Source organism: Synechococcus sp. CCY 9618 (genome assembly GCF_019038415.1).
In the GTDB taxonomy this organism is placed as follows: Bacteria; Cyanobacteriota; Cyanobacteriia; order PCC-6307; family Cyanobiaceae; genus Cyanobium.
The window spans coordinates 219270-320802 of sequence record NZ_JAFKRG010000009.1 but is presented as its reverse complement, the minus strand read 5'-3'; the positions used below and the strand labels follow the sequence as shown (position 1 = coordinate 320802).

At 68.1% G+C, this 101533-nt stretch carries 78 protein-coding genes and 2 pseudogenes (1 of these 80 running past the window's edge); 43 read left to right on the top strand and 37 right to left on the bottom strand.

Going from position 1 to position 101533, the window contains the following annotated elements; translation table 11 throughout:
* Positions 1–185 precede the first annotated feature (185 nt).
* The 3 genes and pseudogenes from KUG41_RS02980 to KUG41_RS02970 form a co-directional block, all read left to right on the top strand.
* A pseudogene (locus KUG41_RS02980) lies at positions 186–287 on the top strand (transposase); the annotation flags it as partial.
* A 362-nt stretch (positions 288–649) separates the two neighbouring features.
* On the top strand, positions 650–2512 hold the full coding sequence (locus KUG41_RS02975; protein ID WP_216900856.1) for a mechanosensitive ion channel family protein: 1863 nt from the start codon (positions 650–652) through the stop codon (positions 2510–2512).
* Positions 2513–2951: 439 nt separating this feature from the next.
* A complete protein-coding gene (locus KUG41_RS02970) occupies positions 2952–4055 on the top strand; it encodes a linear amide C-N hydrolase (RefSeq protein ID WP_216900854.1) in 1104 nt (367 codons plus the stop codon).
* A 412-nt stretch (positions 4056–4467) separates the two neighbouring features.
* Here KUG41_RS02970 and KUG41_RS02965 read toward each other — a convergent pair whose 3' ends face one another.
* The 3 genes from KUG41_RS02965 to ndk all read right to left on the bottom strand — a co-directional run bounded on the left by KUG41_RS02965 (position 4468) and on the right by ndk (position 7533).
* Positions 4468–6309 (bottom strand): adenylate/guanylate cyclase domain-containing protein, encoded by a 1842-nt coding sequence (locus KUG41_RS02965; protein ID WP_216900852.1) that lies wholly within the window; start codon positions 6307–6309, stop codon positions 4468–4470.
* Entirely contained in the window at positions 6309–6938 is a 630-nt protein-coding gene (locus KUG41_RS02960; RefSeq protein WP_371734007.1) for a FecR domain-containing protein, read from the bottom strand. The genes KUG41_RS02965 and KUG41_RS02960 overlap by 1 nt, the downstream gene beginning before the upstream one ends.
* A gap of 136 nt (positions 6939–7074) precedes the next feature.
* Complete coding sequence (gene ndk, locus KUG41_RS02955) at positions 7075–7533, bottom strand: nucleoside-diphosphate kinase (protein WP_216900850.1); 459 nt, start codon at positions 7531–7533, stop codon at positions 7075–7077.
* Positions 7534–7660: 127 nt separating this feature from the next.
* Here ndk and speA point away from each other — a divergent pair, with 127 nt between their 5' ends.
* Positions 7661–9670 carry a biosynthetic arginine decarboxylase gene (speA, locus tag KUG41_RS02950; RefSeq protein ID WP_216900848.1) on the top strand — a complete coding sequence of 670 codons (2010 nt, stop codon included), beginning with the start codon at positions 7661–7663 and terminating at the stop codon, positions 9668–9670.
* On the opposite strand, the gene KUG41_RS02945 is transcribed toward speA, so the two are convergent.
* Positions 9655–11619: an adenylate/guanylate cyclase domain-containing protein gene (locus KUG41_RS02945; protein ID WP_254216757.1), complete on the bottom strand. Its 1965-nt coding sequence runs from the start codon at positions 11617–11619 to the stop codon at positions 9655–9657. The two genes, speA and KUG41_RS02945, sit on opposite strands and share 16 nt — an antisense overlap.
* Positions 11620–12429: 810 nt before the next feature.
* Here KUG41_RS02945 and KUG41_RS02940 point away from each other — a divergent pair.
* Both KUG41_RS02940 and KUG41_RS02935 read left to right on the top strand, forming a co-directional pair.
* Entirely contained in the window at positions 12430–13500 is a 1071-nt protein-coding gene (locus KUG41_RS02940) for a glycosyltransferase family 4 protein (protein WP_216900846.1), read from the top strand.
* Positions 13501–13504: 4 nt separating this feature from the next.
* Complete coding sequence (locus tag KUG41_RS02935; RefSeq protein WP_254216756.1) at positions 13505–15613, top strand: glycogen debranching N-terminal domain-containing protein; 2109 nt, start codon at positions 13505–13507, stop codon at positions 15611–15613.
* A 154-nt stretch (positions 15614–15767) separates the two neighbouring features.
* On the opposite strand, the gene KUG41_RS02930 is transcribed toward KUG41_RS02935, so the two are convergent.
* The 3 genes from KUG41_RS02930 to KUG41_RS02920 all read right to left on the bottom strand — a co-directional run bounded on the left by KUG41_RS02930 (position 15768) and on the right by KUG41_RS02920 (position 18124).
* Positions 15768–16184 (bottom strand): divalent metal cation transporter, encoded by a 417-nt coding sequence (locus KUG41_RS02930; protein ID WP_216900842.1) that lies wholly within the window; start codon positions 16182–16184, stop codon positions 15768–15770.
* A 413-nt stretch (positions 16185–16597) separates the two neighbouring features.
* Positions 16598–17320 carry a FecR domain-containing protein gene (locus tag KUG41_RS02925; RefSeq protein WP_216900840.1) on the bottom strand — a complete coding sequence of 241 codons (723 nt, stop codon included), beginning with the start codon at positions 17318–17320 and terminating at the stop codon, positions 16598–16600.
* A 99-nt stretch (positions 17321–17419) separates the two neighbouring features.
* Positions 17420–18124, bottom strand: a complete 705-nt coding sequence (locus KUG41_RS02920; protein WP_216900838.1) for an SIMPL domain-containing protein — start codon at positions 18122–18124, stop codon at positions 17420–17422.
* Between the two features lie 89 nt (positions 18125–18213).
* On the opposite strand from KUG41_RS02920, the gene KUG41_RS02915 reads away from it, so the two are divergent.
* Complete coding sequence (locus tag KUG41_RS02915; protein ID WP_216900837.1) at positions 18214–19695, top strand: mechanosensitive ion channel family protein; 1482 nt, start codon at positions 18214–18216, stop codon at positions 19693–19695.
* Positions 19695–21647 (top strand): CHASE2 domain-containing protein, encoded by a 1953-nt coding sequence (locus tag KUG41_RS02910; protein ID WP_216900836.1) that lies wholly within the window; start codon positions 19695–19697, stop codon positions 21645–21647. Before KUG41_RS02915 ends, KUG41_RS02910 begins: the two co-directional genes overlap by 1 nt.
* Here KUG41_RS02910 and KUG41_RS02905 read toward each other — a convergent pair.
* From KUG41_RS02905 to KUG41_RS02895, 3 genes are all read right to left on the bottom strand, one after another.
* Entirely contained in the window at positions 21601–22239 is a 639-nt protein-coding gene (locus KUG41_RS02905) for a hypothetical protein (RefSeq protein ID WP_216900835.1), read from the bottom strand. The genes KUG41_RS02910 and KUG41_RS02905 overlap by 47 nt on opposite strands.
* Before the next feature lie 100 nt (positions 22240–22339).
* Entirely contained in the window at positions 22340–22663 is a 324-nt protein-coding gene (locus KUG41_RS02900; protein WP_216900918.1) for a DUF3307 domain-containing protein, read from the bottom strand.
* A gap of 132 nt (positions 22664–22795) precedes the next feature.
* Positions 22796–26659 carry a CHAT domain-containing protein gene (locus KUG41_RS02895; RefSeq protein WP_216900834.1) on the bottom strand — a complete coding sequence of 1288 codons (3864 nt, stop codon included), beginning with the start codon at positions 26657–26659 and terminating at the stop codon, positions 22796–22798.
* A 218-nt stretch (positions 26660–26877) separates the two neighbouring features.
* Between KUG41_RS02895 and KUG41_RS02890 the strand changes: the two genes are divergently transcribed.
* On the top strand, positions 26878–28578 hold the full coding sequence (locus tag KUG41_RS02890; protein WP_216900833.1) for a ShlB/FhaC/HecB family hemolysin secretion/activation protein: 1701 nt from the start codon (positions 26878–26880) through the stop codon (positions 28576–28578).
* Here KUG41_RS02890 and alaS read toward each other — a convergent pair.
* From alaS to KUG41_RS02870, 4 genes are all read right to left on the bottom strand, one after another.
* Positions 28562–31258 carry an alanine--tRNA ligase gene (gene alaS, locus KUG41_RS02885; RefSeq protein ID WP_216900832.1) on the bottom strand — a complete coding sequence of 899 codons (2697 nt, stop codon included), beginning with the start codon at positions 31256–31258 and terminating at the stop codon, positions 28562–28564. The two genes, KUG41_RS02890 and alaS, sit on opposite strands and share 17 nt — an antisense overlap.
* Positions 31259–31309: 51 nt before the next feature.
* A complete protein-coding gene (locus KUG41_RS02880) occupies positions 31310–33007 on the bottom strand; it encodes a mechanosensitive ion channel family protein (RefSeq protein ID WP_216900831.1) in 1698 nt (565 codons plus the stop codon).
* 36 nt (positions 33008–33043) lie between these two features.
* Positions 33044–34960 carry a glutaminase A gene (gene glsA, locus KUG41_RS02875; protein ID WP_216900829.1) on the bottom strand — a complete coding sequence of 639 codons (1917 nt, stop codon included), beginning with the start codon at positions 34958–34960 and terminating at the stop codon, positions 33044–33046.
* Between the two features lie 95 nt (positions 34961–35055).
* Positions 35056–36798 (bottom strand): HD family phosphohydrolase, encoded by a 1743-nt coding sequence (locus KUG41_RS02870; RefSeq protein ID WP_216900827.1) that lies wholly within the window; start codon positions 36796–36798, stop codon positions 35056–35058.
* A gap of 212 nt (positions 36799–37010) precedes the next feature.
* On the opposite strand from KUG41_RS02870, the gene KUG41_RS02865 reads away from it, so the two are divergent.
* A complete protein-coding gene (locus KUG41_RS02865; RefSeq protein WP_216900916.1) occupies positions 37011–37418 on the top strand; it encodes a hypothetical protein in 408 nt (135 codons plus the stop codon).
* Positions 37415–40516: a DEAD/DEAH box helicase gene (locus KUG41_RS02860; protein WP_216900825.1), complete on the top strand. Its 3102-nt coding sequence runs from the start codon at positions 37415–37417 to the stop codon at positions 40514–40516. Before KUG41_RS02865 ends, KUG41_RS02860 begins: the two co-directional genes overlap by 4 nt.
* Here KUG41_RS02860 and KUG41_RS02855 read toward each other — a convergent pair.
* On the bottom strand, positions 40513–41685 hold the full coding sequence (locus KUG41_RS02855) for an acyl-CoA desaturase (protein WP_254216755.1): 1173 nt from the start codon (positions 41683–41685) through the stop codon (positions 40513–40515). The genes KUG41_RS02860 and KUG41_RS02855 overlap by 4 nt on opposite strands.
* Positions 41686–41798: 113 nt before the next feature.
* Here KUG41_RS02855 and KUG41_RS02850 point away from each other — a divergent pair, with 113 nt between their 5' ends.
* From KUG41_RS02850 to KUG41_RS02840, 3 genes are all read left to right on the top strand, one after another.
* Positions 41799–42665 carry an SWIM zinc finger family protein gene (locus KUG41_RS02850; protein ID WP_216900823.1) on the top strand — a complete coding sequence of 289 codons (867 nt, stop codon included), beginning with the start codon at positions 41799–41801 and terminating at the stop codon, positions 42663–42665.
* A 191-nt stretch (positions 42666–42856) separates the two neighbouring features.
* Complete coding sequence (locus KUG41_RS02845; protein ID WP_216900821.1) at positions 42857–43432, top strand: MEKHLA domain-containing protein; 576 nt, start codon at positions 42857–42859, stop codon at positions 43430–43432.
* A gap of 139 nt (positions 43433–43571) precedes the next feature.
* Complete coding sequence (locus tag KUG41_RS02840) at positions 43572–44024, top strand: Hsp20/alpha crystallin family protein (protein WP_216900819.1); 453 nt, start codon at positions 43572–43574, stop codon at positions 44022–44024.
* 77 nt (positions 44025–44101) lie between these two features.
* On the opposite strand, the gene KUG41_RS15790 is transcribed toward KUG41_RS02840, so the two are convergent.
* Complete coding sequence (locus tag KUG41_RS15790) at positions 44102–44467, bottom strand: PilZ domain-containing protein (RefSeq protein WP_216900816.1); 366 nt, start codon at positions 44465–44467, stop codon at positions 44102–44104.
* Positions 44468–44598: 131 nt separating this feature from the next.
* On the opposite strand from KUG41_RS15790, the gene KUG41_RS02830 reads away from it, so the two are divergent.
* The gene (locus KUG41_RS02830; protein ID WP_254216754.1) at positions 44599–46398 is read left to right on the top strand and encodes a diflavin flavoprotein; all 1800 of its coding nucleotides are present in this window, start codon (positions 44599–44601) and stop codon (positions 46396–46398) included.
* On the top strand, positions 46398–48215 hold the full coding sequence (locus tag KUG41_RS02825) for a diflavin flavoprotein (RefSeq protein ID WP_216900813.1): 1818 nt from the start codon (positions 46398–46400) through the stop codon (positions 48213–48215). The genes KUG41_RS02830 and KUG41_RS02825 overlap by 1 nt, the downstream gene beginning before the upstream one ends.
* Before the next feature lie 16 nt (positions 48216–48231).
* Here the strand turns inward: KUG41_RS02825 and KUG41_RS02820 are convergent, their stop codons facing one another.
* The 4 genes from KUG41_RS02820 to KUG41_RS02805 all read right to left on the bottom strand — a co-directional run bounded on the left by KUG41_RS02820 (position 48232) and on the right by KUG41_RS02805 (position 53310).
* Positions 48232–48486: a hypothetical protein gene (locus KUG41_RS02820; protein WP_216900926.1), complete on the bottom strand. Its 255-nt coding sequence runs from the start codon at positions 48484–48486 to the stop codon at positions 48232–48234.
* Between the two features lie 64 nt (positions 48487–48550).
* On the bottom strand, positions 48551–51466 hold the full coding sequence (gcvP, locus tag KUG41_RS02815) for an aminomethyl-transferring glycine dehydrogenase (RefSeq protein WP_254216783.1): 2916 nt from the start codon (positions 51464–51466) through the stop codon (positions 48551–48553).
* Between the two features lie 137 nt (positions 51467–51603).
* Positions 51604–51993: a glycine cleavage system protein GcvH gene (gcvH, locus tag KUG41_RS02810; protein ID WP_216900809.1), complete on the bottom strand. Its 390-nt coding sequence runs from the start codon at positions 51991–51993 to the stop codon at positions 51604–51606.
* A gap of 27 nt (positions 51994–52020) precedes the next feature.
* Positions 52021–53310: a methionine gamma-lyase family protein gene (locus KUG41_RS02805; RefSeq protein ID WP_216900807.1), complete on the bottom strand. Its 1290-nt coding sequence runs from the start codon at positions 53308–53310 to the stop codon at positions 52021–52023.
* A 443-nt stretch (positions 53311–53753) separates the two neighbouring features.
* Here KUG41_RS02805 and KUG41_RS02800 point away from each other — a divergent pair, with 443 nt between their 5' ends.
* Positions 53754–54632, top strand: coding sequence for a fatty acid desaturase (locus KUG41_RS02800; protein ID WP_216900910.1), 879 nt, complete (start codon positions 53754–53756; stop codon positions 54630–54632).
* A 7-nt stretch (positions 54633–54639) separates the two neighbouring features.
* Here the strand turns inward: KUG41_RS02800 and KUG41_RS02795 are convergent, their stop codons facing one another.
* Positions 54640–55452, bottom strand: coding sequence for a hypothetical protein (locus KUG41_RS02795; protein WP_216900805.1), 813 nt, complete (start codon positions 55450–55452; stop codon positions 54640–54642).
* A gap of 56 nt (positions 55453–55508) precedes the next feature.
* Here KUG41_RS02795 and KUG41_RS02790 point away from each other — a divergent pair, with 56 nt between their 5' ends.
* From KUG41_RS02790 to KUG41_RS02755, 8 genes are all read left to right on the top strand, one after another.
* Entirely contained in the window at positions 55509–56495 is a 987-nt protein-coding gene (locus KUG41_RS02790) for a fatty acid desaturase (protein ID WP_216900803.1), read from the top strand.
* A 42-nt stretch (positions 56496–56537) separates the two neighbouring features.
* On the top strand, positions 56538–56999 hold the full coding sequence (rplI, locus tag KUG41_RS02785) for a 50S ribosomal protein L9 (RefSeq protein WP_216900801.1): 462 nt from the start codon (positions 56538–56540) through the stop codon (positions 56997–56999).
* 118 nt (positions 57000–57117) lie between these two features.
* Positions 57118–58524, top strand: coding sequence for a replicative DNA helicase (gene dnaB / locus KUG41_RS02780; protein WP_216900799.1), 1407 nt, complete (start codon positions 57118–57120; stop codon positions 58522–58524).
* Positions 58525–58775: 251 nt separating this feature from the next.
* On the top strand, positions 58776–59510 hold the full coding sequence (locus KUG41_RS02775) for a sterol desaturase family protein (RefSeq protein WP_216900797.1): 735 nt from the start codon (positions 58776–58778) through the stop codon (positions 59508–59510).
* A gap of 45 nt (positions 59511–59555) precedes the next feature.
* Positions 59556–61511 carry a tRNA uridine-5-carboxymethylaminomethyl(34) synthesis enzyme MnmG gene (gene mnmG, locus KUG41_RS02770; protein ID WP_216900795.1) on the top strand — a complete coding sequence of 652 codons (1956 nt, stop codon included), beginning with the start codon at positions 59556–59558 and terminating at the stop codon, positions 61509–61511.
* A gap of 26 nt (positions 61512–61537) precedes the next feature.
* A complete protein-coding gene (locus tag KUG41_RS02765) occupies positions 61538–62380 on the top strand; it encodes a hypothetical protein (protein WP_216900793.1) in 843 nt (280 codons plus the stop codon).
* A 19-nt stretch (positions 62381–62399) separates the two neighbouring features.
* Positions 62400–63011, top strand: coding sequence for a chorismate lyase (locus KUG41_RS02760; RefSeq protein WP_216900791.1), 612 nt, complete (start codon positions 62400–62402; stop codon positions 63009–63011).
* Between the two features lie 77 nt (positions 63012–63088).
* Positions 63089–63607 carry a hypothetical protein gene (locus KUG41_RS02755; RefSeq protein ID WP_216900789.1) on the top strand — a complete coding sequence of 173 codons (519 nt, stop codon included), beginning with the start codon at positions 63089–63091 and terminating at the stop codon, positions 63605–63607.
* Here KUG41_RS02755 and KUG41_RS02750 read toward each other — a convergent pair.
* From KUG41_RS02750 to KUG41_RS02740, 3 genes are all read right to left on the bottom strand, one after another.
* Positions 63528–64049, bottom strand: a complete 522-nt coding sequence (locus KUG41_RS02750; protein WP_216900787.1) for a DUF1269 domain-containing protein — start codon at positions 64047–64049, stop codon at positions 63528–63530. The genes KUG41_RS02755 and KUG41_RS02750 overlap by 80 nt on opposite strands.
* A 65-nt stretch (positions 64050–64114) precedes the next feature.
* Positions 64115–64795 carry a hypothetical protein gene (locus KUG41_RS02745; RefSeq protein ID WP_216900785.1) on the bottom strand — a complete coding sequence of 227 codons (681 nt, stop codon included), beginning with the start codon at positions 64793–64795 and terminating at the stop codon, positions 64115–64117.
* A 138-nt stretch (positions 64796–64933) separates the two neighbouring features.
* The gene (locus KUG41_RS02740; RefSeq protein WP_216900783.1) at positions 64934–65476 is read right to left on the bottom strand and encodes a SprT family zinc-dependent metalloprotease; all 543 of its coding nucleotides are present in this window, start codon (positions 65474–65476) and stop codon (positions 64934–64936) included.
* 61 nt (positions 65477–65537) lie between these two features.
* On the opposite strand from KUG41_RS02740, the gene KUG41_RS02735 reads away from it, so the two are divergent.
* The 8 genes from KUG41_RS02735 to KUG41_RS02700 all read left to right on the top strand — a co-directional run bounded on the left by KUG41_RS02735 (position 65538) and on the right by KUG41_RS02700 (position 77930).
* A complete protein-coding gene (locus tag KUG41_RS02735) occupies positions 65538–65960 on the top strand; it encodes a hypothetical protein (protein WP_216900781.1) in 423 nt (140 codons plus the stop codon).
* Between the two features lie 3 nt (positions 65961–65963).
* Entirely contained in the window at positions 65964–68042 is a 2079-nt protein-coding gene (ligA, locus tag KUG41_RS02730; RefSeq protein ID WP_216900779.1) for an NAD-dependent DNA ligase LigA, read from the top strand.
* Positions 68043–68126: 84 nt separating this feature from the next.
* Entirely contained in the window at positions 68127–69194 is a 1068-nt protein-coding gene (locus KUG41_RS02725) for an endo-1,4-beta-xylanase (RefSeq protein ID WP_216900777.1), read from the top strand.
* Between the two features lie 546 nt (positions 69195–69740).
* Positions 69741–70649, top strand: coding sequence for an HlyD family efflux transporter periplasmic adaptor subunit (locus KUG41_RS02720; RefSeq protein WP_371734006.1), 909 nt, complete (start codon positions 69741–69743; stop codon positions 70647–70649).
* Complete coding sequence (locus KUG41_RS02715) at positions 70646–72844, top strand: glycosyltransferase (RefSeq protein ID WP_216900773.1); 2199 nt, start codon at positions 70646–70648, stop codon at positions 72842–72844. Before KUG41_RS02720 ends, KUG41_RS02715 begins: the two co-directional genes overlap by 4 nt.
* A gap of 198 nt (positions 72845–73042) precedes the next feature.
* A complete protein-coding gene (locus KUG41_RS02710) occupies positions 73043–73819 on the top strand; it encodes a peptidylprolyl isomerase (RefSeq protein WP_254216753.1) in 777 nt (258 codons plus the stop codon).
* Positions 73816–76761 (top strand): peptidase domain-containing ABC transporter, encoded by a 2946-nt coding sequence (locus KUG41_RS02705; protein WP_216900769.1) that lies wholly within the window; start codon positions 73816–73818, stop codon positions 76759–76761. The genes KUG41_RS02710 and KUG41_RS02705 overlap by 4 nt, the downstream gene beginning before the upstream one ends.
* Positions 76761–77930 carry an HlyD family secretion protein gene (locus tag KUG41_RS02700; RefSeq protein WP_216900768.1) on the top strand — a complete coding sequence of 390 codons (1170 nt, stop codon included), beginning with the start codon at positions 76761–76763 and terminating at the stop codon, positions 77928–77930. The genes KUG41_RS02705 and KUG41_RS02700 overlap by 1 nt, the downstream gene beginning before the upstream one ends.
* Here KUG41_RS02700 and KUG41_RS02695 read toward each other — a convergent pair.
* Complete coding sequence (locus tag KUG41_RS02695) at positions 77896–78795, bottom strand: class I SAM-dependent methyltransferase (protein WP_216900767.1); 900 nt, start codon at positions 78793–78795, stop codon at positions 77896–77898. The two genes, KUG41_RS02700 and KUG41_RS02695, sit on opposite strands and share 35 nt — an antisense overlap.
* A gap of 40 nt (positions 78796–78835) precedes the next feature.
* A pseudogene (locus tag KUG41_RS02690) lies at positions 78836–79432 on the bottom strand (TVP38/TMEM64 family protein); the annotation flags it as partial.
* A 51-nt stretch (positions 79433–79483) separates the two neighbouring features.
* Here KUG41_RS02690 and KUG41_RS02685 point away from each other — a divergent pair.
* Positions 79484–81025, top strand: a complete 1542-nt coding sequence (locus KUG41_RS02685; RefSeq protein WP_216900765.1) for a jacalin-like lectin — start codon at positions 79484–79486, stop codon at positions 81023–81025.
* A gap of 11 nt (positions 81026–81036) precedes the next feature.
* Here the strand turns inward: KUG41_RS02685 and KUG41_RS02680 are convergent, their stop codons facing one another.
* Complete coding sequence (locus KUG41_RS02680) at positions 81037–84255, bottom strand: choice-of-anchor I family protein (RefSeq protein WP_256438882.1); 3219 nt, start codon at positions 84253–84255, stop codon at positions 81037–81039.
* 161 nt (positions 84256–84416) lie between these two features.
* Positions 84417–87236, bottom strand: coding sequence for a valine--tRNA ligase (locus KUG41_RS02675; protein ID WP_371734005.1), 2820 nt, complete (start codon positions 87234–87236; stop codon positions 84417–84419).
* Positions 87237–87594: 358 nt separating this feature from the next.
* On the opposite strand from KUG41_RS02675, the gene KUG41_RS16045 reads away from it, so the two are divergent.
* Positions 87595–89562 (top strand): mechanosensitive ion channel domain-containing protein, encoded by a 1968-nt coding sequence (locus KUG41_RS16045; protein ID WP_216900763.1) that lies wholly within the window; start codon positions 87595–87597, stop codon positions 89560–89562.
* A 93-nt stretch (positions 89563–89655) separates the two neighbouring features.
* The gene (locus tag KUG41_RS02665; RefSeq protein WP_216900762.1) at positions 89656–91083 is read left to right on the top strand and encodes a 1-acyl-sn-glycerol-3-phosphate acyltransferase; all 1428 of its coding nucleotides are present in this window, start codon (positions 89656–89658) and stop codon (positions 91081–91083) included.
* Here the strand turns inward: KUG41_RS02665 and KUG41_RS02660 are convergent.
* Complete coding sequence (locus KUG41_RS02660) at positions 91061–91714, bottom strand: 2OG-Fe(II) oxygenase (protein WP_216900760.1); 654 nt, start codon at positions 91712–91714, stop codon at positions 91061–91063. The two genes, KUG41_RS02665 and KUG41_RS02660, sit on opposite strands and share 23 nt — an antisense overlap.
* Positions 91715–92389: 675 nt before the next feature.
* On the opposite strand from KUG41_RS02660, the gene KUG41_RS02655 reads away from it, so the two are divergent.
* From KUG41_RS02655 to KUG41_RS02645, 3 genes are all read left to right on the top strand, one after another.
* A complete protein-coding gene (locus tag KUG41_RS02655; protein ID WP_216900758.1) occupies positions 92390–92737 on the top strand; it encodes a hypothetical protein in 348 nt (115 codons plus the stop codon).
* A gap of 138 nt (positions 92738–92875) precedes the next feature.
* The gene (locus KUG41_RS02650; protein ID WP_216900756.1) at positions 92876–93130 is read left to right on the top strand and encodes a hypothetical protein; all 255 of its coding nucleotides are present in this window, start codon (positions 92876–92878) and stop codon (positions 93128–93130) included.
* A gap of 286 nt (positions 93131–93416) precedes the next feature.
* On the top strand, positions 93417–93593 hold the full coding sequence (locus tag KUG41_RS02645) for a hypothetical protein (RefSeq protein WP_216900754.1): 177 nt from the start codon (positions 93417–93419) through the stop codon (positions 93591–93593).
* Here KUG41_RS02645 and KUG41_RS02640 read toward each other — a convergent pair.
* Positions 93590–93811, bottom strand: coding sequence for a hypothetical protein (locus tag KUG41_RS02640; RefSeq protein ID WP_216900752.1), 222 nt, complete (start codon positions 93809–93811; stop codon positions 93590–93592). The two genes, KUG41_RS02645 and KUG41_RS02640, sit on opposite strands and share 4 nt — an antisense overlap.
* A 182-nt stretch (positions 93812–93993) precedes the next feature.
* On the opposite strand from KUG41_RS02640, the gene KUG41_RS02635 reads away from it, so the two are divergent.
* The 3 genes from KUG41_RS02635 to KUG41_RS02625 all read left to right on the top strand — a co-directional run bounded on the left by KUG41_RS02635 (position 93994) and on the right by KUG41_RS02625 (position 95931).
* Positions 93994–94362 (top strand): AbrB family transcriptional regulator, encoded by a 369-nt coding sequence (locus KUG41_RS02635; protein WP_216900750.1) that lies wholly within the window; start codon positions 93994–93996, stop codon positions 94360–94362.
* Positions 94363–94632: 270 nt separating this feature from the next.
* Entirely contained in the window at positions 94633–94881 is a 249-nt protein-coding gene (locus KUG41_RS02630; protein WP_216900924.1) for a hypothetical protein, read from the top strand.
* 213 nt (positions 94882–95094) lie between these two features.
* On the top strand, positions 95095–95931 hold the full coding sequence (locus tag KUG41_RS02625) for a metal ABC transporter permease (protein WP_216900748.1): 837 nt from the start codon (positions 95095–95097) through the stop codon (positions 95929–95931).
* Here the strand turns inward: KUG41_RS02625 and KUG41_RS02620 are convergent.
* From KUG41_RS02620 to KUG41_RS02605, 4 genes are read right to left on the bottom strand one after another with little or no spacing between them, the layout of a single operon-like run.
* Positions 95928–96617 (bottom strand): cupin domain-containing protein, encoded by a 690-nt coding sequence (locus tag KUG41_RS02620; RefSeq protein ID WP_254216752.1) that lies wholly within the window; start codon positions 96615–96617, stop codon positions 95928–95930. The two genes, KUG41_RS02625 and KUG41_RS02620, sit on opposite strands and share 4 nt — an antisense overlap.
* A gap of 3 nt (positions 96618–96620) precedes the next feature.
* Positions 96621–97322, bottom strand: coding sequence for an anti-sigma factor domain-containing protein (locus KUG41_RS02615; protein WP_216900746.1), 702 nt, complete (start codon positions 97320–97322; stop codon positions 96621–96623).
* Positions 97319–97906: a sigma-70 family RNA polymerase sigma factor gene (locus tag KUG41_RS02610; RefSeq protein ID WP_254216751.1), complete on the bottom strand. Its 588-nt coding sequence runs from the start codon at positions 97904–97906 to the stop codon at positions 97319–97321. Before KUG41_RS02610 ends, KUG41_RS02615 begins: the two co-directional genes overlap by 4 nt.
* Complete coding sequence (locus KUG41_RS02605; RefSeq protein WP_216900744.1) at positions 97897–98919, bottom strand: DMT family transporter; 1023 nt, start codon at positions 98917–98919, stop codon at positions 97897–97899. Before KUG41_RS02605 ends, KUG41_RS02610 begins: the two co-directional genes overlap by 10 nt.
* A 75-nt stretch (positions 98920–98994) precedes the next feature.
* On the opposite strand from KUG41_RS02605, the gene KUG41_RS02600 reads away from it, so the two are divergent.
* Entirely contained in the window at positions 98995–99507 is a 513-nt protein-coding gene (locus KUG41_RS02600; protein WP_254216750.1) for a DM13 domain-containing protein, read from the top strand.
* Positions 99508–99512: 5 nt separating this feature from the next.
* On the opposite strand, the gene KUG41_RS02595 is transcribed toward KUG41_RS02600, so the two are convergent.
* The 3 genes from KUG41_RS02595 to KUG41_RS02585 form a co-directional block, all read right to left on the bottom strand.
* Complete coding sequence (locus KUG41_RS02595; RefSeq protein WP_216900742.1) at positions 99513–100223, bottom strand: molybdopterin-dependent oxidoreductase; 711 nt, start codon at positions 100221–100223, stop codon at positions 99513–99515.
* A gap of 34 nt (positions 100224–100257) precedes the next feature.
* Positions 100258–100878: a cytochrome b/b6 domain-containing protein gene (locus KUG41_RS02590; protein WP_216900740.1), complete on the bottom strand. Its 621-nt coding sequence runs from the start codon at positions 100876–100878 to the stop codon at positions 100258–100260.
* Positions 100879–101163: 285 nt separating this feature from the next.
* On the bottom strand, positions 101164–101533 hold the 3' portion of the coding sequence (locus tag KUG41_RS02585; protein ID WP_254216749.1) for a DUF389 domain-containing protein. Its footprint extends 815 nt past the window's final position; only the last 370 of its 1185 coding nucleotides appear in the window; its start codon lies beyond the right edge, outside the window; its stop codon occupies positions 101164–101166.

Here is a 101533-nt window from a genome sequence, read left to right as displayed (position 1 = left end):
GCAAGACTCCCGGCGGGAAAGCCACAAGGCTCACAGCAGAACCCACTCTGCTCTGGAGGGTCTTGGAGCGGCGGCTATTTCAGCAGCCTCCTAGGACTGGTGCTCAATCTTTGCCGCTTCCGATTTAGTTCGGGCTACCAAAGGCCGATCATCGAGCGGGATCCAGGAGACACCAGGCCCAGTGGCTGCAGGCCTCACTGCTTCAGGCGGTCTACGGGATTCGCTCCGAATGCTTGCTGCTGGAGGAGCTCCACGACAACCTGTTGTTCCGCTGGTTTGTAGGCTTGAGATAGGACTATCCGATCTGACCTCCCACCACGAAGGCAAGAAACGGGCCAAGGGTGATTTCCGCAATGGCAAACTCAGCGACAAGGCCCATCCGCTCAGAAAGGCAAGCCGCTGCGAAAGGGTGCCGCTTGCCATGGCAGGGATGGGCTGGTTTCTGCGCAAATGGAGTACGGCAGCAACCGCTGGCGCTGTCACACAACAATCGGCCACTTCAGCTCGAGCGACTGCGAACAACCGTTCATCGCTGTCCATACACTCGCCCAGACAGAGATGTGATCGCTTTCCACGCAGCCGAGTGAGCCACAGCATGTCTCCGATTGGGTCCGCACGAGCAAAGATTCTCCGGTCAGTTTCGTTCCTGTTGTCGTGGCTGATTGTCGTCAGCGTTCTACTGGCTGTGCAGCTGCCGGCCATAGCTCAATTCTTGCCTACAACGGGGCCTGCTGCCAATCGGGTTACTGAAAAAGCTTTTCTTCCGGTCTTTACACAAGGGAACATCCAGCTGTCCCCACTCTTCCTCGATGGACGAGTGATTGCAACGGTCTCCAGCTTTATTGATATCAAAGAAACTTCCCGCACTGTTGAGTCTGATCCCCCATTTACCGCCTCTCAACGCGGATTTGCCATCCATGCACGCCTGCAAAAGTATCTGACCTCTATGTCTGCATATTCGTCCAAGATGTCCACATGGACGAATGCCACCAGCATCGAAGAAAAGCAGCGCATTCTTGAGCAAGAACTCAGCACCGAAATCCGCAAGAATGGACGAGCGTATGAGGTTCTGATTGTATTTCCGAAGGGAGATCCGCCCGAATTACTTGGTACGGTTACACCGGCAGACGTGGAAAGAATTCGCCTGCTTAGTTCTGTCCCAGAAGAACTGGCCACTCGAACTGCACTCCATGCCAAGCGTGCACTTCTTGAGGCTTGGAAGCAACGTCAGATGCCATTCCTTCAAAGCTCAGTTAGGACTGGAATCATCGGACTTCTTGTGTTTGCGATAACCAGTGGCTTAACAGCACGAATCCAGAAGCGCCTTGAAGCCTCTTCGCAAGTACTTAGAAACCGCCTTCGAATTGCCAATTGCACGGATACCGAACCTGATACAAGCCACAGGACGACACAGTTCGATTCACATCATGCAAGACCACAGCCTGGCATCAGCCTAAGCCTGTCCCTTGGACAAAGACTGAGCATCGTTTCTTTCTATCGATCCTTTCTATTCTGGGGTCAGTTCCTGCTTTGGACCTGTGGCATCGCTTGGATTGCTGGGCTTTTCTACTGGAGTCGCCCATTCAGCAATTGGATCACAGGAGTATCCATTCGAGGCTATTTGATTACCGGAGATTCCTTCAATACCGCTGGCTGGCCTCCCTTGGATTGGTTGTTAAGTCTCGGTCGCGAAGCAACGATTGGAGCCCCATTGGTGATCTTATTTCTAGCTATGGCGACGAGAATCTCAATCAAGGCTGGCAATCTTGCTTGTGATCAGTATGTCAGTAGGTGGATACTCTTGCAGGAAGAGACGCGGGCGGGACTTCGAGCCCCCACCATTGCCCATTCCCTAAAGGCATGGATTCGGGTGGCGATCTATCTTCTGCTTGGGATCGTAATTTTTTATCAACTCAACCAACTCGGCGCTTTAACCCAGGCTGTTGCAATTCTGTTAGGTTTCCTCAGCTTTGCGCTTTCTCTTGCCTCTCAGAGCCTGCTCAAAGATTTGATTGGAGGTATGTTGATATTGATCGAAGATCAATATGCGGCTGGAGATGTTGTCATCATAGGCAACGAGAGTGGCATGGTCGAAGATATTGGCCTTCGGGTTACACATCTCAGAAACCTAGACGGTGAGCTCATCAGCATTCCGAATGGAACCATTGCCACGGTTCGCAATCTTTCCAGTAGTTGGTCAAGAGTTAACTATGCGGTCAAGGTTGACATCAGCTCTGACCTTGAGGCTGTAATCGCAACGATGGATTCGGTTGCTCAGCAGTTATACGGTGATCCTGCATGGTCCGAGCTTATTCTTGAGCCTCCAGAGGTTCTTGGTGTTGATGAGATCTCACATACGGGGGTGCTTATTCGCGTATTGATCAAGACCAAGCCCTTGCAACAATGGCTGGTTGCTCGTGAATATAGGCGTCGGCTAAAGTCTGCCTTTGATGCTGAGGGGATTTCAGTCGGAATTCCGAAGATGGGCTTGGTTGAGTCTGAAAAAGCTTGACACTCTCTCTGCGATCATCCTGTGCAGCCTCGCGAGAACTGGTATAGGACGTTGGGATCGCGTCAGGAGCCTCCTCATTGCTCTGACCGGAGTTGGATTGGGGCAGGGTTGCCCTTGGCAGCAGGGCCATACCGCTCCAGGCCAGGGATAGTGGAAAGCAGACGCGATGTTGGGTAGAGCGACGCACGCGTCTCTTGGCCTACCACTTGCTATGCCCGAGACGCCATCAGCGATGCCTGATTGATTTGGTGAGCGATGAGAGCACTTTTTGCAAACGCACATGTTGTCAGTCATGCATCTCAAGTCGTGCATCCGGCCTGGAATCCTCTGAAAAGAAGCGGCGCCAGCCCTCTGCTGCGTCGGCTGCAAAGGGATAGGGGCCAGATTTTAAGGATAAGATCGTTGATGATACGGGCGTCGGCCAAGCAAGGAGATCAGTATGTGCACCTCGCTTGTGTACCGCGACGAGGCCGGAAGGGCCTATTTCGGGCGAACACTCGAGCTGACGGTGAACCTGCCCTATCAGATCGCCTGGTTCCCCGCTGGTTACACGATGTGTTCGCAGATAGCGGATCACCCGCCCGTGGATTTCACGACCGGTTACGGAGTGCTCGCCATTACAATGCCGGAGCGAATCCCAACCAAGGATGATCCCATTCGTCCTGCGGATCTCAAGATTCTGGAGGGAATGAACGATCAAGGCCTCACCTTCAGTTTGCTGTCTTATCCGATGGCCGCCGGGGCAGAGGTACCTGGCCCGGGCGAGACTGCGGTTCTTTCGGCTTCCGATCTTGGGCTTTGGGCACTGGGTCAGTTTCGATCGGTTGCCGAAGTCAAAGCTGCCATCGCGACACAGCCGGTGAAGTTGGCGTCTCTTGCGATTCTGGGGGGCGTGGTGTCTCCCTTCCACTACTTGGTGAACGATGCCACCGGTGCCTCCTTCGTCATCGAGTTCCACAAGGGTGAGATCTCCTTCTATGACAATCCCGTGGGTGTGCTGACCAACGCTCCTCGCTTCGATTGGCATTTGACCAATCTTGACAACTACAGCTTCCTCAGCAACGTGGATCGGTCCACAGCTACCTTTGGCAACTACGTGGCAGCTCAGCCGGATTCGGGGATTGCGACCACGGGCTTGCCAGCCTCCAACACATCAGTGGGACGATTCGTGCGCGCAGCGTTCTATGCCCAATATGCCGAAAAGGCGACGACGCCGGACAAAGCCGTGACGACTCTCGCTCATATGATGAACAATTTCGACAGGCCGCGGGGGCTGACGATTGATTTACCGGAGAACGGGATCGGCCATCTTGAGGTGAAAGGTCTCGACGGGCTTGGCAGCGGCGCTGTCACCGAGTTCACTTGCTGGACAAGCCTCTCAGACTTGGACCGAAAGCTCTTCTTTCTTCGGGACTATGATTCTCACAACTATACTCGATTTGATCTCTCAGCGCTTGCCGGAGCCAGCAAGCCTCTGGCACTGCCGATGCATTGTTTCGGTGGTGATGCATTAGAAGGTACGACTGCACTGAAAGCGGCTTGAAGCCCGTGCCTGTTGTACCTCCTGTTTGCTTGTATCTCCATTAGCAGCATGAGGTCTGCACTCCGGTGCTTCGAGTGATCAAGAAGGAGGTCATCCCAACAGCAGATCCTTGCCTCAAGCCCAACTTGAGAAATCTCGACATCAAACATGATCTCAAGGGCTACAACTTCACAAGCCAGGCCAGCAACCTGAATCAAGCCAAGGTAGCCTCAGATAGCCTCAGAGATAGCGAAAACCTTCTTCAAATTACTGGTATCTGGATATTCTTACCGGGCCTATACTGGAGCTAACTGGCGTGTTTGTTTGGCAAGATGAGTCTTCAGTTCCTGCTGATCAAGGCTGGCTCTCTGCCCGGGCGAATGCAGCTTGCTGTTGAAGCCGGTGCCAAGCGAAGCCTGATCCCCAGCCCGGTTCAGGCTTCCCCAGGCGCCGCCGTCTCCAGCCCCCGCAGGGCGTACACCTCCAGGGGCTCCGGCCAGCCCTTGAGCGGATGGGGCCCCAGGGGCTCCACCAGCAGTTCCCCCGGCAGCAGGGCCAGCAGGTCGCCGCTGATCAGGATCGGGTGCTGGGGGAAGCGGCGGGTGAGCCCGGCCAGGCGGCTGGCCACATTGACGCTGGCGCCCACCACCGTGAACTCCAGCCGCCGGGAGGAGCCCAGGTTGCCGGCGATCACCTCGCCGAAATGGAGGCCGATGCCGTGGCGCAGGGGCGGCCGGCCCGCCGCGGCCAGCTCGCCGTTGAGACCCTCCAGCCGCTCCTGCATGGCCAGGGCGGCCCGTACCGCCGCGCGGGCCTCCTGGCGGTCGCCGCGGCTGCGGGGCACCCCGAACTCGGCCATCACCGCGTCGCCGATGAACTTGTCGAGCAGGCCCTCCTGCTCGAGCACCGCCGCGGCCGTCGCTTCGAAATAACGGTTCAGCAGGGCAAAGAGATCGGCCGGCTCCAGCACGGCGCTCAGGGGGGTGAACGCCACCAGGTCGCTGAACAGCACGGCACAGCGGGCCCGGCTGCCCACCGCCTGGTTCCAGATCGGCCCCGGGCTGCGCAGGATGTCGCGCAGCAGGGTGGGGGACACGCGCCGGCTCAGCACCTGATGCAGGTAGGCCCGCTCGCGGCTCTCCGCCAGGCCCTGCCCCACCGCCCGCGCCCCCCCGCCGGCCAGGGGCGCCAGCACCAGGGCCGCCAGGGGCAGGGTCAGCCGGGCGCCGATCCAGAGGCCCCAGCCGGCCAGCAGCACCCCGGCCACCAGCGCCAGCATGGTCTGAAGGGTGCGGCCGGCGCTGGCGGGACGCCGCAGCAACAGGCCCGCCGCCACCCCCCAGCCCAGCAGCAGCAGGCCATCACCCCAGAGGGGCAGGGGCCAGAGGCCCCGGTTCCCGAGCACATTGGCCACGGCCACCGCCTGGATCTCGGTGCCGCCCATGGGGCCGACGGGGGTTTCCTGCAGGTCCCCCAGGGCCGGGGCGGTGACCCCGATCAGCACCGTGCGGCCGCGCCAGGTGGAGGCGGGCCTCTCCAACACCTTCCAGGCGGGCACCTGGGCCATGGTGCCGGCCGGGCCGGGATAGTTCAGCCCCATCGGTGCCACCGGCGGCGGGGCCGGTCGCACCAGGAACGCCATCGGCCGGGGCAGGGGGGGCGGGAAATCCCCCAGCCGGGCCTGGAGCCAGTCCTGGCCCGGCACCGCCTCCACCACCCCCCGCGGCGACTGCAGCAGGGTGGTGAGGCCGGGGGCTGCGAAGCGATGGACCGGCAGCCGCAGCCGGCTCTGTTCCAGACCCCCCTGGTCCTTGACGCTGTAGCGGAGCGCCAGGTGCACCCGCTGCCGCCAGGGGGCGAGGGTGGCGGCGAAGGCCCGATCATCAGCGGGGCCGAAGCGGCTGGGCTGGGCGTACTCGATGTTGAACAGCACCCGCTCGGCGCCCCGCTCCAGCACCAGGGCCGCCAGCTGCGCCTGCAGGGCCCGGGGCCAGGGCCAGGGGCCCATCTGGCGCCACAGGGGAGAGGCCTGGCGTTCAGCCGGATCCAGCAGCTCCGCCAGCTCCAGGGAGTCGGCATCGATGGCCAGGATCACCGGATCGGCCGGGGCGGGCCGGGGGCCCCGCAGCAGGAAGAAGAGCTGCTGGAGCTGGTCGTCGAGCAGGCTGGGCCCCTGACCCAGGGGGGTGGCGGGCAGCCGATCGAGGCCGGCCAGCAGCGGCGCCGCCAGGGCCAGCCACCAGAGCCGCCGCCCCAGGCCGCCCCAGGAGGGCATCAGCGGGTGAGGCCGAGCTCGCGCTCGATCACCGGCAGGGTCTCCATGGGAGCCTCGAAGCCGTTCAGCAGGATGCTGGCCTGGCGGCGGCGGCGCACCTCATCGACGGACATCCGGCGGGGCCCCATCCAGCCCTGGGGGGTGGCCTCCAGGCACTGGCCACTGGTCAGCTGGTAGACGGTGCCGTCATCGGCCCGCACCTCCACCGGTCCTTCCCAGCTGAGGAACAGCACCTTGTCCGGTGTGTCCTCGATGAACACCGTGGTGCCCTGGATCGAGGCGGTGCCCACCCGGGTGCGGATCCGCAGCGGCGTGGCGCGCTTCGCCCCGGGGTTGATCCAGGCGATGATCTGGCCGCGCACCAGGTCGAACAGGGTCGGCTCGATCCGCAGCAGGGCGTCACCCCCCAGGCGGAAGCTGCGGCCATCGGCCAGCAGGATCTGGAGCCGGCCGGGCTTTTCGGTGCGCAGCACCGTGGCGGGACGCAGCACCTGGCCCACCCGGGCAGGGGTCTCCGCCGCCGCCGGCGGGGTGACATAGGCGGGCCGGGAGGGCACATCCACCACCCGGGGTACGGCCGGGGCCGCCACGGCCATGGGCAGCGGAACGCCTTGGGGCAGGACTGGCACCAAGGCGAGGGTGAGCAGCGTGCAGGCGACTCCCGCCCAGGGACCGGGGCCTGACCCTGGGCGGGAGTTGTTCAGCCTCCGGGAGATCCTTCGCTGCACGGTGCCGAGGAAACCGGAACTCTCCCAGGATGGTCGCTCAGGGTTCGACCCGCCACACCTGGTCGGCCGGCGTCCAGTCGCACAGTTCGGAGGGCTGGAACCAGAGGCCGATCTCGAACACGGCCGTCTCGGGCGCGTCGGAGCCATGGATCACGTTGCGGCCGATGTTCACCGCCAGGTCGCCGCGGATGGTGCCGGGCTCGGCCTCCAGGGGCTTGGTGGCGCCGATGAGCTTGCGGGCGGCGGCGATCACCCCGTCCCCTTCCCACACCATGGCCACCACCGGACCGCTGGTGATGAAGTCCACCAGGCCGGCGAAGAAGGGACGCTCCCGGTGCACGCCGTAATGGGTCTCGGCCAGCTCCCGGCTGGGCACGAGCTGCTTGAGACCCACCAGCTTGAAGCCCTTGGTTTCGAAGCGGCCGAGGATCTCGCCCACCAGGCCCCGCTGCACCCCGTCGGGCTTGATGGCGAGGAAGGTGCGTTCGGTGGCCATGGAAACGGGTCGGGGGATCGGGCCATCGTCTGCGCCGGCCCTCCCCCTTGGCAAGCAACCGCGCCACGCGGGCCCGCCAGGGCGGGCTGACTAGATTCCAGCGGCAGTGCAGAGCCGCCCGGGACCCATGGTGCTCGCCGATTCCCCCAGCGGCCCCGCGGCGGCCGCTTCCCCTGCTGGGAGCGAGGCCTGGAGCAGCGCCGACGGGGCCGCCCTGTATGGCCTCGACAGCTGGGGCGATCCCTACTTCAGCGCCGGGGCCCGCGGCCATGTGATGGTGCAGCCCCGCGGCGACCGCGGTGGCGCCCTCGATCTGGTGGAGCTGGTACGGGAGCTGCTGGGCCGGGATCTCTCCCTGCCGCTGCTGATCCGCTTCGACGACATCCTCGAGGACCGGCTCGAGCGGCTCCATGGCGCCTTCGAGCGGGCTATCGCCCAGTACGGCTACGACGGCCGTTACCAGGGCGTGTTCCCGGTCAAGTGCAACCAGCAGCGCCACGTGGTGGAGCAGCTGGTGGAGAGCGGCCGCCGCTGGCACTTCGGGCTGGAGGCGGGCAGCAAGGCCGAACTGCTGATCGCCCTCTCCCTGCTCGACGACCCGGAGGCCCTGCTGATCTGCAACGGCTACAAGGACCGGCGCTACATCGAGACGGCGATCCTGGCCCGGCGCCTGGGCCGCCAGCCGGTGGTGGTGATCGAGCAGCCCGACGAGGTGGCGCCGATCATCGCCGCCAGCAGCAGCCTCGGCGCCGCCCCCTTCATCGGCATCCGGGCCAAGCTCTCGGCCCGCAGCACCGGCCGCTGGGGCAGCTCGGTGGGGGAGCGGGCCAAGTTCGGCCTCTCGATCCCCGATCTGCTCACCACCGTGGAGCAACTGCGCCAGGCGGGCCTGCTGAGCGACCTGCGCCTGCTGCACTTCCACATCGGCAGCCAGATCAACGACATCGCCGTGCTCAAGGACGCCCTGCAGGAGGCGGGCCAGATCTATGCCGAGCTCACCCGCCTCGGTGCCCCCATGGGCTTCCTGGACGTCGGCGGCGGGCTGGGCATCGACTACGACGGCAGCCGCACCGCCAGCGCCGCTTCCACCAACTATTCCCTGCAGAACTACGCCAACGACGTCGTCGCCACGATCCGGGAGTGCTGCGAGCCCCACGGCATCCGGCCCCCCACCCTGGTGAGCGAGAGCGGCCGGGCTCTCGCCAGCCACTTCAGCGTGCTGGTGTTCGATGTGCTCGGGGCGAGTGGCCGCAGCGATGGCGTACCGCCGGCGGCGGATGGCGAGGCGCTGATCCTGCGCAACCTGCGGGACACCCATGCCGCCGTCGAGGCGGTCGCCGCGGCCACACTCAGCGATGGGGATGAACCGGACATGCGGGGGGTGGTGGAGCGGCTGCAGGAGGCCTGGAACGACGCCCTCAAGTTCAAGGAGGACGCCCTCAACGCCTTCCGGCTGGGCTACCTGAGCCTGCCGGAGCGGGCCACGGCCGAGCGGCTCACATGGGCCAGCTGCCAGGCGATCGCCCGCCAGCTCGACCAGCTCCCGCCCGGCACCGTTATCCCCCAGGAACTCCAGGCCCTGGCGGCGGCCCTGGCCGGCACCTACTACGCCAACCTGTCGGTGTTCCGTTCCGCCCCGGACACCTGGGCGATCGACCAGCTGTTCCCGGTGCTGCCGATCCACCGGCTCGACGAACGCCCCACCCGGCTGGGCAGCTTCGCCGACCTCACCTGCGATTCGGACGGCAAGATCGCCCGCTTCATCGATCGCGGCCAGGTGAAGCCCCTGCTGGAGCTCCACGGCCTGCGGCCCGGCGAGCCCTACTGGATCGGCCTGTTCCTGGGCGGCGCCTACCAGGAGGTGATGGGCAACCTGCACAACCTGTTCGGCAGCACCAACGCGGTGCACATCCGCCTCGCCGCCGGCGGCGGCTACCGCATCGACCACGTGGTGAAAGGCAACACCAACGCCGAGGTGCTCGAAGCCATGGAGCACGACCCTGACCTGTTGCTGGAACGGCTGCGCCAGGCCAGCGAGCAGGCCATCGGCCGGGGCGACCTGGCCATCAGCGATGCCCGCCGCCTGATGGCCCACCTGCGGGCCAGCCTGGAGCAGACCACCTACCTGGAAGCCTGAACCGGGGCCGTCTGGCCCCCAGCCTCGGCCGTAAACACCTCCACCTCCCCCAGGCTCTTGACCGCCTGGGGACCCAGGGAGGAGACCACAAGCCCCGGGTCGTCCCTCAGCAGAGCGGCGGTGGCGTGATCAAACAGCACCGCCGCCTCCACCTGGCGGGTCACCGACTCCAGGCGGGCGGCCAGGTTCACCGTGTCACCGATCACGGTGAACTCCATGCGCCTGGGGCTGCCGATCTGGCCCACCATCACCTGGCCGCTGGCCAGGCCCACGCCGTTGTCGAGGGTGGCGATGCCGCGCCGGGCCCAGTCGGCGTTGAGATCCGCCAGGGCCGCCCGCATGGCCATGGCGCAGCGCACCGCCTGGCCGGCCTCCGCCGCCACGCCGCGGCTCACGGGCGAACCGAACACGGCCATCACGGCGTCGCCGATGAACTTGTCGATGGTGCCGCCATGGGCCGTCACCACCTCCACCATGGCCCCCAGGTACTCGTTGAGCTGGTGCACGTGCAGCTCGCTCTCCCCGGACGCGCTGCGTTGCTGGGTGAGGGTGGTGAAGCCCTTGAGGTCGGTCATCAGCACGGTCACCTCCAGCAGCCGTCCCCGCAGGATCCCCTGGGCCGATTCCGGGTCGGAAAGGATCTCCGCCACCACGCCAGGGGCCACGTAGCGCTCGAAGGTGCGCCGCAGCCGGCGCCGTTCCTGGCCCTCGCGCACGTAGGCATCGCCGCCGTAGAGCAGACCGAGCAGCACCAGCCCCGTGAGGGGGGTGAGCAGGGGCAGCCAGCGGTGGGCGGCCTGGAGCGCCACCATCCCCGCCCCGAACTGGAGGGCCAGGGCCAGCACCACCAGCCCCAGCCGCCAGCGCAGGGCCGGGCGCAGCCGGGCCCCCGCCAGCACCAGCAGCAGCGGCGTCAGGGCCAGCAGGGCCCGGGACACGCCCTCCTGGGGCCAGGGCTGCAACCCATCGCCCACCAGGGAGTTGGCGGTGGCGGTGCCCAGCACCTCCAGCCCCGACAGGGCGCCGAACGGGGTGGGGTAGCCGTCGGTGCCCTCGGCCACCACCGGACCCACCAGCACCACAGCCCCGGCCAGCGCGGGCCTCAGGGGATGGCGGGCCCAGCGCTCGGGGTCAAGCACCTCCCAGGCAGGCAGTCGCTGCAGAGTTCCCTCGGGGCCATAGGGATTGAGAGCGCTGCCGGGGTCGTGCTGGCGGCTGCGGCGACCACCGAGGCGCAGCAGGGTGGAGGAGAGGGCGCTCTGGCCGAGGGCCCCCTGGGCCGGCAGGACGCCGCGGGCATAGGCCTCCGGGTGACGCAGGGGCTGGCCGGGGGTGCCGGCCAGGATGTTGGTGAGGCCCAGGGGACCGGCCCCGCCCAGGGCGGTCATGAACGCCTCGGGGCGTACCAGGGTGAGGGCCCCGGCCCCCTGGGTGTCGTTGGATTCGAGCATCTCCGCCGCCAGGGCGATGCGGCCCGGGTGACTCTGCAGAACGGTGGCGAAGGCGGCGTCATCCGCCGGTCCCTTGCCGCTGGGCCCCTCGAACACCACGTTGATGGCCACGGCGGCGGCGCCGGCCTGGAGGACTGCCTCCGCCACCTGGCCATAGGTGGCCCGGGGCCAGGGCAGGCTGCCCATCCCCTGGGCCCAGGCAGGGATCCGACGGCTGCCCTCGAACCAGTTCCCCTGCTGGAGCGTGGCATCGTCCACCGTCACCAGCACCAGCCCGGCCGGCGGCAGGCGGGCCCCCCGCAGCCGCACCAACTGGTCCTCCAGGCCCCGCTCGGCCACCCGCCAGCGCGGACCCGGCCAGCCGGCGGTGACGCCGACCCAGAGCAGCAGGGCACCGGTGAGCAGGGAAAGCGTTCGGGGACGCGCCATCTCGAAGGAGTCTCCCGGTGGCGCCGGTGGGAGCGCGAGCAGAACGCCATCATCGGTGAAGGAGGCCATGGGCACTCAAGCGGACGGCGCCAACCAGTCGCCGACCTCTGCTACCGGTCGACGACGGAGGTGCTGCGAAGCTGGAACACGGCAGCGGGCCCAGCGACACCCAAGGGAGAGGCCCACCGATCGGAATGCCGCTGAAGATGGGTGAGGGCCACGAGGTGCTGCACTCACCGCCACTGGGAACGCAGAAACGAGCGCTGAGCTGCGATGCACGTTCCGAAACCCCGGGCAGGCCGGCTGCTGACAGGCCTCACCAGGAATCATCAGCCGCTCAGGGGGTTGACTGCCGTGGGAGGGCTTCAACGCCTCGACCCAAGACCTGCAGCGAAGTTGCCACCGAAACGAGTGCGACACGTAGAGCCTTCATGTCAATTCTCATGGGTTTGTTGTGCAAGGTCTCAGGACAGAACGCACAGGAATTGAGGCGATGCGTCCCAGATTTTTTGCTCTGCAAGGATTGGGAGCTGGGGTGGATGTCATTTGGAGAGCCCAAGGCAGATCGGTGTGAGAGGAAAATTCATGATGGGCTGGATTGGCTGGCGTGGCATGGAGCGTTTTTGCTGAATCAGCTCAGCCGCTGTCCAGGCTTGGCGTTGCTTCCGCACCACGCCCCCTCAGGCACTTGCGGGGGGGAGCTACCTAAGCGATTGATCCCGATACTCCCCGCCCGAGAAGGTGCATCCCCATCCAGATCTCGCCGGATTGCCTCAGCACCCCTCGCCGGCCGCAGCAGATCTGCACCATCGCCAACCATCCACCGATTTCTGGATACCTTGTAAAGAGCAGAAGTAGAGGAGTCCAGAAGGTGAAGGCATGAGAATCGCGCAGATTTCAACACTCCACGAGAGGGTTCCGCCGATCGGCTATGGAGGAACTGAAAGGGTTGTTCACTATCTCACCGAAGAGCTGGTTCGGCGCGGCCATGAGGTTGTTCTCTTTGCAAGTGGTGACTCTCTGACCAGTGCCCACCTCTGCCCGTGCGTACCGGAGGCCTTGCGCAGAAGCGGCCAGGTGGTTGATTCCACCGTCCACAACGTGATCCAGCTGGATCATGTCGTGGCACAACACGATGACTTCGACATCCTCCATTTCCACAACGGCCACTTCCATTTTCCGCTGTCAAGCCTGCTCGGAGTGCCCCATCTGAGCACCGTGCACGGCCCCCTCCATGAGCCCGAGCAAAGAATGCTCTACGCCCACTTCCGCCAGGTACCTCTGGTATCGATCTCCGAAAGCCAGCGCCTACCCGTGCCAGGGGCCAACTGGCTGGGAACCGTTTACCATGGGCTGCCCAGTGATCTCTATCGCTATCAGCCAAACCCCAGTCCTTACCTGGCCTTCGTCGGCCGCATCTCCCCGGAGAAACGGCTGGATCGTGCCATCGCGATCGCCTCGGCCGTGGGACTGCCGCTGAAGGTGGCTGCCAAGATCGATCATGTCGATGTCCCCTATTTTCACGACCAGATCGAACCGCTTCTTCTGAACAATCCCTTGGTTGAATTCGTCGGTGAAGTGGATGACGTTGGCAAACAGGATCTGCTGGGACATGCACTCGCCCTGTTGTTCCCGATCGACTGGCCGGAACCCTTCGGACTGGTGATGATTGAGGCCAATGCCTGCGGCACCCCGGTGATCGCGTGGCGCAATGGTTCGACCCCTGAGGTCATCCGGGAGGGGGTCAACGGCTTCCTGGTGACGTCGATCGAAGAGGCAACCGCCGCGGTGCACCGACTGGAGCAGCTGGAGCGATCGCGGGTCCGCAGCCACTTCGAGGTGTGCTTCTCAGTCAGTCGCCAAGCCGAGGACTATGAACAGCTCTACCGGCATCTGATCCAGGCCCGTCGCTGCCAAAGCCCCGCCCACCGGTCTCCGGTGTATGCCTGATTCTTTGCCTTCCTTCGTACTCAAGAACGAGGAAACCTTCGCCATCCTGGATTCCCGTGGCGAGATCTGCCCGGACCGCCAGCAGGATGCCGGCATCTTCCACCGCGGCACCCGTCACGTCAGCCGTCTGCAGGCGCTGCTGTGGGAGCGACCGCCACTGGTGCTGAGCGCCACCGAGCGTGGGGCGGTGGGAGTGCTCGTGAGCCATCTCAGCAACGACGATGGCGGTGCTGTCGGTGGATCGGCGGCCATGACGATCCATCTGGAGCGCAGCACCGTGCTGACCGCCACGGCCTGCCTGCAGCAGTTCTGCTTCACCAGCTACGAGGACCGGCCGGTCCAGATGCCGCTGACGCTGCGCCTGGATGCGGACTTCCGCGACATCTTTGAGGTCAGGGGATACCGCAGGTCAGAGCGCGGCCAGTGCGTACGTCGAGGCATTGACGGCACCCTGGAGCTCGTCTACAGGGGGCTGGATGGGGAAGACCGGGTGACGGTCCTGCGCCTGAGCGATCCGGTTCAGTACGTGAGTGAGGGACAGATCGGGCTGATCATGTCCCTGGAGCCCAGGCAGACCCGACGGCTCTTCCTGGTGCTGGACTTCCACCCCGTCTCCATGCCACTGGGCGCGGAGGAGCACTACACCGCTGCCATGGCCGCCACGGTCCAGCGGTTCCGGGACGCCCGGCGCAGCGCCGCTTCAGTGGTCAGCGACAACCCAGCCTTCAACAGCTGGTTGATGCGCTCCTTCTCGGACGTGCACCTGCTGGCCAGCCAGGTCGAGGATGGGCTCTACCCCTACGCCGGGGTTCCCTGGTTCAGCTGTCCGTTCGGCCGCGACGGTCTGATCACGGCGCGCCAGATGCTGATGGTGGAGCCACGGCTGGCGCGGGGCGTACTGGGATACCTGGCCAGCCACCAGGCCATGGTCGATGATCCCGCCCATGACGAGGAGCCAGGCAAGATCCTGCACGAATCAAGACTGGGCGAGATGGCGGCGCTCGGAGAAGTTCCCTTTTCCAGTTATTACGGTGCCGTCGACTCCACGCCACTGTTTCTGATGCTGGCGGGCGACTATCTCTGTCGCAGTGATGATCGAGACTTCATCGCCAGCCTGCTGCCTGAGCTTCAGGCGGCCATGGCCTGGATCCACAGGGCAGAAGCCTCCAGTGCCGATGGGTTTCTCCGGTACCTGCGGGTTGCTGAGAACGGCCTGCGCAATCAGGGCTGGAAGGATTCCGACGATTCCATCCACCACGCCGATGGCCGCTTGGCCGAGGGCTCGATCGCCCTCTGTGAAGTGCAGGCCTATGCCTATGGCGCGCGCCGATCGCTCGCCTCGATTCTTCACCACCTGGGCCGAAATGGTGAAGCCGAATCGCTGCTGGACGAGGCCGCCGCTCTCCAGAAGCGTTTCCACAAAGCCTTCTGGACGCCGGCGATCGATTCCTACGCCCTTGCCCTCGATGGCGAAGGCCGGGCCTGCCAGGTGCGGACATCCAATGCCGGACACTGCCTCTGGACCGGCATCGCCACCGCTCAGGCGGCATCTGCGATCGCCCGGCATCTGATGGCCCCCACCAGCTTCAACGGCTGGGGCATTCGAACACTGGATGAACGGGAGAGCCGCTACAACCCGATGAGCTATCACAACGGCTCCGTCTGGCCCCACGACAATGCCCTGATCGGCATGGGTCTGGCCCGCTATGGCCATCGCTCCGAAGCGCTGCAGATCCTGACCGGCCTGTTCGAAACCGCCTGTGCCGTGCCGATCTTCCAGTTACCGGAGCTGTTCTGCGGTTTCCCGCGCCGAGAGGAGGAAGGGCCCACCTACTACCCCGTGGCCTGCAGCCCCCAGGCCTGGGCCAGCGCCAGCGTGTTCGGCCTGCTGGAGGCGGTCACGGGCATGTCGATCGAGCGGGACCACGGCAGCGGCCGGGTGCAGGTGCGCCTGCGCAATCCCGGCCTGCCGAAGGGGCTCAACCTGCTGGACATCCATGGGCTGCGCCTGGGGGAGGAGGAGATCAACCTTCAGTTCCACCGCAGCGAGCACGATGTGGGCGTGCTGGTCCGCGGTCGCACGCTGGGGGTGGACGTACTGATCATGAAGTGAGTGGCCAGCCAGGGCTGCCGCGAGCACACCGTTGAGCACGGCGGAAAGCGAAGAGCCTCTTGACGGCGTTGAGACCGAGCGAATCCAGGGCCAGGCCCTGCAGGCATCGCCACGGCAACCAACCCCGGAGAAGCAGCTGGACAACTGCGGAGGGTTATCGAGGCGGCCGAGCCAGTGGAGGGCCTCCGCCACCGCTCAGGCCGCGGAACCGGCCAGAACGGGTACCCCCCAGCCTGCCGGTGGCGATGAAGCCGCCGACGCGGCGGTGGGCGTGCAGGGTGGCGGCGGTGGTGGTGAGAATGATGAAGGACAGCATCGCGTTCGAGAACAACATCCCGGTGAGGATGTCGGTGCACGCCACCCGCCGTTCCTGCTTCGTGGCGCCCTCGCGCTGACGCGCCGTTGACTTGCCGAGCGCGCGCTGTTCCTCCACCTCCTGGGAGGTCTGCCAGAAGACGAGGTAGGGCGAGGTCGTCGTGCCGAACAGGACCACGACAGTGGCCAGGAGGGCGCGGGAGCACTGCACCAGCGGTACGCCCATGGAGACGATCACCGCCTGCCAGTCAGGCACAGCACGAGGGTCAGCCATTGGAAGCTGCCGGCGATGCGCCGCCAGCACCACATCGGAGCGGGTCAGTCCCTCCGGATCGTGGGTGTAGGTGATGGCTTCCGCCTAACCCCATCCCAGCGGGACATCGGCATGGTGCCCCTGCTCCTCACGGATGGCTCCGGCATGGCGCACCCAGTGGCGGGCTGAGCTGACATCCGGGAACTTCCGGGCCTTGCACACAGGGTCCCCAGCGACCACCCCCCACCCGGGCAGTTCGCCCAGAAAGCCGTTGATCTCATGGGTGGGCCATACGGGGCCAACACCTTGGGCAGGGATGCAGCGTTCGTCCCGTCGCTCCAAGGTTCCAGTCCTTGTCACGGCCCCCCCGCCGGCCAAAAGCGTCCGACCCCTCGACCTCAGGCCCGATCCCCCGATCAGAAGAAGCGCGGCAGACCGAACGGCAGGGACGGCGCCGGGATCGGCACGGGGAGATTCACCCCCGGCACCTTGGAGCGGAGGTAGCCCTCCAGAGACCCATAGGCCGGCAGCGGCACCCGGAACCCCTGGAAGAGGGGGCCGCCGAGGATGCCGTTGTAGTCGCCCACCGTGAGCCCAAGAATCGCCATCACCACCCCCGCCGGCGAGAGCCGCAGCTTCTGGCCGGCCTCCACCGTGGTGGCGGGCTGACCGGTGGGCTCCCCATCGGCCAGCGGCTCGACCTCCACCGACCCTTCGAGCACGGAGATCTCCGACTCCCCTGCCTCGTTGATGTCGATCAGATAATTGGTGCCCCGCACACTCAGCCGTGCTGAGCGGGTGCAGCCGCTCTGCTTGCCCGACACCAGGATCTGGCCCTTCTCGATCAGGAAGCAGCCCTGACCCAGCTTCAGCTGGGAGAAGCGGTTGAGGCGGCCGGCGGCGCCGCTGTCGAAGCGGATCTGGCCCCGGCTGTTCTGGGTGCTGAGCTTCTGGGGGGCGTTGGCCTTCTCCTTCACCCGGGCGGTCCTGCCGTCGATGTAGAGCTCCTTGCCGTCGAGAATTTCCTGCACCACGGCGCTCTCGGACGCCCGCGCCGGCAGGGGCCCGGGAAGCGGACCGACGAGAAGCACCAGGATCGGCAGCACCGGCAGACCGGGCAGGCGGCGGCGGGGGAGCATGCGCGGAAGACTCCGGGACCGATTCGGGCCCATTCTGCTCAGCGTGACCGGAAACGCATCCGCACCGCCGAGAAACGCATCAAAAGGCCGTGGGATCCGTCAGCGGGCGCAGAACCGCACCAGCAGGCTGAGCCGATCCTTCGGCTGGGCCAGTTCGGCGGGATCAAAGGGCGGCGTGGCGTCCTCCGCCTTCGCCCGCATCAGCATCGGCCGCAGCTCATTGCCATCCAGCTGCACCTCCAGGGGGGCGAGCTGATTGAGCCCCACCGCAGCGGCCACCTCCCTGGCCTGGGCGAGGGCATCCTGGTAGGCGGCGCGCAGCAGCCCGCGCCGCACCGCGGCGTCCTGGGCCCGATCAGCTTCGGTGCCCACCGGTGCCAGCCGCACCCCCGCCAGGCCCCCCACCTGCCGGATCAGGGCCTGCAGGCGCTGGGGCATCAGCCGGCCACTGACCTGGAGGCTGGCCATCACCGCGGCCGGCCGGTTGCGGTCGGCGGGCCGCTGCCAGGTGCTCGGTGAGGTGACCCGCAGCTCTTCCACCTGCTGCCCCTGCAGGGCCGTGCGAACGGCGGCCAGGCGCTCCTGAAGCGTCTGGAGGGCAGCATCGGCCGTGGCCGCCTCCGCCTCCAGCGACAGGGAGAAGGCGAGCCGGCGGGTGGGGCGTTCCTGTTCGGCGCTGCCTCGGGCTTCCAGCAGGGTGCCGTCGCAGCGCAGCTGCACCTGGGCGGCGGCGGCCCCTGGCCAGGCACCGGTGGCCACCAGGGACAGAAGCACGGCCACGGGAGGCACGGAGAGTGGGCGCATCACAGGCGGAAGCGAGTGCTCCCAGCCTGCTCGCTCCCGAAGCCGCAGGCCAGGATCGGCGGCAGGATGGGGCCATCGAAGCGTGCGCATTGGCCCTGCTCCAGACCTGGATCGTCGCCCTGGTGGCCGTGGCCGGACTGCTCGTGCTCGCCCGGGTGTGCCGGCGCAGAAAGCTGCCCGGCATGCCGATGCGGCTCCCCCTGGCCGCCGTCCTGACCTGGGCCGTGCTCAGCTCCCTGCCGCTGCAGGCCCTTCCGGACGGCTACCGGGTGTGGCTGGGGCTCACCGACGATCTGCTGCTGACCTATGCGGCCATTCTGATGGCCCTCTGGGCGGCGCTGGAGGTGCCCGCCCACCTGGGGCTGTGGAGGCCGCCGCCCCAGCTGCTCATGCAGCTGCTCACCCTGGGCAGCGGGGCCATGGCCACGGTGGTGGTGGTGCGGCAGTCGGCCCGGCTCGACCTGGTGGGCCTGGTGACCACCTCCGCGGTGCTGACCGCCGTCATCGGCCTGGCGGCCCAGGAATCCCTCAAGGATCTGTTCTCCGGTCTGGAGCTTCAGCTGGGAGACGATTTCGTCGAGGGGGATTTCCTGGAGGTCGACGAGGGCGTGCGGGGCGTGGTGGTGCGGCTGACCTGGCGCGACACCATGCTCCGCAACATGGACGGTCACCTGGTGGTGGTGCCCAACAGCCTGGTCACCGAGAAGGTGCTGCGCAATCTGGGCCGCTCCGGGGCAGTGAGCAACCGCTTCAGCGTCGGCCTGGACTACGACCTGCCCCCTGCCCAGGCGAAGGCCCTCCTGGAGAAGGTGGTGCTGCAGCATCCACGGGTGCTGCGCGAACCTGCACCCCGCATCAGGGTCAGGGAGTTCCAGGACAGTTCGATCGCCTATGAGCTGCAGGTGTGGCAGAAGGAGCTGGGAGACGGCGCCATCGGCGACCTGCGCAGCGATCTGCTGGAGCACATCTGGTACGCCCTGGCCCGGGAAGGCCAGAGCATTCCCTTCCCGGTGCGCGAGATCCAGCCGCGACGCTCCAGGGATCGCCCCCCGCAGGCCGACCGCCCCTCCCCCCAGCTGTGCTGCCAGGCCCTCTCCAGCGTGGGCATCTTCGCCGACCTGAGCGGGGAGCAGCTGGAGACGCTCGTGGAGGGCAGTCACCTGGTCTCCTACGGCCCCGGCGAAGCGGTGGTGCAGGAGGGGGCCGAGGGTCGCTCGATGTTCCATCTGCTGCGGGGCACGGTGGAGATCCTCAAGGAGGTGCAACCGGGGCACACGGTGGCGGTGCGCCAGCTGGGGCCCGGCGAGGTGTTCGGCGAGATGACCCTGTTTCTCGACGCCCCCCGCAGTGCGACGGTGCGGGCCACCGAGGAATGTCTGCTGCTGAAGGTGGACCGGGACAGCATCAAGGGCCTGCTGGGGGAGAACCCTGATCTGCTGGAGCGTTTCGCTGCCCTGGTGGAGGAGCGTCAGGCCGAACTCAAGAGCCTGGACCGGGAACAGCAGACGGAACGCTCCAATGCCCTGCTCGACACCATGAAACGGCTCTTCTTCGCCTTCAAGGGAGTCTGATGGCCAACGGACCTGCCCGCGCCTCACCCCCGAAGTCCGTGCGGGACCGGCTGCGGCTCGGCCGTCTGGCGGATGGGGCCCGCTCCCTGGTTCCCTATGGGGCTGCCGCCCTGCTGCTGCTGGCCCTGCAGCGCAGCCCCATCAACGAAACCCTCAACCTGCTGCTCTACGACCTGATCACCAGCCTGCGCGCCGCGCCGCCGGGCACGGACAGGCCGATCACGATCGTCGGCATCGATGAATCGGACCTGGCCACCTACGGCTTCCCCATCGACGACAAGGTGCTCTGTGAAGCGATCGATCGGCTCGACGCCGGGGGGGCCGTGGCAATCGGGCTCGACATCTACCGCGACCAGGGCGTGGGACCCGACCAGGGCTGCCTGCGCGAGCGCTTCCGCAGCAATCCCCGCCTCGTCTCCATCTTCAACGTGGCCGAGGCCATCGGTGCGGTGCCGGGAACCCCGCCGGAACGACGCGGCTTCAATGACCTGGTGGTCGATCCCGACGGGATCATGCGTCGCGACCTGGTTCACGTGGCGGGCCAGGACGAGGCCACCGTCTCCCTGCCCCTGCGCCTGCTGGAGGTGGGCACGGGCCAGCGCAACCTGCGACAGCGCCTCGACAGGGGCACCGAACCCGGCCCCTGGCTGGAACCGGAATCCGGGGGCTACGAGGCCCTCGATGCCGCCGGCTTCCAGCAGATGCTGTCCTTCCACCGGCTCGGCAGTTTCCACCTCTGGAGCCTCCAGGACGTGCTCGGCAGACGGCCGATCCCCAGCGACCAGATCCGCGGCCACATCGTGCTGATCGGCAGCACGGCCCCCAGCCTGCGGGATCTGTTCTCGGTGCCCCAGACCCGATCCAGCCTGGGGGCTCGTCAACGACTCGTGCCCGGTGTGGAGATCCACGCCCATCGCCTGGCGGCCCTGATGGAGCGCGACCGAGCCAGCGATCCGCGCCGCCTGCGCACCCTGCCGGGCTGGCTGGAGCGCACGGCCGAAGTGCTGGCGGTGGTGCTGGGCCTCCTGCTCGGGGAAGCCTTCCTCCTGCTGCGGCGCAGTGTGATCGTGGTGGGGCTGGTGGCCGGCCTGATGGTCGGGGGCGCCGTGGCACTGCTCCACAACTTCGTCTGGGTCGGGCTGAGCATGCCCCTGATCGGACTGATCACGATGGCCGGGGCCGCCTGGCTGCGGCGGGGCGCCTCCAGCCAGAAGCAGCGCCAGCAGATCGAACGGCTGCTCGGCCAGACCACCTCACCGGCGGTGGCCCGCCAGCTGTGGAACCAGCGGGATGGTCTGCTCAGCGATGGCCGCTTCGAGGGTCGGCTGCTGCCGGTCACCGTGCTGATGTCCGACACCTGCCAGTTCACAAGCGTGTCGGAACGCCTCAGCCCGGGTGAGCTGCTGGCCTGGCTGAACCGGGGCATGGCCCTGTTCGTTCCGGCGATCACCCGGCGGGGCGGGATGGTCAACAAGTTCACCGGCGACGGATTGCTGGCGGTCTTCGGGGCCCCCCTGAGCAGCGGGCTGGAGGCCGACGCCAAGGCCGCCGTCGACGCCGCCCTGGCCATCCAGCGCGATGTGGCACGCCTCAATCAGGAACTCGAGCAGGAGGGACTGCCGGCCATGGGTCTGCGCATCGGGGTGCATTCCGGTGCCGTGCTGGCGGGATCAATGGGCAGCACTGAGCGGCTGGAATACGCCGTGATCGGCGATGCGGTGAACTGCGCCTCGCGGCTGGAGAGCCTGCAGAAGGAGCGCCAGACCAACCTCTGCCGGGTGCTGGTCTCGTCCAGCACCCGGGATCTGCTGCCGGCGGGACTGCCCCTGGAGTGGCTCGACTGGGGGTCAATCGCCGTGAAGGGCCGCGCCGAACGGCTGCGGATCTGGGAGCTGCGCGGCTCCCTCAGGCGGGACAGCGCACCGGAATCCGCTCTGGCCACCGGACCGTGATCAGATCAGACAGTCCGAAGGCGTCGAGGGCCTCCTGACGGGAGACGCTCCCGCCGCAGGAGCGCTGCAGCAGGGCGAGAGCGGCCTTCACGGCCCCATCCTCCTTGGAGGCCTCCATCACCAGCAGGCTGAGGGCCGGAGGCGACTCGGTGGCCACGAAGCTGAGGGGATCGGTCTGGGCAGGGGTGGCGGGCGCCTGCGGGCAGATGTAGTTCGACTCCCACACCGTCGGCACCTTCACCGCTGGGAGCGTCAGCAGGGTGATGCCGGGCTGGGAGGCCGGCAGGACCCGCCGCTGGCCGGTGGCGACAGCGGCACCCGCGCTGCCCCAGCCGCTGAGGGGACGGAAGGTGAGCTCCAGGGGGCTGGGGCTTGCACTGGGACCCTCAAGCACCCCCAGGTAGCGATCCTGGCCGGGGGCGAAGACGCTGCTGGCGGGCACCAGGTGGGCCAGCAGGCGGCTGGAGCATTCGTCCCTGGTGCCACCCCCCACCCGGCGTCCGGGAAAGGTCTTGCGAAGATCGCTCTGGGCATGGGCCGCAGGGACCTGGAGGCCAGGCGCGGTGAAGGCGAGCAGCCCGGCGGCGACCATGCAGGCAGCGCGGCGGCCCGGGGGCCGGGCACCGCTGCCGGATCGTGGCCGGAGGCCAGGCGGAGGAAGGGTGTTCATCGTGGCTGCAGCCGAGGTTTCTTCATTGCAGCCAGAGGGGTCGGGTGGCCAGGCTGATGGCCAGCCAGGCCCAGAGGGCCTTGGTGATGATGTGAAGAGCCTGATCGAAGGGAAGGCTCCAGAGACGTCGGCATTTGCCTACGTCAATTAGCAGATGCACCAGCCATTCTGCCACACCCAGCAGGGGCATCTGGGTCACCGCCGCCACAAGAAATCCGTGGATGGCGGCGTGGGCGGTGAGCCACCAGCCCCAGCCGAGGGTGACGCCGCAACCTGGACACTTCTCCCGGGCCATGCGGTCGCTCTGAAGAGCGAAATCGCCGAGGAAGTGTGCCATCGACAGCATCAGAAAGACGTTGAAGGACGCTGCGAGATCAGGCACTGGCAGGGGATGGGGGATGGGCGGGCGCAGGCGTCGGGCGGGTCGGGAATCGGGATGGCTCCGCCGACGCAGATGATGAAGGAATGGGTGATGGCCTCACCAGGGCGTTCCGATCAATTGCACCCCAGCCCAGAAATAGGGATGGTTCATTCCTCGCGCGATGCGACGTTGCTGGGAAGGAGAAAGACCGGTCAGCAGGGGAACGCCGTCGGATGAAACGACCTTATCGCCCTGAAGCCGGAGGGTGCCAGTGGCCATGGCCCGGCGGGTGGCCCTGAGGGCTTCCGATTTCTGCAGGCCCTGGTCGAGATAGCGATAGAGCTGCAGGAAATAGGCGGAGGTGGCGACGTCATCGACGTACCAGAGGGTTCCGATGGCGCTGCGTGACCCCGCCTGCAGGGCCAGGCCAGCGAAGCCCATTTCGCTGTCGGCGTCCCCCAGGGCTGTGCGGCAGGCACTGAGCACGAAGAGCTCCAGGGGACTGCCGCTGCGCTGCTGGCGCAGTCGGGAGAAGTCCTTGAGGCTGACCGGGCCGGTGCCCGTGTAGATCCGGGCCTGGGCCGGCCCGCCGGGGAGGAATTCCGCATGGGTGGCCACGTGCAGACGCTCGTAGCGACTGTCGGCGGCCTGGGTGAGCAGGACCGCTGGGGTGAAGGAGCGGTTGAGGTAGCGATCGACGCCGACACCTTCGGGAATCCCCGCCAGTTCCTTGTTCACCAGAGGCAGGGGGCTGAGGCTGTCGAACTCGGAGGCCCCGGCCGCCAGCACCCGCCCTCGGGTCTGACGGGGAGGGGCCAAGGATGTGAGATTCAGGGACGGGGTGAGCGCGAAGCCGTAACGGTCGCCGAAGTAGCTCCTGCCATCGTGCAGGGCCGCAAACGGCAGCGCCTGGAGCCCCCGGTCGGCGACGATCACAAGGGTGGTGATGCCCCGACGCTGGAGTTCCTCGGCCACCGGGCCGATGATGGCGCGATGGAGCTGTCTGGAGGGTGAGTCGGGATTCTCCACCTGGAGGGGCTCGAGGCGTGCCAGCTGCCGGTAGAGCGCCCGCAGCTGGGCGCCGAACTGTTCCCTGGAGAGTTCCACCCGCTGACCCAGGGGCTCTCCTTGACGGCTCAGCAGAATCAGGTCCAGAAAGGAATTGGCTGCCTTCGATGGCGAGCCGCCGGAGGGACGGGCGGCCGAGCCCTTCGCTTCGGTGAATGCCACCATCAGCACCGCTGGGTTGAAGCGCTCGTCATCGCCGTCCCCCTTCCGGGAGGCTTCCTGCAGCAACCTCTGCAACTCATCAACCCGCAGACTCCCCGGGGCATCGTCCGGTGGGCCCACATCCCCAAGGGAACGCCTGACGTCCTCGCTGCGCTGTTGATCGCCCTCGGAGATGGCGATGGCCACCTGATCGGCGCCCATGGTGGAGGTGGTGGTGGTCAGGGGACCGGGAAGCCTCCCCGACCCAGCGGCCTCCAGCCTGAAATCGGCCTCGGAGAGGTTGACGGCCAGCGCATCGGAGCCTTCTCCGTCATCCCTGCCGCCCAGGGACGAGCCCGCCGGTGAGGTCTGGGTGCCGGGGAAGATCTGGTAGGCCAGATCAGGGATGCTGAGCAGGCGTGTCGCCGCTGCCCGCAGCGGGGCGGAAGGGGTTGGGGCTGCGGCCGCAGGTGGTTCAGGTGCAGATGCTGAAAGTGGAGGTGCTGAAGGCCGGGGCGATGAAGGCCGGGGCGATGAAGGCCCCGATGCTGAAAGCCCCGGTGGTGAAGGGCTCGGTGGTGAAGGGGCTGGCAGGAGCGGCAGCGCCTCTCCCCGGAAAACCGCCGGCAGAAGCGGATCCGTCGTCTGCGTGATCCCGTCGAGCCGGACAAGCGGCGGCAGGCTGACGGCACCGGGGGCGAACCCCCCGCGGATCTGCTGGGCACGCACCAGATCGAGGCCAGTGACCCCATTCAAGGTGGGGGGAGAGGACACCAGCAGGCCGCCCCCCAGCACCGCATCGCCGAAAACGGTGAGCTGATCGTTCCTGCCGAGATCCAGCCGCAGTTGGCTGTCGTCGCCGAAGAGCATCTGTCCGGCACGGATCTGAAGGTCGCCCTCCGGGGAAAGGATCACGGAGCCGGCCGGCGCCACCCCGCTCCCGTTGCTGAAGCGTCCTGCCCCGTTGCCGACGGTGATGATCCCGCTGCCACCGATCAGACCTCTATTGAGAAAGGTGGAGGACGCGATGTTGAGGCTGGATGCGCCTGATCCCTGGAGCCGGATCGTTGACGCCTGGCTGGTGGAAAGGACCCCAACCAGAAGAGTGGCATCGCTGCCGCCGGCCCCGATCTGGAGGCCCGAAGCAAAGCCCGGCTCCCAGCGCAGCGAACCTGTCCGCAAGCTTCCAGAGCGCAGGGTGAGGGGGTTGCCGTCTCCGGCCAGGACAAGAGCGCCAGGAGCGTTGGCCGCCCCCTGGGTGATGTTGAAATTGCCGCTGCCCAGGGCAATGTCACCGTTCTGCCAGTAGGCGGCACCGGGGCCCTGGAGACCCGAGCTGAATTGCCCATGGCGAAGGGAAACGCTGAGACCGCCGGCGGTGGAGGTGTTCGAAAAGGCCAGGGCAGCGCTGCCCGGCACGTTGATGAAGATGTTCCGATCGGCGCGCAACTGGATCTCCGAAGTCGTCCCGGAGACCTTGTTGAAGCCGGCGTTCACGTAGATATTGCCTGCCTGTGGACCCGCCTGATTGGTGTCCAGCTGCAGCTGACAACCCGAGTTGAGACAGGCGTTGAGGTTGTTGATGTTCAGCCTGGAGATCGAGTCGCTCCCCATCGAGGCCGGCGGAAGGCTGGGATCGAAGATCTCGATGTTGATCGGATCGATCAGCCAGGTGCCCCCCCGGCCGGCCACCGCCGCCAGATCGGGCGTGGAGGTCAGCTCAAGCACCGCGGCCGAGGTTTCCACCAGACCGCCGTCGCCGCCGGCAGGTCCACCGCGGGCGCCCAGATCCCCATTGACCCTGGCGTGTCCGCTGGCGTACACCACCACCTGCCCGCCATGCCCCTTCACCGTCGCATCGGCGCGCAGACTGGAGGCCTCATCCACCGTGGTCTCGAGAGCATTCAGAGTCGCCGGATCGGCTCCCCGCAGGCCTCCGCCGACACGCACACTGCCGCCGCCGCCGCCGCCTGAGGCGAGCAGCCGGGTCGCTGCCAGCGTCACCTTGCCACCAGCCACCGTGATGGCCCCTCCGGCCCCGCCGGGGGAGGAGACATCCACCGTGCTGTCGGTCAGCATCACCTGCTGACCGTGCAGGTCGACCTCGCCCCCGGGAGCCGTGAGCCGCGAGCCGCCAAGGAGGAGGTGACCGCCCTGGGCATCGATCAGCAGACCACTGTCGACCGTGAGCAGACCGCCGTCGAGGGACAGGTCCCCCTGGGCGCTCAGTCCCAGCTGCCCCAGGGTGAGCGGATCGGTGCGCAGCCCGGAGCGGCTCAGGTCGGGGGAACCCGTCAGACCCCTGGCGGCGGCAGCACCGGTGCCGAACACATCGAAAACGCCGTCTCCGATCCGCAGGCCTGTGGCCGTGCTCAAGGTGAGATGGCGGGCATTGGTGAAGCCACCCCCGCCCTCCAGCCGAATGCCGCCCGGGGACAACCAGACAAGATTCGCCGGCGCGCTGAGGGCGATGGATCGGTCGATGAAGCTGCCCTGGGAATGGGTGACGCCCAGGATCACGTTGCGGTATCGGCCCACGTCGAGATTCACACCGGTGATGCCGCCGCGGGTGTCGAAGGCCGAGAAACGGTGGAAGAGGTTGGCGCCGGCGCCGGTCCCTCCCTGAATGGCGCAGCGCCCGCTGAGGCAGCTGCCGCCAGGGACCCCGTTGACCTGACTGCCCAGGCCCTTTGCCCCGGAGGTGGCCGTGATCTCACCGGCTCTGGCAGGGGCCGACCCTCCGGCCAGCGCAGCAGAAAGAGCCACCAGCATGGCCCAGGGACCAGGGCGCAGCTGTTGCAGGAAAAATTGGTAACGACCGAGACCAGATTTGCCGACCATGGACGTCGTCGCAGGGGTATGGTCTGGCGGGTGTGGACCTAAGCGTTACGCGAAGAAACGCTGTGAATTCCCCATGGGGAATCCTTTAAATTTCGCCTTAACTCTCATACCCTACCAGTCCTTTCCTCAGGGAAAGCAGGCCACCCACCATGCTCGTCCTGCTAGCCCAGTTGGTGGCCCCCCCCCTGCAGAACGGCCCGGTGCGGCTGCCGGCCCCGGTGCCGTTGCGGGAACGACCGCTCCCCACGGAGACGGCCCCGGCTCCGAGCCTCGACAGCGGCCCCCTGGAGCCCACCACCCCTCCGATCGAAAGCGCCCCCCCTGCCACACCCGCCGCTCCCCTGGCACCTTCAGCCGGAGCCATGCCTGAGGTGCGCGGACTGACGCTCTACAACGCCGCCCAGCTGCGGCGCTTTCTTGCCGCCTGCAGCACCATCGCCGATCCCGCTGAACGGCTGAAGGCCTGCGCCGTCGCCCTCAGCACCCAGCTGGTGTTCGACGGTTACGTGAGCAGCCGGGTGTACGTGGTCGACGAACCGGCGCCTGGGTATCTGGAGGTGGTGGAAGGGCGGGTGGTCGGCATCCAGGCGTCCGGCAGCGATCCCTGGCTCAACCGCCGGGTGGAGCGCCTGCTGGGGCCCCTGCGGGGCCGGATTCTGCGGCTCTCGGCGGTGGAGGGGCAGTTGCAACTGCTGAAACGGCAGCCGGGCATCGAGAGCGTGCGGGGCACCCTCACCCGCCTGGGCAGCGATCCCGCCGAGGGGGTGTTGCGGGTGGCCGTGGAACCAGGCCACCAGCCCTGGCAGGGTGACCTCTCCCTCCGCAATGACGGCAACAGCGGTTCGGGCCAGTTCCGCGGCGTGGCCACCCTGCTGAAGCCCGGCCTGCTGCGCCGGGGCGACACGCTGCTGCTCTACGGCGAACTCGACGCCACCGGCTCCAGCGAGCTGGGGGCGGCCATCACCTCCTTCAGCTACACCCTGCCCTTCAGCGATCAACTCAGCCTCACCACCGGTTTCGGCTACAGCCGCCGCAATCTGGTCGAGCTGCCGGCGCCGGCCGACGGCTTCGCCACGAGCCAGTACCAGGGGGTGGTCCAGCTGGAGTGGCTGGTGGGTGAATCCCTCAGTCAGCGCTGGAGCCTCTTCGCCGGGTACAGCGCCAGCCGCAGCAACACCTATTTCCAGGGCGCCGCCCTGCCCGGAACGGTGCCGGACAGCGTGAGTCGCCCCAGCAACGGCTACCTGCGGCTGGGGGCGAGCGGCAGTGGGCTGTCCCGCTCCGGTGGCTGGAGTGGCGGTCTCTTCGTGCTGCAGGGGGTTGCCGCCGCCACCCCTGCCGTGCAGCGTCAGGAGCTGGCCCTGGCCGGCATCGCTCCAGGCCGGGCCACCGCCCTGGGCGGCCTGCTGTCGGCCTCCTGGAACGCCGCGCCCCGCTGGCAGGTCAACCTGCGCACCGCCGGCCAGGTGGCCCTGGCGCCGCTCACCTCCTCGATGCAGTTCACCCTGGGCTCCGATGTGGGGCTGCGCGGCCTGCCCGGCCAGCTGGTCAGCGGCGACAGCGGCTGGCTGGCCAGCGGCGAAACGGTCTGGACGTTCTGGAACGACAAGCGCAACGCCCTGCAGCTTGTCCCTTTCCTGGGAGCCGGCGGCATCCGCAGCAGCTTCCCGGGCGGCAGCTTCAGGGACACCGTGGGCGCCGGCGGGGTGCTGGTGCGCTGGCTGGCCGGCAACAACTGGGCCCTGGAGCTGGGCTGGGTGAAGCCCTTCTTCACCAACGACAATCTGGGCCCCTGGAACGACTGGCTGCTGAGCCAGGGGCTCTACACCAGGCTCAACTACCGGTTCTGAGCTCCTGCTCCAGCAGCCGACGCGCCTCCACCAGGGCATCGTCGAGGGCACGCCCGTTGCGCCCGCCGGCCTGGGCCAGCTGGGGCCGGCCACCGCCGCCGCCGCCGCAGAGCCGGGCGATGCCGCCGATGAAGGCGCCGGCCTTGGCGCCGGCGGCCACCACCGCAGGCCCGAAGGCCGCCACCAGCACCACCTTGCCCAGGTCCTCCGGATCCGGCAGTCCACCGAGCACCACCGCCGCCCCGTCGCCGAGCTGCTGCTGCAGTTGCTGCGCTGCCTCCTGCAGCCCTGCACCCTCCACCCCATCCAGCCGCTGCACCAGCAGCCGATGGGAGCCGACCGCCTCGGCTCGCTCCGCCAGGGCGCTGGCCTTGGCCGCCGCCAGCGCGCCCCGCGCCGCCGTCAGGGCCTTGGCGCTGGCCTTGAGTTCGTCGGCCAGGGCAGCGACGCGATCGACGATCTCCCCCGGCTGGGCCTTGAAGCGATCCGCCAGCTCACGCACCACCCGGTCCCGCTCCCTCAGATAGGGCAGCAGGGCCGGACCCGCCACCGCCTCGATGCGGCGGATCCCCGCCGCCACCCCCGTCTCGGTGACGATGCGGAACAGTCCGATCTCGGCGGTGTTGGCCACGTGGGTGCCGCCGCACAGCTCCATCGAGACATTGGGCACATCCACCACCCGCACCACATCGGCGTACTTCTCGCCGAACATCGCCACGGCCCCGGCGGCCCGGGCCCGCTCCAGTTCCATCTCGCGCACCTCCAGGGGGTGGGCCTCAGCGATCCAGCCGTTGACCAGGTCCTCGATCCGCTCCAGCTCGTCCGTGCTCAGGGCCCGTGGGCAGTGGAAGTCGAACCGCAGCCGGTCGAAATCCACCAGGGATCCCGCCTGGGAGACCCCTTCATCGACCACCTGCTTGAGGGCGGCCTGCAGCAGGTGGGTGGCGGTGTGGTGGGCCTGGGCGCGGCGGCGGCAGGTGCGATCCACCCGGGCCTGCACCACTTCGCCCACCCGCAGACTGCCGCGCTCGATGCGGCCGCCGTGCACGAACACGCTGCGGTTGCGGCTCACCGCATCGATCCGCACGATCACCCCGCCGGCCACGCCGTCCGCTTCGCCCCCGGCCAGGAGAACGCCACGGTCCCCTACCTGGCCGCCCGATTCCCCGTAGAAGGGCGTGCTGTCGAGCACGATCTGAACGGTGTCACCGGCCGAGGCGGCAGTGGCCGGTTCGCCGTTCACCACCAGGGCAAGCACGCAGGCGGTCTGGTCGAGGGCCTCGTAGCCCCGGAAGCGGGTCGGTTCCAGTTCGGCCGCCAGCCGGTCGATCGCCCCCTGCAGGGTGAGGTCGATGCTCACGGCCGCCGCCTTGGCCCGCTGCCGCTGCCGTTCCATGGCCGCCTCGAAGCCCTCGGCATCCACCCGCAGCCCGTGCTCTTCGGCAATCTCCTCGGTGAGCTCCAGGGGGAAGCCGTAGGTGTCGTAGAGCTCGAAGGCGGCCTCGCCGCTGATGCACGCGGGCCGGGTGGCGAGCACCTCGGCCAGCAGCTTCTCGCCCCGCTCCAGGGTTTCCAGGAAGCGGGCCTCCTCCCTCACCAGCTCGGCCAGGATCAGCTCCCGCCGCTCCAGCAGCTGGGGGTAGGTCGGCGCCATCAGGGCAATCGCCGCCTCGCCCATTGCCGCCAGGAAGGGGCGATCGATGCCCAGCAGCCGGCCGTGGCGCACCACCCGCCGCAGCAGGCGACGCAGCACGTAGCCGCGGCCCAGGTTGGAGGCGCTGACCCCGTCACCGATCAGCTGGGTGATGGCCCTGCTGTGGTCACCGATCACCTTGAGGGAGGTCTGGCCCCGGCCGTCAAGGGCGTGGTAATCGACGCCCGCCAGGGCAGCGGCCGTTTCGATCAGGGGGTAGATGAGATCGGTTTCGTAGTTGTTCGGCACCCCCTGGAGGATCTGGGCCATGCGCTCCAGGCCCATGCCGGTGTCGATGCTGCGCCGGGTCAGGGGCGTGAGCGTGCCGTCCCCATCGCGGTTGTACTGCATGAACACCAGGTTGTAGAACTCGATGAAGCGGCTGTCGTCCTCCAGATCGATGCCGTCATCCCCCCGCTCGGGATGGAAGTCGTAATAGAGCTCCGAACAGGGGCCACAGGGGCCGGTGGGGCCGGAGGCCCAGAAGTTGTCGGCCTCATCCAGGCGGATGATCCGCTGCGGGTTCACGCCCACACCATCACGCCAGATGGCCGCCGCCTCGTCGTCCTCCCGGAAGACGCTGACCACCAGGCGGTCCGGATCCAGCCCGAAAATCCCGGTGGTGAGCTCCCAGGCCCAGCGGATCGCCTGCTCCTTGAAGTAGTCGCCGAAGGAGAAGTTCCCCAGCATCTCGAAGTAGGTGTGGTGCCGCGCCGTGCGGCCCACGTTCTCGATGTCGTTGGTGCGGATGCACTTCTGGCTGCTGGTGGCCCGCGGCGCCGGCGGCTCCGCCTGGCCGAGGAACACCGGCTTGAAGGGCAGCATGCCGGCGATGGTGAGCAGCACCGTGGGATCGTCGGGCACCAGGGAGGCGCTGGCCATCGGCCGGTGGCCGCGCTGCTCGTAGAACCCCAGGAAGGCGCTGCGAATTTCTGCCCCGCTGCGCGGAGACGGGCCGGGGGAGGGGGTGGTCACGACAGCGGCCATCAGACGGAAGGGAGCGGTGGTCCTTCAGGGGCATGATGACCCAGCGCCCTTTCAGGGCGGGGGGACCTCAGCCGGGATGGTGCTGGGATTGCCATTGCGCATGGCACGGTAGTGGGGGGAGAGGATTTCGATGTCGGCTCTGGCGCAGAAATCCTGGATGTTCTGATGAATATCTGAATAGATGCTGGCCATGACTCCGGGCCGATCGGTATAGGCATTCAGCTGATAACTGACAAAGAAGTCGTCAAGACTGGTCTGCAGAATGAATGGCCTCGGGTCCCGCAGGATATCCGGCACAGCCAGGGCCGCCTGGATCAGAACCTCATGCACCTGACGCCAGGGGACGTCATAGCCGATGGTGACGGTGGTGTAGAGAATCAGGGGCGGTGTTTCCGGGTCATTGGCGGCGGAGCTGTAGTTGATCACATGGCTTCCAAGCACGGCGGCATTGGGGATGGAGATGACCACGTTCTTGATGCTGCGCAGGCGCGTGACGAACAGGTTTCGGCCCACCACATCGCCCACCGTGTCAGAGATCTGGACCCGATCCCCGGGCTGAAACGAACGGGTGTAGACCAGGATCACCCCGGCCACGATGTTTGAAATCGCCGAGGAGGAGCCCAGGGATACCAGCACACCCAGAAAGATGGAAATCCCCTGGAAGGCGGGTGTGCCGGCTCCCGGCAGATAGGGGAAGGCGATGGTGGCGGCGAAGGCGAACACCAGGAACTGCACCAGCTTGTAGGTGGGCCGTGCCCAATCGGCATGGAAGCCGGCGAAGACAATGGTGCCGTTCGCGATCTCCGACGAGATGAACTTAAAAATCTTGAGGATATAACTGGTGACCAGCGTGATGATGGCCAGAAAGAACAAATTCGGCAGATAGGAGAGCAACGAAGATCCAAGCGTTGCCGCCGCCGTCTGGATGTACCTGACCAGAATTCGACTGAAGCCCAGGGTCCAGGGGAAAAAGCTGAGGACGAAGTTGATATAGACCAGACACAGAATCACCAGGATCGTCAACCGAACCACCCGGATGATCTCCGTCAGCAGGTCGACCACCCGGCCGGCGGACAGCACCTCCGTGCCCAGGATCGTCAGGGCGCGGATCCGCGTACCGCGCCAGCGCACCAGCCGGCGGGTGAGCTTCGGAGCCGAGCGCAGCACCGCCACCATCAGGGCGATCAGCACCCCCGTGGCGATGAAGGAGTACAGCAGCCCGCGCAGGATGCTGGAAAGGCGGTGGGCGTCCCGGTACTCCCCCACGGCCTCCCGGATGGTCTTGACATGGGCCAGGGCAAGGGCCTGCTGGCTCTTGCCCGCCGCCACCGCGTCCACGGCCGCCACCGTGAGCAGCACCCTGCGGCCTGAGCGGATGTCGACGGTGTCGGCGGCTTCGTTGACGACGATGTTGAGCTGATCCAGGGGCACGTCCCGCTCCCGGGCCAGCTGGTCGATGCGCTCGCTCACCACCCGGGCCCGGAACTCCGGGGAGAAGGAACCGATGTCGGCCTGGATGGAGAACAGGTTCCTGCCGGCCAGAACCACCGGCGCCCCCGCCCGCGCGGTGGGGGCTGGGGCTGGGGCAGTGGCAGTGGCGGGGGAGGTGGCGGGGGCGGATTCACTGGCCAGGCCCCTGGGGAAGGGAGAGACGACCAGGAGCAGCAGCAGAGCGGCGAGGATGGCCCCGGCGATCCATGGGCCGGCACCCCTTCCGCCCCGTGGAGCCTGCGACCCGATCAGGCCCATCGATCCACCCAGAACCGCCGCCCAGCCTAGGAGCTCTCAGTAGTGCTCCATCAGGGTGAGCTGGACGCTGGTCTGGCTGAGCTTGGCGCCGATGTCGCAGGTGAGCGCCGTGAGCAGGGCGATCACCACCTCGGGGTGGCTCTGGCTGAGGTCTTCGAACCCCTGGCGGTGCAGCACCCAGCACTCCCCCGGCTGGGTGGCGATGATGTCGGCGGTGCGGGGGGTCTGGGCCACGAAGCCGATCTCGCCGAAACAGAGCCCGGGGCCGAAGGTGGCAAGCCGGGTGGAATGGCAGAGTCCATCCCCGGTCTTGACATCGAGGGCGATGTCGAAGGCACCGGAGCGCACCAGGAACAGTTCGTCACCGGGATCGCCCCGGCGAAGCACGAAATCCCCGGCCGCGAAGGACCGCAGGGACATCCTCTCGGCCAGGATCCGCCGATGCTCTGCCGCGAGCGGCTGGAGCAGCCCCTGATCCTCGAGTGTCCCAGGGCCGCTGCCATCGGTTCCTTCGCCAGCCGCGTCATACCAGGCCAGCAGCAGATCCTCGGCCGCCTCCAGGGCGGAGTCCAGGTGGTCGTAGGCATCAACCCGATCGGTGATCTTCCAGTCGGGCATGGAGACCAGGGGCAGCCGTCCCGCCCGCGAGAGAATGATCTCAACTCCCTCGTCCTCCATCGCACACAGCTGGCGATCCAGCAGCCCCGAGGATTCCAGCGGGCACTCGGTCACATGGGCCAGATCCAGGATGAGGATGCGTACGTCGTTGCTGAGCCGCACCAGTTCGGCGGCCAGTTGTTCGATACCCCCGAAATCGAGCACCCCCTGGGCGTGGATGATGCGCACTTCGTCACGGTGGGGGGCGAGGATCCGCAGCTCCCGCTCGCTGCGCCAGCGGCGGGATTTGCGTTGGGAACCCTGGTAGGAGCGGCGGATCGTGGCATCGGTCTGGAAGTACTGGTTGAACAGGCTCAGGCCCACCCCCGCCGAGAGCTGGCGACAGACGGCCACCCCACGCACGCTGTTGCCGAAGTTGTCGAGGGGTGGGGAATAGGTGGCGATGCCGAGCCGCCCGGGAATCACCGCCATCACCCCGCCGGCGACACCGCTCTTGGCCGGGATGCCCACATCGTGGAGCCACTGGCCGGCGAAGTCATACATCCCGCAGGTTCCCATCAGGGCCAGCACCCGGACCGTGATGTCATGGGAGAGGGGCTGGCCGCCGGTGAAGGGATTGCGCCCCTGACAGGCCAGGGTGGCGGCCATCACGGCCAGGTCGTGGCAGGTGACGGAGATGGCGCACTGCTGGAAATAGAGATCGAGGGCCGGCTCAGGGTCGGACTCGATGATGTTGAAGTTGCGCAGCAGGTGGCCGATGGCCCGGTTGCGGTGGCCCGTCTCCTTTTCCGACCGGTAGACGGCCTCATTGACGGTCAGCCTCCGGCCGGCCAGCTCCTCGAAATAATCGAGCAGCAGATCAACGGCACCCGCCGGATTGGCATCGCAGATCTGAGCGGAAGCGGCGATGGCGCCCGCGTTGATCATCGGGTTGCGCGGCTTTCCCGACTCCGAATCCAGACTGATGGCATTGAAGGCCTCCCCGGAAGGCTCCACATCGATCTTGCTGGCCATGAAATCCAGCGAGAGCATCTTCAGCGCCAACGCATAGATGAATGGCTTCGAGATCGATTGGATGGTGAATTCCTTGCGCGTGTCGCCGATCTCGTAGATCCGCCCTCCCGAGGTGGCGATGACGATGCCGAAATCATCAGGGCATGCCTTTGCCAGCTCAGGGATGTAGTCCGCCACCCGACCGTCCCTGACGTCTGAAAACGTGTCGTAGAGCTCCCCGAGCAGCTCCTGGATCACATTGGGGTGGCGATCGGGCCCCTGCATCGGCAGATCGGGCGGCGGAGAAGCAAGCAGGGGACCTGGTCGGGAAAGGTCTGGCATTAAGTAACGACAGTTACCAGAAGTAGCTGTCTTTCATGGCGTCGCGTTCCACCATGCCACTGAACAGGCTTTCGTGGGTTCCTGCCCCAGCCCTGCTACGGCCTTGGCACCAGCAGGCCGTCCCGATCCACCGCGTCGATCTGCCCGGGGGCCAGGAATCGCTCCGCGAAGCTGAGGTACACCCCGGAGCGCACGAACACCTCGAACAGATCCGCATCGATGCGCCCCCGATCCCGCAGGTCCGCCAGGATCGCCAGGGACTGGGACAGGGGCATCCCCTGCTTGTAGGGACGGTCGGCGGCGGTGAGGGCCTCGAAGATGTCGGCGATGGCCATGATCCGCGCCGGGATCGACAGCTGCTCCGCCGTCAGCCCCCGGGGGTAGCCCCGGCCGTCGAGGGTTTCGTGATGGCCGCCGGCGATCTCGGCCACCCGGGCCATGGACGGCGGCAAGGCCATGCTCTCGAGCATCACGATCGTGTGGACCATGTGCTCGCGGATCTTGTAGATCTCCTCGCGGGTGAGGGTGCCCTTCCCAACCGAGAGGTTGTGGAGCTCACCCCGGTTGTAGAGCAGCTCCGGCACCTCCAGATTGAAGCCCCAGCTGGCATCGGGCACCTCATCGGCGGGCCTGGGGATGCGGTGGTGGGGGGCGTCGCTGAGCAGCGTCTCGGGGGCCGGCAGGGCGGGCGGTGGACCGGAGCGTCGAGCCTGCTCCTCCCAGCCGAGGCCGAGGCGATCATCGAAATGGCGCCACCAGGGGCGCGCCGCCAGCCGTTGCAGATGCTCCAGATCCTCCGGCGCGGTGGCTTCGGATCCCAGGTTGCAACGGGCCACACAGGCGAAATCGCGCTGCAGGTCCTGGGCCAGCTCCTCGTAGCGCCGCCGCAGGCTTCCGGGATCGCCGCCCGCCAGCAGGCCCTCCAGCATGGCGATGCGGCCATCCCTCAGCAGCACCTCGAAGCGGGTGCGGATCTCGTGGATGCGGTTGACCGGGGCGTCCAGCTTGGTGGCCTTGTCCACCACCGCCTCGGGGGTCACGATCTTGCCGCAGTCGTGCAGCCAGGCCGCCGTGCGGAACTCCCGGCGCTGGGCCTCACCGGTGAAGCGGAAGGCGGCCAGGGGGCCCTCCTCGGCGGCTTCCGCCGCCGCCGCCAGCAAAAGGGCCAGCTCCGGCACCCGCGAGCAGTGGCGGCCCGTGTGGGGGCTGCGGGCATCGATCGCCCCCGCCAGCAGGCCGATCATCGAATCGATCTGGCGCTGCTGGCCCTCCAGGGCCTTGGTGCGCTCCACACTGACTGCCGCCAGTGAGGCCAGGGCCTCGATCAGCTGCTCGTCAGCGGCATCAAAAGGGCGCACCAGGGACGCCGCCGTCTCGGGGGTGAGCAGCGATGACGCCTCCCGCTTCCTGTTGATCAGCTGCATCACCCCCACCACATCACCGGTGAAGGTCCGCAGCGGCACCACCAGCATCGACACCGCCCGGTAGCCCATGCGCCGATCCATCTCCGCATCGAAGCGGTAGGGGAGGTCGGGGGGGATCGCGTAGACATCGCTCAGGTTGATGACCTCCCCGTGGAGCGCACTCCAGCCCACCAGCCGCTCGGGGGTGATCGGGAAGCGCACGTCCAGCAGCTCGGGGTCGATGCCCGCCCCCCGGGTCGCCAGGGTGCTGTTCTGGAAAGCCGAGAACCACAGCCGCTTCTCCTCCTTCTGCTCCTCCACCAGATAGATGCTGCCGGCGTCGCTGAGGGTGAGGTCCCTGGCGCTGGAGAGGATCTGGCGCAGCAGGTCAGGGAGACCGGCCGCACCGCTGATGGCCGTGGCGATCTGGAGCATCTCCGGCAACGCTCTGCGCGCCTGGAGGGTGTCGGAGCCGTGTGGTGGCGGAAGGGCGGCGGTCAAGGTTGGGTGTGGGCCGGGACAGGGAGACCGGATTCCCTGGAGAGGAGGCTGGCCCGTGGCGGACCGCGCCAATCGGCACCTGGCCTGGCCATCTCCCTCTCGATAAGGTAGGACCGCCCATGGCCAGGCATGATCGGGCCATCGCCATGGCCCTGACCTTGCCGTTGATCCAGGCGTCCGACGATTCCCGTGCCCGGCTGCGCCTGCAGTCCGTCTGCTGGGCTGTGCTGGCCGCCGTGGCCGCGGGGCTGATGGGCCTGGCCACGGGACTGGACGGCGGCCTCCGGTCGGCCGGTTGCGGCTTCTTCTACGGACTGCTGGCCTTTCACCTGCAGCGGGTCGATCCCGACGACAGCCACCTGGCCGCCGGGCTGGTGGGTGCGGTGTGCGGCATCCGCAGCCTGGGGGCCCCGCTGGCCCTTCCTTCGCTGGCACTGCCCGCAGCAGCGATGATCGAACTGATCCGCGGCTGGCTGCCGCTCTGGCTTCCCCTGATCGGCAGTGCCCTGCTGCTGCAGGGGGCCCAACGCCTGCTGCCTGCCCTGCGGCCATGAGCCTCCTGCACGCCACCTGGCTGTTCCCGCCCGAAGGGCCCGGTGGGCGGCTGCTGCTGTGGGCCGACACCTGGAGGGTCGCCACGCCGGTGGCACCGCTGCGCACCGTCCCCGACCACCCCCTGGCGCTGAACGTCGACGATCTCGGCGCCTGGCTGGATGACCATGGCCTCTGGTCGGAAGCCTTCCGGCCGGCGGAGGCCCAGCTCACCCTGCCCAGCCGCAGCCAGGGGGCCAGGGGCCGTCGCAAGGCGGCCAGCGAGGGCCTGGCGGCCTGGAGCGGCCTGCCGCTCCAGGCCGGCGAACCGATTCCGAAAGACGTGCAGTGGTGGCCCTGGCGGGTGGAGGGGCTGGCCCTCGATCCGGCCGGGGCGGCTGAATGGCTCTCCGGCCTGCCCCTCTCCGGAGACGATCCGGGTCTGGCAGACGACCTGCGCTGGTGGAGTCACCTGGAACGCTGGGCCCTGAGCCTGATCGCCCGGGGCCGCTGGCTGCCCCAGGTGGAGGAGGATCGGGCCCGCTGGCTACCCCTGCTCAACCGGGAAGGGGACCGGCAACGCCTTGAGGAGCTGGCGATCCGGCTGCCCCAGGTGGCCACCTGCGCCATGGCCGCCGGGGCCTCGGGGGAGGGGGCCCTGGCCTGCCGCCGTCCCGGCAGCGGCCGGCTGCGGGTGGCGAGCCTGCTGGAGGCCCTGCTCGACGGCCAGCTGCGTTCCGGATTCAAACCCCAGGCCGATGGCCTCGATCCCCTGCTGGGCGCCTGGCAGAAAGCCCTCGGCCCGGGCCAGGGGCGGCTGGAGCTCGACGAGGAGGAGCGGGAGCGGCTGGCCGTGGCCACCCAGCACTGGCGCGAAGCCGTGGCCGGCCGCGTCGCCCCGGCCCGGGCCTGTCTGGAACTGTTCACCCCGGAGGAGGGCGAGGAGCTCTGGGAGCTGCGCTTCTCCCTGCAGGCGGAGGCGGATCCCAGCCTGAGAGTGCCGGCGCGCACCGTGTGGAATGCCGGTGACGGCATGCTCCAGCTCGGGGAGGTGGAAGTGGCCGAACCGGGCCAGCTGCTGCTGGAGGGCATGGGCCGGGCCCTGCAGGTGTTCGAGCCGATCGAACGGGGCCTGGATGCGGCGGCGCCGGAAACGATGCAGCTCACCCCGGCCGAGGCCTTCGTGCTGGTGCGCACCGCCGCTGCCCAGCTGCGCGATGTGGGCGTGGGGGTGGTGCTGCCCCCCAGCCTCAGCGGCGGCCTGGCCAGCCGACTGGGCCTGTCGATCGAGGCCGAGCTGCCGGAGCGCTCCCGCGGCTTCTCCCTGGGGGAGAGCCTCGACTGGAGCTGGGAGCTGATGATCGGCGGCGTCACCCTGACCCTGAAGGACCTGGAGCGGCTCTCGGCCAAGCGCAGCCCCCTGGTGCGGCACAAGGGCGCCTGGATCGAGCTGCGTCCCAGCGACCTCAGGAATGCCGAGCGCTTCTGCGCGGCCGACCCCAACCTCAGCCTCGATGACGCCCTGCGCCTGACCGCCAGCGACGGCGACACCCTGATGCGGCTGCCGGTGCACCGGTTCACCGCCCAGCCCCGGCTGCAAGCGGTGCTGGAGCAGTACCACCAGCAGAAGGCCCCCGACCCCCTGCCGGCACCCGAGGGCTTCGCCGGCCAGCTGCGGCCCTATCAGGAACGGGGTCTGGGCTGGCTGGCCTTTCTGCACCGCTTCGACCAGGGCGCCTGCCTGGCGGACGACATGGGCCTGGGCAAGACGATCCAGCTGCTGGCCTTCCTGCAGCACCTCAAGGTGGAGCAGGAGCTGAAGCGGCCGGTGCTGCTGGTGGCGCCCACCTCCGTGCTCACCAACTGGAAGCGGGAGGCCGCGGCGTTCACCCCCGATCTGGAGGTGCGGGAGCACTACGGACCCCGCCGCCCCTCCACGCCTGAGCGGCTGGCCAAGGCCCTGGAGGGGGTCGACCTCGTTCTCACCAGCTACGGCCTGCTGCAGCGCGACAGCGAACTGCTGGAGAGCATCGACTGGCAGGGGATGGTGATCGATGAGGCCCAGGCGATCAAGAACCCCTCGGCCAAACAGAGCCAGGCGGCCCGCGACCTGGCCCGTCCCGGCAAGCAGGGCCGCTTCCGCATCGCCCTCACCGGCACCCCCGTGGAGAACCGGGTCAGCGAACTGTGGGCCCTGATGGACTTCCTCAACCCCCGGGTGCTGGGGGAGGAGGGCTTCTTCCGTCAGCGCTACCGACTGCCGATCGAGCGCTACGGCGACATGAGCTCCCTGCGGGACCTCAAGGCCCGGGTGGGGCCATTCATCCTGCGGCGACTCAAGACCGACCGTTCGATCATCTCCGACCTGCCGGAGAAGGTGGAACTGCGCGAATGGGTGGGCCTCTCGAGCGAGCAGACGAAGCTCTACCGCAAGACGGTCGACGACAGCCTCGATGCCATCGCCCGGGCCCCCCTCGGCCAGCGCCACGGCCAGGTGCTCGCCCTGCTCACCCGGCTCAAGCAGATCTGCAACCACCCGGCCCTGGCCCTCAAGGAGGAGCGGGCCGAGAACGGCTTCGCGAGCCGCAGCGCCAAGCTGCTGCGGCTGGAGGAGATTCTCGAGGAGGTGATCGAAGCGGGCGATCGGGCCCTGCTGTTCACCCAGTTCGCCGAATGGGGCCACCTGCTCAAGGGCTACCTGGAGAAGCGCTGGCGCCAGGACGTGCCCTTCCTGCACGGGGGCAGCAGCAAGACAGACCGCCAGGCGATGGTGGACCGCTTCCAGGAGGATCCCCGCGGCCCCCAGCTATTCCTGCTCTCCCTCAAGGCCGGCGGGGTCGGCCTCAACCTCACCCGGGCCAGCCACGTGTTCCACATCGACCGCTGGTGGAACCCGGCCGTGGAGAACCAGGCCACCGACAGGGCCTACCGGATCGGCCAGACCAACCGGGTGCTGGTGCACAAGTTCATCACCAGCGGTTCGGTGGAGGAGAAGATCGACCGCATGATCGAGGAGAAGTCCCGCCTGGCCGCCGACATCATCGGCAGCGGCGAGGAATGGCTCGGCGGCCTCGACGTGGGCCAGCTGCGCGACCTGGTGGCCCTGGAGGACGGCGGTTAGGAGCGGGCCAGGGGAACCCGTGAGGGTTGCTGCAACGCCCGCTGCTCGATCCCTTGCACCGGAACGGCCCCGAACGAGGATTCCACAATCGCTGGCTCCCGGCCCATGCGCCGCAGCCAGCGATAGTGGGAGGCCACACCCGAGAGGAAGCTGCGGTGGGTGCGGAAGGGAACGCCGCAGTCACGGCAGGTCTGCTCAACGATGCGGGAGATCTGGGGATAGTGGACGTGGCAGATGCGAGGGAACAGGTGATGTTCCACCTGGAAGTTCAGTCCTCCCAGCAGCCAGCTCAGCAGGCCGTTGGAACGGCTGAAATCGACCGTGGTGGCCAGCTGGTGATCGGCCCAGGGACCCCAGCCCGCTCCCGAGGGATCGAAACCGGGAAAATCCGCTGCATCCACGCAGTGGGCCAGCTGGAACACCACGCTCAGCACGATGCCCTGCACCATCGCCACGAGCAGATAGCAGGCGATCACCGCAGCGAAGGGATGGCCCTGCAGGGGCACCAGGAAGGCAAAGGTGAAGAAGAACAGCTTGCCGGCCAGCAACACCAGCCAGTCGGCCGCCTTGAGGCGGGGCAGGGAGCGGTCGCCACGGCCCCGGGCGGCGAGATCGGCGAAATCATCGAAGAACTGCCACTTGATGGGAAGCATCCCGTAGAGGGGCCAGAGATAGAGATGCTGCCAGCGATGCCACCAGCGATGGGGCTGGTCGGGAGAGAGCCGACCGATCACCCCGAGGTTGATGTCATCGTCATGGCCGGAGATATTGGTGAAGGTGTGATGCAGGCCGTTGTGCTTGTGGGCCCAGATCAGGGAACTTCCGCCCAGCAGATCGAGGGTCATGGCAGCAGCCCGGTTGATCCAGCGATGGCGGGAGTAGGCGCCATGGCCGCCATCGTGCTGAATATTGAAGCCGATGGCGGCGATGGCCAGGCCGAGGGAGATCGACAGGAGGACCGCCCACCACCAGCTGCGCACCTGGAACACCAGCAACCAGTACGTGATCACGAACCAGGCCAGGATCACGGCGGATTTGAACACCATGGCGGCGGAATCACGCCGGTCCAGACCGTTGTGATCGAAATGGGCGTGAACCCTGTTGCGAAGAAGACTGTGGAAACCGTCGCCGGGGCTGAACGTGATGTGATTCAACGTGTTGCGATTCAAGGACACCATGCCCTGCGTCGGGACAACCTACGCCAGTGGCCCGGACAACCGGGGCACCAGACCATGGCATGGAAGCGGGCAGGCGTCAGGATGGAGGGCGCTAGGCCGGCAGCATGACCAGCTCCTTCCCCGGCGCCAGCGGCGCCATCACCACCCAGCTGGGCCAGCAGGGCCTGGGCCAGCAGCCCTGGTGGGTGGAGCAGTGGATGGAACTGATCCACTCCTACCGCTTCAAGAAGCGCCTGGAGCGTGCCTGGAGCTACGCCCGCGAGGGGAATGTGGTTTCGATCCGCTTCGAGGGGCGGCGGGTCCATGCCCGGGTGCAGGGCACCGAACCCGACCCCTACAAGGTGAAGCTCTGGCTCGACGTCCTCAACGACGAGGACTGGGGCTACGTGCTGGAGGCCCTCAGCCAGAAGGCCCGCTGGTCGGCCCAGCTGCTGGCGGGGATCATGCCGGCGGACATCGAGCGGGCCTTCGCCGCCAGCGGCAAGCGTCTCTTCCCCTTCAAGCTGCAAGAAGTGCGCAGCGAGTGCAGCTGCCCGGACAAGGCCAATCCCTGCAAGCACATCAGCGCGGTGTACTACCTGATGGGGGATCGGTTCAGCGAGGATCCCTTCGTGCTGTTCCAGCTGCGGGGTCGCACCCGCAGCCAGCTGCTGGCGGATCTGGCCCAACGGCGCCGGGCGGGGGTGGTGGCACCGGTGGAGCATGCCCCCCATCCGATCCATCCCGCCATCGGCGATCCGGCCCGTTGGTGGCGCTACGACGCCCCCCTCGATCCCGACCTGGTGGTGATCACACCGGCGATGGAAGGGGAATCTGGCCTCGATGGTGCGGGCCCCCTGCCCCTGGCCGAGGAGCCTCGCTTCCCGGAGGCCAACCGCCTGTTCCTGGAGCAGCTGAAGGCGCACGGGGCCGTGATGGGCCAGCAGGCCATGGCCCGGGCCATGGCCACCGGCTCCGACCAGGAAGGCTGAGGGAACAGCACCGGCGGGAGCGCCATGCCTGGATGCCTCGTCGACGGAGCCTGGAGCGCCTCGGTGGTCCGCCGCCGTGGGCCCGTGGTCGAGTCGGCCCGTGGTTGGCCATCGCCTGCAGCCCACCGATCGGGGATGGGCCGGGCCTGGGCAGGATGGCCATTCCTCCGGGACCACAGGGGCAGGTCGCCATGGAAACTCCTCCTGAATGGCGCCCTTCACCTGAGCGGGCTGGCTGGCTGAACGACGCGGCCATCGCCACGGCGGGCCTGATCCTCCGCTCCCATCGCCTCGCCTTCGGCCGGCCGCTGCTGGCCGGCGTCGAGACCGGCCGCTCCCCCCTCCAGGCGGCCCAGGAACTGTTCGTCGCCGCCGAGGTGGTGCTGGCCCATGACGGCGGCGCCGATCCGCGGCTGATCTATGCCAACCGGGCCGCCCTGCGGCTGTGGCGCCGTCGCTGGCGGGCGATGGTGGGCCTGCCCTCCCGCCTCACCGCAGCGCCGGCTGAGCGCCACGGCCGGGCCGTCGCCCTCGAGCAGGCACGCCGATCCGAGGCCCTGCGGGGCTATGGAGGTGTCCGCATCGACAGTGCCGGCCGGCCCTTCCGCATCGAGAACGCCCGCCTCTGGACCCTGCGGGATCCCGATGGCCCGGTCTGGGGGCAGGCCGCCAGCTTCGCCAGCTGGTGGTGGCTGGCGGAGACCCGTTCCGGTTCTCCCCCCCCGGGTGGCGAAGGGGCCGAACCCTGGCTTGGGCGCCGAACCTGAACCGTCGGTTCTCCCCCCAGGACCGATCAGTTGAACCGCGCAGATTGGCAAGGCGGGTGATTCCCCACCCTCACAACTCGTGACCGGACAACTCCGTCGTCAGACGGCAAGTCCGGCCCCCCTTCGGACTCATCACACCATGCGAAACCTCCATCCTTCCCCCTTCGACCTCTTCGATCGGCTGGAGCAGCAGCTCCAGACCGCCGAACGGGTTCCCGCCGCCGAGATTCACGAGACCGACGGCGCCTATGCCATCGCCCTGGAACTGCCCGGGGTGGATCGCTCCTCCATCGACGTGAAGGCCACCGACCGCTCCTTGATGATCACCGCGGAGCGCCGCCTCCAGCGGTCGGTCAGCGGCGCAGGGGCGGCCGAGGTCAACGGTGCCGCCAGCAAAACCGACAACGAGGAAGGCAGCCGCAGCGCCCCCCTGCTGAGCGAATTCCGCTACGGCACCTGGAGCCGCAGTTTCCGCTTCCCCGGCGGGATCCAGAGGGATGCCCTGGAAGCCCACTACCGCGATGGGCTGCTCACCGTGACCGCTCCCAAGGCCCAGTCGCTCACGACCGTCAGCGTGAAGCTGGCGGACTGACAGCCCCACTGACAGCCTCCACCTCGCCCCGGTCCAGACATGCCGACACGTTCCGGCGCCTGGGCCGGGGCCCTCGATCACTCCTCGATACGGTCGGCCGAATCGAGGGAAAGGCCGAACACTGTGATGTAACTGGAGTCTTCAATCCAGCGAACGGTGCCCGCCAGAGCATAGGTTTCACCCTCTCCATCACCCACCGCCACATGGCAGTGCTCGCCGACCTCGATGTCCTGGCCGGCCTCGATGGCGATCTTCATTCCGTCCAGACTGAGATCAAGAACCTCGCCCAGCAGGCCATCTGAAGAAAGAGTGGATTTAAGGTGAACGCGGGCAATGGCCAGGTCGGATGGTGGCTTAAAGCGAGTTGAACGGGAGGCTTCCTTCAGGCGCTTTTCCAGGCGGCGGAAAGCATCCCGGAACCGTTCCAAGTCACCAGTTGCCACCTATGTATTTCCCATCTGAAGTTGCCTGACCATTGTCCGCCCCCACGCAAGGTTCGACGCCGCATGTTTAGCAGACCGAAAGCCACCCCGCCCTCCCTACAGTCATGAGCCTGCGGAAGGAGATGGACACCATGAGCAGCACCAGCGTCAGCCCCCTCTCCAGCACACCGTCCACCCAGGCGCCCGGGGCCGGGGCTCAGCCCTCCCGCCTCAGCCTTCAGTGCGCGTCCATCGCCCCGGACACCACGGCGATCCGCTCCCTCGACTGGGATCGCAGCCGCTTCGACATCGAGTTCGGGCTCCGCAACGGCACCACCTACAACGCCTTTCTGATCCGTGGCGAGCGCACGGCCCTGGTCGACACCAGCCACGCCAAGTTCCGCGACTCCTGGCTGCCTCTGCTGGAGGGTCAGATCGATCCCACGGCCATCGACCACCTGATCGTGTCCCACACCGAGCCGGACCACTCCGGCCTGATCGGCGACCTGATCGACCGCCATCCCGATATCGAAATCGTCGGCTCCAAGGTGGCGATCCAGTTCCTGCAGGACCAGGTCCATCGCCCCTTCCGCAGCCGGGCGGTGAAGAGCGGCGAGGAGCTCGACCTCGGCACCAACCCGGAAAGTGGGGTCGGGCACCGCTTCAGCTTCCTCAGCGCCCCCAACCTGCACTGGCCCGACACGATTTTTTCCTTCGACCACGGCACCGGCATCCTCTACACCTGCGATGCCTTCGGCCTTCACTACTGCTCAGAGGATCTCTTCGACGTCGACCCCGGCGCGATCGCTCCGGACTTCCGCTTCTACTACGACTGCCTGATGGCCCCCAATGCCCGCAGCGTGCTGCAGGCCCTCAAGCGGATGGACGGGCTGCCGGAGATCACCACGATCGCCGTGGGCCATGGCCCCCTGCTGAGGGAGCACCTGCCCCTCTGGATCGGGGACTACCGCGACTGGAGCGGCCAGCGCAGCGCCGGGGAGGCCTACGCTGCTGTGTGCTACATCAGCCAGTACGGCTTCTGCGACCGCCTCAGCCAGGCCATCGCCCATGGGGTCGGCAAGGCCTCCGGCCAGGTGCAGCTCGTCGACCTGCGGGCCACCGACCCCCAGGAGCTGGCCGCCCTGATCGGCGAGGCCAGCGCCGTGGTGGTGCCCACCTGGCCGGCCAGCCCCGACGCCGACCTGCAGAAGGCGATCGGCACCCTGCTGGCGGCCCTGCACCCCAAGCAGTGGGTGGGCTGCTACGACGCCTTCGGCGGCAACGACGAACCGATCGACACCCTGGCCGGCCAGTTGCGCAACCTGGGCCAGAAATGGGCCTTCGAACCGCTGCGCATCCGCCAGGTGCCGAGCGGAGCCGACTATCAGCGCTGCGAAGAGGCCGGCACCGACCTGGGCCAGCTGCTCACCAGAGAGAAGACCATCGCGGCCATGAAGGCCCTCGACGGCGATCTGGACAAGGCCCTGGGTCGCCTCAGCGGCGGCCTCTACATCGTGACGGCCCGCCAGCAGGATGAGGCCGGGGTCCGCAGCGGCGCCATGGTGGCCAGCTGGGTGAGCCAGGCCAGCTTCGAGCCACCCGGCCTCACCGTGGCGGTGGCGAAGGATCGCGCCATCGAGGCCCTGATGCAGGTGGGCGACCGGTTCGTCCTCAACGTGCTGAGGGAGGACAACCACCAGCCGTTGCTGCGCCACTTCCTGCGCCGCTTCCCCCCGGGGGCCGATCGGTTCGCCGGCGTCAACACTCTCGAAGGGGCCGCCGCCGGAGGGCCGGTGCTGGGGGATGCTCTGGCCTTTCTCGGCTGCCGGGTGCTCCAGCGCATGGAAGGGCCTGACCACTGGATCATCTACGCCGTGGTGGAAGAGGGCAACGTGGCCGACACCACCGCGGCCACGGCCGTGCATCACCGCAAGGTGGGCAACCACTACTGATGACGGGCACCCCGACCGAGACCGATCGCCGTGTCATCTCCCTGCCGATCGAACCGGGCCTGCTCTGCCTGCGCGGCCTGAGCCCCAGACGGCTGCGTTTCGAGGTGGAGTACGGGCTGGAGCGCGGCACCACTGCCAACAGCTTCCTCTTCCTGCCGGGCGCCAGCGGAGGCGCTCCGGTGTTGGTGCATCCCCCGGGGGCCTCCTTCGCCGCACCCTTCCTGGAACAGCTGGCCCGGCTGGTCCCAGCCGACGCCCCCCTGAAGGTGGTGGCAGGCCACATCAATCCCAACCGGGTGGCCCTGCTCCGCCAGCTGGCCGCCGGCTGGCCGGCCACGGTGCTGGTGGCCTCGAATCCTGGGGCGCAGGTGCTCGGCGAGCTCTGGGACCAGCGCAGGCCGTCACCTCCGGGCAGTCAGGAGACGGCCGAGCCGGTGGTCCCCCTGCCGCCCATCGAGGTCGTCAAGCAGGAAACCAGCCGCACCCTCTCGGGCGGCCAGGAGCTCACCCTGATTCCCACCCCAACTCCCCGCTGGCCCGGGGGCCTGATGGCGTTCGAGGCCAACACCGGCCTGCTGATGAGCGGCAAGTTCTTCGCCGCCCACCTCTGCACCGAGGTCTTCGCCGAGGCGAACCGCAGCAGCACCGAGGAGGACCGCCGCTACTACTACGACTGCCTGATGGCGCCGATGGCCCGGCAGGTGGAGACGGTGGTCGACCGGCTCGACGAGCTGCCGATCCGCACGATCGCCCCGGGACACGGGCCGGCCATCGCCCAGAGCTGGCGCAGCCTGCTGGCCGACTATCGCCGCTGGGGGGAAAGCCAGGAGAACGCCAGCCTGTCGGTTGCCCTCATGTATGCGAGCGCCTACGGCAACACGGCGGCCATCGCCGACGCCCTGTCCCAGGGGGTGGCCCGCAGCGGTGTGCGCGTGGAGAGCATCAACTGCGAATTCGCTCCCCCCGAGCAACTGCTGGCGGCGATCAAGGCCTGCGACGCCCTGCTGATCGGCTCCCCCACCCTGGGAGGCCATGCCCCCACACCGATCGTCTCGGCCCTGGGGACCGTGCTGGCAGAAGGCGACCGGACCAAGCCGGTGGGTGTGTTCGGCAGTTTCGGCTGGAGCGGTGAGGCGATCGATCTGCTTGAAAGCAAACTGCGCGATGGCGGTTTCCAGTTCGCCTTCGAACCGATCCGGGTGAAGTTCAGCCCGGATCTGGCCAGCCTGCGGACCCTGGAGGAAACCGGCACCGCCCTGGGCCGCCGGCTGCGCAACCAGCACCGCCAGGCCCAGCGACGCAGCAGCGTCGGGGGCCTCAGCGAAAGCCGTACCAATCCCGCGATCCAGGCCCTGGGCCGGGTGGTGGGAGCCCTGTGTGTGGTGATGGCCCGCAAGGGGGAGGGCCCTGACACCCCTGGGGGGGCGATGGTGGCCAGCTGGGTCAGCCAGGCCAGCTTCAGTCCGCCTGGCTTCACTGTTGCCGTGGCCAAGGACCGGGCGATGGAGAGCCTGCTCCATGTGGGCGACGTCTTCACCCTCAACGTGCTGGCTCAGGGACGGGAGAGCGGCCCCATGAAGCGGTTCCTGCAGCCCTTCCCCCCCGGGACCGACCGGCTGGCGGGACTGGAGCTGGAGACCAGCCCCGGCGGCCAGCCCCTGCTGCCGGAGGCCCTGGCCTGGCTGGAGGCCCGGGTGAGCCAGCGGATGGAGTGTGGGGACCACTGGCTGCTCTACGCCGAGGCCCGCTGCGGCGACCTGCTCGATGCGGCTGCCACCACCGCCGTCCACCAGCGGCGCAGTGGCGCCAGCTACTGATCCCCGCGGGGGGGGCTCAGGCAGCGTGGGGCGGGGTTGGAGAACCACCACCACCCGCCTGGAAGGGGAGCACCAGCGTGGCCCAGTGGTCGGGACGCTCGGGCCGCCGCCGCCTGGCCCGACGCACGCCGAAGGGAACCCTCACCACATTGGTGCCATCCACCCGCTGACTCGCCTCCAGCCCTCCCGGGGAACGGTCACTCGCACCGGGCTCACCACCTGAACTGTCGTTGCCGTTCATGGACCCCATGTGATGAAAGGCGGAGGCCATCGCCGCGAGGAGACAGCACGGCAATGATGCGGCATCTCAGGGAGGAAAGGTACCCCAGGAACAGTCAGGCGACCAGTTCGGGAATTGCCACCTCCTCGACACTGGGACAGGTGCAGACAAGGTTCCGATCCCCGTAGGCGTTATCGATACGGGCGACCGCCGGCCAGAATTTCGTCTGCCGCTGACCATCCCCGGCGGGGAACGCCGCCTCGCTGCGGCTGTAGGCGCGCTCCCAGCGGTCGGCGGTGACGGCCGCCAGGGTATGGGGCGCCTGCTTGAGCGGATTGTCGAGAGGATCGGCGCTGCCGGTCTCGATGGCGCGGGCCTCGCAGCGGATCGCCGCCATAGCGGTGCAGAACCGATCGATCTCCGCCAGGGATTCACTCTCGGTGGGCTCCACCATCACCGTGCCGGCCACCGGCCAGCTGACGGTGGGGGCATGGAAGCCGTAATCCATCAGACGTTTGGCGAGATCGTCCACCTCCAGGCCACAGCTGCGCTTGAGGGGCCGCAGATCGAGGATGCACTCATGGGCCACCCGACCGCCACTGCCCCGGTAGAGCACGGGGAAATGGGGTTCGAGTCGCTCGGCGATCAGGTTGGCCGCCAGCAGGGCCACCTGGCTGGCCGTGCGCAGGCCGGCGCCGCCCATCATGCGGATGTACATCCAGCTGATCGGCAGGATGCCGGCGCTGCCCAGGGGCGCCGCCGACACCGGGCCGATGGCCTGGCCCGGGCCATGGCCAGCGGCGGCCAGGGGATGGGACGGCAGGAAAGGCACCAGATGGGCCGCCACGCCGATCGGTCCCACGCCGGGGCCACCGCCGCCGTGGGGAATGCAGAAGGTCTTGTGCAGGTTGAGGTGGCAGACGTCGGCTCCGTACAGCCCCGGTTTGCAGAGGCCCACCTGGGCGTTGAGGTTGGCGCCGTCCAGATACACCTGGCCGCCATGGTCGTGAACGATGCGGCAGATGCGGCGGATGCCCGTCTCGAACACCCCGTGGGTGGAGGGGTAGGTGACCATCAGGGCGGCCAGGTCGCCGGCGTGGGCCTCGGCCTTGGCTTCCAGGTCGTCGATGTCGATGTTGCCCTGGCCATCGCAGGCCACCGCCACCACGCGCATCCCCGCCATCACGGCACTGGCCGGGTTGGTGCCGTGGGCGCTGGTGGGGATCAGGCACACCTGACGATGGCCCTCCCCCCGGCTCCGATGCCAGGCCCGGATCACCATCAGGCCGGCATATTCCCCCTGGGAGCCGGCGTTCGGCTGCAGGGACACCCCCGCGAAGCCGGTGATCGCCCCCAGCCAGGCCTCCAGATCGGCCGCGAGGGCGGCGTAGCCACCGGTCTGATCAGCAGGGGCGAAGGGGTGGATCTGGGCGAAGGCCGGCCAGCTCACCGGCGCCAGTTCCGCGGCGGCGTTGAGCTTCATGGTGCAGCTGCCCAGGGGGATCATCCCGTGGACAAGGGACAGATCCTTGCTGACGAGCCGCTGGATATAGCGCAACAGCTCGGTTTCGCTGCGGTAGCGATGAAACACCTCCTGGCGCAGCCAGGGCTTCTGCCGCAGGGGCACGCCCTCGAGTGCCTCCGCCAGGGGCTCGCCCTCCAGGGCGATCAGAGCAGCCCGAAGGGCGGCGCGCGCCACGTCGCCGGTGCCGTGCTCGGTGGCCAGCGACGCCAGCAGGGCCTCCAGTTCCTCCGCCGTGGAGAGCTCATCCAGGCTGATGGCCAGCGCCGCCTCGCCGTCGTCGCCGCGGAGGCCGCAGCGCAGGTTGAATCCCGCGGCCTCGGCCTGCTCGCGCAGGGGAACGGCGGCTGCGGTGCGCACCACGACGGTGTCGAAGGCGGCTCCCGGCTCGACATCCAGGCCCAGGGCGGCCAGGCCCAGCACCAGACCCTGCCGCAGGCGAAGGATGCGGCGAGCGATGGCTTCGAGGCCCTCGGGTCCGTGGTGCACCGCGTAGAAGCTCGCCATCACAGCCAGGAGCACCTGGGCGGTGCAGATGTTGCTGGTGGCCTTGTCGCGGCGGATGTGCTGCTCCCTGGTCTGCAGGGCCAGCCGCAGGGCGGGATTCCCTTCCGCATCCCTGGATTGCCCCACCAGGCGACCGGGGATCTGCCGTTTGTAGGCCTCCCGGGTGGCGAAGAAGGCCGCATGGGGGCCGCCGAAGCCCATCGGCACCCCGTAACGCTGCAGGCTGCCCACGGCGATGTCAGCACCCAGGTCACCCACCGGTGCCAGCAGCACCTGGGCCAGGGGATCGACGGCCACCGTGCTGATCACCTCGCGGGAGCGGGCCGCCGCCAGCAGGGGGGAGGGATCCCAGAGCCGGCCTGCGGTGCCCGGCAGCTGAATCAGCAGACCGAAGACGTCATGGTCAAGGGCATCCGCGGCGTCAGGCCCGTCGATGGAGTCCTGGCCAAGGGCGGCGCTGAGGGCTTCCGCCTCGATGGTCTCGATGACGATGCCCAGGGGCTCGGCCCGGGTGCGCAGCACGGCGAGGGTCTGGGGAAGGACGGCCCGGTCGACCAGGAAGCGCCGGGCCCCGCGGCGCGGGGTCACCGCCGCCGCCATCGCCATCGCCTCGGCGGCGGCGGTGGCCTCATCCAGCAGGGAGGCATTGGCGATGGGCAGGCCCGTCAGCTCGCTGACCAGGGTCTGGAAGTTGAGCAGGGCCTCCAGCCGCCCCTGGGCAATCTCCGCCTGATAGGGGGTGTAGGCCGTGTACCAGCAGGGATTTTCGAGCACATGGCGCTGGATCAGGGCCGGCGTGGCGGTGCCGTGGTACCCCAGGCCGATCAGACTGCGCAGCACCCGGTTGCGGGAGGCCAGCCCGGCCAGTTCCGCCAGGGCCTGCGCCTCGCAGCAGGCGGGGGGAAGGCCGACGTCGGCTTCGGAGGCCGTGAGCAGGATATCGGCGGGAACCACCTCGGCCGCCAGCTGGTCGAGGGAAGCGAGACCGAGTTCGGCCAGCATCCGTTGCTGATCTTCGGGGTCCGGCCCCAGATGCCGGACCAGGAAGGAGGCGGACACGGGCGCGGTGAGAGGAAGTGGCGGGATCCTAAGGACATTCCCCAGGGGGATCGCCCCCTGGTGCCGCCCTCCCCTCCGGCTCAGGCGGCCTGCACCTTGGCCCCGTAGGTGCCGGCATCCATCAGCTCCGCCAGCTCATCCGGCGCCCCCAGCCTGACCAGCAGCAGCCAGCCTTCGCCATAGGGATCGTTCTGAAGCTCCTCGGGGCTGGCCAGCACAGCCTCGTTGCGGGCCTCCACCGAGCCGCTCACCGGAGCCATCAGATCCTCCACCGCCTTCACCGATTCCACGCTGCCGAAGCTCGTGCCCCGCACCAGGGAGGCCCCCACCGCCGGCAACTCGACGAAAACAATGTCCCCGAGCTGGTCGACGGCGAAGGCGCTGATGCCGAGGCGCACCAGGTCACCTTCCGGACGCACATATTCGTGGCTTTCGGAATAGCGGCAGTCGTCGGGGAAGGAGTGCGCCAAGGCCGGAGCAGAGCGGAGGAGGCGGGATCAGTCTGACCGAGCGACCGAAGCCGGCCCATCCCCCATGGCCTCCAGAGCGGCCAGGGCCCGCTCCAGGGCCAGGGCCACATGGAGGTGGTGGGTGCCTCCCTGGGCGTAGAGCACGAAGGGCTCCCGCAGCGGTCCATCGGCGGAGAACTCGCTGGTGCTGCCATCGATGAACGTGCCCCCGGCCATCACCAGGTCGCTGGCGTAGCCGGGCATGGGGGCCGGCACCGGATCGAGGTAGGCCCCCACGGGTGACACCTGCTGAAAGGCCCGGCAGACGGCGATCAGCCGTTCGGGGCAACCGAGCTGCACCGCCTGGATCACATCGCTGCGCTCGGCCCCGGGCGCCGGATTCACCGGATAGCCGAGATCGCTGAACACCTGGGCCACCAGATCGGCACCGATCAGGGCCTCGGCCACCATCTGGGGGGCCAGGAACAGGCCCTGGAACAGCAGCCGGTGCAGGTCGAAGCCGGTGCCCCCCTCGCTGCCGATACCCGGTGCGGTGAGCCGGCAGCAGGCCATCTCCACCAGATCACGACGGCCGGCCACGTAGCCACCGGTGGGGGCGATGGTGCCGCCCAGATTCTTGATCAGGGAGCCGGCGATCAGATCGGCCCCCACCGCGGTGGGCTCCAGGTCCTGGACCAGCTCGCCGTAGCAGTTGTCGACGAAGCAGACGCAGCCGGGCCGCAACCCTTTGACCCGCTCGCAGAGGCGGCCGATGGTGGCCACCGGCAGGGACGGGCGCCAGCTGTAGCCGCAGCTGCGCTGGATCAGCACCATGCGGGTCTCGGGGGCAAGCGCGTCCTCCAGGCCCGCCTCATCCACCTGGCCATCGGCCGTGAGCGGCAGCTCGTCGTAGGTGATGCCGAATTCAGCCAGGGATCCCTGCCCCCGGCCCCGCAGCCCGATCACCTCTTCGAGGGTGTCGTAGGGGCGGCCGGTGATGGCCAGCAGCCGGTCACCAGGCCGCAACACGCCGAACAGGGCGGCGGTGATGGCGTGGGTGCCGCTGACGAACTGGAGCCGCACGGCGGCGGCCTCGGCCTGCAGCACCCGCGCGAAGACCCGATCGAGCACCTCCCGGCCGAGATCCCCATGGCCGTAGCCGCTGACCGAGGCGAAGTGGTGCACCCCCAGCCGCTCGGCACTGAAGGCCTCCAGCACCCTTGCCAGCCTGAGACGCACCCCGGCGGTGCGCACGGCGGCCATCGGTGCCAGCAGCCTCAGGGCTTCGGCCACTCGCTCGGCACCGAATTCCTCAGAGCCATTGGCGGAAGCATCCATGACCTGGGCCCGAGAGGAAAGGCGATCCTGCAGCAGCGTCCGAAGGGTCAAACTGGATTCCGGGCGGCATCACCTTGCAGTCCCCGGGCCGGCAATCCCCTTCCGCCTGCCCTACCTCATGGAAGCCGAAAGTTGACATCGCTCCGCCACCCAACGATCGGGAACATCCAGGCAACGCGCTGAACGCGGCTGCCCAAGCCGTTGACTGATCCGGCCACCCCGCAGCCTCATTCCAGCGGCGCCAGCATCCCCGCCACCGCCCGGTTGCGTGGGTCAGGATGGGGCCACCCGCCGCCAACGGGTCCCTGCCGTTCCTGTCCCCCCCGGAGACACCCTTGGTTGCCCGCTCCGAGCCCTTCCCCTCCGCCCAGCCCTCCCGCATCGTCTCCATTCCCTCCAGGGAGCAGCCCCACTCCCGCAAGAAAGCCCAGCTGCTGGCGGCCATGGAGGGGCCCAGGCCGAAGCTGCCGGCCCGCCAGCGCAAATTCAAGGCCGGCACCACCGGCTTCATGCTGGCGATCCATGTGGGCGCCGTCTTCGCCCTTCTGCCCCGCTTCTGGAGCCCGCAGGGGGTGATCGTGCTGGTGGTCCTGTACTGGGCCACGGTGCTGGGGGTGACCCTGGGCCTGCACCGGCTGGTGGCCCACCGGGGCTTTGAAGCGCCCCGCTGGGTGGAGCGGCTGCTGGTGCTGATGGGCACCCTGGCCTGCCAGAGCGGACCGATCGAGTGGGTGGGCCTGCACCGGCACCATCACCTTTTCTCCGACCAGCCCAACGACCACCACGACGCCGCCCGGGGTCTCTGGTGGGCCCACAGCGAGTGGATGCTGCACCAGATCCCCGCCCTGAGCGAGATCCATCGCTTCACCGGCGACATGGAGAAGGATCCCCTCTACCGCTGGCTCGACCGCTGGTTCCTGCTGCTGCAGCTGCCCCTGGGGGCCGCCCTCTACTGGTACGGCAACTGGGCCGGTGTCCATGGCGGCGGCCTGGGGCTGGTGCTCTGGGGGATTCCCCTGCGCCTGGTGCTCGTGTATCACGTCACCTGGCTGGTGAATTCAGCCACCCACGCCTTCGGCTACCGCAACTTCGACTGCCCCGACCGCTCCCGCAACTGCTGGTGGGTGGCGATTCTCACCTTCGGTGAGGGCTGGCACAACAACCACCACGCCTACCCCCACTCCGCCCGCCACGGGCTGCGCTGGTTCGAGTTCGACATCACCTGGCAGCACATCCGGGCCCTGCGGGCCCTTGGGTTGGCCCGGCGGGTGCGGATCGCGCCGGTCTTCGGCCACCGCGGCGACGCGGCCGCCAGCGCCTGAGCCGGGTTCAGCCCTCCCCGGAACCCACCGCGGGCAGGGAGGCTCCGATTTCCCGGCGGATCGCCGCCGCCAGGTCCACCGGTCCCTGGTCTTCCCCCCCGCCCTGCAGCCGGCGGGCCTGCTGGCGCAGCAGCTCCAGGAACCGGTCGGGACCGAGCTCCTCCTCCCCGGCCGCCCCCAGCACCGCCAGGGTCCGGCGCAGTTCAGGTAGCTCCGTATCCAGTTCCACCGCCGAGTAATCGCGCTGGCCGGCGATCACTTCGGCAAACCGCTCGCGGCGCTGCCGCTTTGCCGCCGGGTACGCCGCCATCAGCTGGTCGCGGCAGTCGCGCCAGGAACCACCGGCGGTGAGCAGATGGGCCAGGGCGGCGCTGAGGCCGGCCGCCTCCGCCTCGCCGATGCGCAGATCGAAACTGGCCGGCGGCTCCCGGAAGCCGACGAACACCTCAAGCAGGGACCCCGGACCCAGCACCCGCTGGTGCTCATCCCGCACGGGCAGGGCCGAGCTGCGCAGGGCCTCGAACAGTTCGGGGTGGTCGGCCAGCAGGGTCTCGGCCCGGTCCGGCTCCAGCCGCCCGGCGGGGGCCTGGGCGGCAAGCCAGAGGTTGACGTTGCCCAGGGCCAGGAACACCTCCGGCCCGGGGGAGGCCAGCTTGCCGTTGCGCAGCATGGAGAGCTGGGAATTGTGCACCCGGCCCAGGTCGAGGGCCTCCGCCAGCACGGGCAGGACCCGGTGGGACCAGCCGTTGCGCTCATGCCAGACCCGGATCAGATGGGCGAAGGCAACCCGACCGGATGCGAGTTCGTCTCGATACCCCACGCGATCTGGATTCGTATTGCTACCATCCTAACGACTGATCAGGAGCACGGTCCTCCATGGCCGCCACAACCTTCCCCCGCCCCGGCTCGCGTCGCGGCCCCGCCGCCCGCCACACCCGCCAGCCGGCGGCCATCAACCAGGGGGCCGATGCCCTCCGCAGGGCCAGGGGCCTGCACGAACCCCGCCGCGGCGAGCCCCGCGGCGTCTCTCCCAAGGGCACCCGCTGGGGCACCATCGGCTTCATGGTGCTCATCCACATCCTCGCGGTGGTGGCCCTGCTGCCCCGCTTCTGGAGCCTGGAGGCGGTCGGTGCCCTGCTGGTGATGTACTGGGTCACCGCCTGCCTGGGCGTGACGATCGGGTACCACCGCCTGCTCTGCCACCGCTCCTTTCGGGTGCCCCTCTGGCTGGAGCGCATCTTCGCCACCTGCGGTGCCCTCAGCTGTCAGCACGGCCCGATCGACTGGGTCGGCCTGCACCGCCACCACCACAAGTTCTCCGATACGGAAGTCGATCACCACGACAGCAACAAGGGCTTCTGGTGGTCCCACATGGCCTGGATGTTCGAGGAGATCCCGGCCATGGCCGCCGTGCCCCGGCTCACGGGCGACCTGGCCGCCGACCCCTACTACCGCTGGCTGAACAAGGGTTTCCTGCTGCTGCAGCTGCCCCTGGGCCTGCTGCTCTTCTGGATCGGCAGCGTCACCGGGGCCGGCGGCTGGGCCCTGGTGCTGTGGGGCATCCCCCTGCGCCTGGTGATCGTCTATCACTGCACCTGGCTGGTCAATTCGGCCACCCACATGTGGGGCGAGACCGTGCACGAGAGCGGCGACAGGTCGAAGAACAACCCCTGGGTGGCGGCGCTCACCTTCGGTGAGGGCTGGCACAACAACCACCATGCCTTCCCCCATTCGGCCCGCCACGGCTTCGGCCCCCGCCAGTTCGACCTCACCTGGCAGCACATCAGGCTGATGCGGGCCCTGGGCCTGGCCACCCGGGTGCGTCTGCCCCTGGCAGCAGCTCCCTCCGGGACCGTGTCGTAGGCTTGTCGATCGGATTTCAGTCGGCTCAGCCGAGGCGTCGTCATGGTCAAGAAGCGTGTGCAGGTGGTCCTCAGCGAGGACATCCTTTCCCTGGGCAAGGACGGTGATCTGGTGGACGTGGCCCCCGGCTACGCCCGCAACTACCTCCTGCCCACAGGCAAGGCCCTGGCCGTCACCGCCGCTGTCCTGCGCCAGGTGGAGCACCGCCGCGCCAAGGAGGCGGAGCGTCAGGCGGCCCTGAAGGCCGAGGCCGTCGCCTTCCGCACCGCCCTCGACACCATCGGCCGCTTCACCGTCAAGAAGCAGACCGGCGGCGACGACGTGCTCTTCGGCACCGTCACCAACGGCGATGTGGCCGAAGCCATTGAGGCCGCCACCAAGAAGGAGGTCGACCGGCGCTCCATCACCGTTCCCGAGATCCACCGCACCGGCTCCTACAAGGTGCAGGTGAAGCTCCATCCCGATGTCATCGCCGACGTCAACCTCGAAGTGGTCAGCTACTGATCGGCCAGCCGCGAACCGAAACATTCCGTCCCGGGCCCCAGAGTGATTCACCACTCCGGGGCCGGATCCCGACCGATCCGGCGCCCTTTCCCCTGCGTCCCGTAATGGAGCCCAGTCCATGGTGAGCGTGCCCCTGGCGGGATCGGATGCCCCCCTCGAGGGGGCTCGCCGATCCACTGCCCGTGCCGAGCAGGCCGGTTTCGAGGCGCTGCCCGATTCTGTTCCGCCCCAGAACCTGGAGGCGGAAGAGTCGGTTCTCGGGGGCATCCTGCTGGATCCCGACGCCATCGGCCGGGTCGCCGATGTGCTGCGCCCTGAGGCCTTCTACCTCGGCGCCCATCGGGAGATCTACCGCACCGCCCTGATGCTGCACAGCCAGGGCAAGCCCACCGATCTCACGGCCATGGCGGCCTGGCTCGCCGACACCGGCCAGCTGGAGAAGGTGGGCGGCAGCGCCCGGCTAGTGGAGCTGGTCGACCGCACCCTCTCCACCGCCTCCATCGACCAGGTGGCCCGCCTGGTCATGGACAAGCACCTGCGCCGTCAGCTGATCCGCTCCGGCAACGACGTGATCCGGCTGGGCTTCGATCAGAGCAAGCCCATGGAGCAGGTGCTGGACGAGGCCGAGCAGAAGATCTTCGCCATCAGCCAGGAAAAGCCCACCGCCGGCCTCACCCCAACAGCCGAGATCCTCACCAGCACCTTCAACGAGATCGAGAGCCGCTCCCTCGGCACCGCCGTAGCGGGCATCCCGGTCAACTTCTACGACCTCGACGCCATCACCCAGGGGCTGCAGCGCAGCGATCTCATCATCGTGGCCGGGCGCCCCGCCATGGGCAAGACCTCAATTGTGCTCAACATCGCCAAGAACGTGGCCCAGCTGCACCAGCTGCCGGTCTGCGTGTTCAGCCTGGAGATGAGCAAGGAGCAGCTCACCTACCGCCTGCTGTCGATGGAGGTGGGCATCGAGAGCGGCCGTCTGCGCACCGGCCGGCTGCAGCAGGAGGAGTGGCCCCTGCTGGGCCAGGGCATCAACAGCCTCGGCCAGCTGCCCCTGTTCATCGACGACAAGCCCAATTCCGGCGTGCTGGAGATGCGCTCCCTCTGCCGCCGCCTGATGGCCGAGCAGGGCAAGGAGCTGGGCCTGATCGTGATCGACTACCTGCAGCTGATGGAGGGCTCCACCCCCGACAACCGGGTCCAGGAGCTCTCCCGCATCACCCGGGGCCTCAAGGGCATGGCCCGGGAACTGCACGTGCCCGTGATCGCCCTCTCCCAGCTCAGCCGCGGCGTCGAGTCCCGCACCAACAAGCGCCCCATGCTGAGCGACCTGCGGGAATCGGGCTCGATCGAGCAGGACGCCGACCTGGTGTTGATGATCTACCGCGATGAGTACTACAACCCGGAAACCGCCGACCGGGGCATCACCGAAGTCATCGTCACCAAGCACCGCAACGGCCCGGTGGGCACTGTCAAGTTGCTGTTCGAACCCCAGTTCACCCGCTTCCGCAATCTGGCGGCATAGGCAAGGGATCCCGGCGAAAGTACACTCGCAGCATCCTGCTTCTCAGTGACTGAAGTTCCACCATGTGATGGATTTCAAGAGGATTGATCGGTTTTAATTCTGTCGTTATTCCCCTGGAAAGACGACCCCATGCAGGACGGGAGTAGGATGGGGAACGAGATCAACGGTGTGGGGCGCAATCAGTGGGGCATCATTCTTTCTTGTACTACGGATTTGCATTCTTCGCGATTATCCTCATTCGCTACATCCTGATGGCAGGTTTCGCCTACTGGCTGGTGTATCTCCGCACCGGAGGGAGTGCCGTTGCTGGCCGCCCGGATGTCCAGGCTCCCAGCAGCGCCGCCATGCGGGAGGACATCCGGCTTTCGGTGGTCTCCACGGTGGTGTTCGCCCTGGCCACCGCCGCCGTGATGATGTTCCAGGACCGGGGCATGACCCAGCTCTACGGCCGGGTCCAGGATCATCCCTGGTGGTATCTGGGGCTGAGCTACGCCGCCGTGCTCGTGCTCCAGGACGGCTGGTTCTATGTCACCCACCGGCTGCTGCACCGCCCAGCCCTCTTCCCCTGGTTCCATCGGGGCCACCACCGCTCCCGCCCCCCCACGCCCTGGACCTCCTTCGCCTTCGATCCCCTTGAAGCCCTGCTGCAGGCTCTCTTCCTGGTGGCCGTTGTGCTGGTGCTGCCGCTGCACTTCATCACCCTCATGGCCGTGCTCACCACCATGACCGTCTGGGCGATCGTGAACCACCTCGGACCCGACCATTTGCCCCTGGGATTTCCCCATCACTGGCTGGGGCGCTGGATGATCGGTCCGGCCCACCATTCGCTTCATCACCGCCGCCACGGGGTGCACTTCGGCCTCTACTTCACCTTCTGGGACCGGCTGCTGGGCACCGAGGACCCCGACTACGGGGCCAGCGTGAGCACGGGGGGAAGCGTGGCCCCGCTCCCCCCAGGCACAATGACAGCGGCCAGGGGCGCCTGACCCCCCCCCCACAGCCCCGGCCCGCTGACGCGGCCCCCTTCCTCCATGGCCCTGAGCGCAGATCCCACCGAACGGTTCGACCTGATCGTGGTCGGCGGCGGCCACGCCGGCTGTGAGGCGGCCCTCACCGCCGCCCGGCTGGGTGTGTCCACGGCCCTGTTCAGCCTCAACCTCGATCGCATCGCCTGGCAGCCCTGCAACCCGGCCGTGGGCGGGCCGGCCAAGAGTCAGCTGGTGCACGAGGTGGATGCCCTCGGCGGCGTGATCGGCCGGCTGGCCGACGCCACCACCCTGCAGAAACGGCTGCTCAACGCCAGCCGCGGACCCGCCGTCTGGGCCCTGCGGGCCCAGACGGACAAGCGCCAGTACGCCCGCCAGATGCTGCAGCTGCTGCAGCACACCCCCAACCTCGCCCTGCGCGAAGCGATGGTGACCGGCCTGGAGATCGAGGGGGATCCCGACGATGCCGACCGGGGCGGAGCCCGGGTGATCGGCGTCCGCACCTACTTCGGCAGCGTCTACGGCGCCGGGGCCGTGGTGCTGACCACGGGCACCTTCCTGGGGGGCCGGATCTGGGTGGGCAACCGCTCGATGGCGGCGGGCCGGGCAGGGGAGCAGCCGGCGGAGGGACTCACCGAGGCCCTGCGGGAGCTGGGTTTCCGCACCGACCGCCTCAAGACCGGCACCCCGCCACGGGTCGACCGCCGCAGTGTGGCCCTCGACCGCCTGGAGGAACAGCCCAGCGACGCGGCCGATCGCTTCTTCAGCTTCGATCCCAGCGCCCGGGTGAGCGGTGAGCAGATGGCCTGCCACATCACCCGCACCACGGCGGCCACCCACCGGCTAATCCGCGACAACCTGCATCTCACGCCAATCTACGGCGGCTTCATTGACAGCAAGGGCCCCCGCTACTGCCCGTCGATCGAGGACAAGATCGTGCGCTTCGCCGACAAGGAGAGCCACCAGATCTTCCTGGAGCCGGAAGGACGCGACACCCCCGAGCTCTATGTCCAGGGCTTCTCCACCGGCCTGCCCGAGGCGCTCCAGCTGGCCCTGCTGCGCACCCTGCCCGGCCTCAAGGCCTGCGTGATGCTGCGCCCCGCCTACGCCGTCGATTACGACATCCTGCCCGCCACCCAGCTGACCCCATCGCTGGAGACCAAGCGGATCCGGGGGCTGTTCTCCGCAGGCCAGCTGAACGGCACCACCGGCTACGAGGAGGCCGCCGCCCAGGGTCTGGTGGCCGGCCTCAACGCGGCCCGGCTGCTGGGGGGCCAGGAGCCGGTGCACTTCCCCCGGGAAGGCAGCTACATCGGCACCCTCATCGACGACCTGGTGACCCAGGACCTGAAGGAGCCCTACCGGGTGCTCACCAGCCGCAGCGAATACCGGCTGGTGCTGCGCGGCGACAACGCCGACCGCCGGCTCACCCCGCTGGGCCACCGGCTGGGTCTGATCGATGACCGCCGCTGGCGGCTCTTCCAGCAGAAACAGGAGGCGATCGATGGGGAGAAACAGCGGCTGGAGACCGTGCGGCTCAAGGGCTCCGACCCCGCCGCCACCGCCGTGGCCGCCGCCACCGGCGCCGGCATCAACGGCTCCATCACCCTGGCCGATCTGCTGCGCCGGCCTGGCCTGCACGGCGAGGATCTGGTGCGCCTGGGGCTCATCGATCCCCACCTGGCGGCCGACGTGCGTGACGGCGCCGAGATTGACATCAAGTACAGCGGCTACCTGGCCCGCCAGGAGCAACAGATCGAACGGGTCCGCCGCGGGCAGGGGCGGCCGATCCCGGCCGGGATCGATTACGCGGCCATCGGCACCCTCTCGGCCGAGGCCCGGGAGAAACTGGCGGCCGTCCAGCCCGGCACCCTGGGCCAGGCCTCCCGGATCCCAGGTGTCAGCCCCGCCGACGTCAACGCCCTGCTGCTCTGGCTCGAACTGGACCGGCGCCGCAGCCGGCCCAGCCCTCGTCAGAGTCCGGAACCATCGTTAAGCTGACGCACGCCTGACGCCGAGGACTGCAATTGAGCCCCTCTCCCCGGCGCCCCCTGCGTGGCATCCCCACGTCTCGTGCCTACTGGGAGTTGAAGGCCGAGCAGATGATGAACCGGGTGTTCGACCCGGAGGCGACCATTGATCTGGATGTGGAGGCGGAGGCCGCTCCGGCCCGGCCCCTGCCGGCACCCGCCCCCGTCCCCAGGCTCCGGGCCCGCCCGGCCCCACCGGCTCACCCACCGGCCCGCGCCGACCGCAACACCCTGCTGCTCACCGCCATGGGCGGGGTCTGCATGGTCAGCGTGGCCAGTTCCGTCCTCTATCTGACCCACTCCAGCCGCATGCAGCAGGCCCTCAGCCAGGAGCGCAGCCTGCTGCTGGTCGAACGCCTGCGCAGCCTCGGACCCGCCAATCCGACCCCCATCGGCTCCGGCACCGGCACCAACCTGGCCACCGGCGATCAACCCGTCCTGCCCCTGACGGGCGACCAGCTGCCGCCTCCCCCCGAGGAACCCTGGATGCAGCAGCTGTCCCAGCTGCCCCAGCAGGCCGGATCCCAGGCCCCGGTCCTGCGGGTGCCGGTGAGCCCGAAACTGGCCGCCGCCGCTCCCCCCGCCAGCGTCAATGGGGTCGCTGCCTCCGGGCGCGCTGCTTCAGGGGGTGGTGCCGCCGCGCCGGAACTGGTGGGGGTGGTGGGATCGGCGGGCCGCCCCGCTTCGGCCATCTTCCAGATGGGGGGCACCTCCACGAGCGTCAGCGTCGGTGAAGCGATCGGGGGCAGCGGCTGGCGTCTGCGCTCGGCCGAGGGGGACGCCGCCCTGATCGAACGGGGCGGAGAAGTGCGGCGGATCTCGATCAGCAACGGCTACTGACCCACGCCCCCTGCCGCCCATGAAGCCGACGTCCGGCAGCCTGCTGCGGTCTCCAGGTTTTCTCTGGGAGACGAGCGCTTCCGAGGAACTGGCCAGGTCGGCCGAGCGGGAGCTCACCGGCCCCTGGAAGCTGCTCCTGCTGGGGGACGGCAGCCCGACCCGGCATCTGCAGCTGCTCACCGGGTTCCCGGTGGAGATCGAGCTGATCGCCATGGCCGCGGAACCGGCCGGCTGTGCCGGTGCGCCGCCGCAGGTGGCCCACCTGGCGGAACCGCTGCTGCGACGCCAGGTGTGGCTGGCCTGCGGCGACAAGACCCTGGGCTGGGCGGAGAGCTGGTGGAACCAGGCCGAGGCGGAGGCCCATCTGCAGGATCGCCGACTGCCGATCTGGCGCAGCCTCACCGCCGGGAGGGCGGAGCTGTTCCGGGAAGTGGATGGCTTCGGCCAGGTGCAGGAACCCTGGCTGGAGGATCGCTTCGGCTGCGCCGGCCCCTTCTGGAGCCGCCACTACCGTTTCTTTCGCCAGGGCCGGGAGCTCACGGTGATCCGGGAAGTGTTCTCCCCGGCCCTCGAACGCTGGCTGGGGCCGGCCGACGCCGGGTTTGTTCGTAAAGACTCATCAATTCGGTAACGCCGTGTGGCGGTTTCCTGTTGACGAATTGACGCTTTTGGGTATGAGGCCAGGATTCATTTACTCGACACCGGATCATGAGCAGCCACCACAGCGCCAAGGCCCCCCCCCCAGGGGAGTGGCTCACCCTCACCGACCTGGGCCGCCGCTACGGGGTCTCCGCCGTCCACACCGGCAGGCTCCTGGTGACCGCCGGTCTGCGCCGCAGCAGCGGTGAACCCACGGCCGAGGCCCTGGCGGCCGGTCTGGCCATTCGTCCCCAGCCTGGTCATCACCAGGCCAGCCTCTGGCTGCACCAGGGCTGTGCCCCCCATCTGGAACGGCTGGGTCTGGTGCCCCAGGCCCAGCGCACAATAGTGAGCCTCTGGGCTGATCTGATCAGTGCCCTGCTGCAGGGGTCGCCGGCCATCAGCGTTTCAGCCGAGGAAATGGCCGACGACATCCCCCACGATCTGGTGAAACCGGTGAACCGGGAACTGCGCCAGCGGGGCTGCAGCTTCCGCGTGAGCCCGAAGCTCAGGACAACCGCAACGCCTGGGCCTGCTTGCTCGCCTGCTCGAGCATCTGACGCAGCCGATCTTCGTCCGTGTGGCTGAGGTTGGTTCGCAGCAGCCTGGCGTTGGGGGCATGGGTCCGCAGGCGCTCGATCAGCCGGTCAGGGGTGGCGTCGCGAAGGAGCAGACAGAGGGCTGCACTGCCGGGGGCCAGGGTTTCTCCCACCTCACGCATGAATCCGTCGTTGATGCCCAGATCGGAGAGGGAGCCTGAAGCGGCTCCCAGTCCGGCGCCCACCGCCGCTCCGAGCAGGGGGTTGAGGAACAGCAGGCCCACCAGGGTGCCCCAGAAGCCGCCACCGAGGGCGCCAGCGGTGGTGAGGTTGAGCGACTGGTGCAGTCGCACCTTGCCATCCGGCTCGTTTTCCACCACCACGGCGTCCTCGAGGGCGATCAGCTCCTCCTTCTGGATGTCCACCAGCTGACGCCGGACCTCATCAGCCTCCTCGAAGGAAGGGAAACCCACCACCACCAAGCTGCTCATGGCCGACATCGTTGCGTGGAAGGCCTCGTCCTAACCCAGATTCTGCCGGGGCGGGGTGTCGCCGGTCAGGGACGGCGGCGACTGGAGCGCGGCAGGGGACGGGAGCCAGGGACGACGGGGGGATCGGACTCCCGGGGGCCGGTGGCCTCCCGGCGCTCGGGGCGGTCCGGACGCTGCCAGCGGGGAAGGCTGAAGCTGGCGTCATCGGGCCATTCGCTGTCCTCGACCCCACCCGCGGCCGCGGCGGGGGGAGCCAGGGGGGCCGGAGGCTGGAAAGAAGGGGGCTGGAGAGACGGAGGCTGGAGAAACGGCGGCTGGGACGTCGTCGCGGCCCCCTCCCGCCCGCGGCGGGAGACCGCCTCCAGTCCCTGGCGGCGGGACCGGGGCGCGGGGGAGGGGGACGGCCCGCTGCGCCCCTCCTCCTGCCAGGGCTCGCGCCAGTCATCGCCATCCTCGAGCAGCCAGTCGAGGCGGTCCTCCACCCAGCGGCCCAGGTCATCGAGTCGCGGCCTCAGGGGGGCACGGCCTTCGCCCCGGGGCGCCGGACGACGCGTCCCCGGCCGGGAGCCGGACACCCCCTCGACGAACTGACGGCCGGCCGTCATCCAGCGATCCACCCTCTGGTCGAGGGGATCGCTTCCGGCACGGCCGCCCCGCTCCCGTTCTCCTGGCTCCCTTGGGCGGAGATCCCGTTCGTGGAAGTCGTGCTGACGCCCCTCCCTGGAGCGCCGGGGGCTCTGATCCATCGAATCCATTATTCGATGTTAGCGGCGCCGCCCGGAGAGCCAGTGCTCCCTGCCCAGGCCCACCAGGGCGATGGTGAGACCGCCCCACTCCAGGGCCCAAAGAAATGTCGCCATCGGCCCTGACTCCTGCCCCGGAACCTAGTCGGTGTTGCGTTCGAACACCAGCAGGCAGCTCGCATGCCACTGGCCGCCATGGAGCCGTTCGCAGCAGGGGCGGCAGGCCAGTCCCTGGCGGCGGCGCTGGTAGGGGGCCCGACGGTCGCAGCTCGGGCAGCGGGCGATCCAGCGGCTGGCGGCCACGGGCAGGGGATAGCGGTGCCGCAGGTTCACCGTGAAGTCGTCCTGGGAGCGGTTGATCCGCTCCATGCGCTCGCGGAAGCGGGGGCCGTGGACCTCCTGAACCCCCAGGATCCTGTCCACCCAGGCGTGGATCATCTCGTGACACAGGGTGCTCAGCGTCGCCTGCCGCGGCAGCGGTTCCAGCAGGGGTCGGGAGAGAACGATCTCGCAGAGGTCGCGGCCATCCGCCAGGCGCCCGCGCCGGTAGAGACCGGCGGTGCGGGTGAGCCGGCCATCGCTCCAGCGCAGGTCCAGCAGGGGCCGCCCGCCTGTGGCCAGCTGGCCGTCGAAGTGCTCGCGATTGAGCCGGTGGAACAGGGGCAGCAGCGGTTCCAGAGGCATCGGCCCATTCTTGTGGGGTCGTCCGTCAGACTCTGCAACGCTGCGAACGGATGCGACCACCATGGACTGGGTACTGGCCCGCGACATCGGCTCCAAGCTGCTGCTGGCAGGAGCCGGCGGCTTGCTTCTGTACTGGACCATCTCGGCGGTCCGGCTGGTGCTCAGCGCCCGGGGCATCAATCCGCTGATCAAGCAGTTCTTCACCCAGGTGGCCTCCGGTCAGGTGGACGGGGCTTACCTGCTCACCACCCGCAACTACCGCTCCCACGTCAACCGCCAGCAGTTCATCCGCTTCCTGGCCGGACTGCAGCTCAACAAGTACCGCAACCTCAAGTCCGGCCGGCCGCGACTGCAGGAGGGCCAGGTGATCCTCACGGTGAAGCTGAAGACCGACGGCAAGGAGGAGCTGCCCCTCGACTTCACCTTCGTGAAGGTGGAGGAGAGCTGGCGGGTGGATCGCATCACCCGGCTGGCAGCCGCCTGAACCGTGTCCCAGGAACGGGCGGAGGAACTGCGGCGACTGCTCAACCTCGCCGCCCATGCCTACTACGTGCTCGATGCTCCGGTGATGGAGGATCCGGTGTACGACCGGCTCTACCGGGAGCTGGTGGAGCTGGAAGCCGCCGATCCTGTGCTGATCCGGCCCGACAGCCCCACCCGGCGCGTCGGTGGGGCACCGGCCGAGGGCTTCACCAGCGTGGACCACCGGATCCCCCTGCTGAGCCTCGACAACGCCTTCTCGCTCGAAGAACTCGACGACTGGTACGGACGGCTGCTCAAGGTGCTCGACCGGGAGCCGGCGGCGGGGGAGCCCCCGCAGGTCCTGCCGATGGTGGGCGAGCTCAAGATCGACGGCAACGCCCTGGCCCTCAGCTATGAGCAGGGGCTGCTGGTGCGGGCGGCCACCCGCGGCGACGGGGAACGGGGGGAGGAGATCACCGCCAACGTGCGCACCATTCGCAGCGTGCCCCTGCGCCTCCAGCTGAAGCGGCCGCCGGCCTGGGTGGAAGTGCGCGGCGAGGCCTTCATCCCCGAGGCCGGCTTCGCCGCCATCAACGCCGAGCGCACGGACCGGGGCGAGGCCCCCTTCGCCAACCCCCGCAACGCCTGCGCCGGCACCCTGCGCCAGCTGGATCCGAAGGTGGTGGCCTCCCGGCGCCTGTCGTTCTTCGCCTACACCCTGCATCTGCCGGGCGACTGGGAGCCGGGGCCGGAGGATCCCGCCGTGCCCCGCGGCCAGTGGCAGGCCCTGGGCTGGCTGAGGGCCGCCGGCTTCCGCGTCAATCCGCACTGCGCCCTCTGCCCCGATCTGGCCGCCGTGAAGGCCTTCTGTGACCGCTGGGAGCAGGACCGCCGCGGCCTGCCCTACGCCACCGACGGGGTGGTGGTGAAGCTCGATGATCTGCGCCTGCAGGGCGACGCGGGCTTCACACAGAAGGCGCCGCGCTGGGCCGTCGCCCTGAAATATGCCGCCGAGGAGGCCCCCAGCCGCCTGCTGCGCCTCACCTGCCAGGTGGGGCGCACGGGGGTGGTCACCCCAGTGGCGGAGTTCGAGCCGGTGCCCCTGGCCGGCACCAGCGTCAGCCGCGCCACCCTGCACAATGCCGATCGCCTGGCGGAGCTGGATCTCTGCGCCGGCGACACGATCGTGGTGCGCAAGGCGGGCGAGATCATCCCGGAGGTGGTGCGGGTGCTGAAGGAGCTGCGGCCGGCGGGGGCGGCCCGGCTGGAGCTGCCCACAAGCTGCCCGGAATGCGGCTCGGTGCTGGTGCGGGAGGAGGGGGAGGCCGCCACCCGCTGCGTCAACAACGGCTGTCCGGCGATCCTGCGGGGCTCCCTGCGCCACTGGGTGAGCAAGGGAGCTCTCGACGTGGACGGCCTGGGGATCAAGCTGATCGAACAGCTGGTGGACCGGGGCCTGGTGGCCTCGATTCCCGGTCTGTACAGGCTCGACGCCGCCCTGCTGGCCAGCCTGGAGCGGATGGGGGAAACTTCGGCGCGCAAGCTGGTGGCGGCCCTGGAGGCCTCGAAGGCCCAGCCCTGGCATCGTCAGCTCTACGGCCTCGGGATCCGCCACGTGGGGGAGGTCAACGCCAAGGCGCTGGCCCGGGCCTTCCCGGCCGCCGCCGACCTGGCCGCCGCGGCCGCCGAGGCGCCGGAGCAGCTCACAGCGGTGTTCGGCATCGGCCCGGAGATCGCCCAGTCCCTGCAGCAGTGGTTCGCCACCTCCGCCAACCAGGCCCTGCTGGGCCAGCTGCGGGAGCTGGGTTTCTCCCTGGCCTCGGCCGAGGGCCCCGACGATGGCCGCCAGGAGACGGCGGGTCCCTCACCCCTGGCGGGCCAGACCTTCGTCCTCACCGGCAGCCTGCCCTCCCTCAGCCGCTCCCAGGCCCAGGCCCTGATCGAGGCGGCCGGCGGCAGGGTGAGCGGCGCGGTGAGCCGCAAAACCAACTATGTGGTGGCGGGCGAGGAGGCCGGCAGCAAGCTGGCCAAAGCGGAGGCCCTCGGGGTGGCGGTGCTCGACGAGGCGGGGCTGCGGGCCCTGCTGGGGGCCGAACCGGCCTGACGGCCACCGCCGTCAGGCTCCCATGGCCTGGGCGAATCCTGACCGGCCACCCAGAGTGGGACTGGCCCGACTCCGCCCGGAACCATGCGACGACGGCAACTGATCCTCGGCAGCCTGGTGGCGGTGCTGGGCTGGGGGGTGGCCCGGGCCCTGCCGCCGGGGACGCCGACCCTCCAGGCCCTGGCCGCCGCCCGGGGGCTGCGCTGGGGCGCCGCCGTCACCAACGCGCAGCTGCAGGACCCCGGCTTCCGGAATCTGGTCACCACGCAGGCGGGGCTGATCGTGCCGGAGTCGGAGATGAAGTGGGATGGGCTGGAGGCCACACCAGGCCGTTTCGACTTCAGCGCCCCCGACCGGCTGCTGGGCTTCGCCCGCGAGCACGGGCTGGCCATGCGCGGCCACACCCTGGTGTGGCACCAGCAGTTGCCGGACTGGGTGCAGACGTTGCCCGCCGAGGAGCTGGACCGGGCCCTGGCGACCTACATCAGCACCGTGGTGGGGCACTACCGCGGGCAGTTGCAATCGTGGGACGTGGTCAATGAACCGATCGCCGATGACGGTTCCGGCCTGCGCCGCGATCTCTGGCTGGAACGGCTCGGCCCCGACTACATCGCCAGGGCCCTGACCCTGGCCCACCGGGCCGATCCAGGCGCGGTGCTGGTGATCAACGAGTACGGGCTGGAGGGAGATGACCCCAAAACCGCCCGCAAACGGCAGAGCTTCCTGACCCTGCTCCGGGACCTGCGCCGGCGCGGCGTCCCCCTCCATGCCGTGGGGCTCCAGGGCCACCTCTATGCCAACGGCAGTGGCCCCACCACCTTCGCCAGCCTGCCGGCCTTTCTGCGGGACCTGGCCGCCCTGGATCTGGACATCTTCGTCACCGAACTGGACGTCAACGACCGGGAGCTGCCGGCAGCCATCCCCGAACGGGACGCGCGGGTAGCGGGGGTCTACGCCGGCTTCCTGGCGGCGGTGCTGCCGGAGCCGCGGTTGAAGCTGATCACCGGCTGGGGATTGAGTGATCGCTTCACCTGGCTGAATCAATTCTTTCCGCGGGCCGATGGGTTGCCGCAACGACCCCTCCCCTTCAACAACCGAGATGCAACCAAACCGGCGACCGCGGCGATCCAGGCGGCGCTCCTCAGGAAGTGAAGCGAGCCAAACCTCACCGCTAAGCCAAGCCGATCAGAGCCTTTCCGTCGTTGAAGTCGAGTTGAAACCCCATGCAGCGTTAATACAGATACCAAGCAAGATGCATACCATCGATCAAAGACGCGAAACGTAGATTTGGCCCCTCCATCCACCGGCGCGATCCAGGCAACGCCACCTTCGGAGCTGGAAAGTCGCGCCCTTGAATTCAAACCGCTGTCGAGTGGGGTCGTCGCCCCGCAAGCGTTCGATGACGGGACGGAGTCTTCTGAAGACGCCATTCCCCGCTCGCGCCGTGCCGATCTGACGATCCTGATGGTCTCCGCCGGCCTGCTCTTCGCCGCGGCGGCCATCGTCATCAATTTCTTCACGGCACGGTCCCGTGATGCGGTCATTAACGCCACTCCCATCGTGCTCAGCAGCCCGGTCAGCGGCACCCTCACGGCCCTCTCCGTCCGCGCCGGCACGGAAGTCGCCGCCGGGCAACAGCTGGCTATGGTCGCCAACCCGATGGCACGGCGCGATCAGCTCGCCGCCCTCGAAACCGAGGTGGAAACCGCCAACGGACGCCTGAGGGATCTTCGGGACCGGCGCGATCTGCAGCAGAAGCTTGTCGCCAGGCTCGGCCGGGATGTGGAGCGGCAGCGCTCCCTCGAAATCCGCCGCAACCGCAGCGACCGTGACGATATCGGCTTCAGTCTCGACCGGGCCAGGAAGGAACTGGCCTTCGCCCGCCGGGAGACGCAGCGGCAGGAGGAGTTGTTCCGGGCCGGCGCCGTGGCCGCCAACGTGGTGGACCGGGCGCGCACCACCGAACTGCAGCGGGCGCGGGAAGTCCGGGGACTGGAATCCCAGTTGGCCGGCCAGTCCGCCGTCTTGCAGGCCTCCATCAACGATCTGACCCTGCGCAACAACCGCAGCGGTTCCGATCCGGTGGTCCGCCTCCAGGAGGCAGCCCTGGCGCTGGAGAAGGCCGAAGGAGAACTGCGGACGCAGGGATATCAGATCGAAGGCCTCAAACGCCAGCTGACGGTGGCCCGACGGGAATGGCAGGAGCGCAACCGTGCCCTTCTGATCAGCCCCCGGCGCGCCGTGGTCTGGCAGCTGGAAGCCCAGAAGGGGGACTCGGTCACAGCACAGCAGAAGGTGGTGCAGCTGATCGATTGCAACCAGCGCTGGCTGACCACCACGGTGGCGGAAAGCGATCTCCAGCGGATCCGCCTGGGCAGCAAGGCCAGCATCTCGCTGCTGGGCAGCCCGCAGCGGCTGCGCGGCGAGGTGATCGCCATCCGTTCCGGCCTCGGCCGGGTTCAGCTCGGTGAGGAGGCCCCAGTGCCCGTGCCGATCAATCTGGCCCGGGAGAGCCAGGTGAAGGTGCGCATCCTCAACGACTTTCCGGCGCCTCCGGGGGAATTCTGCTACGTGGGTTTTTCGGCCCGGGTCAGCTTCGAGCGATGAGAAGCCTCGATTCGCTCGCGGTGCCGGGGGGCTCCAGGCGGGTGTCGCCCTGGGTGTGGAACCTGCTGATCCTTTCCGTGACGGCCCTGGTGGCGGCCCTGCTGCTGGCGAATCTCCAGTTTTCCGGGGTGGCCACGGGGATCCTCAATCCTCTGGCCTTCCGCGTCCTGCCCGAGACATGGCAGATCAGGGACATGTGGATGGATGTGATGCTGCCGGTGTGCGTCGCGGTGGCCATCTGCCTGGGGGTGAATCATCTGCCCCGGCGACCATCGGCCTATCTGCTCACCTCCCTGATCCTTGCCCTGTTCACGCTGCGCTATTTCCTCTGGCGCGCCACCACGCTGAATCACAGCCATCCGATCAGCCTCGCGCTGAGTCTGATCTTCTTGCTCTGTGAAGCCAGCTATCTGCTGACCACGGCGCTGCAGTTCTATCCGGCCATCCGCTTCCAGCCCGAGCAGCGGCGGCGGCAAGCCGATCAGCTGATGGCCTGGACTGAACAACATCAGCCCAGCGTGGACATCTGGATCCCCACCTACAACGAACCGGAGCGGCTGGTGCGCCGCTGCATCCTGGCCTGCAGCAACATCCCCTATGCGAACAAGACGATCTACGTGCTCGATGACGGGCATCGTCCATCGGTGGCGGCCCTGGCGGCGGAACTGGGGGTGAAGTACCTGAGTCGACCTGACAACCTCTATCGCAAGGCCGGCAACCTGAATTACGCCCTGGCCCAATCGAGTGGTGATCTGATCGCGGTCTTCGATTGCGATTTCATCCCCTTCAGCCGCTTCCTCACCCGCACGGTGGGATTTTTCAGCGATCCCGAGGTCGCCCTGGTTCAGACGCCCCAGCACTATTTCAACGCCGACTTCCACAACCGCAACCTAGGACTCGACGTCCTTGTCCCCGATGACATGGACTATTTCTTTCACTATGTCCAGGTGTTGCGCGACCGCTTCAATGCGGTGGTGTGCTGTGGCACCTCCTACGTGGCCAGGCGTTCCGCCCTCGAGCAGATCGGCGGCTACGTGACCCATTGCATCATCGAGGACAATCAGACGGGAACACGGCTGCTCACCAGAGGCTGGCGGATGGTGTACCTCGACGAAATCCTCAGCCTCGGCGAAGTTCCGCGCAGCTTCCGCGACTATCTCGACCAGCGGCTGCGGTGGATGCAAGGAAACATGCAGGTGTTTGCCTCACCGAGGGAAATGCCCATCTGGAAAGCACTTGGTTTCTGGCAAAAGATTTTCTACGTCAATCTCTATCTGACTTTCTGGGCACCCCTATTCCGCGCCGTCTACATCATCTTCCCGCTCCTCTCGATGCTGGTCGGCTTCACGCTGATCGCCGCCCCACCCGTGGAGTATCTCGCCTATGGCCTGCCCTTCGTGATCCTGCTGTATTTCCTTCCCAGCTGGCAGACCAATGGCCATTACTTCCATTACTGGACAGAAGTCCATGAATCCCTGTTCTGCTTTCCGGCCCTGAAACGACTCTCCCAGCTGATCTTCCGTCCGTTCCGGACCGTCGGCGGGCTGGTCACGAACAAGGCGGTGCACCATCCGCGCCAGCATTTCGATCGATCCCTGGTCTGGCCCTTTCTCGCCTACCTGGCGCTTTTCTCCGTGGGCCTGCTGGTGCGTTACCTGCTGCCGCTGCTGGACGTTCGCTGGGCGCGGCCGATCTTCGAAGGGGAAAGCCTGATGCTCGCCTGGAACGTGTACAACGTCCTGCTGATGTTCATCTGCCTGCTCGCCTGCATCGACAAGCCGGTGCGGCGTCAGGCCGACCGCTTCCCCCTGGAGCTGATCGCCTGTCTCGAAATGGATGGGAAGGAGTACTGGGGTGTCACCAACGACGTTTCCGAGCACGGCGCCGGCCTGCTGCTCACCACGACGGGCCCCTTTGGCAGCAGCGCCAACGCCCATGCCGACGGCATGCTGCGGGTTCCCCAGTACAACCTCTGCATGCCGGTGCGGCTGGTCCGAACCACACTGCAGGCGGGCTATCCCCTGCTGGGCCTGCATTTCGTGCTGTCGGCCCGGGAAGCGGAGGCGGCCCTGATCCAGCTCATCTACGGCGAGAACGCCTGGTTCCAGAAACTGACCCGGGTCGGCAGCATCGATGCCCTGCTGCTGCTGATGGGAAGCGTCTTTCGAGCCGAGCCAATCGTCCGCCGCTACTGAGTCAAGGCCCCATCACCGCCCCCTGGCCTGCGCTGGTGATCCACATCCCCAGCTGGTCACCGATCGGCCCACCGGATTGGGTGAAGCGCTGGTGCGACCTCATCCGGAACCGGGCGGGAAGCGAGCGTTTCCTGTCGATCGGCCCCTTCACCCCCAGAATGCAGCCGAAAAGACAACGCCGTGGCCGTCGTCAGCCCCTTGGACTCTGACATCAGTCTCGATCGCCCCGGGCGTCCGTCCCGGCCACCGGTGGCGGCGGTGGAGCACGCTCTGCCAGAGATTCCCCCGGCCCTGCGCCGCCAGCTGGCCCGCCACGATCTGCTGCTGCCCCTGTTGCGTCGCTCGGTGGTCGCCACCGCCGTGGCGACCGTGACCCTCTCGGAGGAGGAACGCAAACAGGCCCAGCAGGCCTGGGGCGCCAGCCACGGGATCCGCTCCGCCGAGGATCTGCAGACGTATCTGGCGCAGAACGAGCTTTCGGAGGCCGACGTCCTCTGGCAGGCGGAGTTGCCGGCGAAGCTGGAGCGGCATTGCCGGGAGCATTTCCTGCACCGGGCCGAACAGCGCTTTCTGGCCCGCAAGAATCAGCTGGATCAGGTGATTTACAGCCTGCTGCGGGTGGAGGATGGCGCCCTCGCCCGCGAGCTCTATCTGCGGATCTCCGAAAGCGAAGCCGATTTCGCCGAGCTGGCCGCCACCTACGCCAAGGGGCCTGAACGCTCCACCCGGGGGGTGGTGGGTCCGGTTCCGTTGCTGCAGGCCCACCCGTCCCTGGCCGAACTGCTGCGCACCAGCCGCCCGGGCCAGCTGCATCCGCCCCTGCGCATCGATCGCTGGTGGCTGGTGGTGCGGCTGGAATCCCTCCGCTCGGCCAGCTTCGACGAAGAGATGCAGAAGCGAATGGCGCGGGAGCTGTTCGAGGAATGGGTGGAGCAGGAAGTGACCCAGCAACTGCGTCAGGGGGTGGCCCGATGACCTCCACCGCCCAGGGCCGCACCGAAAGGCTGATCGCCCTGCCGCCCTTCGACAATCTTTCCCCCACCGGCAGTGACCGGCTGCTGGCCGAGGCCAGCCTGTGCCGGTTCGGCGTCGGCCAGGAACTCAGCAGTTCGGGGAGCATCGGCGACCGGGTGCTGGTGGTACTGGAGGGCGAAGCCCGGCTGCTGGGGGAACGGGATGGTCGCCCTTTCACCCTCGAGCGGCTGGGGGAAGGCACCCTCGTGGGGCTGGTCTCCCTGCTGCGGGCGGAGGGGATCGAGCAGGTGAGCGCCGCCTCCGAGCTGCTGGTGGCGGCGATCCCGGACGCGCTGATGCTCGAACTGCTGCTGGCCGAACCCGGCCTGCGCCAGTGGTGTGGCCGGCATCTCTGGACGGCGGAGCTGCATCAGCTGCTGCTGGCGCGGGAAGGGGCCGACGCCGGCGGCTTCGATCCGGCCCTCTGGCGGGAGAGGATCGACCGCCTGCGCCTGCAGACCCGGGTCGTGGTGGCCCCCGCCGAGGGCAGCGTCGTGCTGGAGGCCGGCGAGGAACTGCTGCTGGCCAGTGCCAACGTTCCCGGGATGGCGCTCGGCTCGGTGCTGAGCGCAGCAGAACCGCTGCCCCAGCCCCGCCCCCCCCTGCCGCTGCGGCTGCTGGCCGTGAGCGGGGCGGCTGCCTGGCTGAGCACACCGGCGGCGACCCCGTTCCCGGCGCCGGGGCCCACCTCCGCCGAGGTCGAAGCCGGTGGTCACCCCCAGCCCAGCAGCCTCGACCTGGGCCAGGACCGGGCCGATCGGGGGCTGACCCTGGTGCGGGGTCAGGGTCCCCTAGAGGAGACCCTGGCCTGCTTCCAGATGCTGGGCAAGCTGCTGGGGCTGCCCTACCGCCGCGATGCGGTGGACAAGATCCTGCGCGACAAGATGCGCCGCGGCCAGCCGCCGGATCTGCAGCTCTGCGGCCAGATCGCCGCCATGCTCGGCCTGCTGGTCACCGGCGCCAAGGTGCCGGTGGCGTCGGCCACCCGGCTGATCACCCCCTGCCTGCTGCCGTGGAAGGAGGGCTTCGCCGTCGCCGTCGCCAGCAACGCCGCAGGCCTGCGCCTGGCTTCCCCGGCCGACGGCTGGGTGCAGCTGAAGCCGGCCCAGATCGCCGAGCACTATCCCGAGGGCCTGGAGCTGCTGCTGCTGGAGCGCAGCATCGACACCCCGGAGCAGACCTTCGGGCCGGGCTGGTTCTGGCCGGCCCTGAAGCGCTACCGGGGCATGTTGCTCCAGGTGCTGCTGGCCTCCTTCGTGGTCCAGCTGTTCAGCCTGGCCAACCCCCTGCTGATCCAGGTGATCATCGACAAGGTGATCTCCCAGCGCAGCCTCGACACGCTGCAGATCCTGGGCATGGCCCTGGTGGTGGTGACCCTGATGGAGGGGGTGATCGGCTCGCTGCGAACCTTCCTCTTCACCGACACCACCAACCGCATCGACCTGCGCCTCGGCGCCGAAGTGATCGACCACCTGCTGCGTCTGCCCCTGGGCTACTTCGACCGGCGGCCGGTGGGGGAGCTGGGCACCCGCATCGCCGAGCTGGAGAAGATCCGCAACTTCCTCACCGGCCAGGCCCTGATCACCCTGCTGGATGCGGCCTTCTCGGTGATCTACATCATCGTGATGGCCCTCTACAGCTGGCTTCTCACGATCATCGCCCTGGCGGTGCTGCCCATCCAGGTGGGCCTCACCCTGCTGGGGGCACCCCTGTTCCGCCGCCAGTACCGCCAGGCCGCCGAGGAGAACGCCCGCACCCAGAGCCACCTGGTCGAGGTGCTCACCGGCATCCAGACGGTGAAGGCCCAGAACGTGGAGATGGTGAGCCGCTGGAAATGGCAGGAGCTTTACGCCCGCTACATCTCCCGCACCTTCGAGAAGACCATCACCGGCACCTTCCTGAACGAGACCAGCTCGGTGCTGCAGAAGCTCTCCCAGCTGCTGGTGCTCTGGGTGGGGGCCACCCTGGTGCTGAAGGGGGAACTCACCCTGGGCCAGCTGATCGCCTTCCGGATCATCAGCGGCTACGTCACCCAGCCCCTGCTGCGCCTCTCCTCCATCTGGCAGAACATCCAGGAACTGCGGGTGTCCTTCGAGCGCCTGGCCGATGTGGTCGACACCCCGGAGGAATCCAGCGAGGCCGACCGGAGCCACATCCCCCTGCCGCCCGTGAAGGGCGACGTGGTGTTCGAGAACGTCAGCTTCCACTTCAACCCGGGGGGACCCGAGGTGCTGAGCAACATCGATCTGCATGTGCCCCCCGGCACCTTCACCGGAATCGTCGGCCAGAGCGGCAGCGGCAAGAGCACCCTGATGAAGCTGCTGCCGCGGCTCTATTCCCCCCAGAAGGGGCGGATCCTGGTCGACCGTTACGACATCGACAAGGTGGAGCTCTATTCCCTCCGGCGCCAGATCGGCATCGTGCCCCAGGATCCGCTGCTGTTCTCCGGCACCATCAGCGAGAACATCGCCCTCACCAACCCGGAGGCCCCGAGCGACGCCATCGTCGAGGCCGCCCGTATCGCCGGCGCCCACGACTTCATCATGGAGCTCTCGGCGGGTTACAGCACCCAGCTGGGGGAGCGGGGGGCCTCCCTTTCCGGTGGCCAGCGCCAGCGCATCGCCATCGCCCGCACCCTGCTGAGCCAGCCCCAGCTGCTGGTGATGGATGAGGCCACCAGCGCCCTCGATTACGACACCGAGCGCCAGGTGTGCGAGAACCTGCGCGAGGCGATGACCACGAGCACGGTGTTCTTCATCACCCACCGGCTCTCGACCATCCGCCGGGCCGATCTGATCGTGATGATGCACCAGGGGGCCATCGTGGAGACGGGCACCCACGAAGAACTGATGGCCATGAAAGGTCGCTACTACGCGCTCTACCGCCAGCAGGAGGCGAGCTGATGGCACGACCTCCCATTCCCACGCCGGGCAGCCTGCTGCGGCGGGCCCAGAACGGCCTCGAACGCAGCATCCACACCGACAGCGACGACGTGGTGCTGCAGCAGTCACGCTTCTGGGCCCGTTCGATCTCCTGGACGCTGATGGGCGTCACCCTGTTCGGCCTGGGCTGGCTGGCCTTCGCCCAGACCGAGGAGATCGTGACCGCCCCGGGCAAGCTCGAGCCCCTGGGCGTGGTCAAGGACATCCAGATGCCGGTGGGCGGTGTGGTGGAGGAGGTGATGGTGAAAGAGGGAGAGCGGGTGAAGAAGGGGCAGGTGCTGCTCCGGCTCGACACCGAGACCACCCTCGACCGCCAGCTGAGCATGCGGAAGACGATCCAGTACAAGGAGCAGCAGCTGCGGCTCAAGCAGGTGGAGCTCGACCGCTACCTGCAGTTCAACGACACCCAGCAGCAGGTGCTGGCCCGCAGCCTGGTGCTGGAGAAGGACGTGCTCGGACGCCTGGAGACCCTCAACAAGGAAGGTGCCACCGCCGAACTGCAGTACCTCTCCCAGCGCAACAAGGTGCAGGAGGTGGAGGGGCAGCTGCAGGAGACCAGGGTGGATCGCCTGCGCCAGCAGGCGATCCTGCAGCAGGGCATCCGGGAACTGAGCAGCGAACTGGCGGATCTGCGCAGCAAGCTCACCGAATTGAACGTCAACATCCGCTACCAGGCCATCCGGGCCCCGGAGGCCGGCGTGGTGTTCGAGCTCAAGCCCCGCTCCCGGGGCTTCGTGGCCCAGACCAGCGAACCGGTGATGAAGGTGGTGCCCTTCGACCGGCTGGAGGCGCGGGTGGAGGTGCCCAGCCGGGAGATCGGCTTCGTGACCGAAGGCAAACAGGCCGACATCAGCATCGACTCCTTCCCCGCCACCGATTTCGGCGTGCTGCAGGGCACGGTGCGACGCATCGGCTCCGATGCGCTGCCGCCGGATCAGCTCAACAACTTCTACCGCTTCCCGGTCGACATCAGGCTGAACGCCCAGCAGCTCAAGCTCAAGAGCGGCAAGGTGCTGCCCCTGCAGGTGGGCATGTCGCTCACCGCCAACGTCAAGCTGCGCAAGGTCACCTATCTGCAGCTGCTGCTGAGCGACTTCAAGGACAAGGCTGACGCTCTGCGGCAGATCTGAGCCGCTCCATCGCGACGTAGTGATCGTCGATGATCCGGGGCCGCAGACCGGCCAGGGCCTGCAGCGGCGGCAGCAGCAACCCGTCGAGGCCCCGGTTCACCAGAGCGCCGGCAACACGGAAGGCCCGCCGCCAGCGGGCCGACGGGGCGATGGCATGCAGGGCGCGCGGGTGCACCGGCCCGTCGATGCTCACCAGCCAGGTGGGATCCATCCCCGCCCGCGCCATCGCCACCTGAAAGCTGCGGCGGCTGTGGAAACTGACGTGCTGACCGTTGCCGAAGGCGTAGTACCACCAGTCCGGGGCTGGGATCTCGCCGTCCTGCCGCATCAGGGTGGAGAAGACGAACAGGGGCACGGTCCCCACCTGGCGACGCAGGAACTCCGGGGTGCTCGGCACGTGCTCGATCACCTCAAAGGCGGTCTTGCAGCCGATCGCACCATCGGCGGGAGGGTCGCAGAACGGGCGGATCAGCTCCATGGCCGCGTATTCGTCGGTGCCGTGGAAATCAAAGCCGTGGTCGCGCATCAGCCGCGGCAGCATGCCCAGGCCGGTGCCCAGATCACAGCCCTGCTCGCTGGGCCCGAAGCGGCCGAGCCGGCCGATCACCAGCAGCAGCCGCAGCAGGCGGGAGGCATGCAGGTTGCGGTCGACGTAACCGGTGTCGCCGTAGAAGGAATCCTCGTAGGCCACCGCCAGCCAGCTGGGGTCGCGCAGGAAGAGAAAGTCGCAGGCGGTGCAATGGGCGAGTTCAGCCTCCACCCGGGCCTTGCTCACCCACACCCGTCGCTCCAGGGTGAGATTTCCTCCGCCGCAGTTGGGGCAGGCGCCGGCGGTGGGGCTGGGGGGAGTCTCGGCCGTCACCATCGCTGGCCTGCATCGCAACCTGAGAGGCTACCCCGCGTACCTCCAGGGCCAGACGCATCTGGCGGCCCACCAGCAGCAGCACCGCCAGGGTGGCGCCCACCCCCAGCAGCCGCAGGGCCAAGGTGACGTCATTGGCCGGACCGGCCAGCAGCTCCGCAAAGCGCCCGGGATCGCCAGCTGCCGCCCCCAGGGAACAGAAGAGCACGGTGCCGGGGAGGATGCCGATCAGGCCGATCGAATAGTCCCGCAGGCTCACATCACTGAGGCCGTAGGCCAGGTTGAGCAGGCTGAAGGGGAAGGCGGGCGAGAGCCGGGTGAGCAGCGCCAGGGCCAGGCCCTGGCGGCAGACCTCCTGCTCCACCGCCAGCAGCCGCGGCGCCCTGGCCAGACGGCGGCGGGCCCATCCCCGCCAGCGACCGCGCCCCAGCAGGAACACCGCCTGGGCCCCCAGGCAGGCCCCGGCGAAGACCAGCACGCTGCCCCAGAACGGGCCGTAGAGCACCCCGGCCAGCATCGAGGCCCACACCCCCGGCAGCAGCAGGCTGACCCACAGCGCATAAAGGGGCACAAAAGCCACAGTCCCCACCGGGGTGCGCAGCCAGGGCAGCAGGTGATCCGGGAGCCAGAGCAGGTCCATGGGGCCACCGTATCGACCCTGCCTACGCTTGGGACCCGTGCCCGTGCTGCCATGGCTGACCCCTCGGAGCTGGCCCAGCAGGTCGCCCGGGGGGCCCTATTCCGCGGGCGCCACTGCGTCACAGGTGGCGGCGAACCCCTGGAGGCCGCCGTGAGCGGCACGGTGCTCCCGGCGGGCGGTGGCAGCACGATGGGTTGGCAGCTCTGCCGCAGCCGCCAGGAACTGGTGCGTTCGCTGCACAGCAGCGGCTCGCTGGGGATCGGCCTGGGCCCCCTGAACCTGCTGAACGCCAAGCAGGCGTTCCGCGACTCCCTCAAGACCACCAGCTTCAGCCTCTCGTTGGTGGTCTGGGCCCGCCAGGTGGCCACAGCACTGGAGGTGGGCCAGAGCCACCTGCTGGAGGGTGTCGCCGTGCCTGCCAGCGCCGCCGAGCTCGAGGCCTTCGTGGCCCTTTACGGGGATGGTTTCGTGGCGGCGGCGGAAGTGGGCGGGGAGTGCCACGGGGTGTTCACCTTCTATGCCCAGTCACGGGAGCAGGCGCGGATGGTGGAGCGGGAGTTCGAGGCAGGACTGGGCCTCGGCGGTCTGGCCCTGACCCCCGCCCTGGTGGAGACCGTGACGACGGTCGCCCGCCGTGCCGAGGTGAACGTGGGCTTCCGGATGCAGGTGAGCGGCAGCCGGGCACAGCCACCGGCTGAGGCCGCCTCCCTGATCCCCTTCGCCCGCGACTTCGCCGGGCTCCGCCTCGATCACCCGGCCCTGATCGGCGTGCGGACAAGGGGCTACGAGAGCGTGCCGGCCATCGGTGGCGCCTTCCAGCTGGTGGCCACCAACCGACAGCTGTTCAGCGGCGAAGGCCCTGGCGAGGGTTTTAGCGAGCGCCGCGAACGGCTGGAGGGCCTGATCCGCCAGATGGACTGGGTGGACGACACCTACCGGCTCTACGCCGTGCCGCCGGACCCGAGCCTCGCCGTCCAGCGCGCCGCCGCCAGGGCGGACCTGGGCGCCATCGACGCCTGCCTGGGGGCCTACGCCGCCGCTCCCACCGCTCCCTTGGAGCCACCGCCGCTGCCGTCCCTGGCGGCGGGCAGCCCCGAGTTGAACGTGACCCTGGGCGAGGAGGTGCCGATGGGGGGCAACGGCGGCACCCCCTTCGCCTTCCCCGGGCGGGCTGAGGCCATCCGCCAGCGGCGGCATCTGGTGGAAGTTGCTCTGCGCACCGGGTCGCGGGTGGATCAGATCCGGCTGCGCTACGCCGGCGAGGGGGATCCTCTCGAGGCGGAGGTCCATGGCGGCGGCGGCGGCGGTGACCGGGGCCGCCTGGAGCTCGGGGAGGGCGTGGTGATCCGCCGTATCGAGGCCCTCAGCGGCACCCGCGTCGACCGGCTGTTCCTCACCAGCAGCGACGGCCAACGGATCGGCGGTGGTGGTGATGCCGGCGATCGCCCGCTCGACTGGACGGTGCCGGCCGACAGCGTGGTACTGGGCTTCAGCGGCCGCTGTGGCCGCGAACTGGATGGCTTGCGGGCCATGGTGGCCCGCTTCGGGCCCCTGATCTGGCAGCCACTGGAGGTGGCGGCCGAGGGGCCCTGAAAGGCAATTGATCAGATCAGCGGCGGCTGCTGGATCAGATCCAACTGGCCACCCTGGACGAGGTAGCCGCTGCCCGCGAGGTTGCCGCTGGTGAGGTTATGGGCTTGCACATCGGCAAGGAAGAAGGTGCCGGCGTCGGCGCTGTAGAACTCGGAGACATCGATGATCCCCGAGGACTCCCAGTTGCCGAAATCGGCCGGATTGGGATCGCTCTGGGTGGGGGGAACAGCGCTGCGGTCGATCTGAGCCCAGCGCTCACTGGTGGCCTGACCCGTGACCGCGTCGAAGGAGGTTGGATCGACACTCCAGATGGATGCTTCCGTCTGGGCGAAGAAGTTGCGATCAACGGAGCGATCCTCCTGCACATAGATCAGGCCGTCGCCTGACCAGGTGAGGTTGTCGGGGTTGCGGATGATCGTGGCGCCGAAGCTGGCGGCATAGGTGCGTTCGGCATCCGTGTCGATCGACCCCGTGATCTGACTGGGATCAAAGCCCTTGTCGCCGTCATAGATCAGCCGCAGATCTGTGCCGTTGACCGGCCCGATCTCGCCGTCAGCATTGAAAGCGCCACTGAAATCAAGGGTGATCAGGTTGCCGAAGGTATCCGCCCCGCCAAAGGCCGAGTTGCCGGTGGTGGCGAACACCACCTGCTGGCCATTGAGGGGATTGACACTGGCATCTTCTAGGCGGCTGAGCTGCAGGGCGCCGAGAGCATTGGCCTCAGCCCGAAGCGCATTCTCATCCAGGGCGGCCACCTCCTCTCCACTGCCCACCAGCTGCCAGGAGCCAGTGGCGGCCGTGTTCAGCTCCAGGGCCTTGAGATCGGCGGAATCGGGCACTCCAACAGTGCCTGCGTCAGTCCCGAGCAGAGAAGTCGCCGTCGGCACCCAGGTGAAGAGATTGCCGCTGGTGGCGGCGAGGCCATTGCGCTCGAGGAAATCGGCATCCGCCGCCGACGACTTGGTGCCCACCCACAGGTAGATGGGGGCGGTGTTGTCATCCATCAGCAGCACCCCCACGGTGTTCATGCTGCCGGTGTCGACCTGAACGGCGGTTTCCCAACCGCCGCGGCCCAGGCCGGGCAGCGCCCAGATGGCCCCATTGGCGGTGTCCAGGGCCCAGAAAAGGCCTTCGTCGCTCTCTTCACCGGTGAGATAGATGGCGTCGACAAAGCCACGACCCTCGAAACGTCCTGCCTGCTCGAAACTGGAGGAGCAGAAGCGGCTGAAGCCCCCATTGATCTGGGCTGCAGCGGTTACCTCCATTCCATCGACGTCGTAGATCTTGCTATAGGCAATACCACCGGAGATCACGGCTGACTGATAGCCGTTGTCTGCATTATCGTCGACATCTTTGTCGACAATGAATTTGCTGACCCGGGCTCCGGTGAGGTTGACGCCGTCCACCGTGTAGCCGTAGCCGACCGTGTTGCCCAGCTCGCTGTTGACCAGCACGCTGTAGGTGCCGTCGCCATTGTCATAGGCACCGATGCCATCGAAGATGCCGGGGGGGGCATAGACACTGCCCGGCTCGAAGCCATTGGTGAACTCGCCGTTGGTGATCAGGCTCGTGATCGAAAGCTCGGGTCCGCCGGCCACGTCCTTGATCATCGTGGAAGCAAAGGTGCCAGCTCCTGCCACCGGCGGCGCGGCGATCAAGGCCTCAAGGTCGAACACGTCGAGGGTGTTCGACACCTCGTTGGACACGATCAGCTGGGACCGGCCGGTGGGGCTCTGCTTGGCCTCGACGATGTGCAGCCCCTCCGGGGAGATGCTGCCGGCGATCACGGTGCTGGTGACGAAGTTCACCGCGGCTGGATCGGTGACATCGAAGACGGCCAGCATCGAGCTGCTGGTGCGCTCCATGCTGACGATGGCGTAGCTGCGGCCCTTCATCTGGGCCACCACCACCATCTCGGGCTCGACTCCCTTGTCATCACTGCGGCCGTCGGCATACATGCCGGCGGCCACGGCAATGGTCTGCAGGGTGTTGCCGCTGTCCCAGAGCAGGGCGCCGGTGTCGGCGTCGAAAAGGCTGATGCTGCGGCCGCCGAAGGTGGTGATGCGATCGGGGCTGCCGGCCGTGGCGTCGTCCGTCAGCCGCCTGACCCGATTGGCGTTGCCGGAACCGCGCGCCTCATCGGTGTAGGTGACCACGACATCTGGGGCCGTGCCCTGGGTGTACTCGCGGCCATCGCCTTCGTTGGCCGTGACGAAATAGTCCTTGCCCTTGACGCTGTAGGCAGCGATGCCATCAGCCATGCGCAGACCTTCGTAGTTCTGGCCCAGCAGGGGCTTGAACAGGCTGGTGCTGCCGGTGGGGTTGTCCCGATCAGTCAGGTCGACAAGCTGGTTCTTGAAATCGACTGCGCCGAGGGCAAAAATCGTCTCAATCGAGTTGGTCTTGAGGTTGACCTTGGCAACGCCGTTGTTCTCCTGCAGGGTCACGTAGGCATAGTTGCCCAGGATCGAGACGTACTCCGGCTCGATGTCGGTGGCTTGGGTTGTACCGGCAGGGCCAGAGATTCGCAGCCCCGCGGGCAGGGTGAGTCCGGCGAAATCAAGCTCGGTGTAGGAGAACCTCAGATTCGCCTGACCCTTGATGTCGATGATGCCGATGCTTCCGACTGGATCCTTGCCGCTCTCGACGCCATAGCCCGTGATCGGCTCGCCCTCGTTGGCGATCACCAACTTGTTGCCCTTGTCGTTGAAGGCGATTGAGTCGGGCAGGTAGCCGACCTGAACGTCCTGCAGGAAGGTCAGGCCGCCCTCCGCACCCACGCGGTAGAAACGAATCACACCCTTGCCGCCATTGCTGGCGTAGTCGCTGGGGGAAAGGGCCACCGCCAGCAGATTGCCGAAACTGGCCACCGACTGGGAGTTGAAGCCCGTCAGCGTCACCCGCTCTTCCAGGGTGATCGCTGCCGGATCGGTGGCGTTGGTCACCTGCAGGGTGCCACCACCGCCACTGGAGACCACGAACATCTGCCCACGGATGCTCACGGTGGTGGAGATTTCACTCTGGAACTGCTCGCCCGTGGTCGCTTGGGGTGACAGGTCAAGACGTCCCAGTAAGGGTTGGGCCGGCGCCGGTTCAGGCCGACCAGGGAATGCCTTGCGGTTGGCCACCGCTGGTGCGGCAGGGCCCACGTACGCCTGACTGCTGGCGGTTAGCTCTTCGGGCAGGATCCATTTGTTGGCGGGACCCTTGGCTTTGCTGGAGGCAACCATGGAGGCGTAGGAATGTTCACTGAAAACAACCATCACCCAGACCCCCCACCACCCCGGTTAAGGATTGGGTTGGGAATCGGCAAAGAACACACCCCAATGTGATCCTGAACACGCGGGGATCACTTGCGAAAACAGAGAAATCCGGTGCGGATAGACGTCGGTCAGCCGCCCAGATCCACCAGCCGCTGGCGGGCCAGCGCCGCCTGGGTCTCGGCTTCGGCCAGGTTCGCCCGGCATTCGGCCACCACCTCGGGCGGCGCCTTGCTGGCGAAGTTGGGGTTGGCGAGGCGGCCGCCCAGGCCCTGGATCTCCTTGGTGGCCTTGGCGATGTCCTTCTCCAGGCGGGCGCGCAGGGCGTCGAGGTCGACCAGGCCCTCCAGGGGCAGCAGCACCTGCAGCTCGCCGCTCACCGCAGCCAGGGCCCGGGCCGCGGGCCGGGCCGCCGCCGTCGCCGGATCCAGCACGGTCACGCTCTCCGCCCTGGTGAGGGTGGTGATGTCGGCGGTGGCCTCGCTGAGGGTGGCCGCCAGGTCGGCGCGGCCGGTGACGAACAGCACCGGCGCCGGCTGGGATGGCTTGAGGCCCGCCACGGCCCGCAGGTTGCGCACCACCCGGATCGCCTCGATCAGCTCGGCGAAGCGGTCTTCCAGTCCCGCATCCAGGGCCCCCGGCTCCGGAACCGGCCAGGGGTTGAGGGCCAGGAAGGTGCTCTCGGGGGCCCCGGTGAGGCCATGCCAGAGCTCCTCACTCAGGTGGGGCATCAGCGGGTGCAGCAGCACCAGCAGCTGCTCCAGCACCTGGGCCAGCACCTGGCGGGCGGTGCGCTGATCGGCGAGGGCCTCCGGGCTGAGCGGCTCACCCTCGGCGGCGGGGCGGGGGTTGAGGCGCCGCTTGAGCAGCTCGATCGTCCAGTCGCAGACCTCGTTCCAGGCGAACTCATAGAGCCCCTTGGCCGCCTCGCCGAGGGCGTAGCTGCCGTAGCGCTGTGCGGTTTCATCGCTCACCCGGGCCAGCCGCGAGAGGATCCAGCGGTCGGCCAGCTGCAGCCGCTCCGGATCAGGGGCGCCGAGGGAGGCGGGCGTCTCGCCGCCCAGGTTCATCAGGGCGAAGCGGGTGGCGTTCCAGAGCTTGTTGGCGAAGTTGCGGGCCGCCTCCACCGTGGAGGAGCTGCCGCGGTCGCGGTCGTAGTCGAGGCGGATGTCCTGGCCGGCGCCGGCCACCTCGCGCACCAGGGCGAAGCGCAGGGCATCGGCGCCGTAGCGCTCGATCAGCGGCAGGGGGTCGATGCCGTTGCCGGCGCTCTTGCTCATCTTGCGGTTGTTCTCGTCCCGCACCAGGCCGTGGATCATCACGTCGGCGAAGGGCATCCAGTTCTGGCCGGCCCCGGCCGGCTCCATCGCCCCGGCCAGCATGGTCATGCGGGCCACCCAGAAGAAGATGATGTCGAAGCCGGTCACCAGCACGCTGGTGGGGTACCAGCGGGCCAGATCGGCCGCCGCCGGATCGGGCCAGCCCAGGGTGGAGAAGGGCCACAGGCCGCTGGAGAACCAGGTGTCGAGCACGTCCGGATCCTGCTCCAGCTGCAGCTCCCGTCCGGCGGCCCGGGAGCCTTCCCCGTAGGCCGTCTCAGCTTTCTCGTGGGCTTCGCCGGCGTCGCGCGCCACCACATAGGGCGTGGCCTCAGTGATCACACCGCCGGTTTCGCTGACCACGAACCAGGCGGGAATCCGGTGGCCCCACCAGAGCTGGCGGCTGATGCACCAGTCGCGGATGTCGGTGAGCCAGTCGCGGTAGACCTTCTCCCAGCGCTCCGGCACAAAGCGGGGCGAGCCGCCGTCGAGAGCCTCGCGGCAGCGGGCGGCGAGGGGCTCGGCACGGACGAACCACTGGGTGGAGAGCAGGGGCTCCACCGGCACCTTGCCCCGGTCGGAGAAGGGCACGCTGTGGCGGTGGGGCTCCACCTTCACCAGGAAGCCGCCCGCCTCCATGGCTGCCACCACGGCCTGGCGGGCCTCGAAGCGATCCAGTCCCGCGAAGTTGCCGGCGGCGGCATTCATGGTGCCGTCCTTGGCCATCACCGTGATCAGGGGCAGGCCATGGCGCTGGCCGATGGCGAAGTCGTTGGGGTCGTGGGCGGGGGTCACCTTGACGCAGCCCGTGCCGAAGGCCGGATCCACGTGTTCATCGGCCACGATCGGAATCGCCCGCCCCACCAGGGGCAGGGTGATCGTCCGCCCCACCAGGGCCGCGTAGCGGGGGTCGTCCGGGTGCACCGCCACGCCGGTGTCGCCCAGCATCGTTTCGGGGCGGGTGGTGGCCACCACCAGGTGGTCGCTGCCGCCTGTGGCGGGGCCGTCCGTGAGGGGATAGCGGAAGTGCCAGAGGTGGCCCTCCAGTTCCTTCATCTCCACCTCCAGATCGCTCACCGCCGACCCCGAGGCCGGGCACCAGTTGACCAGATATTCCCCCCGGTAGATCAGCCCCTGGTCGTGCAGGCGCAGGAACGCCTCCACCACCGCCTGATTGAGGCCGGGATCGAGGGTGAAGCGCTCCCGTTGCCAGTCGACCGAGTAGCCCAGCCGGCGCAGCTGGCCGACGATCGTGCCGCCGCTCTCGGCCTTCCAGCTCCAGGCCTTTTCCAGGAAGGCGTCGCGGCCCAGCTCCTCCTTGGGAATGCCCTGGGCCTTGAGCTGCTTCTCCAGCAGCGTCTGCACGGCGATCGAGGCGTGGTCGGTGCCCGGCAGGCAGAGCACGTTCTTCCCCTGCAGCCGCTGGAAGCGCACGATCGTGTCGATCAGGGCCGTCTCGAAGCCGTGGCCCATGTGCAGGCTGCCGGTCACGTTCGGCGGCGGGATCACCACGCTGAAGGGCTCCCCGGGGCCGGCGGGGTCGGGGTGAAACGCCCCCGCTTCCTCCCATGCCCGCTGCCAGCGCGCTTCGGTGGCGGCCGGGTCGTAGGTCTTGGGCAGGGCGGCCGCCACGTCGGGGGTCGCCGTCGGCGCAGGGCTGGTGGCGGGCGCGGCAGGGGCCTCGGTCACGGGGGGCAAGCCAGGTAAATTGGCCCATGCTCGCAAAGAGTCTTCGGAGAGGTCGGCGGCCATCGGCTCCGTGGCCACGAAGGGTGCAGGCTTCCGACTGGCGCATGTCTCTGCAGCGCTGGGTTTCGGCCGACCTGATCACGGCCGGGGGGGCGACCCACGGCGGAGGGCTGAAACAGGCCTCAAGGGAGACGACGGCGGGACGCTGATCGCCGATGGCAGGATCCTGAGACAGATGGGGACGAAAGCCATGGCTGAGGAGGCACGGCGGCAGCACCGATGGAACCGGTCGCTGCCTTCCGTGACCCTTCTCCTGGCGTTGCTGCTCGGGCTCGCCCTGCCAGCGGCATGGGCCCAAGGGGTCTCGCCCCCGCAGGACAAGAGTCCCGCCGCTTTCACGGCGGCCCCCTGGTGGGACCTCAGCAAGGCCTATGCCTGCGGGCGGCTGCTCTGCAGTGAGGTGGCCCTGCCTGCGGTTCTGTCCCATTTCAGAGGTGTGGATCCGATGGTGCTGACCATCCAGCCGGCGCCACAGGCCTCCCTGGGATCGCAGCGGGCGCTGGTGGAGGCCCGTTCCCGCACGGTGAGGGTCGGTGTCGACGGGATCGTCCAGCAGCTGTGGCGCCGGCGGAAGCGACAGCCCCGAGCCGAGGAGGCCTCCTCCCTCCTCTTCTGGTCGATCACCACGACCAAGCCGCTTCACCCCGACACGCCCCGGGTGGAAGTGGGTGTTCGCAATGATCAGATGGTGGTGTTCCTGGCGCCGAACGAAACAGAGAAACTGTCTCAGGTGACGATCGTCACGGTCACCGAACCGGATGCCAGGCATGCCGGCGAATCGATGCAGGAACTGGCCGAACGCTGGGGCCAGACGCTTCGTCTCGTCTTCAGTGAGGCTCTCTGGGGAATGGACTTCAACGCTCGCTATCCCCTGGCAAGGCAACTCCTGAGCCTGGTGATCCTGACCCTGACCGGTGGTGTCGTGCTGGTCGGCATCCAGATCTACAAACGTTTACGGCGGCTGCGGCACCGCCTGCGGCGGCTTCTGCAGACCATCCAGACCAGCAGACGTGAGGAGGCGAACGAGGCCTTCACGATGTCGGTGGCCACCCACGCCGACGGTCCTGGTTCGGCCGGCCTCGGTGATTCAGGCGGAGCCGACGGGACTCCGAGCCGAAGGACGTCTCGGCAAGGGTATTCCCTGGCCACCCTGGAGCGGCTTCTGGATCGGTTCATCGGCAACCGGGACCGCTTCATGGCGGAGCTGAACCGGGAGCCTCTGCTGCAACCCCATCGGATCCGTCAGGCGCTGAACCTTGCCAATCTGATGGCGAGAATCCTTCTCCTTGCTGGGCTTGTCTCAGCCAGTGTGGCGGGCGTGGGAGTGTTTCTGATCTTTCCCTCCACGCGGGAGGCCGCTCTCTTCGTGGCCCTCCAGTCTTTGGCCATCCCCCTGCTCTGGATGACGCTCGCCCTCGCCCAGCCTCTGCTGGAACTGGCGATGGATCAGGTCGTCAACATCTGGCGAACGGACGCTGAAGTGGCGGATCCGGGCTCGTCGAGGTACGGCCTGCGGGCCAGCACCTATTCCGAGATGCTGAAGATGCTGGCCGGTTTTCTGGTCGTTGCGGTGGGCCTTTACGGCACGATTCTGATCCTGGGGGTTGATCCGAGCCTCCTCGCGGGAGCTGGGGCCATCGCCATCGCCATCGGCTTTCTGGCCCGCAATCTGCTGGAGGACATGATCAGCGGCCTGATGATCATCCTCAACGACCGCTTCGCCATCGGCGATGTGATCCATGTGGGCGAAAAATCCGGTCTGGTTGAGGCGATCAATCTCCACATCACCCTGTTGCGAGGCGGTGATGGCCGTCTCACCTCCATTCCCAACCGCCAGATCAACGTGGTCGACAATCTCACCCAGAACTGGTCGAGGGTTGATTTCGACGTGCGCATCGCCGCCTGGATCGATGGCCACCGGGCCCTGGAAGTGATCGGCGCCACGGCTCACCAGATGTGGCAGGAACCGCAGTGGAAGGACCTGATCCGGGAGGAGCCGGCAGTGCTGGGCGTCGACGAGATCGGCCACGACGGCACCCTGATCCGGGTCTGGATCGTCACCCAGCCCCTGAAGCAGTGGATGGTGGGGCGGGAGTTTCGCCTGCGGATCCAGGAAACGCTGCGGAGAGAGGGGATTCCCCTCGGGATGCCCCAGCGTCTGGTTCACCTGCCCGCGGGCTCTGCCCTGCCGGCCATGCCGGAGGCCTGACCCTCACCGAGCACGGAGCCGGGCAGCGGCCGCCCTGCTCAAGGCGGTCCGGCCGCTGCGGCGAGCCGCTGTTCCACCCCCTAACGTCCGGCGATGGCCACCGCCGCCCCCCTGGGATTCCTGCCCCCCCAGCTCGATGGCCGGGTGCTGGCCGTCAGCCGCTGGATCGTGCCGCTCTGGCTGCGCTGGCGCAGCCGGATCACCCAGGTGCAGGTGGAGGGCATCGACCATCTGCTCAAGGCGTTCGTGCGCTTCCAGGCGGGAGAGAGCCGCCTGCTGCTGGCCTTCCGCCATCCCAGCCTCGATGACCCCGCCTGCATGGCCCGCCTGCTCTGGGTGGACCTGGCCCGGGAGGCCCGGCGCCGGGGCGTGCTCCTCGATCCGGCGCCCCACGGCCAGTTCCTCTTCGATCGGGGCATTCCCCTCTGGGCGGGGAAGGCGATGGGCTGGCTGTTCACCCACCTGGGGGGCAGTTCCATCCAGCGGGGCACGCTCGACCTGCCGGCCCTGCGCACGGCCCGGCAGCTGCTGCTGGAGGGCCCCCACCCCTTCGCCCTGGCGCCGGAGGGGGCCACCAACGGCCACAACGAACGGATCAGCCCCCTGGAGCCAGGCACAGCCCAGCTGGCCTTCTGGACCGCCGCCGACCTGGCCGCCGCCGGACGGCCGGAGTGCATGGAACTGCTGCCGATCGGCCTGCAGTACACCTTCATCGATTCGGTGTGGCGGCCGCTCGAGGACCTGCTGAGCCGGCTGGAGGCGGGCGCCGGTCTCAGCCCCGACGCCAGCCACGATCTGGCCGTGGCCGCCCTGCACGGGCGGCTGGTGCGGCTGGGGGAGTGCATGCTTGCGCAGATGGAGGCCTTTTACCGGGACCGGGTCCATCTGCCCATGCCGCCACTGGCGCCTGACGCGGAGGCCCAGGAGGACCGGGCCCGTTTCGGAGCCCGGCTGCAGCGGCTGCTGGATCTGGCCCTGGGCCGGCTCGAACAGTCCTTCCGCCTGGTGCCCAGGGGCAGCCTCTCCGATCGTTGCCGGCGCCTGGAGCAGGCCGGCTGGGAGCGCCTCTACCCCGATTCCGCCGACGGCCCGGAGGCACACTCCCCCCTGGGGCGGGGGCTTCAGGAACGGCTGGCGGCGGAGGCCGAAGCCCAGCTCTGGCACATGCGGGTGGTGGAGTCCTTTCTGGCGGTGAGCGGGCACTATGTGGCCGAGCACCCGAGCCAGGAGCGCTTCGCCGACACGCTGCTGCTGCTCTGGGACACCCAGTGCCGCATCCAGGGCCTGAGCGGCAACAGCCGGCCCCGGATCGGCCGGCGCCGGGTGCGGATCCGGATCGACCGGCCCATCGAGGTGGAGGGCAGGCTGGAGGACTACCGCCAGGATCGCCGCCGGGCCGTGCAGGCCCTCACCGACACCCTGGGGGAGCGCCTCGAGCGACTCATCGTGCCCTCCCCCCTGGATGGTGCGGTTCTGGATGGAGAGCCGCCGCCGGACGTCACTCCGCGGCCAGACGCCTGAGGTAGTCGTCGAGGCTGCCGGCGTTGATCCAGCCGGTGGCGATGGTCTTGGTGTGGTCCTGGCTGATCCGCCCCCGATGCAGGTGGGAGAGGCCGGCGGGGAAGACCGCCAGCCGACCCTGGACAGCCTCCACGTGGTGGTCCTGCCAGTGGAATTCGGTGCCGCCCTCCGGCACGGTATTGAGATAGAGGATCCAGGCCAAGACCCGGCGGATCGGTTCGGTGGCCTCCTCGCTGGTGTTCCAGTCGCAGTGCCAGCTGTGGAAGCCCTCCCCCGGGGCGTAGCGCTGCAGGTTGAAGACGGGATTGACGAACAGGGAGCGCTCGGGGCAGCACGCCAGGAACAGGGGCCGTTCGGCCAGGTAACGCTTCAGGCCCGCCGCCACCCCTCGCATGATCACGTCCGCCAGGCCGTGGGCCTCGGGATCGGAACGGTCATGCCACACCAGGCTGATGTCGGTCGAGATCTTGGCCGGGAGCGGGGCGGCAGCGGCGGCCTCCGCCCCGTCGACCATGGCGGCACCGAAGGCGATGCCGGGCCGCTGCAGGTCGACCCGGCGATCGAAGAAGGCCTGGGCTGCCTCCGCCAGTGCCAGATAACCCGGAGTCTCGTAGGTGGCGATCAGGCGCAAAGCATGTAGCAGCCGATAAGAGAAGTTGGCGGGACCGACGGCTGGACATCGGCAGCCGCAGGCCCGGGCCCTCCGGGAGGGCTCAGGGGGAGGTTAGGCCAGCCCGTGAGCAGAACAAGCCTGTCCAGAGAAAGGGAGCGAAAAAGCATCCCATGCCGCAGAAGCGACGCACAACGAAGAAGGAACGAGCGCAACATCAGAAGCCCGGGGAGAGTCTAGAAAGCATTCTCAGGCTTCTCAGAAGTATGAAATCCAACCATCGCAGTGACGCTTTGGCAGCCACAGTGACGGGACAAAAAAGCAAGTGCAGCCCTGGCTTGGGGCACGTTCATCACCATCTCCTGTATCGCCGGCTTCGTCTGCACGGTCGGAGCAAGGAGACAGGATTCGCCATGCCCATGACATTCATCGTCTTCTTGATGCTGATCGCAGGCCTGGCTCGCGAGGTCACCAGTGCCAGCAACACGCTGAACGCGCCCTCGAAGGTGATGGACAGGCGCAAGGCGCAGAAGCTGCTGCATACGGGCTGGATGCCATCATCGGCCAGCCGAGCAATCACGAGAACAGCCAGCTCCTGGCCACCAAGTCACAAGATGCCGCCAAGACAGGAGACCGCATCCAAGGGGTGGCCACCAACTCGGTTGACCCACCGTGACCGTACCCAATCAGTCCAGTGTGACCAATCCCATGGTGGCGGTTGAACCGGCGACCAGCCTCTGGCTGCTCAGCAATCCCGTCTTCGGTTTCGGCGATGACGTCAGCAATGGTCTGGGGACGTGCAGCGGCAATCCCTGCGCCGCCCCCGTGGTGACCGGCACCACGACGATCACCGGCGACATGACCGATGAAGACGTGGTCTCCATGGACAAGAACTGCGCCGATGTCAGCTTTCAGAGCGGCTGCCCCCACACCTGCTGGGTGCAACGGGCGGCGCATCCGGCCGCCGAGGCCCGCCCTGAGAGCGGCCGGGAAGACCTCGCAGCCGGGGCTGGGGTCCACAGGGGCGTGGAACTCTCCCGGTGATGGCACCCCGGCTCAGCGACAGGGATATCGAACAGGGTGGCCGTTACAGACGTGGCGGACGGCAGGGGATGCGGATCCATGCCGCCATCGTGACGAGCAACGGGCAAACTGCAGGGGCAACGTCCCTGGAGACGCCCGATGGCCCTCGACCTGAACGATCCGGAGCTCGAGTTCGCCGATCTCGTCACCGCTTACCAGAGCTGGGTGATGGCCGTGATCAACGACGAAAAGCTGGGCGGTGACAAGCTGCTCACCGACGACATCACCGATGACGCCCTGAACGCCATGCGCTTCCTGCCCGATGTGGTCACGAGCGCGATCGAAACCACCCTGGCAAGGGTGTACGACGTGGATCCCGACGAACTGGCCGAACTGCTCTACCCCGAAGACTGAGGGGCAGCTGCCGCCTGGGGGGACCCATCCGTCCCGTCTTCCGCCCCCTCAAGGGCACGCTCTGCGTGGCCGTGGGGTCAATCCCGATTGCCTCGACACCGAGCTGCAGAAGGAAATGCGGCAGCGCATGGCCCTGCTGAAGTCCACATTCCGCGCGGTGGCGTCGATGGGGATCGTCCTGGGAGCTGGTGCACGGGGTCTTCAACCGCACCGCGATCCTGGCGGTGCCGGGCGGCCAGTCGGCGGGCTTTGGTTGCTGTTTCAGGGTTCGGTCAGGCCCGGGCAGGTGCTCTTCATCGAGGGTGATCTGCAGGAGGTGCGCAGCCTCGCTCTGCGGGCGGTGGAGCTCTGGCAGGACAGGGACAAGACCGAACTGGGGATCCCCAACCAGACCTTCTTCACCACAACCACGGTGATCTCCACCGCCAGCACCCAGCCCCGGCTGCTGGCCACACCGGCCTAGAAGGCACTGCGGCTCCACTGCGGCGATTCCTCCATCGACTGTGTCCAGCGCTTCTGGATCGCCAATCCGATGGACAACGTCTCGATTTGCAGCGAAGTGCAGGCCGCCGGCTGGCTGATCGGCAGAAAGGAATCCGGCCGCGCAAGGGCAGTGCAGGCGAGGCGTTTCCCCTTCTTCCCGGCGACCCCATCCACCCGGGCCAGCACCGCTTCGATCACTGCGCCCGAGCGCCGTGGTCGCCCGTCGAGGCAGCGCCATCCACCAGCATTCGAACCACCCCAATCGGCGACAGAGCTGAATGGGCGGATAGGGAAACGGCGAGGGTAAGCCGAACCTGGCCTACCTGGCTGAGGGAACCCCGACCCGTACAATTCAATGACAGTCCCATCGCAATCCGATCATGCTCAAAGGTGCCGATCTCCTCGCCAGGGTGAAAGAGCTTGGCGATGCTTCCAAATCAGATCTGGTGCGCAGCTGCGGCTATGTGAGCACCAAGAAAGACGGCCAGGAGCGTCTCAACTTCACAGCCTTCTATGAGGCGCTCCTTGACGCCAAGGGGATCAACCTCGGCGATGGTGTGGGCAAGGCCGCCACCAAAGCCGGCCGCAAACTCGGCTACACCGCCAAGGTTCAGTTCAATGGCAACCTGCTCGTCGGCAAGGCCTACACGGCCATGCTCGGCCTGGAGCCCGGCGACGAGTTCGAGATCAAGCTGGGCCGCAAGGCCATCCGCCTGGTGCCGGTGGGTGGCGCTGACGACGAGGAGTGATCCTGCGGAACCCTCCCTTTTTAAGTGAAGGTTCATGTCTCAGACGTCTGTAGCGTTTGTTACTGAACTAGAAAAAACTTGCGGGGCAGGGAGACCGATCAACTTCCACAAGCCTCCGCGAAGCAGCCCTCTCGGGCCATTCCCGAGGGGGCTGTGCCATTGGAGGGGCTGGGCGTCGCCCCGACATGACCGCAAATGCACACGAAGGGGCAATCAGTCAATCAATCTGCAACTTTCTGTTACATTGCAGTCTGATGCGTGGTTTCACCCATGCCCTACCCCTTTTCCGCCGGCGGCTTCCCCACCCCGGGTCACTCCCCTCTGCCGCCTGAAGCCACCCTCCACCCCGGCAGCTTCGTTCAGCTCGCCTGCCGGCAGGGCGCCAGCTATCAGGTGATCAGCATCGATGACGAAACCGACAGCTGCTGGGTGCGGCGCTGGCCCCTGACCCGCCACGGATCCCCGGCCTTCTCGGTCTCCCAGCGGGATGTGCGCCCCCTCCAGGAGACGATCCTCTGAACCCTCTCCCCTTCGTCCTTTCCCGGAGCTTTCCATGATCCCGATCGGTTTCGTCGTCGCCTCCCGGCTCATCTGCCGGGCAGGCAGGCTCTTCCTGGTGGCGGCGTCCGTGGCGCTCGTCACCGAAGCGGTCGCCCACGCGACCCCCTGAGCCGGCCTCCCCACCCCCTGGGTAGCCTGATCCACTGGCCCCATGGACCCTCACCACTGCCCATGACCGAGGGTTCCACTTTGTATGAGCTGCTGCAGCTCCCCTTCATGCAGCGAGCCCTGCTGGGTGGCCTGCTGAGCGGAGCCCTGGGCGGCCTGCTGGGCAGTTTCGCCGTGCTGAGGCAGCTCTCCTTCTTCAGTGACGCCCTGGGCCATTCCGCCCTGCTGGGCATCACCCTCGGCATCCTGCTGGGCATCGATCCCACCCTGGTGCTGATCCCCTTCGCGGTGCTGTTCGCCCTGCTCACCAACCAGCTGGTACGGCGCAGCCGCCTGCCGGCGGATGCCCTGCTCAACATCGTCTACTCGTCCTCCCTCGCCATCGCCGTGGTGGCCCTCAGCGTCCTGCCGGTCTATCGGGGCGGCATCCAGCAGCTGCTCTTCGGCGACATCCTCGGGGTCACCTGGATCGATCTGGCCCTGATCACGGTCCTGCTTCTCGTCACCGCCGGCTACCTGGCCCTGACGCGACGGGACCAGGTGCTGCTCACCCTGGACGAACCCCTCGCCCTCTCCCGCGGCGTCGCCGTTTCCCTGCACCGGCTGTTGTTCCTGGTGCTGCTCGCCGTGGTGGTGGCCATCTCCATCAAGGCCGTGGGGGTGCTGCTGATCAGCGCCTTCGTGGTCATTCCCGCCTCCGCCTCCCGGCTGGTGAGCCACAGCTTCGGCAGCTACGTGGCCCTGGCCGCCGGCCTGGGGGCCACCTGTGCCGTTCTGGGCCTGCTGCTCTCCGGTGGCTTCGCCCTGCCCTCGGGTCCCTGCGTGGTGATCGCCCAGCTGCTGGGATTCCTCATCGCCCTCGCCCTGGCCCCCCTGCGCAGCCGAACCGCCTTCCCCTAGCTGACCGTCGCCGGCGCCAGGTGGCCCGTCTTCACCCAGATCAGGCAGCCGGCGCGGCTGAAGGGGGCATGCTGGCTGCCGGCCGGATTCCGCAGCCAGCTGCCGGCCGGGTAGGTGCCCAGCTCATCCTCGAAGACCCCTTCGAGCACGAAGATCTCCTCCCCCCCGGGATGACCGTGCAGGGGAAAGCGGCTGCCGGGCCGCCAGCGGACGAGGGCCACCGATTCCGGCCCGAAGCCATGCAGGGGCAGCACCGTGAGACCGGCGACCAGGCCGGGGTGCCACTCCGCGGCACGGGTGTCGATGACCACCCGCGACTGGTCGGCGGGGTCCATCTGCCGCAGTTTCACCAGGATGGTGCAGCCGGCCTCGCTGAAGGGGGCATGGGCGGAGCCCACCGGGTTGCGCACGTAGGTGCCGGCCCCGTAGTCCCCCTCGCCATCGGAGAAGACCCCCTCGAGCACGAGGACTTCCTCACCGCCCCCGTGGGTGTGGGCGGAGAAGCGGCTGCCCGGGGCATAGCGGACCAGGGAGGTGGCCCGGGCCACCTCACCGCCGTCGCGCTCCAGCAGGCGCCGTTCCACCCCGGGCTGGGGCGAGGCAAGCCAGGGCAGATCGTCACTGCGGACGACGGCCCGTCGGCTCAGATCGGCATGCAGGGCGATGGGGGCCTGGGAGACGGGCATGGCTCAGAGGGAACTGGTGAGCACCACTGGCCCCTCGGGCACCTGGCTGGTGGGGTCGCTCTCGACGCTGACGCTGACGCTCGAGGCCTGGCTGGTGGGGGCCAGGGGGATGGGCATGGCGACCTGGCCCCGGGCATTGGGCACGAAATGAACGCAGCCCACGGTGCGCCCGTCGACGGTGGCCCACAGCCGATAGGTGTGGTGGGGCGGCAGGGAGGGCAGGTCGTCGAGCATCAGCATGTTGTGGGTGCGGTTGCCGGTGACCAGCACCTCCCCCGATGCCCGTTCGCCCGGTCGCAACGACGCCAGGGGAAGCATCCGCCGCTGACTCGTCGGCGACGTCGGCATCTGCTGCTGGAGAGAAGCCAGCTGCTGACGGGTCTGGTAGAGCTCCCCGCCCACCAGCAGCAGGCCGATGCCCAGCAGGGCGGGCACCAACCAGGTCCGCACGGGACCGGGCCCGGCTGGGGGTTGCAGCAGCCGTCGGCGCAGGGCCGCCGGGGGCTGGGCTGCGGCCGGCAATGCCAGGGGCAGCAGGTCCAGGGTGGTGCTGAATTCCTGTAGGCGGAGGCGCAGCTCGGGCCGCTCCCGCAGCAGGGCCGCCAGTTGCTCCCGCTCGTCCTCCTCCAGGTCCCCCAGGGCATGGCCGGCCAGCAGCGCGTCGATGGCGGAGGGGTCGGGGGGAGGGGTGCTGTGGGGTGTCATGGTTGGGCGCAGGAGTCGTGGAGCAGGGCACGCAGACGGATGAGGCCCTGGCGGGCGCGGGTCTTGACCGTGCCGAGGGGCAGCTCCAGCAGGGCACCGATCGCCGACTGACTCAACCCCTCGTAGTAGGCCATTTCCAGCACCTGCCGTTGGCTGGCGGGGATGGCGGCCAGGGCGGAACGGACCCGCTCCGCCAGGTCCTCAGCCTCGGCACTGTCGTGGGGCGTGGGCACGGCCGCGGGGAACAGGTGCTCCGACCAGCGTTGCACCAGTTGCCAGCGGTTGGCGCGCTGCTGGATCCGGTTGAGCGCCATTGAGCGCGTCAGCAGCAGCAGGTAGGCCAGCACCGGACCCCTGTCGGGGTCGTAGCGGCCCTGCTGCCAGAAACGCAGGAAGACGTCATGGGTGAGGTCTTCCGCCTCGTGGGTCGAGCGGCAGAGCCGCAGGGCCAGCCGGTAGACGGGGCCGCCGCAGCTGTCGTACAGCTCCGCCAGGTTCCCGGTGGCGGCGCCCCGGTCGTCGAGGGGTCCCCGTGGCCGGGAACGGCTGGGGGGAGCATCGGCGTCGGAGGGGTTCAGGGCCAAGGTGGCATCCGTTTGCGTTCCCTTTCCTCCCTTACCGCCGAAGGGCTCGATCGGATGGGTCCGGATCCGCGACCGGTGAACACCCCGGCCAGCACCAGGGCCGCACCGGCCAGGGTCTGGCCGGTGAGCGGTTCCCCCAGCAGCAGGGCGGCACTCAGCACGGCCACGAGGAGGCTGAGGGAACCCCAGAGGGACACGACGGCGACGCTGCAGTGGCGGAAGGCCTGGCGCAGGGCCAGTTCCCGGCCGAGGTTGAGGGTGAGGGCGTAGAGACCGATCACTCCCACCACCCACCAGAGCCGCAGCAGCAGGAAATGGTGGGGCCCGAACAGCACCAGGGCGATCACTCCGAAGACCAGGGCGGAGAGCAGGGTGGGGACCCCGAGGGAAACCGCCGCCGGCCAGCCCCGACCGGCGATGGTGCGGCCAGTGACGGCCGAGCCCGCGAAGGCCAGCACCCCGACCAGGGCCCAGGCGAAGCCGGTCGGGTCCTCCATGGACCCGGTACCCATGGCCATGGCCGCCTGGGGCAGCACCAGCCCGGCGCCGATCAGCGGCAGGCTGAGCCAGAAGCCGGGGGGCAGGGCCTCCCCCAGCCGCCAGCGGGCCAGCAGGGCCGAGACGGGCAGCACCAAAGCGAACAGGAGGGTCTGGCTGATCACCGAGAGGGATTCCAGGGCGAAGTAATAGGCGACCGGGCCCAGAAACAGCCCCAGCACGGCGTCGAAGGCCAGCAGGCGCCGGTCGTCCGGCCCGAGCATCCCCAGATCGGCCACCACGGTGCGCCGACCGGGCCACAGGGCCGCCAGCCCCACGGTGAGCTGGGCCAGGAAGAACACGTTGCAGAAGCTGATCGGGTTTTCACCCCGCACCGGATGCTGCAGGCCGTAGTGCTGAAGTCCCTTCAGCACCGTGGCATCCAGCCCCCGCAGCAGCACGTAGAGACCCAGGGGGAACAGAGACCTGGCCCACGGCGGCCATGGAGGAAGTCGCAATCCGATGGGGAGCTTCATCGGTACCAAGCCCAGGTGGGGGCCGAGACGAACCTTCGCATGGCCTCCCTCTCCTCACACTCCGCTCCGTTCACCATGACTCCTCTCACCGGTTCCCTGCTGCGCCGCAGCATCTACACCGTGGTCACCGCCGCGGCCCTCTCCACCATGGCCCTGAACGCCGAGCCGCGCACCGGGGGCATGGGCGACAAGGCCGGCTCCGCCATGACCGCCCAGATGAAACCCAAGGGCATGGCCATGACCCAGGGCAGCTTCCGCAAGGCCGAGGCTCCCGTGAGCGGTGGTTTCTCCATCCACGAAGAAGGCGGCAAGAAGGTGCTCACCCTCAGCGGCGACTTCATGACCAACGACATGGCCCCCGATCTGAAGGTGGCCTTCAGCCCCTCGGCCACGCCCCTGGCGATGTCCAAGGCCCCAAAATATCCACTGAAGGCCGGCAGCTACACGGTGCTCGCCAAGCTCAAATCCAGCAAGGGCGCCCAGAGTTACGTCATTCCCGCCTCCATCGATCTGAAGGCGCAGAAATCGGTGCTGATCTGGTGCCAGAAGTTCAACGCCACCATGGCCTGGGCCCCCCTGAAGTCCTGACCGGCTCAGAGGCCGGCGAACCACTCATAGCCCCGGTCCTCCCAGGTGCCCAGCCGATCCCCCAGGCGGGCCGTCAGCTCGAGGCCGGTGACCCACTTGCTGAGCTTGTAGCCGAGCTTGATGGGGCTGGCGAGCCGCACAGGAGCGCCGTTGGCCACCGGCAGCGGCGCGCCGTTCATGTGGGTGGCCAGCAGGGTCTGGGGGTGGAGGGCGGAGACCAGATCCCAGGTTTCGAAGTACTGGTCGGCCGACCGGATCGCCAGGTAGGCCCCCAGGGGGGAGGGGTCGGCCAGGGCCAGCACGTCGGCGAGCCGCGGCCCCGACCAGGCCACGATCGCCGCCCAGCCCTCCACGCAGACGTGGCGCATGACGCACTCCCGCTGGGGCAGGGCCGCCAGGGCCGCCAGATCGAGATTCAGCGGCCGGCGCACCAGTCCCCTGACGGCGAGCCGGTAGGCGTCCGGGGCGATCCGGGGTGTGCCGTTGAAGCTGTTGACCAGCAGCGCTTCGGGCTGCACCTGGCGCCGGTCGAATTCCGGCACCGCTCCCCGGCCCTGGAGCAGGGCCTCGATCCGTTCGTTCAGGGGCTGGGTGGCCTCCCCCACCGCCTCACTGAGGCCGTTGAGGGCGCAGCCGCCGAGCAGCAGCGAGGACCCACCGCCCATCAGCAGGCCCAGGGCCTGGCGACGACCGAGCCCATCGGCAGGGGAGCTCATGGCTTCGGAGGCGGTGGGATCCTGCACTGTCCCCTCACACGAACATGGAGCGCAGCAGGCGCAGCCCGCCCACTCGCCAGGACAGAGCCACATGGGCCCCGAGCAGCAGGGCGATGGCGGGAATGGTGGCCAGATGGGAGATCCGCAGCACCTGCCAGCTGTCGTGCCCCGCACCTTCGGCGAAGGAGAACAGGGCCACCAGCCACCAGAACTGAGCTGGTTTGTACATCGCCAGGCCCGTGATCAGGCTGAAGGCCAGCACGATCAGCATCAGGGTGTAGGTGATCCGGTGGGCGGCCAGGCGCCGCTTCGGTGGATTGCCGCTGGCGCGCAGGGTGCCCACATCACCCACAGCGGCGAGGCGGCGATGGCGCCGGCGCAGCAGCAGGCCGATCCAGAGGCCGAGATTGGCGGCGTAGAGCCCCATGAAGCCGAAGTGCCAGTCGCGGCCGCCGGCCAGCCAGCCCCCCAGGGTGAACAGCTCCGGCACGGTGATCCCACCCCTCCCACCGAAGACAGGATTGGCGTTGTAGATCTGCAGCCCGCTGGCTCCCATCACCACCAGCACCACCAGATTGAAGGCATGGAAGGCCCGGGTCCAGAGAGGACCGTGGCGGACGGCTCCGGTGGGAGGGGCTGCGGAAGTGGTGAACATCGGAGAGCACGCCCGGATCCCTCGCCCACTCTGACGGGACTTCCCGGATGCCGCGGCCACCGTGACGGCGCGGGCCACTGGCGAGAATGGAGTTCTCATCAGCCTCGGAGGCCGGCGGGGTCGCCGTTCTCGGGGTGGTCCTGAACGCGGATCCGGGGTTCCTGCGCTTCCCGGTGCTCACCGGTTCGCTGCTGCCGGTGCTGCTGGCCCGGCAGCTCAGCCGGGGGGCGCGCAGTGCCGACGCCTGTCCGGTGCACTGGCTCCGAGGCGGGGAACGCTGGCGGCTCAGGGTCTGGCAGGTTCGTCCGTGGGGGCCGATGGCTTCCTGTCCGGGGCACCGAGAAGCTCGGGGTCGGGGAACATCTTCTTCGTGGGGTCCGTGCCGGGGATGGGCGCGGTCGGCGCCGGTGGGCGGTCCACAGGGCTCGGTTCCGGGGGCCTGGGCTGCACCAGCTGCTCGGTGGCCTCCGGCGGGTTGGGAGCGGTCTCCGGACCGATCACATCGATCGACATGCGCTGCACCAGCAGACGGAAGTTGATCGGCTGACGGCGGTTGATGAAGTTCTGCACCGCGGCCACCTGCTTGGGGGTGGGCAGGTTGGGCTTGCTCACCCGCACCGAGGCGGTGATCAGGGGGGGGTTCTGGCTCCAGTCG

Bases quoted from the DNA above. Each gene is read 5' to 3' on its own strand.
- KUG41_RS02970 (WP_216900854.1), top strand. From the start codon at position 2,952: ATGTGCACCTCGCTTGTGTACCGCGACGAGGCCGGAAGGGCCTATTTC.
- KUG41_RS02965 (WP_216900852.1), bottom strand. From the start codon at position 6,309: ATGCCCTCCTGGGGCGGCCTGGGGCGGCGGCTCTGGTGGCTGGCCCTG.
- ndk (WP_216900850.1), bottom strand. From the start codon at position 7,533: ATGGCCACCGAACGCACCTTCCTCGCCATCAAGCCCGACGGGGTGCAG.
- speA (WP_216900848.1), top strand. From the start codon at position 7,661: ATGGTGCTCGCCGATTCCCCCAGCGGCCCCGCGGCGGCCGCTTCCCCT.
- KUG41_RS02945 (WP_254216757.1), bottom strand. From the start codon at position 11,619: ATGGCCTCCTTCACCGATGATGGCGTTCTGCTCGCGCTCCCACCGGCG.
- KUG41_RS02940 (WP_216900846.1), top strand. From the start codon at position 12,430: ATGAGAATCGCGCAGATTTCAACACTCCACGAGAGGGTTCCGCCGATC.
- KUG41_RS02925 (WP_216900840.1), bottom strand. From the start codon at position 17,320: ATGCTCCCCCGCCGCCGCCTGCCCGGTCTGCCGGTGCTGCCGATCCTG.
- KUG41_RS02920 (WP_216900838.1), bottom strand. From the start codon at position 18,124: ATGCGCCCACTCTCCGTGCCTCCCGTGGCCGTGCTTCTGTCCCTGGTG.
- KUG41_RS02910 (WP_216900836.1), top strand. From the start codon at position 19,695: ATGGCCAACGGACCTGCCCGCGCCTCACCCCCGAAGTCCGTGCGGGAC.
- KUG41_RS02905 (WP_216900835.1), bottom strand. From the start codon at position 22,239: ATGGTCGCCGCCGGGCTGCTCGCCTTCACCGCGCCTGGCCTCCAGGTC.
- KUG41_RS02900 (WP_216900918.1), bottom strand. From the start codon at position 22,663: ATGCTGTCGATGGCACACTTCCTCGGCGATTTCGCTCTTCAGAGCGAC.
- KUG41_RS02895 (WP_216900834.1), bottom strand. From the start codon at position 26,659: ATGCTGGTGGCTCTTTCTGCTGCGCTGGCCGGAGGGTCGGCCCCTGCC.
- KUG41_RS02890 (WP_216900833.1), top strand. From the start codon at position 26,878: ATGCTCGTCCTGCTAGCCCAGTTGGTGGCCCCCCCCCTGCAGAACGGC.
- alaS (WP_216900832.1), bottom strand. From the start codon at position 31,258: ATGGCCGCTGTCGTGACCACCCCCTCCCCCGGCCCGTCTCCGCGCAGC.
- KUG41_RS02880 (WP_216900831.1), bottom strand. From the start codon at position 33,007: ATGGGCCTGATCGGGTCGCAGGCTCCACGGGGCGGAAGGGGTGCCGGC.
- glsA (WP_216900829.1), bottom strand. From the start codon at position 34,960: ATGCCAGACCTTTCCCGACCAGGTCCCCTGCTTGCTTCTCCGCCGCCC.
- KUG41_RS02870 (WP_216900827.1), bottom strand. From the start codon at position 36,798: ATGCTCCAGATCGCCACGGCCATCAGCGGTGCGGCCGGTCTCCCTGAC.
- KUG41_RS02865 (WP_216900916.1), top strand. From the start codon at position 37,011: ATGGCCCTGACCTTGCCGTTGATCCAGGCGTCCGACGATTCCCGTGCC.
- KUG41_RS02860 (WP_216900825.1), top strand. From the start codon at position 37,415: ATGAGCCTCCTGCACGCCACCTGGCTGTTCCCGCCCGAAGGGCCCGGT.
- KUG41_RS02850 (WP_216900823.1), top strand. From the start codon at position 41,799: ATGACCAGCTCCTTCCCCGGCGCCAGCGGCGCCATCACCACCCAGCTG.
- KUG41_RS02845 (WP_216900821.1), top strand. From the start codon at position 42,857: ATGGAAACTCCTCCTGAATGGCGCCCTTCACCTGAGCGGGCTGGCTGG.
- KUG41_RS02840 (WP_216900819.1), top strand. From the start codon at position 43,572: ATGCGAAACCTCCATCCTTCCCCCTTCGACCTCTTCGATCGGCTGGAG.
- KUG41_RS02830 (WP_254216754.1), top strand. From the start codon at position 44,599: ATGAGCAGCACCAGCGTCAGCCCCCTCTCCAGCACACCGTCCACCCAG.
- KUG41_RS02825 (WP_216900813.1), top strand. From the start codon at position 46,398: ATGACGGGCACCCCGACCGAGACCGATCGCCGTGTCATCTCCCTGCCG.
- KUG41_RS02820 (WP_216900926.1), bottom strand. From the start codon at position 48,486: ATGGCCTCCGCCTTTCATCACATGGGGTCCATGAACGGCAACGACAGT.
- gcvP (WP_254216783.1), bottom strand. From the start codon at position 51,466: ATGCTGGCCGAACTCGGTCTCGCTTCCCTCGACCAGCTGGCGGCCGAG.
- KUG41_RS02805 (WP_216900807.1), bottom strand. From the start codon at position 53,310: ATGGATGCTTCCGCCAATGGCTCTGAGGAATTCGGTGCCGAGCGAGTG.
- KUG41_RS02800 (WP_216900910.1), top strand. From the start codon at position 53,754: ATGGAGGGGCCCAGGCCGAAGCTGCCGGCCCGCCAGCGCAAATTCAAG.
- KUG41_RS02790 (WP_216900803.1), top strand. From the start codon at position 55,509: ATGGCCGCCACAACCTTCCCCCGCCCCGGCTCGCGTCGCGGCCCCGCC.
- rplI (WP_216900801.1), top strand. From the start codon at position 56,538: ATGGTCAAGAAGCGTGTGCAGGTGGTCCTCAGCGAGGACATCCTTTCC.
- dnaB (WP_216900799.1), top strand. From the start codon at position 57,118: ATGGTGAGCGTGCCCCTGGCGGGATCGGATGCCCCCCTCGAGGGGGCT.
- KUG41_RS02775 (WP_216900797.1), top strand. From the start codon at position 58,776: ATGGCAGGTTTCGCCTACTGGCTGGTGTATCTCCGCACCGGAGGGAGT.
- mnmG (WP_216900795.1), top strand. From the start codon at position 59,556: ATGGCCCTGAGCGCAGATCCCACCGAACGGTTCGACCTGATCGTGGTC.
- KUG41_RS02760 (WP_216900791.1), top strand. From the start codon at position 62,400: ATGAAGCCGACGTCCGGCAGCCTGCTGCGGTCTCCAGGTTTTCTCTGG.
- KUG41_RS02755 (WP_216900789.1), top strand. From the start codon at position 63,089: ATGAGCAGCCACCACAGCGCCAAGGCCCCCCCCCCAGGGGAGTGGCTC.
- KUG41_RS02750 (WP_216900787.1), bottom strand. From the start codon at position 64,049: ATGAGCAGCTTGGTGGTGGTGGGTTTCCCTTCCTTCGAGGAGGCTGAT.
- KUG41_RS02745 (WP_216900785.1), bottom strand. From the start codon at position 64,795: ATGGATCAGAGCCCCCGGCGCTCCAGGGAGGGGCGTCAGCACGACTTC.
- KUG41_RS02740 (WP_216900783.1), bottom strand. From the start codon at position 65,476: ATGCCTCTGGAACCGCTGCTGCCCCTGTTCCACCGGCTCAATCGCGAG.
- KUG41_RS02735 (WP_216900781.1), top strand. From the start codon at position 65,538: ATGGACTGGGTACTGGCCCGCGACATCGGCTCCAAGCTGCTGCTGGCA.
- KUG41_RS02725 (WP_216900777.1), top strand. From the start codon at position 68,127: ATGCGACGACGGCAACTGATCCTCGGCAGCCTGGTGGCGGTGCTGGGC.
- KUG41_RS02715 (WP_216900773.1), top strand. From the start codon at position 70,646: ATGAGAAGCCTCGATTCGCTCGCGGTGCCGGGGGGCTCCAGGCGGGTG.
- KUG41_RS02705 (WP_216900769.1), top strand. From the start codon at position 73,816: ATGACCTCCACCGCCCAGGGCCGCACCGAAAGGCTGATCGCCCTGCCG.
- KUG41_RS02700 (WP_216900768.1), top strand. From the start codon at position 76,761: ATGGCACGACCTCCCATTCCCACGCCGGGCAGCCTGCTGCGGCGGGCC.
- KUG41_RS02695 (WP_216900767.1), bottom strand. From the start codon at position 78,795: ATGGTGACGGCCGAGACTCCCCCCAGCCCCACCGCCGGCGCCTGCCCC.
- KUG41_RS02685 (WP_216900765.1), top strand. From the start codon at position 79,484: ATGGCTGACCCCTCGGAGCTGGCCCAGCAGGTCGCCCGGGGGGCCCTA.
- KUG41_RS02680 (WP_256438882.1), bottom strand. From the start codon at position 84,255: ATGGTTGCCTCCAGCAAAGCCAAGGGTCCCGCCAACAAATGGATCCTG.
- KUG41_RS02665 (WP_216900762.1), top strand. From the start codon at position 89,656: ATGGCCACCGCCGCCCCCCTGGGATTCCTGCCCCCCCAGCTCGATGGC.
- KUG41_RS02650 (WP_216900756.1), top strand. From the start codon at position 92,876: ATGGCCCTCGACCTGAACGATCCGGAGCTCGAGTTCGCCGATCTCGTC.
- KUG41_RS02635 (WP_216900750.1), top strand. From the start codon at position 93,994: ATGCTCAAAGGTGCCGATCTCCTCGCCAGGGTGAAAGAGCTTGGCGAT.
- KUG41_RS02630 (WP_216900924.1), top strand. From the start codon at position 94,633: ATGCCCTACCCCTTTTCCGCCGGCGGCTTCCCCACCCCGGGTCACTCC.
- KUG41_RS02625 (WP_216900748.1), top strand. From the start codon at position 95,095: ATGACCGAGGGTTCCACTTTGTATGAGCTGCTGCAGCTCCCCTTCATG.
- KUG41_RS02620 (WP_254216752.1), bottom strand. From the start codon at position 96,617: ATGCCCGTCTCCCAGGCCCCCATCGCCCTGCATGCCGATCTGAGCCGA.
- KUG41_RS02615 (WP_216900746.1), bottom strand. From the start codon at position 97,322: ATGACACCCCACAGCACCCCTCCCCCCGACCCCTCCGCCATCGACGCG.
- KUG41_RS02605 (WP_216900744.1), bottom strand. From the start codon at position 98,919: ATGAAGCTCCCCATCGGATTGCGACTTCCTCCATGGCCGCCGTGGGCC.
- KUG41_RS02600 (WP_254216750.1), top strand. From the start codon at position 98,995: ATGACTCCTCTCACCGGTTCCCTGCTGCGCCGCAGCATCTACACCGTG.
- KUG41_RS02595 (WP_216900742.1), bottom strand. From the start codon at position 100,223: ATGAGCTCCCCTGCCGATGGGCTCGGTCGTCGCCAGGCCCTGGGCCTG.
- KUG41_RS02590 (WP_216900740.1), bottom strand. From the start codon at position 100,878: ATGTTCACCACTTCCGCAGCCCCTCCCACCGGAGCCGTCCGCCACGGT.